This window comes from Cellulomonas sp. P5_C5 (assembly GCF_054049655.1).
In genome coordinates this window covers 1-86936 of sequence record NZ_JBFULY010000015.1, presented here as the reverse complement: position 1 = coordinate 86936, position 86936 = coordinate 1, and the positions used below count along the sequence as shown (strand labels likewise).

76 protein-coding genes, 4 tRNA genes and 1 pseudogene are annotated in these 86936 nt (G+C 72.1%); 24 read left to right on the top strand and 57 right to left on the bottom strand.

Features of this window, described 5'->3' with window-relative positions; genetic code table 11:
* From ACXJKF_RS13810 to ACXJKF_RS13765, 10 genes and pseudogenes are all read right to left on the bottom strand, one after another.
* Nucleotides 1-383, bottom strand: a pseudogene (locus tag ACXJKF_RS13810) (type IV pili twitching motility protein PilT); the annotation flags it as partial.
* A 116-nt stretch (nucleotides 384-499) separates the two neighbouring features.
* On the bottom strand, nucleotides 500-2176 hold the full coding sequence (locus ACXJKF_RS13805; protein ID WP_456788275.1) for a GspE/PulE family protein: 1677 nt from the start codon (nucleotides 2174-2176) through the stop codon (nucleotides 500-502).
* Between the two features lie 89 nt (nucleotides 2177-2265).
* On the bottom strand, nucleotides 2266-3087 hold the full coding sequence (locus ACXJKF_RS13800) for a shikimate dehydrogenase (RefSeq protein WP_456788274.1): 822 nt from the start codon (nucleotides 3085-3087) through the stop codon (nucleotides 2266-2268).
* Nucleotides 3084-4232 (bottom strand): endolytic transglycosylase MltG, encoded by a 1149-nt coding sequence (mltG, locus tag ACXJKF_RS13795; RefSeq protein WP_456788273.1) that lies wholly within the window; start codon nucleotides 4230-4232, stop codon nucleotides 3084-3086. The genes ACXJKF_RS13800 and mltG overlap by 4 nt, the downstream gene beginning before the upstream one ends.
* Before the next feature lie 58 nt (nucleotides 4233-4290).
* Nucleotides 4291-4791 (bottom strand): Holliday junction resolvase RuvX, encoded by a 501-nt coding sequence (ruvX, locus tag ACXJKF_RS13790; RefSeq protein ID WP_456788272.1) that lies wholly within the window; start codon nucleotides 4789-4791, stop codon nucleotides 4291-4293.
* A gap of 67 nt (nucleotides 4792-4858) precedes the next feature.
* Complete coding sequence (alaS, locus tag ACXJKF_RS13785; protein ID WP_456788278.1) at nucleotides 4859-7537, bottom strand: alanine--tRNA ligase; 2679 nt, start codon at nucleotides 7535-7537, stop codon at nucleotides 4859-4861.
* 55 nt (nucleotides 7538-7592) lie between these two features.
* Nucleotides 7593-7952, bottom strand: coding sequence for a hypothetical protein (locus ACXJKF_RS13780; protein ID WP_456788271.1), 360 nt, complete (start codon nucleotides 7950-7952; stop codon nucleotides 7593-7595).
* Nucleotides 7952-8320, bottom strand: coding sequence for a DUF948 domain-containing protein (locus ACXJKF_RS13775; protein ID WP_055914365.1), 369 nt, complete (start codon nucleotides 8318-8320; stop codon nucleotides 7952-7954). The genes ACXJKF_RS13780 and ACXJKF_RS13775 overlap by 1 nt, the downstream gene beginning before the upstream one ends.
* Before the next feature lie 111 nt (nucleotides 8321-8431).
* The gene (rpsD, locus tag ACXJKF_RS13770; protein WP_456788270.1) at nucleotides 8432-9058 is read right to left on the bottom strand and encodes a 30S ribosomal protein S4; all 627 of its coding nucleotides are present in this window, start codon (nucleotides 9056-9058) and stop codon (nucleotides 8432-8434) included.
* A 208-nt stretch (nucleotides 9059-9266) separates the two neighbouring features.
* The gene (locus ACXJKF_RS13765; RefSeq protein WP_456788269.1) at nucleotides 9267-10637 is read right to left on the bottom strand and encodes a replication-associated recombination protein A; all 1371 of its coding nucleotides are present in this window, start codon (nucleotides 10635-10637) and stop codon (nucleotides 9267-9269) included.
* 106 nt (nucleotides 10638-10743) lie between these two features.
* On the opposite strand from ACXJKF_RS13765, the gene ACXJKF_RS13760 reads away from it, so the two are divergent.
* The 3 genes from ACXJKF_RS13760 to ACXJKF_RS13750 all read left to right on the top strand — a co-directional run bounded on the left by ACXJKF_RS13760 (nucleotide 10744) and on the right by ACXJKF_RS13750 (nucleotide 13757).
* Nucleotides 10744-12987 (top strand): MMPL family transporter, encoded by a 2244-nt coding sequence (locus ACXJKF_RS13760; RefSeq protein ID WP_456788268.1) that lies wholly within the window; start codon nucleotides 10744-10746, stop codon nucleotides 12985-12987.
* Nucleotides 12988-13000: 13 nt separating this feature from the next.
* Nucleotides 13001-13324 carry a hypothetical protein gene (locus tag ACXJKF_RS13755; protein ID WP_456788267.1) on the top strand — a complete coding sequence of 108 codons (324 nt, stop codon included), beginning with the start codon at nucleotides 13001-13003 and terminating at the stop codon, nucleotides 13322-13324.
* A gap of 103 nt (nucleotides 13325-13427) precedes the next feature.
* On the top strand, nucleotides 13428-13757 hold the full coding sequence (locus ACXJKF_RS13750) for a hypothetical protein (RefSeq protein ID WP_456788266.1): 330 nt from the start codon (nucleotides 13428-13430) through the stop codon (nucleotides 13755-13757).
* A gap of 1 nt (nucleotide 13758) precedes the next feature.
* Here the strand turns inward: ACXJKF_RS13750 and ACXJKF_RS13745 are convergent, their stop codons facing one another.
* From ACXJKF_RS13745 to ACXJKF_RS13725, 5 genes are all read right to left on the bottom strand, one after another.
* Complete coding sequence (locus ACXJKF_RS13745) at nucleotides 13759-14514, bottom strand: GNAT family N-acetyltransferase (RefSeq protein ID WP_456788265.1); 756 nt, start codon at nucleotides 14512-14514, stop codon at nucleotides 13759-13761.
* Nucleotides 14514-16283 (bottom strand): aspartate--tRNA ligase, encoded by a 1770-nt coding sequence (aspS, locus tag ACXJKF_RS13740; protein WP_456788264.1) that lies wholly within the window; start codon nucleotides 16281-16283, stop codon nucleotides 14514-14516. The genes ACXJKF_RS13745 and aspS overlap by 1 nt, the downstream gene beginning before the upstream one ends.
* A 53-nt stretch (nucleotides 16284-16336) precedes the next feature.
* Entirely contained in the window at nucleotides 16337-17011 is a 675-nt protein-coding gene (locus tag ACXJKF_RS13735; RefSeq protein WP_456788263.1) for a hypothetical protein, read from the bottom strand.
* A gap of 70 nt (nucleotides 17012-17081) precedes the next feature.
* The gene (locus tag ACXJKF_RS13730) at nucleotides 17082-19199 is read right to left on the bottom strand and encodes an intein-containing Rv2578c family radical SAM protein (protein ID WP_456788262.1); all 2118 of its coding nucleotides are present in this window, start codon (nucleotides 19197-19199) and stop codon (nucleotides 17082-17084) included.
* Nucleotides 19200-19265: 66 nt separating this feature from the next.
* Nucleotides 19266-19982, bottom strand: a complete 717-nt coding sequence (locus ACXJKF_RS13725) for an MBL fold metallo-hydrolase (protein WP_456788261.1) — start codon at nucleotides 19980-19982, stop codon at nucleotides 19266-19268.
* Nucleotides 19983-20144: 162 nt separating this feature from the next.
* Here ACXJKF_RS13725 and ACXJKF_RS13720 point away from each other — a divergent pair, with 162 nt between their 5' ends.
* The 3 genes from ACXJKF_RS13720 to ACXJKF_RS13710 all read left to right on the top strand — a co-directional run bounded on the left by ACXJKF_RS13720 (nucleotide 20145) and on the right by ACXJKF_RS13710 (nucleotide 23441).
* Nucleotides 20145-20909, top strand: a complete 765-nt coding sequence (locus ACXJKF_RS13720) for a peptidylprolyl isomerase (RefSeq protein WP_456788260.1) — start codon at nucleotides 20145-20147, stop codon at nucleotides 20907-20909.
* Nucleotides 20906-22768: a DUF349 domain-containing protein gene (locus tag ACXJKF_RS13715; RefSeq protein ID WP_456788259.1), complete on the top strand. Its 1863-nt coding sequence runs from the start codon at nucleotides 20906-20908 to the stop codon at nucleotides 22766-22768. Before ACXJKF_RS13720 ends, ACXJKF_RS13715 begins: the two co-directional genes overlap by 4 nt.
* Nucleotides 22769-22880: 112 nt before the next feature.
* Nucleotides 22881-23441: a hypothetical protein gene (locus ACXJKF_RS13710; protein WP_456788258.1), complete on the top strand. Its 561-nt coding sequence runs from the start codon at nucleotides 22881-22883 to the stop codon at nucleotides 23439-23441.
* Between the two features lie 38 nt (nucleotides 23442-23479).
* On the opposite strand, the gene ACXJKF_RS13705 is transcribed toward ACXJKF_RS13710, so the two are convergent.
* The 10 genes from ACXJKF_RS13705 to pdxT form a co-directional block, all read right to left on the bottom strand.
* A complete protein-coding gene (locus ACXJKF_RS13705; RefSeq protein ID WP_456788257.1) occupies nucleotides 23480-25804 on the bottom strand; it encodes a RelA/SpoT family protein in 2325 nt (774 codons plus the stop codon).
* Between the two features lie 80 nt (nucleotides 25805-25884).
* Nucleotides 25885-26463, bottom strand: coding sequence for an adenine phosphoribosyltransferase (locus tag ACXJKF_RS13700; RefSeq protein ID WP_456788256.1), 579 nt, complete (start codon nucleotides 26461-26463; stop codon nucleotides 25885-25887).
* Nucleotides 26460-27551, bottom strand: a complete 1092-nt coding sequence (gene secF, locus ACXJKF_RS13695) for a protein translocase subunit SecF (RefSeq protein WP_456788255.1) — start codon at nucleotides 27549-27551, stop codon at nucleotides 26460-26462. The genes ACXJKF_RS13700 and secF overlap by 4 nt, the downstream gene beginning before the upstream one ends.
* Nucleotides 27551-29419 carry a protein translocase subunit SecD gene (gene secD, locus ACXJKF_RS13690; RefSeq protein ID WP_456788254.1) on the bottom strand — a complete coding sequence of 623 codons (1869 nt, stop codon included), beginning with the start codon at nucleotides 29417-29419 and terminating at the stop codon, nucleotides 27551-27553. The genes secF and secD overlap by 1 nt, the downstream gene beginning before the upstream one ends.
* Nucleotides 29420-29549: 130 nt before the next feature.
* A complete protein-coding gene (gene yajC, locus ACXJKF_RS13685; RefSeq protein WP_456788253.1) occupies nucleotides 29550-29975 on the bottom strand; it encodes a preprotein translocase subunit YajC in 426 nt (141 codons plus the stop codon).
* Nucleotides 29976-30078: 103 nt separating this feature from the next.
* On the bottom strand, nucleotides 30079-31137 hold the full coding sequence (ruvB, locus tag ACXJKF_RS13680; protein WP_456788252.1) for a Holliday junction branch migration DNA helicase RuvB: 1059 nt from the start codon (nucleotides 31135-31137) through the stop codon (nucleotides 30079-30081).
* Nucleotides 31130-31741, bottom strand: coding sequence for a Holliday junction branch migration protein RuvA (gene ruvA, locus ACXJKF_RS13675; RefSeq protein ID WP_056584333.1), 612 nt, complete (start codon nucleotides 31739-31741; stop codon nucleotides 31130-31132). Before ruvA ends, ruvB begins: the two co-directional genes overlap by 8 nt.
* A gap of 87 nt (nucleotides 31742-31828) precedes the next feature.
* Nucleotides 31829-32395 (bottom strand): crossover junction endodeoxyribonuclease RuvC, encoded by a 567-nt coding sequence (ruvC, locus tag ACXJKF_RS13670; RefSeq protein WP_456788251.1) that lies wholly within the window; start codon nucleotides 32393-32395, stop codon nucleotides 31829-31831.
* Nucleotides 32396-32543: 148 nt separating this feature from the next.
* A complete protein-coding gene (locus tag ACXJKF_RS13665) occupies nucleotides 32544-33299 on the bottom strand; it encodes a YebC/PmpR family DNA-binding transcriptional regulator (RefSeq protein ID WP_307492154.1) in 756 nt (251 codons plus the stop codon).
* A gap of 67 nt (nucleotides 33300-33366) precedes the next feature.
* A complete protein-coding gene (gene pdxT / locus ACXJKF_RS13660) occupies nucleotides 33367-33966 on the bottom strand; it encodes a pyridoxal 5'-phosphate synthase glutaminase subunit PdxT (protein ID WP_456788250.1) in 600 nt (199 codons plus the stop codon).
* A 48-nt stretch (nucleotides 33967-34014) separates the two neighbouring features.
* Between pdxT and ACXJKF_RS13655 the strand changes: the two genes are divergently transcribed.
* Nucleotides 34015-35247, top strand: coding sequence for a kynureninase (locus tag ACXJKF_RS13655; RefSeq protein ID WP_456788249.1), 1233 nt, complete (start codon nucleotides 34015-34017; stop codon nucleotides 35245-35247).
* Here the strand turns inward: ACXJKF_RS13655 and ACXJKF_RS13650 are convergent, their stop codons facing one another.
* The 9 genes from ACXJKF_RS13650 to ACXJKF_RS13610 all read right to left on the bottom strand — a co-directional run bounded on the left by ACXJKF_RS13650 (nucleotide 35248) and on the right by ACXJKF_RS13610 (nucleotide 43125).
* Nucleotides 35248-35784 (bottom strand): NUDIX hydrolase, encoded by a 537-nt coding sequence (locus tag ACXJKF_RS13650; protein ID WP_456788248.1) that lies wholly within the window; start codon nucleotides 35782-35784, stop codon nucleotides 35248-35250.
* Nucleotides 35785-35876: 92 nt separating this feature from the next.
* Entirely contained in the window at nucleotides 35877-36800 is a 924-nt protein-coding gene (pdxS, locus tag ACXJKF_RS13645; protein WP_056584343.1) for a pyridoxal 5'-phosphate synthase lyase subunit PdxS, read from the bottom strand.
* A 98-nt stretch (nucleotides 36801-36898) separates the two neighbouring features.
* Nucleotides 36899-37555 (bottom strand): hypothetical protein, encoded by a 657-nt coding sequence (locus tag ACXJKF_RS13640; RefSeq protein WP_456788247.1) that lies wholly within the window; start codon nucleotides 37553-37555, stop codon nucleotides 36899-36901.
* The gene (locus ACXJKF_RS13635; protein ID WP_456788246.1) at nucleotides 37552-38778 is read right to left on the bottom strand and encodes a glycosyltransferase family 4 protein; all 1227 of its coding nucleotides are present in this window, start codon (nucleotides 38776-38778) and stop codon (nucleotides 37552-37554) included. The genes ACXJKF_RS13640 and ACXJKF_RS13635 overlap by 4 nt, the downstream gene beginning before the upstream one ends.
* Nucleotides 38775-39737 (bottom strand): phosphatidylinositol mannoside acyltransferase, encoded by a 963-nt coding sequence (locus ACXJKF_RS13630; protein WP_456788245.1) that lies wholly within the window; start codon nucleotides 39735-39737, stop codon nucleotides 38775-38777. The genes ACXJKF_RS13635 and ACXJKF_RS13630 overlap by 4 nt, the downstream gene beginning before the upstream one ends.
* Complete coding sequence (pgsA, locus tag ACXJKF_RS13625; protein WP_456788244.1) at nucleotides 39734-40345, bottom strand: phosphatidylinositol phosphate synthase; 612 nt, start codon at nucleotides 40343-40345, stop codon at nucleotides 39734-39736. Before pgsA ends, ACXJKF_RS13630 begins: the two co-directional genes overlap by 4 nt.
* A 7-nt stretch (nucleotides 40346-40352) precedes the next feature.
* A complete protein-coding gene (locus tag ACXJKF_RS13620; protein WP_456788243.1) occupies nucleotides 40353-40907 on the bottom strand; it encodes an HIT family protein in 555 nt (184 codons plus the stop codon).
* The gene (gene thrS, locus ACXJKF_RS13615) at nucleotides 40907-42919 is read right to left on the bottom strand and encodes a threonine--tRNA ligase (protein WP_456788242.1); all 2013 of its coding nucleotides are present in this window, start codon (nucleotides 42917-42919) and stop codon (nucleotides 40907-40909) included. The genes ACXJKF_RS13620 and thrS overlap by 1 nt, the downstream gene beginning before the upstream one ends.
* 133 nt (nucleotides 42920-43052) lie before the next feature.
* Nucleotides 43053-43125 (bottom strand) — tRNA-Val (locus ACXJKF_RS13610).
* A gap of 299 nt (nucleotides 43126-43424) precedes the next feature.
* Here ACXJKF_RS13610 and ACXJKF_RS13605 point away from each other — a divergent pair.
* Nucleotides 43425-43853 (top strand): SsgA family sporulation/cell division regulator, encoded by a 429-nt coding sequence (locus ACXJKF_RS13605; protein WP_056095121.1) that lies wholly within the window; start codon nucleotides 43425-43427, stop codon nucleotides 43851-43853.
* A gap of 80 nt (nucleotides 43854-43933) precedes the next feature.
* Here the strand turns inward: ACXJKF_RS13605 and ACXJKF_RS13600 are convergent, their stop codons facing one another.
* Nucleotides 43934-44797 (bottom strand): aminotransferase class IV, encoded by an 864-nt coding sequence (locus tag ACXJKF_RS13600; RefSeq protein ID WP_456788241.1) that lies wholly within the window; start codon nucleotides 44795-44797, stop codon nucleotides 43934-43936.
* Nucleotides 44798-44801: 4 nt separating this feature from the next.
* Nucleotides 44802-45869 (bottom strand): chorismate-binding protein, encoded by a 1068-nt coding sequence (locus ACXJKF_RS13595; protein ID WP_456788240.1) that lies wholly within the window; start codon nucleotides 45867-45869, stop codon nucleotides 44802-44804.
* A gap of 146 nt (nucleotides 45870-46015) precedes the next feature.
* Here ACXJKF_RS13595 and ACXJKF_RS13590 point away from each other — a divergent pair.
* The 3 genes from ACXJKF_RS13590 (at nucleotide 46016) to ACXJKF_RS13580 (ending at nucleotide 46321) form a co-directional block, all read left to right on the top strand.
* Nucleotides 46016-46087: transfer RNA gene (locus ACXJKF_RS13590), tRNA-Gly, on the top strand.
* Between the two features lie 55 nt (nucleotides 46088-46142).
* Nucleotides 46143-46213, top strand: a tRNA-Cys gene (locus ACXJKF_RS13585).
* A gap of 33 nt (nucleotides 46214-46246) precedes the next feature.
* Nucleotides 46247-46321: transfer RNA gene (locus ACXJKF_RS13580), tRNA-Val, on the top strand.
* A 111-nt stretch (nucleotides 46322-46432) separates the two neighbouring features.
* On the opposite strand, the gene ACXJKF_RS13575 is transcribed toward ACXJKF_RS13580, so the two are convergent.
* Nucleotides 46433-47656: a PP2C family protein-serine/threonine phosphatase gene (locus ACXJKF_RS13575; RefSeq protein ID WP_456788239.1), complete on the bottom strand. Its 1224-nt coding sequence runs from the start codon at nucleotides 47654-47656 to the stop codon at nucleotides 46433-46435.
* A 236-nt stretch (nucleotides 47657-47892) separates the two neighbouring features.
* On the opposite strand from ACXJKF_RS13575, the gene ACXJKF_RS13570 reads away from it, so the two are divergent.
* Together ACXJKF_RS13570 and ACXJKF_RS13565 are read left to right on the top strand one after the other, a co-directional pair.
* Complete coding sequence (locus tag ACXJKF_RS13570; protein WP_456788277.1) at nucleotides 47893-48771, top strand: S1C family serine protease; 879 nt, start codon at nucleotides 47893-47895, stop codon at nucleotides 48769-48771.
* A 161-nt stretch (nucleotides 48772-48932) separates the two neighbouring features.
* Entirely contained in the window at nucleotides 48933-49376 is a 444-nt protein-coding gene (locus ACXJKF_RS13565; protein ID WP_456788238.1) for a hypothetical protein, read from the top strand.
* A 75-nt stretch (nucleotides 49377-49451) separates the two neighbouring features.
* Here ACXJKF_RS13565 and ACXJKF_RS13560 read toward each other — a convergent pair whose 3' ends face one another.
* Nucleotides 49452-49973, bottom strand: coding sequence for a DUF1269 domain-containing protein (locus ACXJKF_RS13560; RefSeq protein ID WP_456788237.1), 522 nt, complete (start codon nucleotides 49971-49973; stop codon nucleotides 49452-49454).
* Nucleotides 49974-50009: 36 nt separating this feature from the next.
* Complete coding sequence (locus tag ACXJKF_RS13555; protein WP_456788236.1) at nucleotides 50010-50285, bottom strand: SHOCT domain-containing protein; 276 nt, start codon at nucleotides 50283-50285, stop codon at nucleotides 50010-50012.
* 201 nt (nucleotides 50286-50486) lie between these two features.
* On the opposite strand from ACXJKF_RS13555, the gene ACXJKF_RS13550 reads away from it, so the two are divergent.
* Both ACXJKF_RS13550 and ACXJKF_RS13545 read left to right on the top strand, forming a co-directional pair.
* Nucleotides 50487-51257, top strand: coding sequence for a class I SAM-dependent methyltransferase (locus ACXJKF_RS13550; protein ID WP_456788235.1), 771 nt, complete (start codon nucleotides 50487-50489; stop codon nucleotides 51255-51257).
* Between the two features lie 78 nt (nucleotides 51258-51335).
* Nucleotides 51336-51701, top strand: coding sequence for a VOC family protein (locus tag ACXJKF_RS13545; protein WP_456788234.1), 366 nt, complete (start codon nucleotides 51336-51338; stop codon nucleotides 51699-51701).
* 1 nt (nucleotide 51702) lies between these two features.
* Here ACXJKF_RS13545 and ACXJKF_RS13540 read toward each other — a convergent pair whose 3' ends face one another.
* From ACXJKF_RS13540 to ACXJKF_RS13510, 7 genes are all read right to left on the bottom strand, one after another.
* On the bottom strand, nucleotides 51703-52644 hold the full coding sequence (locus ACXJKF_RS13540) for a carbon-nitrogen hydrolase family protein (RefSeq protein WP_456788233.1): 942 nt from the start codon (nucleotides 52642-52644) through the stop codon (nucleotides 51703-51705).
* Nucleotides 52645-52654: 10 nt separating this feature from the next.
* Nucleotides 52655-53602, bottom strand: a complete 948-nt coding sequence (locus ACXJKF_RS13535; protein ID WP_456788232.1) for an endonuclease/exonuclease/phosphatase family protein — start codon at nucleotides 53600-53602, stop codon at nucleotides 52655-52657.
* Between the two features lie 77 nt (nucleotides 53603-53679).
* The gene (locus ACXJKF_RS13530) at nucleotides 53680-54501 is read right to left on the bottom strand and encodes an alpha/beta hydrolase (protein WP_456788231.1); all 822 of its coding nucleotides are present in this window, start codon (nucleotides 54499-54501) and stop codon (nucleotides 53680-53682) included.
* Between the two features lie 23 nt (nucleotides 54502-54524).
* Complete coding sequence (locus tag ACXJKF_RS13525) at nucleotides 54525-55319, bottom strand: oxidoreductase (RefSeq protein WP_456788230.1); 795 nt, start codon at nucleotides 55317-55319, stop codon at nucleotides 54525-54527.
* Entirely contained in the window at nucleotides 55223-56185 is a 963-nt protein-coding gene (locus ACXJKF_RS13520) for a helix-turn-helix transcriptional regulator (protein WP_456788229.1), read from the bottom strand. The genes ACXJKF_RS13525 and ACXJKF_RS13520 overlap by 97 nt, the downstream gene beginning before the upstream one ends.
* 36 nt (nucleotides 56186-56221) lie before the next feature.
* Nucleotides 56222-56752 (bottom strand): pyridoxamine 5'-phosphate oxidase family protein, encoded by a 531-nt coding sequence (locus tag ACXJKF_RS13515; protein WP_456788228.1) that lies wholly within the window; start codon nucleotides 56750-56752, stop codon nucleotides 56222-56224.
* Entirely contained in the window at nucleotides 56745-58616 is a 1872-nt protein-coding gene (locus ACXJKF_RS13510) for an alpha-amylase family glycosyl hydrolase (protein WP_456788276.1), read from the bottom strand. The genes ACXJKF_RS13515 and ACXJKF_RS13510 overlap by 8 nt, the downstream gene beginning before the upstream one ends.
* 187 nt (nucleotides 58617-58803) lie before the next feature.
* Here ACXJKF_RS13510 and ACXJKF_RS13505 point away from each other — a divergent pair, with 187 nt between their 5' ends.
* The gene (locus ACXJKF_RS13505) at nucleotides 58804-59790 is read left to right on the top strand and encodes a LacI family DNA-binding transcriptional regulator (protein ID WP_456788227.1); all 987 of its coding nucleotides are present in this window, start codon (nucleotides 58804-58806) and stop codon (nucleotides 59788-59790) included.
* Nucleotides 59791-59844: 54 nt separating this feature from the next.
* On the opposite strand, the gene ACXJKF_RS13500 is transcribed toward ACXJKF_RS13505, so the two are convergent.
* The 7 genes from ACXJKF_RS13500 to ACXJKF_RS13470 form a co-directional block, all read right to left on the bottom strand.
* A complete protein-coding gene (locus ACXJKF_RS13500) occupies nucleotides 59845-63135 on the bottom strand; it encodes a glycosyl hydrolase (protein WP_456788226.1) in 3291 nt (1096 codons plus the stop codon).
* 516 nt (nucleotides 63136-63651) lie between these two features.
* The gene (locus tag ACXJKF_RS13495; RefSeq protein ID WP_456788225.1) at nucleotides 63652-65724 is read right to left on the bottom strand and encodes a glycosyl hydrolase; all 2073 of its coding nucleotides are present in this window, start codon (nucleotides 65722-65724) and stop codon (nucleotides 63652-63654) included.
* Nucleotides 65725-65795: 71 nt separating this feature from the next.
* Nucleotides 65796-66527 carry an HlyD family efflux transporter periplasmic adaptor subunit gene (locus ACXJKF_RS13490; RefSeq protein ID WP_456788224.1) on the bottom strand — a complete coding sequence of 244 codons (732 nt, stop codon included), beginning with the start codon at nucleotides 66525-66527 and terminating at the stop codon, nucleotides 65796-65798.
* Nucleotides 66524-68227 carry a glycosyltransferase family 2 protein gene (locus ACXJKF_RS13485; protein ID WP_456788223.1) on the bottom strand — a complete coding sequence of 568 codons (1704 nt, stop codon included), beginning with the start codon at nucleotides 68225-68227 and terminating at the stop codon, nucleotides 66524-66526. Before ACXJKF_RS13485 ends, ACXJKF_RS13490 begins: the two co-directional genes overlap by 4 nt.
* Before the next feature lie 257 nt (nucleotides 68228-68484).
* Nucleotides 68485-69918, bottom strand: a complete 1434-nt coding sequence (locus tag ACXJKF_RS13480) for a glycoside hydrolase family 130 protein (protein WP_456788222.1) — start codon at nucleotides 69916-69918, stop codon at nucleotides 68485-68487.
* Nucleotides 69915-70931, bottom strand: coding sequence for a glycosyltransferase (locus ACXJKF_RS13475; protein WP_456788221.1), 1017 nt, complete (start codon nucleotides 70929-70931; stop codon nucleotides 69915-69917). The genes ACXJKF_RS13480 and ACXJKF_RS13475 overlap by 4 nt, the downstream gene beginning before the upstream one ends.
* On the bottom strand, nucleotides 70931-72061 hold the full coding sequence (locus ACXJKF_RS13470) for a glycosyltransferase (protein ID WP_456788220.1): 1131 nt from the start codon (nucleotides 72059-72061) through the stop codon (nucleotides 70931-70933). The genes ACXJKF_RS13475 and ACXJKF_RS13470 overlap by 1 nt, the downstream gene beginning before the upstream one ends.
* A gap of 203 nt (nucleotides 72062-72264) precedes the next feature.
* Between ACXJKF_RS13470 and ACXJKF_RS13465 the strand changes: the two genes are divergently transcribed.
* Together ACXJKF_RS13465 and ACXJKF_RS13460 are read left to right on the top strand one after the other, a co-directional pair.
* Entirely contained in the window at nucleotides 72265-73278 is a 1014-nt protein-coding gene (locus ACXJKF_RS13465) for a glycosyltransferase family 4 protein (RefSeq protein WP_456788219.1), read from the top strand.
* Between the two features lie 138 nt (nucleotides 73279-73416).
* Nucleotides 73417-75255, top strand: a complete 1839-nt coding sequence (locus tag ACXJKF_RS13460; RefSeq protein ID WP_456788218.1) for a bifunctional metallophosphatase/5'-nucleotidase — start codon at nucleotides 73417-73419, stop codon at nucleotides 75253-75255.
* A 19-nt stretch (nucleotides 75256-75274) separates the two neighbouring features.
* Here the strand turns inward: ACXJKF_RS13460 and ppdK are convergent, their stop codons facing one another.
* Entirely contained in the window at nucleotides 75275-77962 is a 2688-nt protein-coding gene (ppdK, locus tag ACXJKF_RS13455) for a pyruvate, phosphate dikinase (protein ID WP_456788217.1), read from the bottom strand.
* Between the two features lie 128 nt (nucleotides 77963-78090).
* Here ppdK and ACXJKF_RS13450 point away from each other — a divergent pair, with 128 nt between their 5' ends.
* Nucleotides 78091-79587, top strand: coding sequence for a helix-turn-helix domain-containing protein (locus ACXJKF_RS13450; RefSeq protein WP_456788216.1), 1497 nt, complete (start codon nucleotides 78091-78093; stop codon nucleotides 79585-79587).
* Nucleotides 79588-79604: 17 nt separating this feature from the next.
* On the top strand, nucleotides 79605-80252 hold the full coding sequence (locus ACXJKF_RS13445) for a response regulator (RefSeq protein ID WP_456788215.1): 648 nt from the start codon (nucleotides 79605-79607) through the stop codon (nucleotides 80250-80252).
* A gap of 5 nt (nucleotides 80253-80257) precedes the next feature.
* Here the strand turns inward: ACXJKF_RS13445 and ACXJKF_RS13440 are convergent, their stop codons facing one another.
* Nucleotides 80258-80779, bottom strand: coding sequence for a flavodoxin family protein (locus ACXJKF_RS13440; RefSeq protein WP_456788214.1), 522 nt, complete (start codon nucleotides 80777-80779; stop codon nucleotides 80258-80260).
* 100 nt (nucleotides 80780-80879) lie between these two features.
* On the opposite strand from ACXJKF_RS13440, the gene ACXJKF_RS13435 reads away from it, so the two are divergent.
* From ACXJKF_RS13435 to ACXJKF_RS13425, 3 genes are all read left to right on the top strand, one after another.
* The gene (locus ACXJKF_RS13435) at nucleotides 80880-82415 is read left to right on the top strand and encodes a GAF domain-containing sensor histidine kinase (RefSeq protein ID WP_456788213.1); all 1536 of its coding nucleotides are present in this window, start codon (nucleotides 80880-80882) and stop codon (nucleotides 82413-82415) included.
* A 131-nt stretch (nucleotides 82416-82546) separates the two neighbouring features.
* Nucleotides 82547-83131: a DoxX family protein gene (locus tag ACXJKF_RS13430; protein ID WP_456788212.1), complete on the top strand. Its 585-nt coding sequence runs from the start codon at nucleotides 82547-82549 to the stop codon at nucleotides 83129-83131.
* Nucleotides 83132-83262: 131 nt separating this feature from the next.
* A complete protein-coding gene (locus ACXJKF_RS13425) occupies nucleotides 83263-84090 on the top strand; it encodes an alpha/beta fold hydrolase (RefSeq protein ID WP_456788211.1) in 828 nt (275 codons plus the stop codon).
* On the opposite strand, the gene ACXJKF_RS13420 is transcribed toward ACXJKF_RS13425, so the two are convergent.
* Nucleotides 84072-84791 (bottom strand): esterase/lipase family protein, encoded by a 720-nt coding sequence (locus ACXJKF_RS13420; protein WP_456788210.1) that lies wholly within the window; start codon nucleotides 84789-84791, stop codon nucleotides 84072-84074. The genes ACXJKF_RS13425 and ACXJKF_RS13420 overlap by 19 nt on opposite strands.
* A gap of 84 nt (nucleotides 84792-84875) precedes the next feature.
* On the opposite strand from ACXJKF_RS13420, the gene ACXJKF_RS13415 reads away from it, so the two are divergent.
* Nucleotides 84876-85700 (top strand): bestrophin-like domain, encoded by an 825-nt coding sequence (locus tag ACXJKF_RS13415; protein WP_456788209.1) that lies wholly within the window; start codon nucleotides 84876-84878, stop codon nucleotides 85698-85700.
* A gap of 1 nt (nucleotide 85701) precedes the next feature.
* Here ACXJKF_RS13415 and ACXJKF_RS13410 read toward each other — a convergent pair.
* The coding region (locus ACXJKF_RS13410) for an ATP-dependent helicase C-terminal domain-containing protein (RefSeq protein WP_456788208.1) at nucleotides 85702-86936 on the bottom strand (1235 nt) is incomplete at its 5' end.

The following is an 86936-nucleotide window of genomic DNA, read 5'->3' as shown; positions in this document are numbered from 1 at the left end:
GCCGCGGGGCGGGCCGGCTCGGCTGCGGCCGGCGCAGGTGCGGCGACGGGCGTCGGCGCGGGCGGACCTGCTTGGGCCGGCACGTAGTACRCAGGCTGCMCGGCCACGGCCGGTGCGACCGGCGGCGGCACGGGGGCGCCGTGGAACGGGCCGGCCGGCGCGGGACCGCCACCGGCGGGAAGGAAGGTCTGACCACCGGACGCCTGCGGCGGTACGGGCGTGAACGCCTGCGTGACGCTCCCCCGGGTCTCGTCCGGCACGTGCGTGCTCATCGACGGGACCGGCGAGTAGACCGGCGGCGCGCCCGCCTGCGGGCCTGCCGTGCGGTAGGGCGGCAACGGACGGGTGGGCTCACCCCGGCCGGTTGAGTAGGACTCGGTCACGTCACAGCCTCCACGTTGTCGTACCGCGTTCGTTCGCAGTCGCGGGCAGCGCCCGGGACCAGCAGCTCGGTATCTCGGATCTCATCGGCGGATGAACCGCCCGACTTGAGTGCAGGTCACGCGACGACGCGCATGATCTCCTCGATCGACGTCTGACCGAGCGCGACCTTCTGCCAGCCGTCGTTCCGGAGCGAGATCATCCCCTGGGCCAAGGCCGTGGCGGCGATGTCCGCGCTCGACGAGTGCGCCACGGCGTGCCGCTCGATGTCCTCGGTGACTCGCATGACCTCGTGCAGCGCCAGGCGTCCGCGGTAGCCGGTCTTGGAGCACGCGACGCAGCCACCGGGACGGAAGAGCTCGGGGATCGCCTCGCCCGGCACCCACGGGAACCGCGCGGCGGCCATCTCCTCGGGCGACGGGCGGTAGGACACCTTGCACTTGCCGCAGAGCCGACGTGCGAGGCGCTGGGCCACCACCGCGTCCAGGGCGGACCCGACGAGGAACGGCTCGATGCCCATCTCCGTCAGACGGGTGATCGCCGAGGGCGCGTCGTTGGTGTGCAGGGTGGACAGCACGAGGTGACCGGTGAGGGCGGCCTCGATCGCGATCTGCGCGGTCTCGTGGTCGCGGATCTCACCGAGGAGCACCACGTCGGGGTCGGACCGCAGGATCGAGCGCAGCGCGCCCGCGAACGTGAGGCCGGCCTTCGGGTTGACCTGGACCTGGTTGATGCCCGGGAGCCGGTACTCGACCGGGTCCTCCACCGTGATGACGTTGATCTCCGGCTTGGACACCGCGTTGAGCGTGGCGTACAGGGTGGTCGACTTCCCCGACCCCGTGGGACCGGTGACCAGGATCATCCCGTAGGGCTTGGTGTACGCCTCCTTGTACGTCTCGTAGTTCTCGTCGAGGAACGACAGGTCCCGCAGGTCCAGGCTCGCGGTGGAGTTGTCCAGGATTCGCATGACGATCTTCTCGCCCCACACGGTCGGCAGCGTGGCCACCCGGAGGTCGATCTTGCGACCGTTGTGCACCACCGACATGCGGCCGTCCTGCGGCTTGCGCCGCTCGGCGATGTCGATGTCGCTCATGATCTTCACGCGGCTGATGACGCCCTGCTGGATCTGCTTGGGCGACCGCTGCGTCTCGTGCAGCACACCGTCGATGCGGTACCGCACCCGCAGGTCGTGCTCCGCCGGCTCGATGTGGATGTCCGACGCGCGGTCGGTGATCGCCTGCGTGACCAGCAGGTTGACGTACCGGACGATCGGGGCGTCGTCGTCGACGGACATCTCGCCGAGCTTGGACAGGTCCTGCTCCGGCTCCGCGTTCTGCTCGTTGAACGCGGAGGACAGGTCCTCCATCTCGTCGTCCGCACGGCAGAACCGGTCGATCGCGCGCATGAGGTTGTCGTGCGTCGCGATGACGGGGATCACGGGGCGGTTGGTGACGCTCCGGACGTCGTCGACCGCCATGACGTTGCCGGGGTCGGCGGTTGCGAGCACGATCGAGCCGCCCTCGAGCGAGACGGGCAGCACCGTGTAGCGACGGCACAGCGCTCCGGGCACCAGGGACACCGCGGCACGGTCGACGGGGAACTCGTCGAGGTCGACGAAGTTCATGCCCACCTGGTTGGCGAGCGCCTTGACCAGCTGACCCTCGGTGAGGACCCCCAGCTCGACCAGTGTGCGTCCCAGCGACGAACCTCGGGCCTGGGTCTCGTCGAGGGCCGCGAGCAGCTGCGCCTCCGTGACCAGACCGTCATCCAGCAGGATCTCCCCGAGCTGCTTCACGCGCGTCCCTCCGGTCGACCGGCGGCCGAGTTCCGGCCACACGGGTATCACCGGGTCAATCGGCAGGAACGACGGCGGGGGTGAGCCCGTCAGGCGGTCAGTTTGTCCTCGAGCGCGGCGGACATCGCAGCGAGCGGCGCAGGGTGCCCCGTCATCAGCCGAACCTGCTCGGCGGCCTGGTGCAGGAGCATCTGCTCGCCGCCGACGACGGTCCCCCCGGCGGCGGCCCAGGCGACCGACAGCGCCGTCGGCCGGGGGTCGTACGCCACGTCGAGCAGCACGCCCTCGACCGCCGCCAGCCGTTCGGCGACCGGGTCGGCGGCGTGCGGGGGAAGGGTCGAGACGACGACGTCCGCGCGGCCGATCTCCGTGGGCGCCTCCTCCAGCGTGCGGTACACCGGGGTGACGYCCATCCGGTGCGCAGCACGCATGAGGCCACCCGCACGAGCGACGGCGCGCACGTAAACGACGGGCGAGGTGCAGCCCAGCTGGGCGAGCGCTGCCAGGGTCGACGACGCAGTGGCGCCCGCTCCGAGCACGGCTGCGCTCGTGATCGGACGGTCGAGCCCGAGAGCCGCGACGATGCCGTGCACGTCGGTGTTCGCGCCCACCAGCGTGCGTCCCTGGAAGAGCACCGTGTTGACGGCGCCGACGACCTCGGCCAGCGGCTCGACGTGGTCCAGCAACGGGATGACCGTCTGCTTGAGCGGCATGGTCAGACTGAGGCCCGCCCACGTGTCGTCCAGGCCGGCGATGAACGCCGCGAGCCCGTCCTCCGTGACGTCGACGGCGTCGTAGCGCCAGTCCGCGAGTCCGAGCGACGCGTAGGCGGCACGGTGCAGCGCCGGCGACAGCGAGTGCGCCACCGGGTGCCCGAGGACCGCCGCCCGTCGCCGGGCGGCCGCCGTCACTTGGTGTTCTCCGCCTGCCAGGCTCGCAGCAGCTCCACGTTCGCCAGGTGGTCGTCGTACGTCGTGGCGAACAGCGTCTCGCCCGTGTCGAGGTTGACGGTCACCCAGAAGAGCCAGTCACCCTCGGCCGGGGCCAGGACGGCGTCGATCGACGCGGTCCCGGGCGACGCGATCGGGGTCGGCGGCAGGCCCAGGTGCTTGTACGTGTTGTACACGTTGCTGGCGTCCTGCGTGTCCGCCGTGGTCAGACCGGTGCCCGGCTTGCCGAGGCCGTAGGCGACCGACGAGTCGACCGAGAGCGGCATCTCCTTGGCCAGGCGGTTCTCGATCGCACGCGCCACCTTGGGCCGGTCCTCGGGCAGCCGCGCCTCGCGCTCGACCAGCGACGCCTTGTTCAGCACGGTCGACCACTGGTCCTGCGGCACGCCCTTCGCCGTCAGGACGGCGACCGTCTGCGCAGTCATCTGCGCCAGCACGCTGGTCGGCGTCGCGTCGGGCTCGATGTCGTACGTCGCCGGGAACAGCCAGCCCTCCGGGTTGCCGTTGGCCTCCGCGGGGAGCCCGATGGCGGCCGGGTCGGCGAGCGCCGCGGTGACCTCCTCGGCAGGGATGGCGAGCTTCTCGCTGATCTTCGTGGCGATCTGGTTCACCGTGAGGCCCTCGGGGATCCCGAGCTTGAAGGACACGCGGCTCGACGGGTTGAGGAGCGCGATGACGGCGTCGGAGGCGGGCATCTCGAGGAGCATGTTGTAGGTGCCCGGCTGGATCGAGGCCGCCTGCGGGTTGGCGGCGAACGCCTCGTTGAACGCCTTCTCGGTCGCGACGACACCGGCGCTGACCAACGTCGTCGCCATGTCGGCGCCCGTGTCGCCGGGCTTGATGACGACCTCCGCAGCACCGTGCCCGACACCGCTGTAGTCCTCGACGCCACTGTCAGCGTTGCCGCCGCCCTGGAACATGCCGCCCATCAGCTCGACGACGACGTAGCCGGCGCCCGCGACCATGAGGATCGCGACGACGAGCACCCAGATCGAGCGGCGGCGACGACGCTTGCGCTCGCGCTGCTGCTTGGCCCGGCCGCGGGAGCGGGAGGTCTTCGGCTCGGTGGTGGCGACACGGGTGTCGCCGGCAAACAGGTCGCTCACCTCGTCACTCCGTTCCACGGGGGTCCACCACTCTGTCTGACTCTTGGTCACGTGCGCGTCACTCCACCGTCGTCCGTGCGTCGCCCGCAGCCCCCCCGCGCGCCGCCGGAACATGCTGTGCCGGGTCGACCTCGACCCGTTCTCCGGGCCGTCGTCCCGACGCACGTTCCGCGTCCAGCGCGAACTGCAAGATCACCACCGCGGCTGCCTGGTCGACGACCTGCCGGTGGCGGCGCCCGGATCGGCCGGACGCCTGCAGCGCGTGATGGGCGGACACCGTGCTCATCCGCTCGTCGACCAACCGCACCGAGATCGGTGCGATGGCTTGCGCCAGTTGGACAGCGTACGCGCGCGCGGCGTCGGATGCGGAACCTTCGGCACCGGACATGTGGACGGGCAACCCGACGTACACAACACCCACACCGCGTTCCTGCACCTCGTGCACCACCTGCGCGATGTCCGTGGGAAGTCGCCCCTTGGTGCTGGTGGCGCGCGCGAGCGTGGCGACCGGCGTGGCGACGAGCCCGTCCGGGTCGCTCGTCGCGAGACCGACCCGCACGGTCCCCACGTCGACGGCGAGGCGTGCTCCGCGGACGACGGCGCCGGGATCGAGGGTCACGCTCACGTCAGCCGCCCACCGCCGTCGCGACCGCCGCGAGCGCCTCGTCGAGGCGCCCGGGGTCGGTGCCGCCGCCCTGGGCGAGGTCGTCCTTGCCACCCCCGCCGCCACCGAGGATGCCGGAGGCGGTCCGGACGAGCGCTCCCGCACGCACCCCCCGCTCGCGCGCCGCGGCGTTGGTCGCGACGACCACGACCGGTCGCCCCTTGCTGACACCACCGATCGCGACGACGGCCGGGGACGACTCGCCGAGCCGTGACCGGACGTCGAGCACGAGCGTGCGCAGCTCGTCGCCGCCGACCTCGCCCGCGTCGTGCGTGACGACGCGGGTCTCCCCCACCGTCGCCGCGCCGTCCGCGAGCGAGCCCGCCTGCGCCAGGAGCTTCGCCTGCCGCAGCGTCGCGAGCTCCTTCTCCGACTCCTTGAGCTTGGTGAGCAGGCCGGACACCCGCTCGGACAGCTCGTCGGGACGCGCCCCGAGCAGGCCGGAGAGCTGCCCCACGAGCGCGCGCTCCTTCGCCTGGTACCCGTACGCGCCCGCACCGACCAGCGCGTCGACACGCCGCACGCCTGAGCCGATCGCGGACTCGGACAGCAGGGTGACGAGCCCGAGCTCCCCGGACCGCTTGACGTGCGTGCCCGCACACAGCTCCAGCGACCAGCCGTCGCCGATGTCGACGACGCGGACCTCGTTGCCGTACTTCTCGCCGAACAGGGCCATCGCGCCCTTTCCGCGGGCCTCGTCGATCTGCATGACCGAGTCGGCGACCTCGAGGTCGTCCTGGAGCCGCTCGTTGACGCGCGCCTCGATCTCCGCCACGACCTGCGACGGGGTGGCGGACGGCGAGCGGAAGTCGAAGCGGAGCCGGCTCGGGGCGTTGAGCGACCCCGCCTGTGTGGCGCTCTCCCCCACCGACTCGTGCAGCGCCTTGTGCACCAGGTGCGTCGCCGTGTGGGCGCGCGCGATCGCGCGGCGGCGGTCGACGTCGATCGTCGCCGTGCCGGACTCGCCGAACGTCACCGTGCCGTCGACCAGCCGGCCGTGGTGCACGGACAGGCCCTTGACCGGCGCCTGCACGTCGTCGACCTCGATGCGCGCGCCGCCGTCCAGCACGATCACGCCGGTGTCGGCCAGCTGCCCGCCGGACTCCGCGTAGAACGGGGTCACGTCGAGCACGACCTCCACGTCGGCCGGCGCGGTCGCCGCCGGGGCGGGCACCCCGTCGACGAGCAGGCCGACCACGCGGGACCGAGCCGTCGCGTCGGTGTAGCCGATGAACTGGACCGGCTTGGCGCTCTCGCTGCTCAGCGTGCTGTGCAGCTCCTGGTACGCCGACGTGTCCGCCCGGCCCGCGCGCTTGGCCAGCGCGTCCGCGCGTGCCCGGTCCCGCTGCTCCTTCATGAGGGTGCGGAACGCGGTCTCGTCGACGGCGACACCCTGCTCGGCCGCCATCTCGAGCGTGAGGTCGATCGGGAAGCCGAAGGTGTCGTGCAGCTGGAACGCGTGCGACCCCGAGAGCACGGACTTGGCCTGCTGCTTGATCGCCTGCACGGCGGTGTCGAGGATCGTCGTGCCCGCCGCGAGCGTGCGCCGGAACGTCTCCTCCTCCGCGTACGCCACCTGGCTGATGCGCTCGAAGTTCTGCGCCAGCTCGGGGTACGACGGGCTCATCGCGTCCTTGCTCAGGGGCAGGAGCGTCGGGAGGGAGACGTCCTCGACGCCGAGGAGGCGCATCGCGCGGATCGAGCGACGCAGCAGCCGCCGCAGCACGTAGCCGCGCCCTTCGTTCGAGGGCGTGACGCCGTCGCCCATGAGCATGAGCGAGCTGCGCACGTGGTCCGCGACGACCCGCATGCGCACGTCATCCTCGTGGGACGCGCCGTAGCGCTTGCCCGAGAGCTCCTGGGCTCCGCCGATGACCGGGAACACCTCGTCGATCTCGTAGAGGTTGTCGACGCCCTGCAGCAGGTACGCGACCCGCTCCAGCCCCATGCCGGTGTCGATGTTCTTCTGCTTGAGGTCCCCGAGGATCGGGAAGTTCTCCTTGCCGCCTCCGTCACCCCGCTCGTACTGCATGAAGACGAGGTTCCAGATCTCGAGGTAGCGGTCCTCGTCGACGACCGGACCACCCTCCGCGCCGTACTCGGGACCACGGTCGACGTAGATCTCCGAGCACGGGCCCGACGGACCGCGCGCGCCGGTGGACCAGAAGTTGTCCTTCCACCCGCGGCGCTGGATGCGCTCGTCGGGCAGGCCGGCGATCTGCTTCCAGAGGTCGGCCGCCTCGTCGTCGTCGTGGAACACGGTCACCCAGATGGTGTCCGGGTCGAACCCGAACCCGCCGGTCTCCCGCGAGCCGGTGACCAGCTCCCAGGCGTAGGTGATCGCGCCTTCCTTGAAGTAGTCGCCGAACGAGAAGTTGCCGTTCATCTGGAAGAACGTGCCGTGCCGGGTGGTCTTGCCGACCTCCTCGATGTCGAGGGTGCGCACGCACTTCTGCACGCTGGTCGCACGCGGCCACGGCGGGGTCTGCTCGCCGAGCATGTACGGGATGAACGGCACCATCCCGGCGATGACGAACAGGGTCGTCGGGTCCGGCGAGATCAGCGAGGCCGAGGGCACGACGGCGTGGCCGTTGCCCTCGAAGTAGTCGAGCCAACGCTGGCGGATCTCGGCGGTACGCATCGTGTCCTCGTCGTCCATCTGTGGTGATCGGGTACTGCTCGGTGCTCGTGCAGGGTCAGAAGAAGGTGTAGCCGTCGTCGTCGTCCGGGTCCTCGGTGGGGGCACCGGACCAGTCGTCGCCGTGGCGGGAGGACCAGGCGCGCCGCACGTTCGCGACCCGCTCCGGACGCTCGGCCCGGAGCGCCTCGACGTCCACGTCGCCCACGAGGTCGTGGCGCAGCTCCTGCTCGCGCTCGGCCATCGCGGCCAGGAAGTCCGTCCGGAACGACGCGACCGCCCGGGACACCCGCTGGGCGCCGTCGATCGCGTCCGTCGTCCCGGCGGGCAGGTAGGCGTCCACGACCGCCCGTCCCTTGCGGACGACGACGACCGTCACGACCACCCCGATCGCGAGCCAGGTGAGCCGGCGCCCCATCATCGGCTCCGGCGCGCGCTCGCCGCGAGACCCGACAGCGCGGTGCGCACGCCGTAGGAGAAGGCGGCCGCCTTGATCATCGGCCCGCCGACGGTGGCGGCGAACAGGGACGTGAGCGCCGAGACGTTCTCCGAGACCTGGGCGGCAGCCGTGGTGACGGTGTCGATGTTCTCCAGCTGGGTGTTCGACGACGCGACGAGCGTGGCCGTCTCGTCGAGCACCGGGACCGTGTGGTCGGTGATCTCTTTGACCGACGTCCGCGTCTCGTCCAGCACCCGACCGAGCTTGATCAGCGGCACGGCGAGAAAGCCCACGAGCAGCACGAACGCGATCGCGGCGATCAGTCCCGCGACGTCACCCACCGACATGTCCAGCCTCCTGGTTCCGGGGTCCTCGACCCCGCGGAAACCCTACCCGCCCCGCACGCACGAACGCCCCGCGGCGCAGGTGCGCGGCGGGGCGTCCGGGTGGCGATCAGATCAGCGGGCGTAGTACTCGACGACCAGCTGGACCTCGCACGTCACGGGGATCTCCGCGCGCTTCGGGGCTCGCACCAGGACGGAGCTGAGCTTCTCGAGCTGCACGTCGAGGTAGCCCGGAACCGTGGGGAGCACGTCGCGGTGCGCACCGGCGGCGGCGACCTGGAACGGCACCGTGGCCTGGCTCTTGGGCTTGACCTGGAGCGTCTGGCCGGGCTTCACGCGGAACGAGGGACGGTCCACGATCTTGCCGTCGACGAGCACGTGACGGTGCACGACGACCTGGCGGGCCTGCAGGATCGTCCGGGCGAAGCCGGAGCGCAGGACGAGGGCGTCCAGGCGGGTCTCGAGGTTCTCGACGAGCGCCTCACCGGTCAGGCCCGGGGCCTTGCGGGCGTCCTCGTACGCACGAGCCATCTGCTTCTCGCGCAGCGCGTACTGCGCGCGCAGACGCTGCTTCTCACGGAGACGGACCGCGTAGTCCGACTCGGTGCGGCGACGCGCACGGCCGTGCTCGCCGGGGGGGTACGGCCGCTTCTCGAAGTGCTTGACGGCCTTGGGCGTCAGCGCGAGGCCGAGGGCGCGGGAAAGGCGCACCTGGCGACGCGAGCGGGTCACGCTGCTCACAGAGTTACTTCCTGTCGTTGTAGACGTCACACCCGATGACGGAGATGTTCCGACGGGCGTGGGGCCGACCGTGGATGCGTCGCGTCTGTTCTCGACGCTGGCTAAGGCCCCAGGTGGCCGTCCGGACTGGACCATGCGTGGGCGTGCACGCACGCCTGTCCACTGGACGACCTCGACACTCTACCTTGCAACGGCCGATATCCCCGAATCAGTGGCCCTCGTCGAGGATCGCGCGGATGCGGTCCAGCCGTTCGGTCACCTGGCGCTCGTAGCCGCGGTCGCTCGGCTCGTAGTAGCGGGTGCCCTGCAGCTCGTCGGGCAGGTACTGCTGCGCGGCGACCGCGTGCGGCTGGTCGTGCGCGTACACGTACGACTGCCCGTGGCCCAGCACCTTGGCGCCCGCGTAGTGCGCGTCGCGCAGGTGCGCCGGCACGGAGCCGATCCGGCCCGCGCGCACGTCGGCGAGCGCCCGGTCGATGCCGAGGTACGCCGCGTTCGACTTCGGGGCCGTGGCGAGGTGAACGACCGCCTCCGCGAGGATGATCCGGGCCTCCGGCATGCCGATCAGCGCCACCGCCTGCGCCGCCGCGACCGCCGTCTGCAGCGCGCTGGGGTCCGCCATCCCCACGTCCTCCGCCGCCGAGATCACGATCCGGCGGGCGATGAACCGCGGGTCCTCCCCCGCCGCGATCATCCGCGCGAGGTAGTGCAGCGAGGCGTCGACGTCGGAACCGCGCACCGACTTGATGAACGCGCTGATGACGTCGTAGTGCTGGTCGCCGTCGCGGTCGTAGCGGACGGCCGCGACGTCGATGGCCCGCTCCATCGTCGCGAGGTCCACCGGCACCGGCGGGACCGCCCCGTCCTCCGAGAGCGCCGAGCCGGCGGCCGCCTCGAGGATGGTCAGCGCCTTGCGCGCGTCCCCGCCCGCCAGCCGGAGCAGGTGCTCCTCCGCGTCCTCGGTCAGTGCGATCGAGCCGTCGAGCCCACGCTCGTCCTCGACGGCGCGCCGGACCAGGCGTCGGACGTCGTCCGTGTCCAGCGGCTGGAGGGTGAGCAGCAGCGACCGCGACAGCAGGGGCGAGTTCACCGAGAACGACGGGTTCTCCGTGGTGGCCGCGACCAGCGTGACCCAGCGGTTCTCCACGCTGGGCAGCAGCGCGTCCTGCTGGGCCTTGGTGAACCGGTGCACCTCGTCGATGAACAGCACGGTCTCCGTGCCGTCCGTCGCCAGCCGGCGGCGGGCGTCCTCGATCACCGCACGCACGTCCTTGACGCCCGCGGTGACGGCCGACAGCTCGACGAACCGGCGTCCGGACGTCGCGGCGACCAGGTAGGCGAGGGTGGTCTTGCCCGTCCCCGGCGGCCCCCAGAGCACCACGGAGGTGGGTGCGGCGCGGCGTGCCGCGTCGTTCGCCGGCTCGACCAGCCGGCGCAGCGGCGAGCCGCCGACGAGCAGGTGCTCCTGGCCCGCGACCTCGGTCAGGTCCCGCGGCCGCATGCGGACGGCGAGCGGCGCGCCGGCCCCGACGGCGGGCAGCCCGGAGGCCGTCGACGTCACGGCATCGAACAGGTCCATGCGGGCAGGGTACGCACGCGCACCGACGTCCGACGCGGTCCGGCGACGACACCCGCACGCGCCACCGGGTGACAACGTGTGCGAGACGCCCGTTCCACCTGCGACGATGGCCCGCGTGTTCGCCCGAGTAGGTCGCGCAGTCGCCCACCACCCTCGTCTCACCGTCGTGGCGTGGCTCGTCTTCGCCGTGCTCGGGTACGGCCTGGCCGTCCTCGGCATCCACGGGGAGAACCTGTTCGAGCGGCTGAGCACCGGTGCGCCCGGCGTCCCCGGGTCGGAGAGCTCGGAAGCGTTCGCCATCCTCGACGAGGCCGACGACAGCGGTCCGTCGCTCACCCTCGTCCTCGACGGCGTCGACCCGGCCGACCCCGACGTGGCGACGGCGCTCGCTCCCGCGCGCGAGGACCTCGCCGCGATCCCCGGCGTCTTCTCGGTCATCGACCCGCTCGCGCTGCCCGACGGCGCCGCCAACCCGGCCGCTGCCCCCCTCATCGCGCAGGACGGCGACGGCTTCCTGGTCGTGGTCGAGCTCGAGCCGGACCTTCCGGCGCAGGAGCAGGACGTGGCGCTCGCCGACATCGAGGAGCGCCTCCTCGCCGTCCCGTCGGACCTCGAGCCCGTCGCTCCCGGGGTGACCGGCATCGTGGGTGGGACCACCCTCATCGTCGAGGCGATCACCGACCAGGTGGAGACCGACCTGCGGACGGGCGAGACCATCGCCCTGCCGGTCGCGCTGCTCATCATGATCCTCGTCTTCGGCGGCTTCCTCGCGGCCGGCATGCCGATGGTCGGAGCGGTCGCGTCCATCGCCGGCGGCCTCGCGGCGCTCCTGGGCTTCTCCTACGTGCTCGACCTCGACTCGTCCGTGGTCAACATCGTCACGGTGCTCGGCCTCGGTCTCTCGATCGACTGGGGGCTGCTGATGGTGTCGCGGTTCCGCGAGGAGCTGCACCACCTGGTCGACGACGACGACGGTGCCCGGAGCCGCCGACGGCGCGGCGACGGCGCGGTGCTCACCGCGATCGAGCAGACCATGGCGACCGCCGGCCGCACCGTGACGTTCTCGGCTCTCATCGTCGCCATCTCGATCGCCGGGCTCCTCGTCTTCGAGCCACCGATCCTGCGCGCGTTCGGTGCGGCGGGCGTCGCCGTGATCGTGGTGGCGGCCGCGACCGCGCTGACCCTGGTCCCGGCGCTCCTCGTGCTCGCCGGGCGGCGCATGATCCGGCCGAGCATCCTGGCCCGCATCCCCGGGCTGCGCGGCCTCCTCGCGCGCACCGCCGACGTGCAGACCGAGGAGGGGGTGTTCTCCCGCCTCGCCGGATGGGTGCAGCGACGGCCGTGGCGGGTGCTGCTCGGGTCGCTCGCCGTGCTCGGGATCCTGGCGCTCCCGCTGGCGCACCTCGAGCTGCGGAACTCGACCACGGAGCTGCTGCCCGCGGGCAGTGCCCAGCGCGAGTTCGTGGACACGCTCGCCCGCGACTACCCGGCTGCCTCGACCCCGGCGATCACCGTCGTGGCGCAGACCTCGCTCGACGAGGCGACCGCCTGGGCCGAGTCCCTGGAGGGCCTCGACGGCGTCGCGTCCGTCGACGCCCCGACCCCGGTCGACTCCTACGTCGTGATCGGCGTCCGGCCCGCCACCGACGATCCCGGCGACGCGGTGGCCCGCGACGTGGTGCACCAGATCCGCGCCCTCGACGCGCCCTTCCCCACGTGGGTGACCGGCCAGGCCGCGTCCCAGATCGACTTCACCGCGGCCGTGGTGGAGCGGGCACCCTGGGCCATCGGCATCGTCGCGGTGGCGTGCCTCGTGCTGCTGTTCCTCATGACCGGGTCGGTCGTCGTGCCGGTCAAGGCGTTGGTCACCAACGTGATCTCCCTGGCGGCGTCGCTGGGGGTGCTCGTCTGGGTGTTCCAGGACGGGCACCTGTCCGGTCTGCTGAACTTCACGCCGACCGGCGGCATCGAGACGTACGTCATCGCGCTCGTGATCGCGTTCGGTTTCGGGCTCGCCATGGACTACGAGGTCTTCCTGCTCTCCCGGATCAAGGAGCTGGTCGACCAGGGCGTCCCGAACGACCGGGCGGTCCGGCTCGGGCTGCAGCGGTCGGGACGGATCATCACGTCGGCGGCGCTCATCGTCATCGTCGTGTTCGCCGGCTTCGTGGCAGGTGAGCTGCTGGTCATCAAGGAGGTCGGCTTCTCGCTGGCGGTCGCCGTGCTGATCGACGCGACGCTCGTGCGGATGCTGCTCGTCCCCGCGACCATGACGCTCCTGGGGCGCGCGAACTGGTGGGCGCCGCCGTTCCTCCGCCGCGTCTACGCACGCATCTCGATCTCGCACTGACATGGGCCACCGCATGCACACGTCGCCCGGCACGAGCCGCGGCACGTTCGCCCTGCGACTGGTCGTCGCCTCGACACTGACCCTCCTGGACGCCGCGCTGGCCCTGACGCTCGTCCTGGCGCTCCGCGATCCCGACCCCGGGCTCGCGATGGCCTGGGTGGTCCAGGCGTTCTTCACCCTGGTCGTGCTCGTCGCACTTCCGTGGATCTGGCGCTGGGCGCTCGACGCCCGGCCGCGACCGTCGGTGCCGGTGCTCCCGGACACGGACGACGTCCGTCCGTCGCAGCACAGCACCTTCGCCGGTCCCGACGCGCCTGCTCCCCCGCGCCGCTGGTAGATGCGGCTCGCCGGTTGCGGCGGACGGGTGAACGGGCGGTCCGGGCGGCGAGCGTCTTGCTAGCGTGCCGCGGACCGTCTCCACCGACCCCAGGTGATCCACGATGTCCGTCGTCCCACGCCGCGTCCGCATCGTCATCGCGACGCTCGTGTCGGTCTTCGCCGTCGGGGGGTTGCTGCTCTTCGTGGTGAGGGCGTTCGCAGTGGCGGGCAGCTGGGCAGGGCTGTACCTCACCTGCGCGTTCCTCATCGTCTGGGCGATGCCGAAGATCTGGATCGTCGTGGCGCCCCTCAGCCCCGGCCTGTGGCTCAAGCACGTCCACGAGCTGTGGCGCTGGGCCCGCCGCGACGACACGCCTCGGCCGGCGCCACCGCTTCCGCCGCGTCAGCACACGGCCTTCGACAGCGACCACGGTTCAACGCGCAGGTGGTGAGTCAGTCGGGCGGACGCTGCGTCCCCGCCGGGGAGAACGAGGCCATCTCGCCGTCCGTGCGGAAGCCCAGGCGCCGGTAGATCCGTCGCGCGTCGTCGTTCTGCGCGTACATCCCGAGCGACACCCACGACGCCCCGCCGGCCAGGGCCGCTCGGGTCAGCGCGGCCGTCAGGGCCGTCCCCATCCCGGTGCGCCGCAGGACGGGCAGCACGCCGAGGCCGTGCACGTGCCAGGAACGGCCGTCGCCCTCGGCGCCGCGGGACGCCGCCCCGATCACGCCGGCCAGCACGCCGTCCGCCTGCACGCCCCACCAGCCGAGCTCGTCGGGTCCGGCGGGATCGGCGGACGTCCCCGGGTTCGCCTCGCGCAGGCACGCGCGGATGTCGTCGGCGTCCGCGATGGGGTCGAGACGGCGCACCTCGCTCTCGCCCGCGACGGTCGGCGGTGCCGTGTCGGTCGAGAGCCAGTCCCAGGCCGAGAACGGCACCAGGTCCAGCCCGGTGAGCGTGTCCGGCCGCGGACAGCAACCACGGGGGACGCTCATCCAGCGGGCAGGGCCGACGTCCCCGTCGGCGACCAGCCGGTCCACGGTCGACGGGTCGCCGAGACCGAGCACGGCCGGGCGCGGTCCGCCGATCAGCAGCACCACGCCGTCGTCGTCGCCGAGCACCTCGACCGCGTCCCAGCGCACCCGGTCACCGAGGATCATCCGGTGCTCCCGCCAGCGCGGCGGGAGCACCTCGAGCACGTCCGCCATCAGGCCTCGGGGGTGACCTTCGGCTTGGCGTCCACGCCGGCCTCACGACGCTGCTCCGGCGTGATCGGTGCCGGTGCTGCCGTGAGCGGGTCGAAGCCGCCGCCCGACTTCGGGAACGCGATGACGTCGCGGATGGACTCCGAGCCCGTCAGCAGGGCCAGGATGCGGTCCCACCCGAACGCGATCCCGCCGTGCGGCGGTGCGCCGAACTGGAACGCGTTGAGCAGGAAGCCGAACTTCTCCTGCGCCTCGTCGGGCCCGATGCCCATGACCTCGAACACGCGCTCCTGCACGTCCCGGCGGTGGATACGGATCGATCCCCCACCGATCTCGTTGCCGTTGCAGACGATGTCGTAGGCGTAGGCGAGCGCGGCGCCCGGGTCCTGCTCGAACGTGTCGATCCACTCGGGCGTCGGGGACGTGAACGCGTGGTGCACGGCGGTCCAGGCACCCCCGCCGACGGCCACGTCGTCGTCCTCGCCCGTGGGCTTGAACAGCGGGGCGTCGACCACCCAGACGAACTTCCACTCGTTCTCGTCGATCAGCCCGCCGCGGCGCCCGATCTCGAGACGGGCCGCACCGAGCAGCGCGCGTGCGTCGTTGACCGGGCCGGCGGCGAAGAACACCGCGTCGCCAGGGCTCGCACCGACCGCGGCGACCAGACCGGCGCGCTCGGACTCCGAGAGGTTCTTGGCCACCGGTCCGCCCAGCTCGCCGTCCTCGCCCACCGTGACGTACGCGAGGCCCTTGGCGCCGCGCTGCTTGGCCCACTCCTGCCACGCGTCGAACCCACGCCGAGGCGTCGACCCACCACCGGGCTGCACGACGGCACCGACGTAGGGCGCCTGGAAGACGCGGAACGGCGTCTCCGAGAAGTACGACGTCAGCTCGACCAGCTCGAGGCCGAACCGCAGGTCGGGCTTGTCGTTGCCGTAGCGCGCCATGGACTCCGCGAACGTGATGCGCGGGATCGGCGTCGGGACCGTCACACCGATGAGGTCCCAGAGGGCGACCAGGATCTGCTCGCCGAGCGCGATGACGTCGTCCTGCTCGACGAAGCTCATCTCGACGTCCAGCTGCGTGAACTCCGGCTGACGGTCGGCGCGGAAGTCCTCATCGCGGTAGCACCGGGCGATCTGGTAGTACCGCTCGAGCCCGCCGACCATGAGCAGCTGCTTGAACAGCTGCGGCGACTGCGGGAGCGCGTACCAGGACCCGGGCGACAGACGCGCGGGCACGAGGAAGTCGCGGGCACCCTCGGGCGTCGACCGGGTCAGCGTCGGGGTCTCGACCTCGACGAAGTCCTGCGCGTCGAGCACCCGGCGCGCGGCCTGGTTCGCCTTGGCGCGCAGGCGCATCGCCCGGGCAGGGGCCGGCCGCCGCAGGTCGAGGTAGCGGTACTTGAGGCGTGCCTCCTCGCCGACGGTCTCGTCGAGCGACGACGACACCTGGAACGGCAGCGGCTCGGACTCGTTGAGCACGACGACCTGGGCGGCGACGAGCTCGACCTCGCCGGTGGCGAGGTTCGCGTTCTCGTTGCCCGCGGGCCGACGACCCACCTCACCGGTCACCTGCAGCACGTACTCCGCGCGCAGCCCGTGCGCGACGGCCTCGTCACGCACGACGACCTGCGCGATGCCCGAGGCGTCCCGCAGGTCCACGAACGCGACCCCACCGTGATCGCGACGCCGGTCCACCCAGCCCGTGAGGGTGACGGTGGTACCGATGTGCTCGGCTCGCAGCGAGCCGGCCGTGTGGGTGCGGAGCACGGAAGGTCCTTCGGGGTCGGGGGTGGGAGCGCCCAGCGGACGCCCGCACGATCTTAGTGCCCGGGCCGACTGCGGCCCGCCGACATTTCGATGACCGTCCGCACCCGGGTCACGCTCGGCGCCGCCGGCACCGAGGAGAAACCGAACCGCACCGCGGGCGCGACCGGTGCGAGGGCGCCGAGGTCGGCCGACCCCCACAGCGCCCGGACGGCGGTGATCGCGTGCTGGTCGTCGGCGACGTACCACTCGCGCCTGCCCTGGCCGGCGGTGCCGCGCGTGCGGACCCCGTCCAGGAGCAGGCGGGCGAACGGATCGGTGACGGTAGCGACCAGCGGTGCAGCGGCACGGTGTCGCGGCACCACCGCCAGCAGACGCCCGACCGTGGTACGCGAGCCGATCGAGAGGTCGGCCGTCAGCGGCCCGGCGCGCAGACGCCAGCGTCGTCGGCCCTCGTCGGCCCGCAGCCCGACCGGCACCACGTGCACCGCGTCGAACGCATAGGTACCGGCCACGAGGTCTGCCACGTCGTCGCGCGGAGCCAGCAGCACGCGCAACCCGTCGGCACGCTCGACCATCACGTCCGTGAAGGAGCCCAGCGGCGACGTCAGCCACCGACCCACCACGATCCGCGTGCCCTCGGTGGTGCCGAACCCGGCGATGTGCCCGTCGAACGTCAAGCGGTGGGGTGCGGTCCTGCCCGCTCGTTCAGCGCCGGTCGGGGTCGTCACCTGGGGCGTCCTTCCTCTCGACGGGTCCGCGCGACGCCGCCCATCGTCTCCCGGGTGCCCCTCCGGCGCCTCAGAAGAGGACCGGCTGCGCCGCCGCGACCGTCGGCTCGAGCGCCACCAGACCGGCCGAGGCGATGCTCCCGGTGGGGTACGTCCCCTCTCCCGACGTCTCGTACCGCCCGGCACGGTGTCCCGCCCGGTCGGCGAAGCCGTGCCGCACCAGGAGCGGCCGGACGCGCTCGTCGAGCCACCGCACGTACTCGCGCGGCGCGTAGGCACCCCGTCCGTACAGCTCCTCGTAGCGGCGCACGAGGGCCGGCGCGTGCTCGCGCAGCCAGGCGAGGAACAGGGGCTTGACCGGTCCGCGCAGGTGCAACGGGAGGACCGTCACCCCGGTCGCGCCGGCGTCGGCGAGGTCGCGCAGCAGCGCGTCGAGCTGCGCGCGGTCGTCGGTCAGCCACGGCAGGACCGGGGCGACCATCACCCCGCACGGCAGCCCGGCCTCCCGCACCGCGCGGATCAGGTCGAGCCGGGCGCGGGGCGTCGGCGTGCCCGGCTCCACGGCCTGCTGCAGCGACTCGTCCCCGATGGCCAGCGAGACGCCGATCCCGACCGGGACGGTGCGCGCGACCTCCGCGAGCAACGGCAGGTCTCGGCGCAGCAGCGTGCCCTTGGTCAGGATCGACAGCGGGGTGCCGCTGTGGGCGAGCGCCTCGATGATCCCCGGCATGAACCGGTACCTGCCCTCGACCCGTTGGTACGGGTCGGTGTTGGTGCCCAGCGCGACGTGCTCGCGCGCCCACGACGGCCGCCCGAGCTCGGCCCGCAGCACGTCGACGACGTTGGTCTTCACGACGATCTGGGTCTCGAAGTCCCGGCCGGCATCAAGCTCGAGGTACTCGTGCGTCGGACGGGCGAAGCAGTTGTGGCTGATGACGCCGTTGGCGATGAAGTCGCCTGTCTCGGTCGTGATGTCGATGAGGTCGATCTGCTCACCCAGGTCCTCGATGCCGACGACGCGCAGGTCGGCATCGGACTTCACCGCGGCGCCCACGAGATCGAGCTTTCGGCTGATGGCCGGCTCCGTCTCGCCGAAGAACCGCATCCTCGCCGGAAGACCGCCCGTGACCCGGATCTGGGCCACTCCGTTCGACCGTGGCGCCTCCTGGACGTGACCGACCTTCAGGGCGGTCAAGGAACGCCTGGCCATCGCAAGGATCTCGGGACAGGAGTTGGAGATGCGCAGGACTCCCCGAGAACAGCTGCCCTCGGCGTCGAAGAGGCCAGAGAGGAATCCCCGCGACCAGTCTCGGCTCGGCACCGCGGGCCACGCGATGAGTCCGGTGATCCTGTCGTAGTCGGCCGCGCGCGACGTATGGATCGCGGTCATGGCACGTCGTTGCGCAGTCTGTGCCGCGAAGGGTCTGCGCCTCGTCGGCACTCCCTCCTCCGCCAGGTAGTTCTCTGTTCGATCGAGCGCTTCGACGTCGGCGAGCGCTAGGCGGAACATGCTCACCCAGTTCGGTGTCCCTGACCGACGCATGTAGGTGCGACGCAGCATCATGCCGTCCCCACGGATCATCCCGGCGAGGTAGCCGCGGCGATAGTCGGAGTCGTCGGTGGCACCGCCCCGGTGGATTCGCCCTCCCGTGCCGAAGCCGAGGAGCTTGTCGTTCGTCGTCAGGTACGGCCGCTGCCCGGGTCCGGACATGGCCCCGACCACGTGCTTCCAACCCCGTGGCGTCAGGAACCGATGGTCGCCGCTGGCGACGAGGACAGTTCCGTCGCCGAGCGTGACGCGGTAGGCGCGTTTGTGCGTCGCCCACGTGTCCCGCACGACCGACGGGACGTAGCGCCGATAGCGTCCGACGAGCCGAGTACCCATGACTACGTCGCCCACCGCGATGTCCCGAAGCGCTCGTTCACGTCCGTCGGCAAGAAGGATCTGCGTGTCCGGATGCAGGCAGTAGGTGCATGCGTGGAGGCAGCCCCTCGTCGGGTTCACGGTCCAGCGAAACGGCATCCGCGACGCTTCCGGCACCTTGTTCAGCGCGCTCTTGCAGGTGACCTCGTGGAAGGTGACGCCCGCGAACTCCGGGGTGCGCACGCTCCGCTGGAGCCCGGCGAGCGCGAGACCTGGCAGGGCAGTCGCGTCGTCGGTGCCCAGTCGCTGCGCGTCCCATCGCATGACGCCATGCGAACATGTGTTCGAACGCCTGTCAAGGAGCCGCGCTCCTCCGGTCGCCGGGAGCTGTCAGAGCCGCGTCAGGTACGGGTTGTGGACCAGCTCGGTGGCGATGTCGGTGGTCGGGCCGTGCCCGGGGACGACGACCGTCTCGGGCGGCAGGGTCGCGACCACGTCCCGCAGGGTCCGTTGCATCGTCGCGTCGTCCCCGCCCGGCAGGTCCGTGCGCCCGACCGAGCCCGCGAACAGGACGTCCCCGGTGAAGGCGAGCGACCCGAGCAGGTAGAGCGTGGATCCCTCCGTGTGACCCGGTGCGTGGCGGGCGACCACCCGCAGGCCGCCGAGCTCGAGCACGGAGTCGGCGGAGCCCACGGCGGAGACCGTCCCGAACGCCTCGACCCGTCGTGGTGGCTCGTAGCTGCCGGGATCGATCCCGGTGGCGGCGATCGCCTGCGCGAGCGGACCGGACGGGTCGTGGGACGGACCCCCCGCGGAGCCGAGCAGGCCCAGCGTGCCGAACGGGTCCGCAAGGCGGTAGACGTCGGCCGCGTGCAGGACGACCGGGACGTCGAGCGCCTCGGACAGGCGGCCGGCGTCCCACGTGTGGTCGACGTGACCGTGCGTGGCCAGCACCGCCGCCGGACGCAGCTCCCGCTGCGCGACGAGCGCCAGGACGTCGTCCGTGACGCCCGCACCGGCGTCGATGACGACGCACGACCCGGAGTCGTCGACGAGGACGGAGCACCGGGCCCCGAAGACCGCGGACACGACCGTGATGACCTGCATGGCACGCACGGTAGCCGCCCGGCGTGTCCGGACTGTGATGTCGCACGGCGGTGCCGCTGGTCGCCCGCCGCCAAGGCTTGCCTAGACTGTCCCGGGTCCCCTACATGCAGTGCGGCTGGCGGACGACCGGTCGCACCGAACGACGACGCGAGGAGCGAGTGCGTGTCCACGAAGACCGAGCGTGAGTACGAGCGCCGCCGGTACGAGAAGTGGCAGGAGCGCCAGACCAAGGCGCGCGCCCGCCGCCATCGCCAGCGCGTCATCGCAGGCAGCATCGTCGCCGCCCTCGTGCTCACCACCGGTGTCGTCGCCGCGCTCGCCCTGAACAACGACGAGCCCGCCGCGACGTCCACGCCCTCCCCCACGGTCCCCGCGAACTCGGCCGACGTCCCGGACCCGTCGCTCGCGCAGGGTCGGACGTGGACCGGTGACATCGCGCTGACGCAGGGCGACCTCGGCATCGAGCTCGACGGCGCCGCGGCCCCCCAGGCCGTCGCCAACTTCGTCACGCTCGCCGGCAAGGGCTACTTCGACACGACGAAGTGCCATCGGCTGACGCAGGAGGGCATCTTCGTCCTCCAGTGCGGCGACCCGACGGCGCTCGGGACGGCCGACCCGACCACGGGCGGCACCGGCGGCCCCGGCTACACGTGGGGCCCGATCGAGAACGCGCCGGCCGACGGCGTGTACCCGGCGGGCACGATCGCCATGGCGCGGACCAGCAACGACGGCAGCTCGATGGGCAGCCAGTTCTTCCTGGTCTACGAGGACTCACCTATTCCCGCAGACTCTGCGGGTGGCTACACCGTGTTCGGCCACATCACGTCCGGCATGGACGTGCTGCAGGCCATCGCCGACGCGGGCACCGTTGACGGGACCGAGGTCCCGGTGTCCGACGTCATCATCGAGGGAGTGAACATCCAGTGACGCAGACCCCGACGTCCGGACCCGTGCCCGACGACTCCGTGCCGGCAGCAGACGCCGAGCAGCCCGAGGCACCCGCCGTGCCCGACGAGGTCGACGACGCGGCGGTCGAGACGGTCACGCAGGACGCTCCCCCGGTCGACGTGCCCGACGACTCGTCGGCGCCCGAGCCCGACGCAGCGCCGCTCGTCGACGACGCACCCTCTGACGCTCCGACCGGAGAGGGCGCGGCTGACGCGACCGACGCCGCTGACGCGTCGACCGACACGGTCACCGAGCCCGAGCCTGCAGCGTCCGTCGAGCCGGAGGCTGAGGTTGTGGCCGAGGCTGAGGCATCCGCCGAGTCGGAGCCCGCTGCCGAGCCCGAGCCCGCAGCCTCCGCCACGCCCGCCGAGCCGGAGACCGAGGCGCCGGCGGCGGCCGAGGCATCCACCGAGCCGGAGCCGGCAGTCGAGCCGGCAGCCGCCCCCGTGCCGACGCCGTCGTCCGCCCGTCCCGTGCCGCGTCCGCGTCCGGTCCCGCACCCCCCGGCGCACCCCGCGCCGACGACGATCGACGCCGCTGCTCCCGCGGCACCGGTCGCACCCCCGCAGGACGCCGCGGAGGCAGCGCACGCCGMGACGTTCGGCAGCGTCGACGACGAGGGCAACGTGTCGGTCCGCGAGGCCGCGGGCGAGCGCGTCGTCGGTCAGTACCCGGGCGCGACCACCGAGGAGGCGCTCGCGCTCTACGTGCGCCGCTTCCTGGACCTGCAGGCCAAGGTCACGCTGTTCGAGGCGCGACTCGCTGCGACGGACCTGTCCGTCAAGGAGATCGACCAGACGCTGGCCCGCCTCACCGACGAGGTGGCCGAGCCTGCCGCCGTCGGTGACCTCGACGGGCTCCGTGCGCGTCTCGACGCTCTCCGGGCCACCGCCGCGGAGCGCCGGGCCGTCGCCGAGGCCGAGCGCGCCGCCGCGCGGGAGGCCGCGGTCCTCGCCCGGACGGAGATCGTGGAGCAGGCCGAGAAGATCGCGTCGACCGACCCGTCGCGCATCCAGTGGCGGCCCGCCGGCGAGCAGCTGCGTCTCCTGCTCGACCAGTGGAAGGAGGCGCAGCGCTCCGGCCCGCGCCTCGACCGGCCRACGGAGGAGTCGCTCTGGAAGCGGTTCAGCCACGCGCGCACCACGTTCGACCGGGAGCGTCGCCACTTCTTCGCCGAGCTGGAGTCGCGCAACGCGTCGGCCAAGCAGGTCAAGGAGAACCTGGTGACCGAGGCCGAGCGCCTGCAGTCGAGCACCGACTGGGGCGCCACCGCGGGGGTGTTCCGGGACCTCATGGCGCAGTGGAAGGCCGCCGGGCGTGCCAGCCGCGCTGACGACGACGCCCTGTGGGCCCGGTTCCGTGCCGCGCAGGACGCGTTCTTCGCGGCCCGTGACGCCCAGTCGGCGGCGACGGACGAGGAGTTCCGCGCGAACCTGGAGGTCAAGGAGGCGCTGCTCGTCGAGGCGGAGGCGCTGCTGCCGGTGACCGACCTGGCTGCCGCGAAGTCGGCGCTGCACCGCATCCAGGACCGCTGGGAGGCTGCCGGCAAGGTCCCGCGCGCCGACGTCCAGCGTGTCGAGGGTCGCCTGCGGGCCGTCGAGACCGCGGTCCGCGACACCGACCAGGCCCAGTGGAAGCGCACCAACCCCGAGACGCGTGCGCGCGCCGAGGGGGCTGCCGCGCAGCTCGAGCAGGCGATCGCCGGGCTCGAGGCCGACCTCGACCGCGCCAAGGCCGTCGGCGACGCCCGCAAGATCGCCGACGCGCAGGCAGCGCTCGACGCCCGTCGTTCCTGGCTCGAGCAGGTGCAGCGCGCGGCGCAGGACGCTCGCGGCTGACGCCTGTCGTCACGCGTCCGAGGCCCTCACCCCTGTCCGGGTGGGGGCCTCGGTCGTCCACAGATCTGCCGTGGCTCCGCTGGGTCGCCCGACCGACGGTCATGCTGCTGCGGTGAGCACCCGTCTCGACGCGTTCCGCACGACCGTCCCCGCCCTCCCCCGCACAGTGACCCGGGACGACGTCGGCGCGGCGGCCTGGTTCGGTCTGCTGCGCGACGGGGTCGTCCGCGTCGTGTGGGGTGACGTGGCGATCGCGGCGGACCTCCCCGACACCCCCGAGCTGCGAGCGGCCGCGCTCGCTCCGCTGGTGCCCGCCAGAGGGGTGATCGGGCGCCGGACCGCCGCGTGGGTGCACACCGGCCGGTATCCGCCGGTGCGGGTCGAGGTGCTGGTCAGGACGGGCGAGCGGCGCACCGACCCGCATCCCGCTCGCGTCGCCGCGGAGGCGAACCTGCTGCCGACGGACGTGGTGCGCGTCGGGGAGCACCGCGCGACCTCCGTGCAGCGCACCGGTATCGACATCGCGCGGATGCTGCCGACGGTCGACGCGGTGCCGACGCTGCACGCACTCGTCGCCGTCGGCTTCGAGCCCACCCGCGCCCTGGACCGCCTCGCCGGCCTGCGGGGCCACCGCGGGATCCGTCAGGCGTACTCCACGCTGCACGGCCTGTGAGGCCCGCAGGACCTGTGAAGCCGCACGACCTGTGACGCTCAGGCGCGGATCGCCGGCTCCTCGGCCGCCTTGGCCCCGGTGATCCGGTAGACGTCGAAGACCCCTTCGACCTTGCGCACCGCCGCGAGCACGGAGGCCAGGTGGGAGGGCTCGGCCATCTCGAAGACGAACCGCGAGAGCGCGACCCGGTCACGCGACGTCGAGACGGACGCCGAGAGGATGTTCACGTGCGAGTCCGAGAGCACGCGCGTGACATCCGAGAGGAGACGACTGCGGTCGAGCGCCTCGACCTGGATCTGCACCAGGAACAGCGACGTGCTGTTGTGGCTCCAGGCGACGTCGACCATGCGCTCCGGTTCCGAGCGCAGGCTTGTCACGTTGATGCAGTCGCTGCGGTGGACGCTCACGCCCGCACCGCGCGTCACGAAGCCGACGATCTCGTCTCCGGGGACCGGCGTGCAGCACTTGGCCAGCTTGACCCAGATGTCGTCGACGCCCTTGACCACGACGCCGGGGTCTCCGGTGCGGACCCGGCGCTGCGTCTGGCCAGGCCGCGCGACCTCGGCGAGGTCCTCCTCGGCGGCGGGTTCCCCACCCATCGACTGCACGAGCCGCTGCACGACCGTGCCGGCCGAGACCTGTCCCTCGCCGATCGCCGCGTAGAGCGCGGAGACGTCGGCGTAGCGCATCTCGTTCGCCAGGGCCACGAGGGACTCGTGCGACAGGAGACGCTGGATGGGCAGGTTCTGCTTGCGCATCGCCTTCGCGATCGCATCCTTGCCGTGCTCGATCGCCTCCTCGCGGCGCTCCTTGGAGAACCACTGGCGGATCTTGTTGCGCGCGCGTGGGCTCTTGACGAAGCCGAGCCAGTCGCGCGACGGGCCCGCCGTCTCGGACTTCGACGTGAACACGTCGACCACGTCGCCGTTCTCGAGCGACGAGTCCAGCGGCACCAGGCGCCCGTTGACGCGGGCGCCCATGGTGCGGTGGCCCACCTCGGTGTGCACGGCGTAGGCGAAGTCGACGGGCGTCGAGCCGGACGGCAGCCCGATCACGTCACCCTTCGGCGTGAAGACGTAGACCTCGGACCCGGCGATCTCGAACCGCAACGAGTCGAGGAACTCGCTCGGGTCGGCGGTCTCCTTCTGCCAGTCGACCAGCTGGCGCAGCCACTGCATGTCGTTGCCGGCGGAGTCCTTGTCCGTCGTCCCCGCGTTCTTCGCGCTCTCCTTGTACTTCCAGTGCGCGGCCACGCCGTACTCGGCCCGGCGGTGCATGTCGTGCGTACGGATCTGGATCTCGACCGGCTTTCCGCCGGGCCCGATCACCGTCGTGTGCAGCGACTGGTACAGGTTGAACTTGGGCATCGCGATGTAGTCCTTGAACCGCCCCGGCACCGGGTTCCACCGCGCGTGCAGAGCGCCGAGCGCCGCGTAGCAGTCCCGTACCGAGTCGACCAGGACCCGGACCCCGACCAGGTCGTAGATGTCCGCGAAGTCGCGACCGCGCACGATCATCTTCTGGTAGATCGAGTAGTAGTGCTTCGGCCGACCGGTGACCGTGGCCCGGATCTTGGCCTTGCCCAGGTCAGCCCCGACCTGCTCGCGCACCGTCGCCAGGTACTCCTCGCGGGCGGGGGCCCGTTCGGCGACCAGGTGCACGATCTCGTCGTAGAMCTTGGGGTAGAGGGTCGCGAACGAGAGGTCCTCCAGCTCCCACTTGATCGTGTTCATGCCGAGCCGGTGAGCCAGCGGTGCGTAGATCTCGAGCGTCTCGCGCGCCTTCTTCTCCGCGGACGCCGCCGCGACGAACTTCCAGGTGCGAGCGTTGTGCAGGCGGTCGGCGAGCTTGATGACCAGCACGCGGATGTCCCGGGACATCGCGACGACCATCTTGCGCACGGTCTCGGCCTGCGCGGCGTCGCCGTAGGTGACCTTGTCCAGCTTGGTCACGCCGTCGACCAGCATCGCGATCTCGGGTCCGAACTCGCGGCGCAGCTGGTCCAGCGAGTAGTCGGTGTCCTCGACGGTGTCGTGGAGCAGCGCGGCGGCGAGCGTCGACGGGGTCATGCCGAGCTCGGCCAGGATCGTCGCGACTGCCACCGGGTGCGTGATGTACGGGTCGCCGCTCTTGCGCAGCTGGCCGCGGTGGGCCTTCTCGGCCACTACGTACGCCTGCTCCACCACGGCGAGGTCGGCCTTCGGGTGGTTGGTGCGGGCTGCCTGCAGGACAGGCTCGATCGCAGGGAACGCGGCCCCGCTGCGGGCACCGAAGCGGCCCAGGCGCGAACGCATGCGACTCGACGGCGAGTCGTTCTGCGCGGGCGGGAGACCGGTCTCGGGCGTGCGGACGTCTTCGCTCATCACACCCCCTCCCACGGTCGAGGCGACAGTCTACGACCGTGGAACGGGTGCGACGTGCACGAGCGTGGCAGCGGCCCTGGTCAGGGCACTGCGAGCAGGACGTCGATCGGGCGCTCCGCCAGGAGGTCGCGCCCGCGCAGCGACTCGAGCTCCACCAGGAACGACAGGCCCACGACCTGCGCTCCGCACCTCTCGAGCAGCGCCACGGTGGCAGCGGCCGTGCCGCCGGTGGCCAGCACGTCGTCGATCACGAGAACCCGGGCACCCGTGGGAACCGTGGCGGGGTGGATCTCGATCGTCGCGGTGCCGTACTCCAGCTCGTAGGACTGCGTCGCGGTCGGCCCCGGGAGCTTGCCCGCCTTGCGCACCGGCAGCACACCTGCGCCGAGCGCCACGGCGACCGGGGCGGCGAGCAGGAACCCGCGCGCCTCCATCCCTGCGACGAGGTCGACCGGACCGTCGACGCGTCCGGCGATCTCGGCGATGACGTGCGCGAACGCGTCGGCATCCGCCAGCAGCGGCATGATGTCGCGGAAGAGGATGCCCGGCTGCGGGTAGTCCGGCACCAGCCGGACGAGCTCGTCGATGCGGCGCAGCAGGTCCGCACGCGCCGCGGGGGCGCCCGTGGGCACCCCCGCCGCGCCGTCCGGAGCTGTCATCGCTTGCGCTTGGGCTGCGCGGCGTTGCCCTGGTGGGCACCCGGCTTGAGGGCGCCGACCGCCACGCGCAGGTCCCCGGCCGCGACCGGCTCGTCCTCGCCGCCGGCCGCACGTGCGGCACGGGCGTCCAGGACCTTCTTGGTGTGCTCACGGATCGCGGGCTCACGCTCGCGCAGCGCCACCTCGAACGGGGTGGCCAGGAACACCGACGAGAAGGTACCGATCAGCATGCCGACGAACAGGGCGAGGGCGATGTCCCGCAGCGTGCCCGCGCCGAGGAGGAATGCCCCGACGAACAGGATCGCGCCCACGGGGAGCAGAGCGACCACCGAGGTGTTGATGGAGCGAACCAGTGTCTGGTTGACCGCGAGGTTCGCCTTCTCGGCGTACGTGTACCGGGACTGGAGCAGCGTGTCCGCCGTGTTCTCCCGCACCTTGTCGAAGACGACGACGGTGTCGTAGATCGAGTACCCGAGGATGGTCAGGAAGCCGATCACCGTTGCCGGAGTGACCTCCCACCCGATCGCTGCGTACACGCCGACCGTGATGAGCAGGTCGTGGAACAGCGCGATCAGGGCGGCGAACGCCATCCGCCAGTTGCGGAAGTAGATCGTCATGACGATCGTCACGAAGACCAGGAAGACCAGGATCCCGGTGATGGCCTTCTGCGAGATGTCCTTGCCCCACGACGGACCGATGAACGAGCTGGTGACGTCGGTCGCCGGCACGCCGTACGCCTCCGCCAGGGCGTTCTTGACCTCGGTGACCTCGTCGTCCGTGAGTGTCGAGGTCTGGATGCGCAGCGAGTCGGAGCCGACCGTCGTGACCTTCGGCTGCTCCTCGGGCGAGATCTGCGTGACCGTGTCGATCGCGAGCTGCTGGTTGGTGTCGGAGACCCCGGACACGACGAACTCGGAGCCGCCGCGGAACTCGATGCCGGGATTGAGGCCCGGCTTGACCAGGAAGATCGCGGAAAGGATCACGAGGATCGTCGAGATCGTGAACCAGATCTTGCGGCGACCGACGATGTCGTACGACCGACGGCCGGTGTAGAGGTCGTTGCCCCACTGGGCGAATCCGGCGGCCATCAGTGCTCGTTCCCCTCGGTGCGCCCGGACTCGGGCTCGGACTCCTGGGCGGGTGCGTCGACCGGCGCGTCGGTGGTCGACGCCGCCTGCTGCTCGGCTGCCCGGGCCGCGGCGCGGCGCTCGGCGATCGTCAGACCGCCGGTCCCACCGCCGACGGCGACCGGGACGCGGGGCGTCGGCTCGGCGTCGGCGGGAGCACCGTCGACGACGGCGTCCTCGACGACCCGGCCCTCGGAGTTCTCGGAGCCGTGCACGACGCGGCCACGGCCCACGTAGCGGCTGCCCTCAGGTGCACCGAGGCGCCGCGGGTCGAGACCGGAGAGCCGGTGGCCCTGGCCGAAGAACTTCGTCCGAGCGATCAGCTGCATGATCGGGTGCGTGAACATGAAGACCACGAGCACGTCGATCAGGGTGGTCAGACCGAGCGTGAACGCGAACCCGCGCACGCTGCCGACGGCGAGCACGTACAGCACGATCGCGGCCAGGAAGTTCACCGCGTCGGACGCCAGGATGGTCCGGCGGGCACGCTCCCAGCCCCGGTCGACGGCCGCGACGAGCGTGCGACCCTCCCGCAGCTCGTCCCGGATTCGCTCGAAGTACACGATGAACGAGTCCGCGGTGATACCGATGGCGACGATCAGGCCGGCGACACCGGGCAGCGACAGCCGGTAGCCCTGCAGCCACGACAGCAGCGTGATGATGCTGTAGGTCAGGACACCGGCGACCACGAGCGACGCCACGGTCACCAGGCCCAGCGCGCGGTACTGCAGGAGCGAGTAGACGACGACCAGGCCCAGACCGATCAGGCCCGCGAGCAGGCCCATCTGCAGCTGCTCGGACCCGAGGGTTGCCGAGATCTGCTCCTCGCTCTCCACGTCGAACGTGAGCGGGAGGGAGCCGAAGTTGAGCTGGTTGGCCAGGCTCGCGGCGGACTCACGCGTGAACGTGCCGGAGATCTCCGCCTTGCCGTCCGCGATGATCACGCCGGTGTCGAGGCTCGGGGCCGAGATCACGAGGCCGTCGAGCACCATCGCGAACTGGTTCAGCGGCGGCGTCGCGGCCAGACCCTGCAGGCGCGTGGTCACGTCCGTGAACTGCGTGGTCCCCTCGCTGTCGAACGCGATGTTGACGACCCACTTGTTTCCCTGACCGCCGCTGGGCAGCTGGTTCAGGCCCGAGGTCGCGCTGGAGATCCGCGCGCCCTCGATCTCGACCGGACCAAGGATGTACTTCGCGCTGCCGTCCTGGCCGCACGTGACGAAGGCCTTGTCCGGGTCCCCGTTGACGCCACCGGTGAGGTTGGTCGGGTCCGTGCAGTCCAGGGCGTCGAACTGGGCCTGGACTGCGGGAGTGATGTAGTACGCGGTGTCGCTCGGGTTGTCCGGCGCTGCCTTGGTGGGCTCGTCGGACGGCTCCTCCGCAGCGGCGCTCGGCGTCGGGGTCGGGGCGGGCGCGGCCGGGTCCGCGGCGTCGGCGGACGCGGTCGGCTCCGGCGTCGGCGTGGTCTCCGTCGGCCCCGGGTTCCCCATCGCCAGCACGGGCCGGAAAGCCATCTGCGCCGAGGTCTTGACCAGGTCGAGGGTCTCTTCGCTCGGGTTGCCGGGGAGCCCCACGACGATCTTCCCGCCGCTCTGGCTCGTGATCTCGGCCTCGGCGACACCCGAGGAGTCGACACGCTGGCGGATCACGTCGATCGCCTGCGCGATCTGCTCCGACGAGATGTCCTCCCCGCCCTCCGCGACCGGCGTCAGGATGATCTGCGTGCCGCCCTCGAGGTCGAGCGCGAGGTTCGGCGTCCACGTCGCGGTGGACCACTTGGTCCCCGCGGCGATCGTGCCGAGCAGCGCGAAGATGATGAGGCCGAGCACGACGAGCGTGCGGACGGGCCTCTGACGGCGTGTAGGAGGAGCCAACGGAGTTCTTCTCTCGTGCGCGCACCGGCCGCGCAGGCGGCCGGTGGGGTCGAGGTCCGGGCGTCGTCACCCGGACCGAAACGGTCTACTTGGTGTCCGGCTCCCCGTCCTTGCGGGCGGGCGGCAGCGAGGACAGGTCGTCCGGGACGTCGATCACGTCGTCGTTCGCGCGGCTGATGCGGTCGGCATCGGACACCGCGTTCTGGTCGTCGAGCTCGTCCTCGAGGTCAGCGTCGTCCTCGACGTCGTCGATCTCCTCGACCGGCGGCTCGATCTTCTTGGCGATCGCGGCACGGATCCAGCGCGTGTGCGCGCCCGGGCTCGACTCCAGCGTGATGACGTCGTCCTCGACGGCCACGACCGTGCCCAGCAGACCCGACGCTGTCATGACCTCGTCACCGGGGACGAGGTTGTTCCGGAACTCCTGCGCCACGCGCTGCTGCTTGCGGGTACGGCTCGACATGAGCCAGAGAGCGCCCAGGGCGATGGCCAGGATGAGGAAGAGTTCCACAGCGGTACGGCTCCGATCRGGTGGTGTGTCCGCCGCAGTCTAGGCGCAGCGGCTCGCCGCTCCAACGCACGGGCCGGGGTTGTGGTTCCGTGAGGTGGGCGGCTCAGCCGAACAGTGTGCCCGATCCGTGCGGCACCTCGAGCCCGAGGTGCGCCCAGGCCGCCGGGAGCGCGATGCGTCCGCGCGGCGTCCGGCCGACCAGCCCCTCGCGCACGAGGAACGGCTCGGCGACCGTCTCGACGGTCTCGGGCTCTTCGCCGACGGCCACGGCGAGCGTCGTCAGACCCACCGGTCCCCCACCGAACCGCGTGCACAGCGCCGTGAGCACCGCGCGGTCGAGCCGGTCGAGACCGAGCTCGTCGACCTCGTAGACGTCGAGGGCGGACCGTGCGGCGACGAGGCTCAGGGTGCCGTCGCCGCGCACCTCCGCCCAGTCCCGCACGCGCCTGAGCAGGCGGTTCGCGATGCGGGGGGTGCCCCGGGAGCGCGAGGCCAGCTCGGCGGCGGCGGAGTGGTCGAGCGGCACGCCGAGCAGCCCGGCGGATCGGACGAGGACGCGCTCGAGCTCGTCGGAGGAGTAGAAGTCCAGGTGCGCGGTGAACCCGAACCTGTCCCGCAGAGGCGCCGGCAGCAACCCGGCGCGGGTGGTGGCTCCCACGACGGTGAACGGCGGGAGCGTCAGCGGGATCGCGCTCGCGCCCGCACCCTTGCCCACGATCACGTCCACCCGGAAGTCCTCCATCGCCATGTAGAGGAGCTCCTCGGCGGGACGCGCCAGGCGGTGGATCTCGTCCAGGAAGAGGACCTCGCCCTCCTCGAGGGAGGACAGGACGGCCGCCAGGTCGCCCGCATGCTGGATGGCCGGTCCGCTGGTGACCCGCAGCGGGGCGCCCATCTCGGCCGCGATGATCATCGCGAGCGTCGTCTTGCCCAGGCCCGGCGGGCCCGACAGCAGCACATGGTCCGGCGCCTTGCCCCGGCCGCGGGCGGCGTCGAGGACCAGGGAGAGCTGGTCGCGCACGACGCGCTGACCGACGAACTCCTCCAGCCGGCGCGGACGCAGCGCGGCCTCGGCGGCGCGCTCCAGGTCGTCGGCGCCCGACTGGACCAGCGACTCGGCAGCGAAGCGCTCGGTCACCAGCTCCTCGCGCTCGTCAGCCATGCCCGCCGCCCAGGGTCCGCAGGGCCGCACGCAGCACGCCGGCGACCTCGTCGGCCGCGACCGGACCCTCCGTGCCCTCCAGGACGGTGGACACGGCGTCCCCCGCCGCGCGGGCGTTCCAGCCGAGGCCGACGAGCGCCTCGACCACCTGATCGCGCCGGTCACCGCCGAAGACGGCGGCCGCGGGCGCGGACACGCTCGCCGGTGCGCCGATCCGGTCCTTGAGCTCCAGCACGATGCGCTGCGCGCCCTTGAGCCCGATACCGGGGACGCGCTGGAGCGCCTTGAAGTCCTCGTCGAGCACCGCGCGGCGCAGACCGTCGGGCGTGTGCACCGCGAGCATCGCCAGAGCCAGCCGCGGACCGACGCCGCTGACCGTCTGCACCGTCTCGAAGATCTCGCGCTCGTCGGCGTCGGCGAACCCGAACAGGGTCAGCGCGTCCTCCCGGACCACCAGCGACGTCGCCAGCTGTGCGGACGATCCGACCCGCAGCCCCGCCAGGGTGGCCGGCGTCGCGTGCACGAGGAGCCCGACTCCCCCGACCTCCACGACGGCGGCGTCGAGCCGCACCACCTGCACCGTGCCGTGGACCGACGCGATCACCGGTCAACCTCCATACCGTCGAGAAGAAGACTCTTGCTGCCGCACACTGTGGCACACGCAGGCGAACAGGTGTACGAAGACACGCGGTCAGCCGCGGCGTCGGGCTGCCTGCTCCGCGGTGGCCCACGCGCGCTGCGCCGCAGTCAACGAGCCGGGTGCGCGCTGGGGCGTGCCGAGTGCTCCGGCGGGACGCCACAGGTGGCACACGGCGAGGGCCAGCGCGTCGGCGGCGTCGGCCGGCCGCGGGAGCTCCTCGAGCCGCAGCAGGCGCTGCACCATCGTCTGCACCTGCGCCTTGTCCGCCCGACCGTTCCCCGTGACCGCCGCCTTCACCTCGCTGGGCGTGTGCAGCGCGACCGGGATCCTCCGGCGCGCGGCGGCAACCATCGCGATGCCCGCCACCTGGGCGGTCCCCATCACCGTGCGCAGGTTCTGCTGCGCGAACACCCGCTCGACCGCCACGGCGTCGGGGGCGTGCTCCTCGAGCCACTCCTCGATCTGCCGCTCGATCGACAGCAGCCGCTGGTCGACGTCCCAGAGCGCGTCGGACGTCGCGACACCGACGGCGACCATGGACAGCCGGCGCGACGGCAGGCCGTCGACGACGCCGAGACCGCACCGGGTCAGGCCGGGGTCGACTCCGAGGACGCGCACGCCGACATGGTCGCAGCCGCGCAGCCGCGATCCCGGGAGGCCACGCCCGGGACGACCACGGGGCCCGGTCGCCGCAGCGGCCAAGCCCCGTGGTGACGCGTCAGCCCTCGGCGTCCGTGGTCGGACCGAGCCTGCGCTCCGCTGCGGCTCAGTCCTCCTCGAGCTCCGCCATGACCTCGTCGGACGCGTCGAAGTTCGCGTACACGTTCTGCACGTCGTCGGAGTCCTCGAGCGCATCGATCAGGCGCAGGATCTTGCGGGCGCCCTCGGCGTCGACCTCGATCTGCGTGGCGGGCCAGAACACGACGTCCGCGGAGTCGTACTCGATCCCCGCGTCCTGCAGGGCCGTGCGGACGGGGACCAGGTCGGTGGCCTCGGAGAGCACCTCGAACGCCTCGCCGAGGTCGTTGACCTCCTCGCCGCCCGCGTCCAGGACCGCCTCCATCACGGCGTCCTCGTCGGTGCCCTCCTTGGGCACGATGACGACGCCCTTGCGGGAGAACAGGTAGGAGACCGAGCCGGGGTCGGCCATCTGGCCGCCGTTGCGCGTGAACGCGACCCGCACGTCGGACGCGGCCCGGTTCCGGTTGTCGGTCAGGCACTCGACCAGGACCGCGATGCCGCCCGCGCCGTAGCCCTCGTACATGATCGTCGAGTAGTCGGCGCCACCGGCCTCCTGGCCGGAGCCGCGCTTGACGGCGCGGTTGATGTTGTCGATGGGGACCGAGTTCTTCTTGGCCTTCTGGACCGCGTCGAAGAGGGTCGGGTTGCCCGCGAGGTCACCGCCGCCGGTGCGCGCAGCCACCTCGATGTTCTTGATCAGCTTGGCGAAGAGCTTGCTCCGCTTGGCGTCGACCACGGCCTTCTTGTGCTTGGTGGTGGCCCACTTGGAGTGACCCGACATCGCTTCAGCTACCCCTTCGTCGTCTGTACATGCCCGAGTGCCTCGGACCCGGCTGCAGCGCCGGTCCTCACAGGCTGTCGCGGACGATCTCTACGAACAGTTGGTGCACCCGGGTGTCCCCGGTGACCTCCGGGTGGAACGAGGTCACGAGCAACGGGCCCTGGCGGACGGCCACGATCCTACCGGCGGCGGGGCCGGACTCCACGCGGGCGAGCACGGTCGCGGCGGGACCCACCTCCTCGACCCAGGGAGCGCGGATGAAGACGCCGTGCACCGGACCGTCGACGCCCGTGATGTCGAGGTCGGTCTCGAACGACTCGACCTGCCGCCCGAACGCGTTGCGGCGCACCGTCACGTCGATCCCGCCCAGAGTCTGCTGGCCCTCGATCCCGCCGAGCACGCGGTCCGCCAGCAGGATCATCCCGGCGCAGGAACCGTAGGCCGGCATCCCGGCCCGCAGGCGGTCCTGGACGGGCTGGAACAGGTCGAACGCGCGCAGGAGCTTGTCGATCGTCGTGGACTCGCCGCCCGGGATCACGAGGGCGTCGACCGCGTCGAGCTCTCGCTCGCGGCGGACCGGCACGGCGTGGGCGCCCACGGACTCCAGGGCGTGCGCGTGCTCGCGCACGTCACCTTGCAGGGCGAGGACTCCGACGGTCACGGTCACGACGGGCGAGTCTAGGCGCGCGCCGGTCACGCCGTACGCTCCCGCGTTGTGACCTTCGACCAGCTGGACGCCCGGGCAGCCGACCTCGACGCCGCGCACGCGGCGACCGACCTGCGCGCGCGGTTCCTGCTCCMGCCGGGGATCGTGTACCTCGACGGCAACTCCCTCGGCGCGCTCCCCMGGTCCGTGCCCTCCGCCGTCCGGGACGCGGTCGAGCAGCAGTGGGGCCATGACCTGATCGCGTCCTGGAACGCGCACGGCTGGTGGGACGCGCCCGTGCGCGTCGGCGACGCGGTGGGGCGGCTCATCGGCGCGGCGCCCGGCCAGGTGGTCGTCGGCGACTCGACGAGCGTGCGCCTGCACCAGTCCCTGCACGCCGCCGCAGCCCTGCGCCCGGGACGGTCGGTCGTGCTCACGGAACCGGGGTCGTTCCCCACGGACCAGTACGTCGTCGCGGGTGTCGCCGCGCAGGTCGGCTGGCGCGTCGAGAACGCCGTGCCCGCCGACATCCCCGGGCGGCTCTCCCCGGACGTCGCGGTCGTCGTGCTGTCCCACGTGGACTACCGCACCGGTGAGCTGCTCGACCTGCCGGGCATCACCGCGGCCGCCCACCGGGCCGGCGCGGTGGTCCTGTGGGACCTGTGCCACTCCGCCGGCGCCGTGCCCGTCGGGCTCGACGAGCACCGCGTCGACCTCGCGGTCGGCTGCGGGTACAAGTACCTCAACGGAGGTCCGGGCGCCCCCGCGTACGGGTACGTCGCGGCGCGCCACCAGGACGCCTTCGTCAACGTCGTGCCCGGCTGGCACGGGCACGCGCAGCCGTTCGCGATGGCCGACGACTACGTGGGCGCCCGTGGCATCTCCCGCGCCCGGATCGGGACGCCACCGATGCTGTCGCTGCTCGCGCTCGAGGCGGCGTTGCAGGCGTTCGACGGAGTCTCCATCGATGACGTCCGCGCGCGCTCCGTGAGCCTGACCCGCTTCCTCCGTGACGCGATCACCGCCGTCCTGCCCGGGGCCGCGTTCGCCTCACCGGAGGCCGACGCGCTCCGCGGCTCGCAGGTCGCGCTCCGGCACCCGGACGCGTACGGGATCGTGCAGGCGCTCGCCGCGCGCGGCGTCGTCGGCGACTTCCGGTCGCCCGACGTCGTCCGTCTCGGCGTCGCCGCGCCCTACCTGACGCACGCGGACCTGGTCACGGCGGTGCGTGCCCTGCGCGACGTGCTGGACGGTGGCGAGCACCGCGACCCGGCCTGGACGACGCGGAACCCCGTCACCTGACTACTCGCGCGCGAGCCCGAGGTGCCGCGTCTCGCCGTCCCACACCGGCAGCAGACTGCGGACGAGGTCGACGAGGCGGTCGGGGAACACCTCGATGTCCACGCGGTCGAGGTCGTCGAGCGACCACCAGCGCAGCTCGTCGATGACGTCGTGCTCGAGCTCGGTCCAGCCGGCGCGGTCGAGGGCGCCGAACGAGGACGCGGGCACCCGCGCGAGGTAGAGGGTCTCGTCCTGGCGGCAGTGCTCCGCGAAGAAGTCGAAGATCGCGGACCGCGTGAACACCGGGCCCACCAGGTCGGCGGCGACGAGGGCGATCCCCGTCTCCTCGCGGACCTCCCGGACGGCCGCCGCCAGCGTGTCCTCGCCGTCGTCGATGCCGCCGCCGACCGTGAACCACCAGCTGCGGTCGGGCTGGTCCCGGTCGTGCCCGCGGATGAGCAGCACGCGGTCGTCCTCGTCGAGCAGGATCACGCGCGCGGCCTCCCGGAAGAGCAGACCGTCCTCACCGCGCCGCCACTCCGGACCGAGGGCGTGCACGGGACCACCGCCGTCGGCGCTCGACCGCGAGGGGGGAACGGCAGAGGCCGCGGACGACTCGTCCGCGGCCTCCGGCGTGGGGTGGTGCTGCGTCACCAGCCGCGCTCAGCGAGACGGTGGGGCTCCGGGACGTCCTCGACGTTGATCCCGACCATGGCCTCACCCAGGCCGCGGGAGACCTTGGCGATGACGTCCGGGTCGTCGAAGAACGTGGTCGCCTTGACGATCGCGGCGGCGCGCTCGGCCGGGTTGCCGGACTTGAAGATGCCGGAGCCGACGAACACGCCCTCGGCGCCGAGCTGCATCATCATCGCGGCGTCCGACGGCGTCGCGATGCCGCCCGCCGTGAACAGCACGACCGGGAGCTTGCCGGCGAGGGCGACCTCCTTGACCAGGTCGTACGGCGCCTGCAGCTCCTTGGCGGCGACGAACAGCTCGTCCTCCGGTAGCGAGGTGAGGCGGCGGATCTGGTCACGCAGCGTGCGCATGTGCGTCGTGGCGTTGGAGACGTCGCCCGTGCCGGCCTCGCCCTTGGAACGGATCATCGCCGCGCCCTCGGTGATACGGCGCAGGGCCTCGCCCAGGTTGGTGGCACCGCAGACGAAGGGCACCGTGAAGGCCCACTTGTCGATGTGGTGCTCGTAGTCGGCCGGGGTCAGCACCTCGGACTCGTCGACGTAGTCGACACCGAGCGACTGCAGCACCTGCGCCTCGACGAAGTGGCCGATGCGCGCCTTCGCCATGACGGGGATGGAGACGGCCTCGATGATGCCGTCGATCAGGTCGGGGTCGCTCATCCGGGCCACGCCGCCCTGGGCGCGGATGTCGGCGGGGACGCGCTCGAGCGCCATGACGGCGACCGCTCCGGCGTCCTCGGCGATCTTCGCCTGCTCGGCGTTGACGACGTCCATGATGACGCCGCCCTTGAGCATCTCCGCCATCCCCCGCTTCACGCGGGCGGTGCCGATGACGCCGGCGTGCGTCGCGGTGGTGGGCTGGCTGTTCTCGCTGGTCACGTCGAGCCTCGCAGATCCTCGTGCGGTGTGGGGACGGCCGCCTCGACGGCCGGGTCGGTCAATCGTAGTCCGTCGTACCCGGGGTCCCGGGCGCCGTCTCAGCCCGGCGGGACGCTCTCCACCGGGCCGAGGCGGGTGCCGGGACGGCCGAGGTTCTCCGGCCACGCGTCGTCCAGCTCGAGGCTGCGTGGCTCGGGTGCGTGCCCGGCGAGCCGAAGCATGCGGACGAGCCGGCCGCGCCTGGCGCGGGACGTCTGCGCGACGGCCTCGTTGTGGAACCGGCGCGCCAGCTGCACCCGGTACCAGGACGACGCGAGCAGGTCCACGAGCTCGTCGCCCGCGGGGTCTGCGCGGAGCGCGGCCACCTCGTCGGCATCGTCCAGCGCCTCCCGCAGGGTCGCCGAGAGCTCGCTCTCGATCCCGCCGCGGTCGACCGCCAGCAGGGCCGCGCCACCGACCGGCAGGTCCTCGGGGCCCACGAGCGCGAGCAGGTCGGCCGGCAGCTCGCTGGCCCCGGTCGACAGCGCGGCCCAGGCCGCCTCGCCGACGAGCACCGAGCTGACCGGGTCGAGCAGACCGGACGTCGCCAGCTCGGCAGCCACGGTGGCGCGGCGCACCAGCTGCGCGTCCAGGACYGCGCGGGACGTGCCCACCTTGCGGTGCAGCCGGTCGAGGCGCGACGCGGCGACCCACACCCACCACAGGGCCAGCGCCAGCACGATCGTCACGTAGACGGTGATCTCCGACCATCTCATCGGGAGTCACCCCGACCCCGGCGCAGCTCGAGCAGGCGCGCACCGCGCACCGACGACGGGTCCTCGCGGACGGGGGCGTCCCGACCGGCGACGACCATCTCGTACACGGCGAGCACCTGGTCCGTGACGGTGGCCCAGTCGTACTGCCGCACCACCTCGAGCGCGTGCTCGGAGACCCGCGCCCGCAGGTCGGGGTCGTGCAGCACGCGGACGAGCGTCGCAGCCAGGTCCGCGCTGTCCCCGGTGCGGAACAGGACACCCGCGGCACCGTCGTCCAGGACGCGGGAGAACGCGCCGAGGTCGCTCGCGACCACGGTCGCGCCGGCGCTCATCGCCTCGACCAGCACGATGCCGAAGCTCTCCCCACCGGTCTGCGGACCGCAGTACACGTCGACCGAGGCCAGGAGGTTCGCCTTGTCCTCGTCGGAGATCCCGCCGAGGAACTCGACCGCCGCGGCAGCCTCGTCACCGAGCAGCTCCCGGACCTCGTCGGGCCCTGTCTCTCCCCGTCCCGCGACGAGGAACCGCGCACCGGGGATCTCGGCGAGCACGCGCGGCACCGCGTCGAGCAGGACCGGGAGCCCCTTGCGCGCCTCGTCGAGACGGCCGAGGAAGGCGATGGTCGGACGGTCCGGCGTCCCCGTCCAGCGCGGGTCGGACGTCGCGGCGGTGAACGCATCGACGTACACCCCGTTCGGGATGACGACCGCGTCACCGCCCATGTGCTCCACGAGCGTGCGCCGGGCGTCCTCCGAGACGGCGATACGGGCGGAGATCTTCTCCAGCGACTGCCGCACCAGGGGGTAGGCCATCTGGAGCGGGCGGGACCGGATGAGGGCGGTGTGGAACGTCGCCACGATGGGCCCGTCGGCGATCCACAGCGCCAGCATGCCGAGGCTCGGGGTGACGGGCTCGTGCAGGTGCAGCACGTCGAACTCCCCCGCGGCGAGCCACTTGCGCACGCGGGCCGCGGTCACCGGTCCGAAGGTCATGCGTGCGACCGCGCCGTTGTAGCGCACGGGGATCGCGCGCCCGGCCGCCGTCATGTACTCCGGGATCGGGGTGTCGTCGTCGGCGGGCGCCAGCACGGACACGGTGTGCCCGCGGGCGATCAGCGCCTCTGCCAGGTCGCGGACGTGGAACTGGACGCCACCGGGGACGTCGTAGGAGTACGGGCACACGATGCCGACCCGGAGCGGGCGCTCGGTCCGGCGCGGGCTCATCCGCCGCTCCCCTGGGCCGCGAGGGTCGCGGCATAGCGCTCGGGGTCGAGGTCCTCGACGAACACCTTCTGGAGCATGTGCCAGTCCTGCGGACGCTGGCGGACACCTGCCGCGAACTCGTCGACCCAGGCCTGGGTCATCGCACGCACCCGGTCGGCTCGCGGCACGTCGGCCGGCATCTCGATGGCCTTGTTGAACTGGATGACGATGCCCCACGGCGAGCCGGCCGCCCGGCGCTGGGCGCCCCGCAGCCGCTCGTAGTAGATGACCGTGGTGATCAGGGGCGCACCCGTCGTGATCGCCAGCGCGGCCGGACCGGCCGCCACCCGTGCCCGGTGCCCGAACAGGTCGACCTCGAGGCCCTTGGACGTGAGGTCGCGGTCGGCGAGCAGCGGCAGGATCCGCGCGCCGTCGCGTGCCGCCCGCACCATCCCGCGGAAGACGTCACCACCACCGGTCAGCGCCAAGATCGTGATGCCGATGCTCGCGCGGAACGCGACGAACTCCTGGAACAGCTCCTCAGGCTTGAGGCGCTCCGCGACCGTCGTGACAGGGGCGATCTCGCGCGAGCACCACGCACCGGCGAGGTCCCAGTTCCCCGTGTGCCCCAGCGCGAGGACGATCGCCCTGTCCTTGTCCGTGTGCACCCGGACGTTCTCCATGCCGACGACGCGGACCCGCGCGTCGACGCGCTCCTGCGTCATGGTCGCCAGAGCGAACGCCTCGCCGAAGTACCGCATGTACGACCGCATGCCCAGGCGACCGAGCCGACGCAGCTCGCGGGCGTCGAGCTCCGGCCGGACGCGCGACAGGTTCTTCTCCAGCTGCTGCACCCCGCCACCGCGGCGCAACCACGCGAGGTCCGCCGCGGCGTCGCACAGCGTCCGGAGCACGGGTCCGGGCAGCTTGCCGGCCACCCTCCACGCGAACGAGTAGGCGCGGGCGACGTCCAGCTTCACCGGGTCACCTGCGCCGCCTGGCGGTACACCTTGCTCATCCGCTGCACGATCGTCACGGCCGACGCCAGCGTGAGCAGGGCGAGCACGATCGTCAGCACGACGGTCGGAGCGCCGACGCCCACGGCGAACGTGGCGACGAGCACGAGCGCGAGACGGTCCGCACGCTCAGCGATCCCGCCCGACGCCGTCATGCCCAGACCCTCGGCGCGCGCCCGGGCGTACGGCACGATCGAGCCGAGCACGAGGCACGCCAGTGCGAGGACCGCGGCGAGCCGGTCGTCGCCACCTGCGGTGAACCACAGGACGAGCCCCGCGAAGATGGCGCCGTCGCCGAACCGGTCGAGCGTCGAGTCGAGGAACGCTCCCCACGGCCCCGAGCGCCCGGCCTGCCGGGCCATCACGCCGTCGAGCGAGTCGGTGAGCACGAACACGGCGATGACCAGCGTGCCGAGCAGGAAGTGCCCGGTGGGGAACGCCCAGAGCGCGGTGACGACCACCACGAGCGTCCCGCCGATGGTCACCGCGTCCGGGGAGACGCCCAGGCGCAGCAACGCCTTGGCGATGGGCGTGAAGAAGCGCGTCATCGCACCGCGCAGTCCGTTCAGCACGTGCCGATCATCCCTTCGAAGCGGTCGGCCAGGCGGCCGCCAGCCGTGCCCGCGTGTCGCCGAGCAGCTCCGGCAGCGCGCGGCTGCGGGCCACGATCGGCAGGAAGTTGGAGTCGCCGCCCCACCGCGGCACCACGTGCTGGTGCAGGTGCGCCGCGATCCCCGCGCCCGCGACCTCACCCTGGTTCATGCCGAGGTTGAACCCCTGGGGCGCGGAGACCGCGCGCACCACCTGCATCGCCGTCCGGGTCAGCGACGCCACCTCGGCGACCTCCGGGTCCGTCAGCTCGGTGTAGTCGGCGACGTGCCGGTACGGGCAGACCAGCAGGTGCCCCGAGTTGTACGGGTAGAGGTTCAGCACGACGTACGCCACCGCACCGCGCGCGACGACGAGCCCCTGCTCGTCGCTCAGCGTGGGGATGCGGCAGAACGGGCAGCCGTCCCCGGCCGCACCGTCGACGGGCTTGTCCTGCCCGCCGAGGTACGCCATCCGGTGCGGGGTCCAGAGCCGCTCGAACCCGTCCGGCACGCCCGCGAGGTCGTCGGCGGACTCGGTGGCCATCAGACCTGCACGCGGTCGCGCACCGCCGAGACGATCCGCTCGATCGCCTCCGCGACAGGCACGCCGTTGTCCTGGCGGCCGTCGCGGTACCGGAACGACACCGCACCCGCGTCGGCGTCCTCACCGCCGGCGATGAGCACGAACGGGATCTTCTGCGTGCTCGCGTTGCGGATCTTCTTGCCGAACCGGTCGTCGGAGCGGTCCACCTCGGCCCGGATCCCCTGCTCCCGCAACTGCCGGACGACGTCGTCGAGGTAGGGCTCGAACGGCTCGGCCACCGGCACGGCCAGCACCTGGACCGGCGCGAGCCAGGCCGGGAACGCGCCGCCGTAGTGCTCGGTCAGCACGGCGAAGAACCGCTCGACCGACCCGAACAGCGCACGGTGGATCATCACGGGCCGCTGGCGGCTGCCGTCGGAGGCGGTGTACTCGAGCTCGAACCGCTCCGGGAGGTTGAAGTCGAGCTGGATGGTCGACATCTGCCACGTCCGCCCGAGCGCGTCCTTGACCTGCACCGAGATCTTCGGTCCGTAGAACGCCGCACCGCCCGGGTCGGGCACCAGGTCGAGCCCGGAGGCCTCCGCGACCGCGCGCAAGGTCTCGGTGGCCTCGTCCCAGACCTCGTCGGAACCGACGAACTTCTCCGGGTTCTTGGTCGACAGCTCCAGGTAGTAGTCGTCGAGCCCGTAGTCCTTGAGCAGGTCCAGGACGAACTTCAGCGTCGTGGTCAGCTCGTCCGCCATCTGCTCGCGGGTGCAGTAGATGTGCGCGTCGTCCTGGGTGAAGCCGCGGGCGCGGGTCATGCCGTGCACGACGCCCGACTTCTCGTACCGGTACACGGTGCCGAACTCGAACAACCGCAGCGGCAGCTCACGGTAGGACCGGCCCCGCGCCGCGAAGATCAGGTTGTGCATCGGGCAGTTCATCGGCTTGAGGTAGTACTGCTGGCCCGCCTTGCGGACGTGCCCCTCGGCGTCGCGCTCCTCGTCGAGGGTCATCGGGGGGTACATGCCGTCGGCGTACCAGTCGAGGTGCCCCGAGATCTCGTACAGCTTGCCCTTGGTGATGTGCGGGGTGTTCACGAACTCGTACCCACCCTGGATGTGCCGCAGCCGGCTGTAGTGCTCCATCTCCATGCGGACGACGCCGCCCTTGGGGTGGAACACGGCCAGGCCGGAGCCGATCTCGTCCGGGAAGGAGAACAGGTCCAGCTCGGTGCCGAGCCGGCGGTGGTCGCGACGCTCCGCCTCGGCGATGCGCTCGAGGTACGCGCGCAGCTCGTCCTTGGTGGGCCAGGCGGTGCCGTAGACCCGCTGCAGCTGCGGGTTCTTCTCGGACCCGCGCCAGTAGGCAGCCGCGGAGCGGGTCAGCTGGAAGCCGTTGCCCAGCAGGCGGGTGCTCGGGATGTGCGGCCCGCGGCAGAGGTCCTGCCAGACGACCTGCTCGCTCTCGCGGCCGGCCCCCCGGACGTTCTGGTAGATGCTCAGACCACCGAGACCGACCTCGACGGACGCGCCGTCGGCGGCCGCCGGGTCGCCCTTGAGACCGATGAGCTCGAGCTTGTACGGCTCGTCGCGCAGCTCGGCGCGGGCCTCGTCCTCGGTGACGTCCCACCGGCGGAAGGTCTGCCCCTCCTTGGCGATCCGGCCCATGACCTTCTCGATCGCCTTGAGGTCCTCCGGGGTGAACGGGGTGTCGACGTCGAAGTCGTAGTAGAAGCCGTCGGTGATCGGCGGCCCGATGCCAAGACGCGCCTTCGGGTTGATCTCCTGCACCGCCTGGGCCAGCACGTGCGCGGCGGAGTGGCGCAGCACCGCGAGCCCGTCGGGCTCGTCGATGGTCACCGCCTCGACGACGGCGCCGTCGGCCAGCGGCAGGTGCAGGTCGCGCAGCTCGCCGTCCACGCGGGCCACGACGACGTCGCGCCGGGCGGAGTACAGGTCGGTACCCGTCGTCCCCGGCTCCACCGTGGTCGCGATCCCGTCGACGGTGAGGGTGATGAGCTCGGGCACGGGTACAGCCTCCTTCGTGGCCGCTCGCCCTGGCGGCGAGCCACTCGATGCTACCGGCGGGCACGCCGCGTGYCGGACCTCTATATGCACGGCAGGAGGGGCCGGCCCGTGGGGCCGACCCCTCCTGATCGAGTGGGCGATACCGGACTCGAACCGATGACCTCCTCGGTGTGAACGAGGCGCTCTACCAACTGAGCCAATCGCCCGTCGTGCGCGGACTCGCCGATCCCCGACACGCCTGGTGCCGGGAACGACGACCACCCGCGGGTGACATCGAAGAGGATGCTACCCGGCTCGGGTCGAGATTCCGAACCGGGCTCACCAGGGTTCACTGCAGGTCATCGCGCCGAAGTCAAGGGATGCGTGGTCGCCAGGACGGGTGCCGTCGTGTGTCGCGGCAACATCGGGGCGCGTCCCTCCGGGTGAACTCAGGCCAACTACCGGTCCAATCGGGCACCTGGCCTGCCATGATGAGACCTCCAGCCCATGCGAACAGGAGGACCCGATGCCGAGCTCGACTTACGACGTCGTCGAGGTCGTCGCCATGCAGCTCATCGGATCCGACGCCAGCGTCATCCCGGTGAGCGCCGAGTTCTCCTTCAGAACTTCCGATCCGTACACGGTGCGCGCGGTCTTCACCGGCCCGCACACCATGTCGACCTGGCTCATCGGCCGCGAGCTCCTCTCCCTGGGGATGCACGCGACGGCTGATGCCCCCGCCGGGACCGGTGACGTGCAGGTGTGGCGCGACGAAGACCCCGACTACACGCTCGTGTCGCTCAGCGGAGTCGAGGGCAGCGCGCTGCTCGCCGCTCCCACCGAGCCGATCGAACGATTCCTCGCCGGGACCGAGGCTCTCGTGCCTCTGGGTACGGAGAGCGACCGGATGGAAGGCGAGATCACGGCGCTCATCGCCGCTCTCCTGACCGCCTGACCCACCCAGCTCACTGCGACCGGTTCCGCCTCGGGCGGGGCCGGTCGTCGTATGTCACGGGTCGAGCCGGCCGGCGTCTCTCACGGGTCGAGGTCGTCGGCCAGTCGCGCCTGGAACAGCCGCTGCGCCTCCAGGGAGAGCGGTCCGGTGGCGATGTCCACGCCGTCCAGGCTGGCGACGGGCGAGACGTTGCGGATCGAGCCGCTCATCATGAGGTGCGCCGACCCGTCGGCGACCTCGTCGAGGACCTCGTACCGCAGCTCCCCCGGCGCAGCCTCCCGCACCGGGAGGCCCGCCGCCGCCGACCACTCGAGCAGCAGCTCACGCGTGATGCCGGCCAGGCAGCCGCTCGACAGGGGCGGCGTCACCAGCTCGCCGTCCCGCTCGACGAAGACGTTGGACGCGGTGCCCTCGCAGAGCTCTCCGACCGTGTTGGCCAGCACGGCCTCGTCGGCGCCCTGCCGGTACGCCTCGGCGACCGTCACGACGTTCTCCGCGTACGACGTGGTCTTCAGGCCGGCGACCGACGAGCGCTCGTTACGCACCCACGGCACCCGGACCACCCGGGAGACCTCGGACCGCGCCCCCGGGCCGGCGAGCACGAGGAAGCTCTGCCGCTGCTCCTCCGGCGCGAAGCGGTGCGAGCCCAGCGGCCCAGGCCCGCCGGTGAGCGTGATGCGCAGGCGCCCGACCTCCGGGCCGGCGTCCGCGAGCACCGCGGCGACCCCCTCGCGGATGGCTCCCTCGTCGGGAGCGGCGAGCCCCAGGCCCTCCGCAGAGCGCTTCAGGCGGCGCAGGTGACGGGTCAGCGCGAACGCCGTGCCGTCGTACACGGCGCAGGTCTCGAACACGCCGTCACCGACCGTGAGCCCGTGGTCGACACCCGACAGGAGAAGGTCCTCGGGACCGTGCAGACGACCGTTGGACCAGATCAGGACACCCATCGCGTCAGTCTGTCACCGACTCGACGCCCGCACCGGACGCCAGGCCGACCAGCCGCGCGGCCTTGAGCTCGGTCTCCGCCCACTCCCGCTCGGGATCGCTGCCCCACGTGATCCCTGCGCCGGTACCGAACCGCAGGACGTCGTCGGCCCACCAGAAGGTCCGGATACCGACGGCGAGCTCCGCCCGCACAGCCCCGTCCGGGCCGACCTCGATCCAGCCGACCGCGCCGCAGTACGGGCCGCGCGGCGACGTCTCGAGCGCGGCGATGATGTCGAGCGCCGAGGACTTGGGAGCGCCCGACACCGAACCGGGCGGGTAGGTGGCGTCGAGCAGACGGGCCCACAGGTCGGGGGCCGTCGCGACGTCGTCGGCCAGGACTCCCTGCACCGTGCTCACCAGGTGGACCAGGCCGGGGTGACGTTCCTCACCCAGCAGGGTGGTGACCTCGACCGTGCCCGGCTCGCAGACCCGCTGCAGGTCGTTGCGGACCAGGTCCGTGATCATGACGTTCTCCGCCCGGTCCTTGTCCGTCATCGCGTCCGGTGTGGCGGCGGTCCCCTTGATCGGGCCGCTCGTCACGACGCCGCCCTCGACCCGCAGGAAGAGCTCCGGCGACGCGGTGACCACCCACACCTCCCCCGGCACCTGCACACCACCGGCGTACGGCGCCGGGTTGCCCGACCCCAGCACCGCGCCGAGAGCACGCGCATCGGGCTCACCGGGGAGCGGTGCGCTCAGCACGCGGCAGAGATTCGCCTGGTAGACGTCACCTTCCTGGATGTGCGCCCGCACCCGGCCGACCGCGTCGACGTACGCGGCTCGGTCCAGCGAGGACGTCCACGACGCCGCCGCCGGCCCGGTCCACGCGCCGGGTGCCGCAGTCTCCGGGGCCGCGACGTGCGCGAACCGCCACGCCCGCACGGTGCCCTCGAAGTCACCGACGACCGCCCACCAGCCGGGCTCCGCGAGCCGCTCCGGCTGCGCCCGGACGTCCACGACCTCGACGACGCCGGTCGCCTCCACACCGGCGAACCACGCGACGCCACGCCGACTGCGGGTCTGCTCGGGCACGCCCACACGGTACCGAGCAGCAGCAGTACGCCCCGCGATCCGCGCGATCACCCGGGTGCCCGGAGCCAGTTGGACTCTCGCGGAGATCGTCAGTTAGAGTTCGGGACGCACACGGAACACCGGTGAAAGCCGGGGGGACGTGCTGTGCGGACGTGGCTCAGTGGTAGAGCATCACCTTGCCAAGGTGAGGGTCGCGGGTTCGAATCCCGTCGTCCGCTCGGAGGCAGACACTCCTGATCGGCTGACCGCAGCCGCTGAGGACTGCGGTCTCACGGTGGAGTGGCCGAGTGGCGAGGCAGCGGCCTGCAAAGCCGTATACGTGGGTTCGAATCCCATCTCCACCTCGTATCACCACAGCAGTACCCGTGGTTCACCATGGGCGATTGGCGCAGCGGTAGCGCGCTTCCCTGACACGGAAGAGGTCACTGGTTCGATCCCAGTATCGCCCACCAGCATTACCGCAGGTCAGAGGCCGTCTCGGAACATCCGAGGCGGCCTTTCTCCTTGCTCGGACCGGACGGCGGGTCCGAGCAGCGTCGCGCAGGGGTGAGCCGGGTCGAGCGCTACTGCTGCTCGCGATCCGCCCCGCGGCGCGTGCTGCGGCTGGTGGTACCTCCGTGCCACTCGAGGAGCAGAAGGGCCGCGTCGTCCTGGATGTCATTGCCGACCGTCTCGAGGAAGATGCGCGAGATGCCCTGGGCCACGCTGCGGGTGTGCTGGTCGGCGGTGTCGCGCAGGGCACCGGGCAGGTCGAAGCTCGCGGCGCTGCGCTCGAACATGCCGTCGGTCATGAGCAGCAGCCGGTCACCCGGGTAGAGCTCGATCTCCTGCACCTCGTACTCGTGCGCGCGCAGGCCGAGCAGAGGGTTGTTGGCCGGCGCGACGCTGGTGACGTGTCCCTCGTGCAGCAGGAGGGCGCCGGGATGTCCCGCGTTGATGATCCGGGCGACGGTGCGGTCGTCCGGGCGCTGCTCGTCACCGGAAGATCGAAGATCCATCTCCAGGAGGATCCCTGTGACGAAGCCGCGGTCCCCGTCGTGCTCGAGCAGCGCTGCGTTGGCGGCGTTCGCCTGCTCGGAGAGGTCAGCGCCCCGTCGCCGAGCGTTGCGGAGCGCATTCACGGCGAGGGTCGCCACCATGGCAGCGCCCAGGTCGTGGCCGGTGGCGTCGGTGAGCGAGGCCGTGAGCCGGTCGGGGGACGCGACGTAGTCGAAGGTGTCGCCGGCCGCGCTGGCAGAGGGTTCGAGCCATCCCGCGATCGTGAAGGATCCTCCCTCGCAGACGAAGCCAGCGGGCAGCAGGCGGCGCTGGATCTCTCGGGCGAGCGTGAAGTCGACCGAACGCATCGCCGTCTCGTACCTGTCGGTGTGTCGCTGGCTCGCGATGAGGACGTATCCGAGGACGTGCGCCACCGCCGCGAGCTGCCCGCTCGTCGTCGAGTCATCCCGGGCGTCTGCGGCGGTCTGGTGCGCCGGCATCTGTACTGCGAGCACCCCCAGCGCGTCGCCTCGCACGGTCACGGGGGTGTACGCCCAGCCGTGGCCGTCGTGCACGGTGCGCTGCTCGCGCCAGGCTCGTCCAGGGTCCGTGCCATCGAGCGTGAAGCGACCCTCAGGGTTCGCCGGGTCGACGAGCGTGCTACCTGCGGCGTCGGCGATCAGGAACGTCGCGGACCGCACGCCGAGCGTCCGGCGCAACACGTCTGCGGCGACGGACATCGCGTCGGCCGGCGAGGCGTCCTCCACAGCCGTGAGGAGTGCTGAGATGTCGACGCGGCCCGGAATCATCGCGCAACCATCGCACGACCGTCGAACGTCCGCCCGCGACGACCACCCGTCCAGGAAGGCCTCGACATGGCGTCGTCGGTGCACGCCGCGGAGTTCCGCACACACAGGGGGATGACGCGGGCCGCGTCTCACCGACGCGCCGTTGCGCCCCGGGCGAACCGGGGCATACCGGCCGGGCCGCCGTCGCTGTAACGGCCGTGGAGGACGAGCCGCTGGACGCGTACTCGCGCACGGTCATGGCCGTCGCGGAGACGGTGCTGCCGAGCGTCGCCAGCCTGACCGTCCGGACCGGACGCGGGACGGGTGCCGGCAGCGCGAGCGTCATCACCGCCGACGGCTACCTGCTGACCAGCGCGCACGTGGTGGCCGGCGCGACGCTCGCCACGGCGGCCTTCAGCAACGGCACCACCGTGCCGGCGGACGTCGTCGGGCGGGACCCGCTCTCGGACCTCGCGGTGCTGCTCGCCCGCGGTGACGTGCCCGCGCCGGTCACGCTCGGCGACGCCGCCCTGCTGCGGGTGGGCCAGCTGGTGGTCGCCCTCGGCAACCCCCTGGGCCTTGCCGGCAGCGTGACGGCGGGCATCGTGTCCGCGCTCGGCCGCTCGCTGCCCACGGCGTCGGGCCGAGTGATCGACGAGGTGGTGCAGACCGACGCCGCGCTCAACCCCGGCAACAGCGGCGGCGTGCTCGCGGACAGCGCGGGGCGGATGGTCGGCGTCAACACCGCCCTGGCGGGCATCGGGGTCGGCCTCGCGGTGCCGATCAACACGACGACGCGGGCGATCATCACCGCGCTGATGACGACGGGTCGGGTGCGTCGGGCGTGGCTGGGCATCGTCGGCGCCCAGGTCCCGCTGCCCCCGCACCTGGTCGAGCGGATCGGTTCCCCGACCGGGCTGCAGATCGCGGGGGTCTCCCCCGGCAGCCCTGCGGCGCTGGCCGACCTGCACCGCGGTGACATCGTGGTCGAGCTGGACGGCAGCCGCGTCGTCACCGCGACCGCAGTGCAGAAGCTCATGGTCGAAGACGCGATCGACCGGCGCATCGAGATCACCGTCTGGCGCAACGGCGCGCTCGTCGACGTGATCGTGTTCCCCCGCGAGCTGGTCACCTAGATCGCCACCGCCCGAACACCCACGCACGACCTCGGTCCGCTGATCCGGGTCCCGATCGTCAGGTCCGGCCCAGATCCGGGACGTTCGGCCCTGGCCTGGACGAGTGGGACGCGATGGGCTGGCGCGTGGATCGACCAGTGGCGGCGAGGAGGCCAGAGCACATGGACGACGGAGCGGATCTCTGCCCGGAGCTGGTCGCTGCTCGAGGCGCCTCGGTGGCGACGCGGTACGACCACCGCCTGTGCGCCCACATCGACGTGCGCACCGAGGAAGGCCTGCACGCCGCGCACGCCGGAGCCGGACTCGTCCGCCAGGCCGTCGTCGACGCGTCGGCGCGGGGTCTGCGGAGCGCCGAGCTGACCCTCGACGTGGCCTCACCGGTCAGCGGAGCAGTGCTGACACAGCTGCGTGACCTCGTCGGCAACGACGTCGTGGGCCTCCAGGTGCGACGGGCCGGGGGGACCGTCCTCGTCGAGGTCGAGCTGACAGCACGCCCGACGAGACACGGCAGCGACGCGCGGTCTGCTTGCGAGCCGCACGCGGGAGTCTCCAGGCCCGGTGGACGACACCGCGCTGAGCCGTCGCGTCGACTCAGCGCGGCCTAGGACCGCACTATCGAGGGACGCGGCACGCCCGACGGACGACCGGACCAGCGGCGGTTGACGGGCGACGGGACGGCCTCAGCCCTCCGACGTCTCGAGATCGAGCTCGACCGCGGTCAGGAGCCCGACGTCGAGCAGGTCGAGCGGGTGGATGAACTCGCCGCTGACCACGACGCCACCCGCCCGCGCGATCGTCGCCCGCAGCGGCTTGGCCCAGACGTGCTCGATGAGCGCGATCGCCGCCGCGCTGCCTTCGGGGATCGCGTCGGCGACGTCCCAGACCTGGTCGTCGTCGATGAGGTGCCCGTCGGAACCCGCCTCGAAGCCGGCGATCGCACCGGCCTCGGCACCCTCCTCCCCCGCGAAGCCGAGGCCGAGGAGCGCGCCGACGGTGGCGCCGAGGTCCTCGGCCTCCTCGATCGACAGGTCGCTCCAGCGCAGAGCCTCGATCGTGCCGCGCTCGGTCTTCTGGACGGCGAGGACGTCGATGAGGCGGATCTGGTCGTTGTCACGCAGGTACGCGAGCTCGTCGAGGATCTCGCCGGTGAAGTTCGGCCGGTCGAAGGCGACGACGAGCAGCTGGACGGGTCCGATGGACATGCGGGTCTCCTGGGTCAGGGTCGGTTCGGGGGGCCGTCAGCCGGCGAGGAGCTTCTGCTTCTGCGCGTCGAACTCCGCCTGCGTCAGCACGCCGGCGTCGAGCAGCTCCTTGAGCTTGGTGAGGTCGGCGTAGATGTCGGTCGGTGCCGCTGCAGCCTCGGGAGCGGGCGGCGCCTCGGCGACCTGCGGGGCGGGCGGCTGCTCCGCCGCCTGCTGTGCGGCGTTCTGCGCGTTCGCCCGTGCGGCTCCACGGCTCGAGGCGACGTGGGCGGTGGCTCCCAGGACGGCTGCGCGTCTCAGCATCCGCGGCATGGGTCTCTCCTCTGTCTGACCCCCGGGGGGATCTCCGGCGCCGGACGACGGCTCGCCCAGGTCTGCTCATCGTGCGCGCGAGCCGTCGTGGCGTGCTCACCCGGCGACCCGCTCACCCGGGTGATCGTCGGGCAGGACGTCGCCGTCTGCCGAGCGCAGAAGTCGTGGCGCCGCGGCGTGCGCGGGGGCGAGGCTGGGCCCATGTCGACAGGGTCGGGCTTCTCCGGTGAGGTCGTCGAGTACTACGCGCGATACCGGCGCGGGTACCCGGACGCGGTGGTCCAGCGGATCGCCGACGCGTTCGCGCTTACCGAGGACGACGTCGCACTGGACCTCGGGTGCGGCACGGGGCAGCTCACGTCCGCCCTTGCGGGACGGGTCGGGACCGTGATCGGCATGGACCCGGAGCCCGACATGCTCGCGGCCGCAGCCGCCGCGGACCGCACCGGCAAGGCCGCCTGGGTGCTCGGCTCGGACAGCGACCTGCCGACCGTCGGCCGAACGCTGCTACCGCTGGGCGCCCTCACGGTCGCCGTCGCGATCCATTGGATGGACCGCGACACCCTGTTCCGCGCGGCCCGGCCGCTGCTGCGTCCCGGCGGCGGAGTCGCCGTGGTCACCAACGGGTCACCCCTGTGGCTGTACGACACCGACTGGTCACGGGACGTCGCGGCCTTCCTCCGTGACTGGACGGGCCGTCCCGGCGCGACGTGCCAGACGGACGAGGCCGGCCGTCGCCTCACCCACGACGCGCTGGAGCGGGCGGGCTACGACGTCACCGAGACCACCGTCGAGTACACCGCACCCCTGAGCATCGACGCCGTCGTCGGAGGTCTGCTCTCCGCGATGACGCTGCCGCCCGAACCCGAGCGTGGACGGTTCGCTGCCGGGCTCGAGCGGCGCCTGCGTCCGTTCGAACCCCTCACCGAGGAGGTCGTCGTGACGCTCCAGCTGGGACTCCCCCGCCGCTGACCGGGACAGGCCCGCTCGACGATCAGCGGTGTCACCCTCCCGACGCGCCGGGTCCGTCCGCGGTGCCACGATGTCCGGATGCGGATCAGGCGGCAGGTCGTGGTGTTCGACGCTCCGGACCTCGAGGTCGAGAGCTCGTTCTGGGCGGCGCTGCTCGGGGGCACCGTGTCCGTCGAGGAGGACTGGCACTCGGTCGTCGTCGACGGGGAGCCGCGGATCGACGTGCAGCTGGCGCCGGACCACGTCCGGCCGCAGTGGCCCGACGGCCAGCCGCAGCAGGTGCACCTCGACCTCTACGTGGACGACATCCACGCCGCGCACGAGCACGCCCTGGCCGTCGGCGCGGTGCTGCTCCAGGCCGCGACCGACTTCTCGACCCCCGACGGGTTCCAGGTCTACGCCGACCCCGCCGGCCACCCGTTCTGCCTGTGCTGGGGGCCGTGAGCTACCCGTCGGCGAGCGTGACCGCCGGCCGCGGGCGGGTGTCGACCGTCAGCCGGAACACGTCCGGCCGGTGGTAGTGGCCGGTCGGGTCGAACAGGCGGCGCGCTGCACGGACCTGGGCGAGGTCGATGTCGGCGGTGAGGATCGCCTCCTCGTGGCGGACCGGTCCCGCGAGCAGGTCGCCGTTCGGTCCGACGATGACGCTGTTGCCGGGCTCGACCCAGCCGCCGTCGCCCTCCTTCACGGTCCAGACCTCGTCCCGGCGCGGGAAGTCGGCGGGGATCTGGTCGATGTGGGTGCACGGGTTCGCCCCGATCACGTAGCAGCGGCCCTCGCGGGCGATGTGGCGCAGGGTCGCGACCCAGCCGTCACCCGTGGCCAGCGTGGGAGCCGTCCAGATGTCGACGCCCTGCGCGTAGAGGTAGAACCGCGCCAACGGCATGTAGTTCTCCCAGCACGTCAGGCCGCTCAACCGGCCGGACGGGGTGTCGATGACCGGCAGAGTCGAGCCGTCGCCCATCCCCCAGACGGTGCGCTCCGAACCGGTCGGCATGAGCTTGCGGTGCTTGCCGAGCAGCCGGCCGTCGGGACCCAGGTAGAGCGTGGTGTTGTAGATCGTCGCGCCGTGCGGCTCACGCTCCTCGACGTTGACCACCACGTACACCCCGGCCTCCTGCGCCGCGAGCCCCAGCGCCTCGGTCACCGGGCCGGGCACCACCACCGCCTGGTCGACGAGGAGCGCGAACCACTCCTCGTCGCCGTCCCAGATGGGCCGGGAGTCCATCCAGATGGGCGTGCCCGGGATGAACACCTCCGGGAAGACCACCAGGTCGGCACCCTCGGCCGCGGCCTGCTCGATAAGGCGCACCGCCTTCTCGACGCACGCCTGCTGGTCCATGAGCACGGGTGCGGCCTGGATCGCGGCCACCCTGGTCAGAGCCATCCGAGCCTCCCTACAGGCTGATGCTCGCGAGGACGGGACGGTGGTCCGAGCCCGGTTCCCCCCGGCGGGCGTTCGKGTCGTCGGTGATCGACGGCGCCGGTCCCGCACCGTCGGTGGTGACCGCGCCGTCGCCGACCAGGCCGACGAGGGCGTGGCTGACCAGGATGTGGTCGATCAGCTCCTTGCGACCGCGGTACTCGCGCGTGTACCGCTGCTCCGCGGGGATGCGCGCGGCCAGGTTCCAGAGCCGCTGACGGTCGCCCAGGTCGGGACGTGCGAACCCGCCGGTGCCGATCTCCGATCCCGTCGGACCGAGCAGGATCTGCGTCGTCGCCGCCTCCGCCTCGTCGTTGAGGTCGCCGAGCACCACGACCGCGGCGCTGCCGGCGACCGCGTCGAGCCGGCGGGTGGCCACCGCACGGACGGTCACGGACTCGGCCGATCGCCGGTGCAGGGCGTACGCACCGAACCGCGCGCGCTCACCCTCGTCGTCGGTGGAGAAGCGACCGCCGGGGAACGTCAGCAGCTTGGACTTGAGGTGGCACGCGATCAGGTCGATGCGACGGCCGCCCACGGCGACCCGCACCTGCAGCGCGGCACGTGCCATCGTCGAGCTGGACACGGCGGTGTCGTCGACCTGGATCGGGCGCAGGCCCGCAGGGAAGGCCGCCCACTGCCGCACGGACGTCATCGGCAGCCGGGACAGGAACCCGACGCGGATGCCCCGCCGGTCGGGCGCGGCCGTCGCCTGGTGCCACGTGCCGCCGACCCGGTCGGCCAGGTCGGTCAGGGCCGCGACGTCCCCGACCTCCTGCACCGCCAGGACGTCAGGGGCCATCGCGCCGATCACGTCGGCGAGTGCCGTGAGCTTTGCCTGGTACTGGGCGTCGGTCTCGGGGCCGGCATCCTCTCCAGGGAGGAACAGGTTCTCCAGGTTCCACGTGCAGATGCGCAGCATGGCGACCGCCCCCTCGGGTCACCTCGTGTCTACTCCTCCGGTGGGACGGCCGACAAGGCCGGGAACGCGCCCGTCCCTCAGCTCGTGGCGGCCGCCGGGACGTCGAGCTTCTTCGACGCGAGCCACTCCAGCGCGACGTCGGCGACGTCCCGCCACCCGGAGTCGATCGTCAGCGAGTGACCGCGCCCGGCGAACTCGTGGTACTCGGTCACCGAGCCCGGGCTGTCCTCGTACATCTTCGCGACCTCCAGGGTCACAGCCTTGGGCACCGTGTGGTCCTCGCTGCCGGAGGTGAGCAGCAGCGGACCGCGGACGGCCAGGTGGGTGTCGACCTTGGCGGGCGAGGTCCGGGAGAAGTTCGCCGTGGCGTCCTCGAACAGGGGGCGGCCCGGTCCGGGGATGGTCCACGCCTCGAAGAGCGCGTCGGACTCCTCGGGCGTGAGGGTGTTGCCGAAGCTGTACCGGAACTGCTTGGCCGTCAGGGACACGGTCCGGTGCTTGTTCGCGGGGTTGCCGAGCACCGGGAACCCGGAGCGCAGCTGGGAGAACGGCAGGGTCTTGACGCCCTTGATTGGTGCCGGGTCGATGGCGACCGCTGCGACGGCCAGGTCGTTGGCCAGCAGCTCCTGCGCGATCAGACCGCCGAAGGAGTGCCCGATGACGATCGGCTTGGCGTCGAGGGTGTCGATGTAGTCGGCGTAGTGGTGGCAGATCTGCTCGATCCCGACGTCGTCGAGCGCATCGGCGGCGGCCCGCGTCTCCGCGACCGTGTCGGCGTCCCCGGGCCAGCCGGGCGCTGTCGGTGCATACCCGCGCGCGGTGAAGAGCTCGAGCCACGGCGCCCACGCGGACGAGTGGATCCAGAGACCGTGGATGAAGACGACAGGAGTTCCCGACATGACTGCTCCTTCGAAAGAGGTGGTCAGAGCTGCTTGGCGAACCCGCCGTCGATGAGGACGTCGGCTCCCGTGACGTTGCCCGCGCGGTCGCTGGCGAGCAGCAGGACGAGGTCCGCGACCTCCTCCGGCTCCGTGAAGCGTCCGGTGGAGAAGCCGCCGGCGCTGTCGATGATCCGCTGCCGAGCCTCGTCGAACGAGACACCCATGCTGGCCGCCACGGTGGCCGCGACACCGTTCTCGCCGAGCCACAGCGGCGTCGAGACCGGGCCGGGGCTGACGGTGTTGAACCGCAGCCCGCGAGGCCCGAACTCCTTGGACAGTGACTTCGACAGGTTCCAGACGGCGGCCTTCGTGGCCGAGTAGTCGATCACGCCGGGATCGGGAAGGTAGGCGTTGACCGAGCAGATCGTCACCACCGTGCCCGCGCCGCGGTCGAGGAGCAGGGGGATCGCGGCCCGCGTGGTGCGCACGGCGGCCATGAGCGTGAGGTTGAGGGTGGCATGCCAGTCGTCGTCGCTCACGTCGAGGAATCCGGTGGTGCGCGGCGTGACGGCGCCGACGTTGTTCACGAGGATGTCCAGACCACCGAAGTGGGCCGCCCTCGAGACGAGCTCCGCGGGGGTGTCGGCCTGGGAGAGGTCGAGGGCGACGGCGAGCACCTGCCCGGTGTCGGAGAGCGCGACCAGCTCGTCGGTGATCGTGCGGGCTCCGGCCACCACGTTCACGCCCTCGGCCACGGCCGCCCGCGTGACAGCCAACCCGATGCCCTTGCTCGCGCCCGTGACGACCGCGACCTTGCCCGCCAGATGGAGGTCCACGCACGCGACGCTAGCCCTCGGACGCCGGCGCTTCCTGGCCCTGCTGGTCCCCCCCCAACGCCCGCCAGCCGCCGCATCGCCGCCTCGCTCGGCGACCCCGGCTCCGCGTAGTAGAGGAACAGCGACTGGCCGCCCGTGCCGACCAGCGGCAGCCGCAGGAAGGTCAGCCGGAGCTCGCCGACGAGCGGGTGGTGCAGGGCGTGCACCCCGTCACCGATGCGGCGCACCTCCTGCCGCTCCCAGAACTCCCGGAAGAGCGGGCTGGCAGCCGAGCCCGCGGCCACCAGGGCATCCAGACGGGCATCTCCGACCCGTGCCTCCGACGAGATCCGCAGCAGGGCGACGCTGCGAGCGGCGAGCGCCTCCCAGTCGTCGTGGAACCGGTGTTCCGCCGGGTCGGTGAACAGGGAGACGACGCTGTTCACGCCTACGCGGAAGTTCGGGTTGAGGCTGCGCGCCAGGGTGTTCGACGCGAGCACGTCGACGTACTTGCTGTGCACGACCGCGGAGGTGAGCGGCCACGACTCGATCAGCCACCGCGTCGAGTCCTGGACGGTGTCGCTGCCCTCGAGGCTCCCGGTGCGCGCCATCGGTCGGGCCAGCAGGTGGAGGTGCTCCGAGGCCACCTCGTCGAGCCGCAGCGCCCGGGCGAGCGCGTCGAGCACCTGGTCGGACGGCCGCGCGTCGCGGCCCCGCTCGAGGCGCAGGTAGTAGTCGGTGCTGACCCCGGCCAGGACGGCGACCTCCTCGCGCCTCAGCCCGGGCACCCGGCGCTTCCCACCGCCCACGACCAGCCCGACGTCGCTCGGCTGCAGGCGCTCGCGCCGTGCGCGCAGATAGTCACCCAGTGGGCCCGGCGCGGTCATGACCGCACCCTAGGGCGTGGCCCTGCTCACGACTGCTCACAAACGGTACGCCGTCTGCCCGTGACCGCCGCCGAACGCGAGGACCTTGGCCGGCACGACCCGGTAGACCCAGGCGCCCTCCGATCCCCCGCCCGACTCGCTCCGCTCGACGAAGCCCTCGCCTCGCACGTCGAACTGCCAGTCGTCGCCGTACTTGGCGAACCAGGCGTCGGCCAGCACCTGCAGCGCGTCCGGCTCCGTCACCCGGACCGCCGTCCCCTCGACCACCAGCTCGACGCCGCTGTCCCAGCCACCGGACCCGGTGCTGCCCGTGGTCACCGCCACGTGCGCGTCGCTCTCGAGGTTGTGCGCCTTCTGCTCGTGCGGGCCGGTGCAGAACGCGAAGCCGCCGTCGTGCCAGACGCCCACGAGCGGGACGGCGTGCGGTCGCCCGTCGGTGCGGACGGTGACGATCCAGTAGAGCCCCGCGTCGGTCAGCCGCCGCTCGACGTCGGTCCACGGCGGTGGCGTGGCCGACGCGTCGCCGTACCTGGGGTCGATCACCCCGGTGGGTCCTGCCTCACTCATGGTCTCCTCCTCCTGCTGCGACCCGGAGCCACACGACCCCGTGCGCCGGGACGGTGAGTCCGCCGCGCAGGTCGACGACGTCGCCCGCGAGCAGGTCCTCGGCCGCCGCGGGCAGCCCCGAGAGCGTCGTGGTGTCCACGGGCTGCGGGTCGTCGGCCACGTTGGCGACCACCAGCACTAAGGTGCCGGGCCCGGGTCGCTGGTAGGCCACCAGGTGCGGGTTGTGGGTGTCGAACGTGATCAGGGCGTTCCCCGCCAGCTCGGGCGTGCGGCGGCGCACCTCGAGGAGGTGCCGCAGGCGCGCGAAGATCCGGCCGGCGTCCGTCGACGGGTCGTCGCGCTGCGCGTACCGCGCGGCCGGGTACCGGGGCCGGTTGACCCAGCGGGAGTCCTCGCCGTGGCCCGGCTCGTCCAGCGCCGCGTAGTCGTTGAGCTGCCCCACCTCGTCGCCGAGGTACAGCAGCGGCATGCCGCCGGTGGACAGCACGATCGCGTGCGCCAGCACGATCCGGTCGACCGCGCCGGCGTCGCCCGCCTCCAGGCCCGCCAGCGACGCCGTCGTGCCCGCGATCCGGCAGTCCCCCGTGCGGGGGTTGTCCTGGAACGGCACGCCGCGAGCGAACGACCCGGGGAACCGGTCGACGAAGAACCGGTTGAGGAACCGGCGGTGCGCGGCGGCGTCGATGCCGAGCTCGGCGGCGTCCTCGTCGGCGAACGTCCAACCGATGTCGTCGTGGCTGCGCACGTAGCCGACCCACGACGTCCCGGCGGGCAGCGCGTGCCGGCGGTCGAGCGCCTGCTGGAGGAGGCGCCCGTCCCGCGTCGCCAGCGAGCTCCAGATCAGGGCCATCTGCAGCGGGTCGTAGGACAGCTGGCACTCGTCGACGGAGATGTACTCGATCACCTCGTCCGGGTGGACGATCGCCTCCGACTTGAACAGCACGGCCGGCGCGGCGATCCGGCAGACCGCGTTGAACGCCTGCAGCAGCAGGTGCGCCTGCGGCAGGGACTCGCACGACGTGCCGAGCTGCTTCCAGATGAACGCCACGGCGTCCATCCGCAGGATGTCCACGCCCTGGTTCGCGAGGAACAGCAGCTCGCCCGCCATGGCGCGGAACACCGCGGGGTTGGCGTAGTTGAGGTCCCACTGGAACGAGTGGAACGTCGCCCACACCCACCGCTCGCCGAGCCCGTCGGGCGTCGGGACCGGCACGAACGAGCCGGGGTGGTCGTCGGGGAAGATCTCGCGCACGGTGCGCTCGTACGCGTCCGGCATGGTCCGGTCGGGGAAGAACCAGTAGAAGTCCTCGTGCTCCGAGTCCCCGGCGCGCGCCGCCTGTGCCCACGCGTGCTCGTCCGACGTGTGGTTGAAGATGAAGTCGACGACGAGCGCGATCCCGTGGCCGMGCAGCTCGGTGGCCAGGTCCGCCAGCTCCGCCATCGTGCCCAGCGCCGCGTCGACCGCGCGGTAGCTCGACACGGCGTACCCACCGTCCGAGTTCTCCGGGGGGGCCTCGAACAGCGGCATGAGGTGCAGGTATGTCAGACCAAGCTCCCGGAGGTACGGGATCTGCCGGCGGACCCCCGCCAGGTCACCCGCGTACCGGTCCACGTAGAGCACCCCGCCGAGCATCCGCTGCGAGGTGAACCAGGTCGGGTCGGCCTCGCGCGCCGCATCGAGCGCGTGCAGGTCGGCGGGGCGCTCCTGCCAGCTCGTCGCCAGCTGCCCCGCGAGCAGGGCCAGCTCACGGGTCGTGCTCTCCCCCGGCCCGTACACCTCCTCGACGAGACGTTCGAGCCGCCCGAAGTGCCGGTCGAAGCGCGCCATCAGCGTCGCCCACTGCGCGTCGGTCGTCGCCGGCAGGCGAGCGGCGGCGACGGCGTCCCCCACGGCACTCCCCGCCGGACCGCTCACCAGGTGGGCACCACGTCGGCCGGTCACCCTGGCAGACTCACCCGCTCGCCGACGCCCGTCAACCGGAACGCGTGCGCGTCGTGCGGGATGCTGCGGACTAGGGTGTGGCGGAGCTGCGACGGGGAGGCGAAGGACCGTGCCACGGTTGACGAGTGCCGATGTGGCGCGGGAGAGCGGCGTGTCGCGCACGACCGTGAGCTACGTCCTGAACGGCAAGACCGGCGTGACCATCCCGGAGTCCACCCGGCAGCGCGTCCGCGACGCCGCCGCCCGGCTCGGCTACACGCCCTCCGCCGCCGCCCGGACCCTGCGGTCGGGGCGCAGCGACCTCGTCCTGTGCGTGCTGCCCAACTGGACCATCGGCCCGGTCATCGACACGCTCCTCGACCACCTGACCACGCGGCTGGCCGACCGCGGCCTGTCCGTCCTGGTCCACCAGTCGCGCGGGCCGCGCCCGCTGTCCGAGCTGTGGCGGGCCGTCACGCCCCGCGTCGTGCTCGGCCTCGCGCCGTTCGCGGAGGAGGACGAGCGCGCGATGCGCCAGGCCGGCATCGTGGTCGTGGGCAGCGCACTGGACGAGATCACGCACCCCGGGACGTTCTCCGTGCCGCAGACCCAGATCGGCAGGCTCCAGCTCGAGCACCTGGCGGAGCGCGGTCACCGCGTCGTGGGCTACGCCGCCCCGAGCGACGACCGGCTGGCCGCGTTCGCCGACCGGCGGCTCGCGGGCGTCAGGCAGGGCTGCGAGGAGCTCGGCCTGCCCGCACCGCAGGTCCAGGCGGTCGACCTCGACGTGGCGTCGGCCGTCGCGGCCGTGCGGGCCTGGCGTACCGGTGCCGAGCCCGTGACCGCGATCGCGGCCTACAACGACGAGGTGGCGCTCGCGGTCCTGTCCGGGCTGCGCGCCGAGGGGCTGCGCACCCCGCAGGACGTGGCCGTCATCGGGGTCGACGACATCCCCGCCGCGCGCCTCGCCGCACCGGCGCTCACGACGGTCTGGCAGGCCATCGACGCGCAGGCCCGCTACCTCGCGGACGCCGTCCTGGCCGCGCTGGACGACACGGCAGAGCAGCCTGCCCAGCCGGACGACGTCTTCCACGTGATCGCCCGCGACTCCACGTGACGCGCCGCGGCCCGGCAGCGTGGAGATGCCGCCGGGCCGCCGTGCCGCCCTCCGTCAGCTGAACGTGAACCAGTTGATGTTCATGAAGTTGGCGGGCTGCCCGGAGTCGAACGTCAGGTAGACCGTGTGCGTCCCGGTCGTGGCCTGGATGTTCGCCGGGATGGTCCGCCAGCTCTGCCAACCACCTGTGCTCGCGATCGCGAAGCTGCCGATGGACGGACCCGTGAGGCTGTCGAGCCGCACGTTGACCAGCCCGCTGATCCCCCCGGCCGCCCCGGACGCCACCCGGGCGGTGAACGTCCGGCGCTCGGTGCTCCCGAAGTTGACGTTGTCGAACCGGAGGTGGTCGCCGTTGGCGATCCAGCCGACGTTCTGTCCCCCGTCGGTGTCCGACGTCGTCTCCTTGTCGACGCCCACCATCCCGGAGTACGACTCCGCCTGGATCCTCGAGGTCGCGTCGATGCCCGTCGACCCCGCGGAGGTGGTGACGTTCACCGCGCTGCTCGCCGCCGACCGGTTGCCCGCCGCGTCGTACGCCCGCACGGTGAACGTGTAGGCCGTGGAGGCGGACAGGCCGGTCGCCGTGTAGGTGCGGTTGGCGGTCGAGCCGATGACGGTGCCCCCGCGCAGCACGTCGTACCCGGTGACGGCCACGTTGTCCGTGGACGCCGACCACGCCAGGGTGGTCGCCGACGACGTGGTGCCCGACGCCGCCAGGCCGGTCGGGGTCGACGGTGCCGTCGTGTCGCCGGTGGCCGCCGACGTCGTCACGGACAGCGGCGTGCTGCTCGACGAGCGGTTGCCCGCCGCGTCGAGGGCACGGACGGTGAACGAGTACGTCGTCGACGCCGACAGCCCGGAGGCCGCGTAGGTCGTGCCGGACGCGGTCGCCACGACGGACCCGTTGCGGAGCACCTCGTACCCGGTGACGCCCACGTTGTCGGTCGACGCCGTCCACGACAGGTTGGTCGAGGTCGCCGTCGTGCCCGACGCCGTCACGTAGGCCGGGGTGGTGGGCGCCGTCGTGTCCGACGGCGCCGTGGTGTTCGAGCTGGCCACGGAGCGCGCCGGGACGGCCAGCGTCACGCCGTTGGAGAACGTGACGGTGATCGCCGACCCGCTCATGTTCGCCGCCTGGTACGTGCGGACGCCGTTCTTGACGAACACCGCATGCAGCGGGGTGTTCGCCGTGACGGACCGGTCGACCGTGCCCAGGCCGGAGAGGCTCTTGAGCCAGTAGAACGTGTGCGCCCGGGACTCCCCCTCCTCGACCGTGTACGAGCCGGCCTGCGCCCGGAACTGCGCGAGCGCCGTCGGTGCGTCGGCCAGCGCCTGGAACTCCMAGATGATGTCCTGCCAGACCGTCGCCGGCCCGCCGTTGTTGCGTTCGAGCTCGGCGAGGTTGCGGCTGATGTACGACGGGTTGTAGCCCAGGTACAGGTGCCCCGCGGTGCTCGGCAGCAGGTTGATGCCCTGGATCATCTCCGGCTCGGCGCTGAACCACGTCGAGTACGAGCCGCCGTCGCCCCAGACCATGCCGACCGTGGAGTGTCCGAAGGCTGCCGGGAAGGCCTCGTCGTCCGTGTCGAACCAGTAGTTCTCGATGGCCGACGCCTGCGTCGTGTAGAGGTAGATGCCCAGGTCACGGACCGCCTTGTTGCCCGTCACCTGACCCCACTGGATGAGGCCGCTGGCGAAGTTCATGCCCTCCGACGACGACTCCTGGTTGTTGCCGGCCGCGAACGCGCCGTGCCCGGCGGCCCAGTCGTGGCCGGCGTAGATGTCGAAGTCGCGCAGGAACGGGAACCGGGTGTCGGTGCGGTCCCAGTTGGCCGCGTCCTTGATGACGGTGTTGACCATCCCGCCGTACGCGGACTCCGCCGCCCACGAGGGGTCGAACTCCGCGACCGTGGCCGCACCCACCACGTAGTAGCCGTAGTGGAAGTGGTGGTCGTTGAGGTCGGTGTCCGAGCCGTAGGACGCCGGGTAGCCGATCAGGGTGCCCCACGACGGGTTGTACCAGAACGACCGTGTGGTCTCACCGGGCGACGCCGTCATCCAGTCGGTCAGCCGKGTCCGCATCGCGCCGACGAGGGTGTCGCGGGCGGCGGTGTTGCCGGTCAGGTTGGCCATCTGCGCGACCTGCGCGGCACGTCCGAACGCCTTGCCCGTCCAGTAGGTGTCGTCGCCGAACCCGGCGAAGGGATCGCTCGCGGCGACCTGGGAGACGTAGCCGTTCAGCTGCGTGGCGTCGGCCGAGCCGGCGGCGAAGCCCGTGTTCGCCAGCTGCGGGAGCACGCCGTTGAACGTCGTCACCGTCTGGAACTGCGAGCTGCCGACCACCACGCGCATGGGTCCGCGCGGGGAGGTGTAGGAGTAGCTGCTCAGCGTGGCGCCCGCGAGGTTGTCGCGCTGGTGCGGGTACAGGGCGTAGACCGTGCCGGTGCCGGACCCCTGGCGAGCCGTCGTGGTGAACGCGTAGGTCGCGGTCATCTTCGCGGTGGCCTCGTTGTAGGACCAGGAGACCTTGGTGCCGGTCACGTGGTTGTGCGCGTAGGGCGCGAACGCGCTCAGCGCGGCGGCGCGGTCGGCGTTGCTGCTGCTCGGCGTCGTGGGCAGCACCGCCACGGAGAAGAACGACCCACCGTTCAGCGACGAGCTGAGGGTGCTCCCCGAGACGGACCAGGTCGAGCCCGTCGGGCCGAACGCGGCGTAGTCGTGGCCGTTGATCGTGTACCCGATGGCAGCGTTGCCGTTGCTCCACACCGTCGGCGTGGCCGCACCCGTGAGCGTCGCGTTGCCGCCGGTCTTCGTCGCGTAGACGAACGGCAGCCCGTGCCCGAACGTGGTGCGCAGGCTGCTGCTGCCGTTGGTCCAGAGCTCGCTGACGGTCCAGTCGGAGTAGCCGTCGACCTTGCCGTCGACGTCCAGACCCGCGATCCCGAGCCGGAAGTCCTCGGCGTAGTTGTAGTGGTACTCCCCGACGCCCGTGGCGGTCCCGGAGATGCTGGCGGTCGTCGGGTAGCTCACCCCGAGCCCGGTCGTGTACGCGTGGAACGCGAGCGGGTGCGCCATGAGGTTCTCGGACACCGACGCGCAGTTGAACTTGCGCCAGACCAGCGAGGTCCACCAGTCGTTCGTCGGGATCGCGCCGGCCGGGAAGTTCGACGTCACGTGCGCCCGGGGGTTGGTGATCGGGGTGTTGTTGCACTCGGTGGGTACCGCACCGCCCGTGGGGGTGCCTTCCGCGTAGCTGCCCGACCCGACCGTCACCGCCTCGGCACGCGCCACCGGCAGGGCGATCGCCTGCACGAGATACGCCAGCAGGGCGCCGACCGCAACCATGGCGACGAGGCGGCGACGGTCCAGCGGACGACGGGACGGGATCGGTCGTGGGTGAGCAGACATTCCAGGTGGCTCCGTTCCGGTACGGCGCGACGCGCCGGCCGAAGGGGTCGACGACGAGGCGCCCGAGGGCGCGATGGTCCGGCCGCCCGACGACGGCCGGTCTGCTGCGGGCGGTCAGGTCCGGCGCGACGTTGCGTCGGGCCTGGTCGGCCCTGGGCTGACGGGTCAGCCCGGTGCGTTACGTGCGGGTGGGAGCCCCGCAGTGAGCCGACCGAGGCACGGGGACCGTGCGCTGGCCGAGGGGTGGATGTCGAGCCGACCCGGGGAGCGCACCCTCGCCGGTGAGGGGCGGATCGACCAGGTGACTCGTGTCACTCCTTCGCTCACCTTCCGCCCGGGGCGGGTGAAAGTCAAGAGTTGAATCACGCGAGACAGCGTCGGTACGACTGCGGGGAGCACGACGACGCCCGCCCCGGGATCCGGAGCGGGCGTCGTCCGCGCATGCGGCTGAGGTCAGCCGGCCGCCGCGATGAAGGCCAGCATCGCCGAGCGCGAGCTGCCGTCGTCGATCGCGACGTCCGGCAGGTTCGTCGCCTCCTGCCACGCCGCTGCGGCGTCGTCCGGTCCCGCCAGCGCGCTGTACATCAGCAGGTAGCCACCGAACTGCACGCCGAACCCGCCCGGGGTCGCCTCCTCGACGGACGCCCGGATCTGCTCGGGGTCCACCCCGAGCGCGATCGACGTCTGCACCGGCCCCATCGGGATGAGCTGGATGCCGAGGATGGCGCTGGGCTCCGGGCTGAACCACGTGGCGTAGTCCCGCTTGCCGCCCCAGTTGAGCGACACCATGGTGTGCTCGAACCCGTCGAACTCCTCGAGGTCCGGCGCCGTCCAGTAGGTGCGGGCGGTGAGGGCCTCGGTCGACGCGAGCCAGGTGGCCTCGGTCGCCAGGTCCGGCTGGTCCGACGCCTGCGCCCACAGACCGAGCCCGTTCCAGGCGGTCACCGCCTCCGACGACGACTCCTGGTTGTTCCCGTCGGCGAACGGGGACGTCCCCGACGCCCACGAGTGGCCMGCGTACGGGTCGAACGACCGCAGCTGCGGCAGCTCGTCMGACGCCTGCGCCRCCGCGATGTCCTGCGCGAGCAGGTCCATCACCGGGGTGAGCTCGTCCGCCAGCGCCGGGTCGTCCTGCGCCAGCAGCCCCGCCGCGGCCAGGAGGTAGCCGTAGTGGAAGTGGTGGTCGTTGAGCTCGTCCGAGCCGAACGACGGCGTGAGGCCGATCGCCGACCGGGCGGCCTCGTCGTAGACCACGCACCGGGCGTCGCGGCGCGCGCAGCCGTCCGGCTCGGCCCACTCCCGCAGCGCGTCGGTCGTGGTGGCCCGCAGGCCGGCCACGACGTCCGGCACCCCGAGCTGCTCGCCGAGCACGACGAGCGAGGCCGCACGGTTCAGCGCCTTGCCGCCGAAGTACGTGTCCGACGGGAAGGCCGGCGTGGCCGCGACGTCAGCCTCGAGCGCGTCGATGATCGCGGTGCGCTGGTCGTCGGAGATGCCGCCCAGGTCGAGCTGCCCGGCCGCAGGCAGCGCGGGGGCGAACGACGTCAGCTGCGACCCCGCGCACAGCTCCAGGTCGCCGTACACGCTCGGGTAGGAGCCCAGCCCGCAGTCCTCGCGCTCCGGCTGGTCGCCGGTGCGGTGGTGCGGCATGAGCACGTACGCGGTCGGCGCGCCGCCGGCCGTGCGGTAGGTCAGGGTCGTGCGAGCGACCTGGTCGTCGACGCCATAGGTCACGTCGACCCCGGTCACCGGGTCGGCCGCAGCGGTGCGCAGCGTCTGGGCCGCGTCGTCGGTCGCGTCCGGGGGCAGGGCGTACCACGTGGCCGTGGTGCCCGCGCTCAGCGTCGTCGAGCCACCGTCGGTCGTCCCGCCGACGAGCCCCCACTGCGAGGTCCCGGCGTCCGCGGTCGACCCGCCGTCGGCGCCCGGCTCGAACGCTCCCCCGGCCACGGCCGAGGTGAGCGTCACGTCCTGCGCCGCCGTGAGGCTGACGAACGGCGAGCCCGCCGCCAGCACGACGTGGCCGAGGACCTCGCCCGAGGCGTCGAGCAGGTCGATGGTCACGCTCACCGGGTCCGCGGCGCTGACCTGGGCGGAGACCGCCCCGGCGTCGACCGTCACGGCCGGGACGTGCGGCGCGATGATGACCTTGGCATCCACCGTCGGCGTCGGGAGCCCGATCGTGAAGCCGGAGTCCGTCAGCCCGAACGAGAGCGGCTCGGCGAACACCGGTTGCGGCTGCTCGCCGAACACCAGGCCGCTGTACCAGCGGTTGCTGGGCGGCACCACGCCCGGGGCGAGGCGCACCGGGTCGATCTTGGCGACGGCCTCGGCGGGGACCGCCGCGACCAGTGCGGCGGTGTCGACCTCCGGTGGTGCTGCGTCGGACGGGCCGCTCACGTCGGCGACGGGAGCCGACCCGGCACGCGCGGCGTCGGCCGGCGCCTCGTCGTCGTCCGACCACGGCGCGACGACCACGAGCACGGCCGCCAGTGCGACGACGACAGCGCCGGCGGCGGCGATCACCCACCACCTACGGCGGGACGTGGGCGGCGGCGGGGGTCGGACCTCGGTCAGGGGGCCTGTGGTTCGAGTCGTCATCGGAAGAGTCCTCCCAGGTAGGTCTTCACCGAGGCCGCGGCACGCGTCACCACCCCGTCGTTGTCCAGCTCCAGCTCAGCGGTCACGGGAGTGCCGGCCGACACCAGGCCGTTCTGCGCACCGTCGACGAGCKCGGCGCCCGCCAGGGTGAGGACCGCCTGGGCGCTGCCCGCGATGGTCTCCACCTTCACCTCCGAGACGTGGAGGGTGATCGTGCGCTGGTTCGGCAGCACGACGGTCGCCGTCGCGTCGTCCGCGACCCGTGCGTACTCCTTCGGCGTGAGCGTGTACTCCGCCTGCACGTAGAGGGTGCCGGCCCGCTCCACGGTCGCCAGCTGCGTGGCGGACTGGACGAACGTGCCGCGCTCCGAGGCGATCTCGGTCACGACGCCGTCGCCCGTCGCGAGAACGACCAGCCGACCTTCGGCGTCGATCTGCGTGGCCTCCGTCGAGGTGCGGGCGAAGCCGTTCTTCACGTCGTACTGCAGGGTCGCCGAGTCGATGACGAAGAGCTGCTGGCCGGTCGTCACGGGGTCCCCGACGTCGACCAGCTGGTCGACGACGAGACCCGAGTAGGGCGTTCCCACGCCGTAGGACTTGGCGAGGATCTGTGCGGAGTCGCTGGTGGCGACGCCACGCGTCTCGTTCAGCTGGTAGGTGGCGAGAGCGGCGACGACGAGCACGGCGAGCATGCCCGCGAGAAGTCGGATGCGGCTGGTCCAGGTCATGCGGCACCTCCGAGAAGTGCGGTGGCAGGGACGGTCGCGGGGGTGGGTCGAGCGGCACGCTTCTCCGCCTTGATGGCGGCTCGGGCGCGGTGGCCTTCCTTCCAGGCGGTGACGACGAAGCCTCCGAGGATCAGGGTGTTGGTGGCGTTCCACGCGAGGGCGAGGCTCCCGTACCCGTTGCCCATGTCCTTCCACACGCCGACCACCGTGGTGATGAGCAGGAACTGGAAGAACAGGACCTGCGGCATCATGAACGCGAACGGTGAGCGGTAGGCGCCCTTCTGGCCGGTCACGTGCCACTTCTGGTCCTTCTTGAAGATGGCGTTGATCAGTGCCCGGGTGTAGATCGGGAAGGACACGGCGGCGAGCAGGAGCACCTGCCACCGGAACGAGCCCAGCGTGTAGAACGCCACGAGGATCTGCATCACGTAGAAGCCCGCGTAGTAGAGCAGCCACGTGAGCGGCGTGATCGTGAGGTTCATCGGGGTCAGGTTGAAGTAGATCTGCAGCGGTGGCACCAGGATCAGCAGGAGCGGTGCGATGCCCGTCAGGTAGTGCGTCGAGGTCACCAGGTACTGGAGCCGCTGGTCCATGGTGAGCGTCCGCTTCGGTGACAGCGGGTTGTGCGTGAGCATGATCTCGAAGCCACCCGTCGCCCACCTCAGCTGCTGCTTGGTGTAGGCCTCGACGGTCTCGGGGGTGTCCCCGACGGCGAGCTCGGTCGGGATGTAGACCGTCCGCCAGCCCTTCTCGTGCAGCATGAGCGACGTCCACACGTCCTCCGACTTGGAGTCGGAGTAGATGCCCCCGACCGAGTCCGCGGCCGAGCGCCGGTAGATGACGTTGGTGCCCACCGAGAACGCCGCGTTGAACCGGTTCCGGCCGGGCTGGATGAACTTGTAGAACACCGACTGCATGTAGCCGGCGCCCTTGGAGATGACGGTGTCGAGGTTCCCGTACACCTGCGGCGTCTGCACGAAGGCGACGTCGTCGGTGGCGAAGAACGGCACGGTCTCGTGCAGGAACTGCGGCAGCGGCACGAAGTCCGCGTCGAAGATGACGAAGAAGTCACCCTTCGCGATGGACAGCGCGTGGTTGATGTTCCCGGCCTTGGCGCCGTTGCTGGACAGCCGCCGGACGTAGCGCGCACCGAGCTCCGCCGTGAGGTCGCGGACCTCGTCGGACCGGCCGTCGTCGAGCACCCACGTGTCGTGCCGCCCGTGCATCGCGACGGCCGCGGAGACCGTGCGCCGGATGGTCTCGAGGTCCTCGCCGTACGTCGTGATGAAGACGTCGACGGTGATCGGCCACTCCTGCAGGTACATCCGCCACGCCTGCGGGTCCTTCTCGGTGCCGTCGCGGATGATCTCGCCCAGGTCGTAGAGCCGGTCCTGGGCGTGGTGGAAGGAGAAGCCCCGCGGGTCGTGACCGCTGGAGAGCACCGTCCACATCGCCAGCAGCGCGTGCGCGACGAGCACCGACTCCGCGACGATCACCAGCGTGTACGGCAGCCAGTCGCCCCGGTTCGCCGGGTTGAGCAGGAACACCGCGTAGATGATGACGCCGGCGCACGCCAGCAGGACCAGCAGCATGAGGGACGGGCTCTGGGCGGACGCGTTCTCGCCCGCCCTCGTGGGCTTGAGGCGCACCTGGTCGGTTCGGCGTGGTTCGAGCAGCAGCTTGTCGAACGTCGTGGCCATGCGATCGCACCCTTCGGTCGTCCAGTCGGACGGCCGGGTGGGCTCACGGGCCCACCTGACCGGTGTGACAGCGACGCTGGTGCCAGATGCACGAAGGGCGTCGGTCCTGAGGTCCCGGTGAGGTAAACCCGGTTCCGACAGGCGCCGCCGCCCTTGTGATGACAACGACGCTACGGAGCGCATGGGGACCTGTCCACCCCTAGAGCCGTGCGCCAGGTCACAGCGTGAGAGCGCGTCCACCATGTGGGAAGGGGGCGTCAGCCGCGGGGGACGATCCGGGCGAGCACCGCCGGCAGGTCGACGAGGGCCACCCGGATCGCCGCGTCGCTGCACCCGTACGGCAGCACGAGGGTCCGGCCGTTGAGCATCGCCCCGCACGAGTAGACGACGTTCGGGACGTACCCGTCGCGCTCGCCGCTGGTGGGGGTCAGCAGGGGCGCCGCGAGGCTCCCGAGGACCATGCGCGGGTCGTCCAGGTCCAGCAGCATCACGCCGATCCCGTACTGCCGCATAGGCCCCACTCCGTGCGTGAGGACCAGCCAGCCGTCCGGCGTCTCGACCGGCGACCCGCAGTTGCCCACCTGGATGATCTCCCAGGCCCGGGCCGGGGCGCTGAGGGTGCCCAGGTCGTCCCAGTGCAGCAGGTCGTCGGACGACGCCAGCGAGTTGCTCTCCCGGTCCCAGCGCGACAGGGCGAGGTACCGACCGCCGACCCGCCGCGGGAAGATCGCCATGCCCTTGTTCTTCGCGCCCGCGCCGGTCATTCTCCGCACGCGGAACGTCGTGAAGTCGTCGGTCTCCAGCAGGTGCGGCGCGACGGACTCCCCGTCGAAGGCCGTGTAGGTCCCGAGGTAGCCGGCCCGCCCGTCGGCGTGCTCGACCTCGACCAGCCGGAGGTCCTCGATGCCGACCCGCTCGGCTGGGCTGCCGGGCATCAGCACGCGGGAGTCGATCGCGCTGGACGCCGGGAACGTCACGTCGTACGAGCACGCGGACAGCCACGTCAGGCGGGGGTTCGACCGGACCGCCGCCGGTCCGAAGGTGTCCGGCAGGGCACGCAGGAGCTCGTCGGCGGCGTCGCGCCCTCCCGCGAGCTCGTCGTTCTGCCGTCGCAGGTCGGCGCGGGAGTGCTCGATGTCGGCACGGACCGGCACGGTGGTCGTCGGACCCGGCGTGTCGAAGGTGATCTCGTCCGCCGCGTCGACCACGCCGGTGCGCAGGCCGACGGACGACACGTGGCCCTCACCGACCCCACGGACGCTCATGACGAACCGGGTGGCGCCCTCCGGCAGCCCGCTCTGGTCGGGGTGTCTCACCATCGACGGGTTGAACAGCGCCGCGGACTCGACGGCGTACTCCTGGCTCAGGCACGCGCCGATGAGCCGTCGCCGCTCCAGCGAGAGCGGACCGGCGTACGCGACGTCGCGGGCCACCTGGGCGAAGCGCTCGTCGAGTAGCCCGACGAGGTCGTCATGGCGCGCGCTGAAGGACGTCAGGACCTCGATCAGCGCCGCGTCCACCTCCGCGTCGGGCAGCGCGAGCAACCGCGCGAGGACGACGGCGCGACGCGACTGGCCCGCCCCCTCGATCTCCTCCCCCGGMAGGAAGGGCAGGCTGACCACCCGTGACGCGTCCGGGCGCAGCACGTGGTGCGTGCGCCGCAGCAGAGGAGATGCGTCGACGGCGGTCACGCGACCGCCTGGACGAGCGCGAGGCGGCCCAGCTGGAGCGTCGACAGCGCCGCGAGCGTCGACTCGGCGCCCTGGTTCTGGTTGACGCCGTGGGCGTGGAGACCGTCGAACCCGGCTCCTGACACCTCGTCGTACAGCACCATTCCGCTGTCGTTGGCGCCGAGGAACCACCCCACGCACCGGTCGAGGTAGCCGAGCCAGACCTCCTGCCGTGTCGCGCGGAACGCTCGCCAGCTCGCCTCCGCCAGGGCGGCGACCTCGATCGGCTGCTGGTCGAAGCCGGGTCGCACGTCGCCGTCCTGCCAGCCGCCCGCCGGTGTCAGGGACAGGTGGTCGGCGTGCGTCTCCTGGGCGACGAGCCAGTGCAGCAGGTCGAGGCCCGCGTGGAGGGTGTCGTCGTCATCGAGTGCGGTGCCGACCGCCACCAGCGCCTCGGGGAGCACCGCGTTGGCGTAGGTGAGACGGGCGTCGGGCCACGGCCAGGTCGGGTCCGTCGGGCGGGCCAGGATCGTCCGGGCGTCGATGAGGAGCGCGCGGGCGACCCGGTTGCCCGGTTGCACCTCGAGGACCTCGGCCGCCCCGAGCGCGGCGTACGCCATGGCGTGCCACCAGGGGGAACGCCTCTCGAGGCTGACGAGGGCGGCGTCCAGGGCGGCACGGCGCATCCGCGGGTCGGACGACGACGCCCCCGCCGTCTTCCCGAGCGCCCACAGCGCCCGCCCCCAGTGGTCCTCGACCGTTGCGGTGTCCGTCCACCGACCGGTCACGTCCCGCCGGTTGTGGAACCGCCCGAGGCCGTCCTGTGCGAAGAGCGTGAACCGCAGGTACGTGGCCGTGAGCGCGTCGACCTGCGGCGACGGGCGCAGCTGACGCGTCGTCACGACGAGACCCCGGGCCACGTCGTCGAGGCAGTAGCCGTGCTCAGGTCGGGGCTCGCCGAGCAGCGCGTGCTCGAACAGGCCGATCGGCGTGCTCAGGTGCGCCAGGTGGTCGAAGACCGGGGACGGGTACATCAGGCTGCCGACAGGCTGCGTGCGCTCAGCAGGCCCGCACCGAGGTCGACGTACTGGCCGGCCACCGCGGACCACAGCAGCCCGGGCGCGAGGCCACGGGACACGGCACCCATCGCCCCCGCGAGGCCGGGCTCGGTCAGGACGCGGCGCAGCGCGACGCGGATCGCCGCCGGGTCGCGTCGCGGGACCAGCAGCCCGGCGCCGCCCGACAGCAGCTCGACCGCGTGCGGGAACGCCGTCGACACCACGGGCTTGCCGGCGACGACGGCCTCCGTCAGCACCCCMGACGTCACCTGGTCCGGGGAGTCGTAGGGCAGGAGCACGACGTCGGCGGCGGCGACGATGCGCTGCAGGGTGGAGACGTCGAGGTAGCGGTCGTCGAGCTGCACCATCGTGCCCAGGCCGAGGCGGTCGACCAGGCTCTCCAGCCGGTGGCGGTACGCCTCGCCGGAGTGCTCCAGCACCTTGGGGTGGGTCTGACCGACGATCCGGTACGTGGGGCGGGGCCGAAGGTCGGTGAGACCGGCGAGCGCCTCGAGCGCCCACTCGATGCCCTTGCCCTCACCGAGCAGTCCCCAGGTCAGCACGACGGGGGTGGGGTGCCCAGGTGCGGCGGTCCCCTCGGGCGCCCGGTTGTCGCGGGCGCCGTGCGCGATCACGGTGACCGACCCGGGGTCGACGCCCCACCCGGAGATGAGGCGTTGCCGGCCGGCCTCGGTCATCGTCACCGTCATCGACGACGCCGCGGCCACGCGCGCGAGCACCTCGTGCTGGTGCGGGGTCGGGTGAGCCAGCACCGTGTGCAGCACCGTGATCACCGGCACGCGGACGCGGGCCAGCACGTCGAGGACGTCGACGCCGTCGGCACCGCCGTAGATCCCGTACTCGTGCTGGACGAGCGCCACGTCGCACGCGTTCAGCGCCGCGGCGGCTGCGCGCGCCTCGTCCGGCGCTCCCGTGACCAGCTGGTGAGAGACGAGCGGCACCGGAGGCTGCAGGTCGTCGACGAGACGGACCACCGAGACGTCGGCCCCGGCTTCGACCAGGTGCGTGGCGAGTGCGGACGAGAACGTGGCCAGGCCGCACTGCGTGGGGGGAAAGGTGCTGAGGATGCCGAACGTGATGGCCATGGAGGCCCTTCGCACTGGTGTGCTTCGCAACGGAGTGCGCTGCCGACCTCGGGCGGGGCCTGATCGACATCCCCGGGCGTCCTGGTCCGCTGGTCGTGCTCACAGCCGGACCGGGCACCGCGTGGCTAGGCTACCAGTCGCGGTCGGGCTGAACCCGGCCTCGCGACCGCGCCCAGCCGTGGAGGCACCCCGTCAGGATCGCCGTGCTCGCCTCGATCGCCCACCGCACGCCGCCCCGCTCGTACGGTCCCTGGGAGCAGGTCGCCTCGACGCTCGCCGAGGGCCTGGTAGCCCGTGGTCACGACGTCACGCTGTTCGCCACCGCCGACTCGGTGACCGGAGCGCGGTTGCACGCCGAGGCGCCGACCGGGTACGAGGAGGACCCGACGGTCGACGTCAAGGTCTGCGAGTCACTGCACATCGCGGCGGTCTTCGAGCGGGCCGCGCAGTTCGACGTCATCTCCAACCAGTTCGACTTCCTGCCGCTGACCTACAGCCGGCTGACCAGCACCCCGGTGGTGACGACGATCCACGGCTTCTCGTCGGAACGGATCGTCCGGGTCTACCGCGCCTACGACGACATCGCGCACTACGTGTCGATCAGCGACGCGAACCGGCACCCCGCACTCACGTACGCCGCGACCATCCACCACGGCCTGGACCTGACGCAGTTCACGCCCGGGACCGGGGACGGCGGGTACCTCCTGTTCCTCGGGCGCATCCATCCCGACAAGGGCACCCACCTGGCGATCGAGGTCGCCGCCCGCTCGGGCAGGTCGCTAGTCATCGCCGGCGTGGTGCACGACGACGCCTACTTCCGTACGCTCGTCGCACCGCACGTCGACGGCGACCGGGTGCGTTTCGTCGGGTCCGTCGGGCCTGCCGAGCGCGACCGGCTGCTCGGCGGCGCCGCAGCGTTGCTGCACCTGATCGACTTCTCCGAGCCGTTCGGGCTGTCCGTCGTCGAGGCGCTCGCGGTGGGGACCCCGGTCATCGCGACCGCGCGAGGGTCGCTCCCGGAGCTGGTCCGGGACGGGCGCACCGGGTTCCTCGTGGCCGACGCCGACGGCGCGGTCGCGGCGGTCGGTCGGTTGCCGACGATCGACCGGGCCGCCTGCCGCCACGAGGCCGTGACCCGGTTCAGCGCGGACCGGATGGTCGACGACTACGAGCGCCTCTTCCACGGCATCGTGGCCCGGGGGCGCGACGCCTCGTGATGCTCGCGACGTCGGCGGGCCGGGCATGGTGGGACCCCGGGCGGTCACCTGCCCGACATGTCGCCCACACCTGGACGGAGTACCGTGCGCGGCGCACCGCAACCCGGTGCAGAACCGACAGCACGGGAGGACTTCGACATGGGCTCCACCACCCTGCAGCGCCGCAGGATCACGACGGGGGCGCTGACGACAGCCGCTGCCCTCGTGGTCTGCCTGGCTGCCCCGGCGACAGCCGGGGACGGCCACGGGCACGGCCACAGCAACGACTACCGGCTCACCGTCATGGGCACCACGGACCTGCACGGCAACGCCGTGAACTGGGACTACTTCAAGAACGCCGAGTACGACGACAGCGCCCACAACGACGTGGGTCTGGCCAAGGTCTCGACCCTCGTCAACCAGGTGCGGGCGGACCGGGGCGACCGGAACACGCTGCTCATCGACGCGGGCGACACCATCCAGGGCACGTCGCTGGCGTACTACTACGCCAAGATCCAGCCCATCTCGAAGCGCGTCGAGCACCCGATGGCGGCGGCGATGAACGCGATCGGCTACGACGCCGCCGCGCTCGGCAACCACGAGTTCAACTACGGCATCCCGTACCTGCGCACGTTCGAGAAGCAGCTCGACTTCCCGCTCCTCGCCGCCAACGCGACCAACGACACGAACGGGCGCGCAGCGTTCACGCCGTACGTCATCAAGACCGTCCGGACACCGAACGGCAAGCCGGTCAAGGTCGGCATCCTCGGCCTGACCAACCCCGGGATCGCCATCTGGGACAAGGCGAACGTCGAGGGTCAGATGAGCTTCGGCGGCCTCGTCGAGCAGGCGGCGAAGTACGTGCCCGAGATGAAGCGCAAGGGTGCCGACGTGGTCGTCGTCTCCGCGCACTCGGGCGCCGACACCTCGTCGTCGTACGGGGACGCGCTGCCGTTCCCCGAGAACGCCGCGACGCTCGTCGCGGAGCAGGTGCCGGGCATCGACGCGATCCTCGTGGGCCACGCCCACCAGGAGATCGCCGAGCGCGTGGTCACCAACACGGCGACGGGCAAGCCGGTCGTCCTGTCCGAGCCGTCGAGGTGGGGGCAGCGGCTCTCGGTCTTCGACATCGACCTGTCGTTCAGCCGTGGCCGGTGGGCCGTGCAGTCGGTGGACGCGTCGGTGCTGAACACGAACACCGTCCCGGAGGACCCGAAGATCGTCCAGCTGCTCGGTGACGAGCAGAAGACCGTCGTCGACTACGTCAACGGGGTCATCGGCACGTCGACGGAGGCCATGTCCGCCGCGACCGCCCGGTACGAGGACACCGCGGTGCTCGACTTCATCAACTACGTGCAGGCGGGGGCCGTCAAGGCCGAGCTCACGGGCGCCGACGCGGACCTGCCCGTGCTGTCCATCGCGGCACCGTTCAACAAGGACGCGGCCATCCCGCAGGGCGACGTGTCCGTCCGGGACATCGCCGGCCTGTACATCTACGACAACACGCTCCTGGGCATCAAGCTCACGGGTGCGCAGGTCAAGGCGTACCTCGAGAAGTCGGCGGAGTACTTCAAGCCGGCCCCCGCTCCCGGCACGTACGCGGCCGCCGCCCTCACCAACGCGGTGACGCCGACGGCGCCGAACGGCACGCCGGACTACAACTACGACGTCATGGGCGGGCTCGACCAGCCGCTGACCTACGACATCGACCTGGCGCAGCCCGTCGGCAGCCGCGTCGTCGGCCTCGCCTACGGCGGTGTCCCCGTGACGGACACGCAGGAGTTCGTCGTCGCGATCAACAACTACCGGCAGTCCGGCGGGGGCAACTTCCCGGGCGTGACGGCAGCACCGGTGGTCTACAACCGGCAGGTCGAGATCCGGCAGCTGCTCATCGACTGGGTGAGCGCCAACCAGGTGGTGGACCCGGCGGTGTTCTCGTCGACCAACCCCGACTGGCAGCTGACGTCCGGCGGCACGCCGCTGACCGTCACGCCGTAGTGCCCCTCGGGCGGCCGTGTCAGCGCTTCGCTGAGACGGCCGCCCGACCGGCCTCCAGCCGGGCGATCGGGACCCGGAACGGCGAGCACGACACGTAGTCCAGGCCCACGTCGTGGAAGAAGTGGATCGACTCGGGGTCTCCCCCGTGCTCCCCGCAGACGCCGAGGTGCAACCCGGGCTTCGTCGACCGCCCGCCCTCGGCGCCCGCGCGGACCAGCGCGCCGACCCCGTCGGCGTCGAGCGTCTCGAACGGGGAGATCGTGAGCACCCCGTTCTGCAGGTAGTCCGCGAAGAACGCCCGCTCGACGTCGTCGCGCGAGAAGCCCCACGTCGTCTGCGTGAGGTCGTTGGTGCCGAACGAGAAGAAGTCGGCCTCCTCGGCGATCCGGTGCGCCGTCAGTGCGGCACGGGGCAGCTCGATCATGCAGCCGATGGGCACGTCGAGCGGGACGCCCGACGCCGCACTGACCTCCGCCAGCACGCGCTCCGCCTCCTCGCGGACCAGCTGCAGCTCCCGCACGGACCCGACGAGCGGCACCATGATCTCCGGCCGTGGGTCCCGCCCCGCCTGGCACAGCTGCACGGTGGCCTCGGCGATCGCCCGCACCTGGAGCGCGAACAGGCCCGGCAGCGTCAGCCCCAGGCGCACCCCGCGCAGGCCGAGCATCGGGTTCTGCTCGTGCATCCGCTCCACGGCCGCCAGGAGCGCGACGTCCTTCGGGTCCGGCTCGGTCGCCGTGGCGACCTTGACCGCCAGCTCGGTGAGATCCGGCAGGAACTCGTGCAGGGGCGGGTCGATGAGGCGGATCGTCGTCGGCAGGCCGTCCATCGCCTCCAGCAGCCCGACGAAGTCGTCGCGCTGGAGCGGCAGCAGCGCGTCGAGCGCGTCGCGCCGGGCGTCGTCGGTGTCGGCCAGCACGAGCCGCTCGATGTACTGGCGGCGGTCTCCGAGGAACTGGTGCTCGGTGCGGCACAGCCCCACCCCCTCGGCTCCGCGGGCGCGGGCACGACGCGCGTCCTCGGCGGAGTCCGCGTTGGTGCGCACGTGCATCCGGCGCACGTGGTCGGCATGCCGCAGCACCCGGTCCACGGCCGTGACCAGCGCACGCGCCTCGGGGTCGGCGGCCGCCGCGAGCCCGGCGTCCAGCCCGTCGGACACGTAGACCATGACCGGGGAGTCCACCACCGGGACCTCGCCGCGGAACACCTCGCCGGTGGCGCCGTCGATGGCGATGGTGTCCCCGGCACGCAGCACCTCGCCGCGCACCCGCACCTCGCCGCGCGCCACGTCGACGTCTAGCTCCTCGGCGCCGACCACCGCGCACGTGCCCATCCCGCGCGCCACGACCGCGGCGTGCGACGTCTTGCCGCCGCGGGCGGTCAGCACGCCGTCGGCGACGATCATGCCCTGCAGGTCGTCCGGGTTGGTCTCGCGGCGGACCAGGATCACGTGCGCACCGGCCGCGGTGCGCTCCAGGGCCTGGGCGTTGTCGAGCACGATCTCCCCCACGGCCGCACCCGGGGACGCCGGCATCGCACGGGTCAGCAGCTGCCGGGCTGCGTCGGCGTCGAACTGCGGGAACAGGAGCTGGCTCAGCTTGTCGCCCGTGCAGCGGGTGATCGCCTCGTCCATCGTGATGAGGCTCTCGTCCACCAGCTCGGTCGCGATCCGGAACGCCGCCGCGGCGGTCCGCTTGCCCACCCGGGTCTGCAGCAGCCAGAGCTTGCCGCGCTCGATGGTGAACTCGATGTCGCACAGGTCGCGGTAGTGGGTCTCGAGCCGGCGCATCGCGTGCCGCAGCGCGTCGTACGACACCGGGTCGAGCACCTCCAGCTCGGCCAGCGGCAGGGTGTTGCGGATCCCCGCGACGACGTCCTCGCCCTGCGCGTTCGGCAGGTAGTCCCCGTACACCCCGGTGTCCCCCGTCGACGGGTCACGCGTGAAGCAGACCCCCGTGCCCGACGTCTCCCCGAGGTTGCCGAACACCATGCTCACGACGTTCACCGCCGTGCCCAGGTCGTGCGGGATCCGCTCGCGACGGCGGTAGAGCCGTGCACGGTCGGTGTTCCACGAGCCGAGCACCGCCTCGATCGCCAGGTCGAGCTGCTCGCGCGGGTGCTGCGGGAACTCGTGACCCGTCTGCGCGACGACGATCTCCTTGAACGTGTGCACCAGCACGCGCAGGTCCTGCGCGGACAGGTCGACGTCGGTCTCGGCGCCCACCGCGGTCTTGCGCTCGTCCAGCGCCGCGGCGAACAGGTCGCCGTCGATCCCGAGCACGGTCTTGCCGAACATCTGGATGAGGCGCCGGTACGAGTCCCAGGCGAAGCGCTCGTCGCCCGAGAACTCGGTGAGCCCCTTCACGGACGCGTCGTTGAGCCCGATGTTGAGGACCGTCTCCATCATCCCGGGCATGGAGAACTTCGCCCCGGAGCGGACCGAGACCAGCAAGGGCTCGTGGAAGTCGCCGAGCCGCCGGCCGATCGCGTCCTCGATCTCCCGGACGGCGAGCGTCACCTCGACGCGCAGCTCGGGCGGGACGTGCCCGTCGCGCATGTACGCCCGGCACGCCGCGGTGGTGATGGTGAACCCCGGTGGCACMGGGAGGTCGAGGTTGGTCATCTCGGCCAGGTTGGCGCCCTTGCCGCCCAGAAGGTCTTTCTGGTCCTTGTCACCGTCACGGAACCGAGAGACATAGGTCGCCATGGTGGGCTCCTGTTCGAAGGGCTGGACGCGAGGATTTCCCGTCTCCTTCAAGAGTTCACGCTACGCGCGACCATCCTCAAGGGCGCCGTCATCGCAAGAAGTGCCGTTCTTGGCCTACGGTCAACGTCATGGCCATCGAACCCGCCCGCCCGGTCATCGACCTCCCGACCGACCCGCGCGACGTGGCACCCGCGGGGAGCCAGATGCTCCTGCTCGGCCGGCGCATCCGGCACGCTCGCACCGAGAAGGGCCTCACGCTCGACGAGCTCGGGCAGCTGGTCGGGTCGACCGCCAGCCAGCTGTCGCTCGTGGAGAACGGTCGCCGGGAGCCACGTCTGAGCCTCCTGCAGTCCCTGGCCTCGGCTCTGGGCACCACGACGACGGACCTTCTCGACGCCGCGCCGCCCTCCCGGCGGGCCGCTCTCGAGATCGACCTGGACCGGGCGCAGGGCACCGCGACCTACGCGGCACTGGGCCTGCCGACCGTCCGGCCGGCCAAGAACCTGTCCACGGAGGCCCTCGAGGCGCTCGTCGGCCTGCACCGCGAGCTGGCCCGCCGGACCGACGCCGCCATCGCGACACCCGAGGAGGCGCGCAGAGCCACGACCGCGCTGCGCCTGTGGATGCGCGAGCGCAACAACCACCTCCCCGAGATCGAGACCGCCGCCGAGGACCTGGTGCGCCGGGCGGGCTACACCACCGGCGCCCTGACCCACAGCGCGGTCGCGTCGATGGCCACCGACCTCGGCTTCACGCTGATCCACGTCGACGACCTGCCGCACTCCACGCGCACCGTGACCGACCTCGCCAACGGTCGCATCTACCTGCCACCGGCCTCCATCCCCGGCGGCCACGGCCTGCGCTCGCTGGCGCTCCAGGCGATCGCGCACCGGGTGCTGGCCCACTCGACGCCGAGCAGCTATGCGGACTTCCTGCGCCAGCGCGTCGAGATCACCTACTTCGCCGCCGCGTGCCTGATGCCGCGCACGGCGGCCGTCGCGCACCTCAGTGCCGCGAAGCGCCGCAAGGAGCTGGCCGTCGAGGACTTCCGCGACTCGTTCGGCGTCACCCACGAGGCCGCGGCGCAACGGCTCACCAACCTGCTGACCGAGCACCTCGACATCCGCCTGCACTTCCTGCGCGTGGGCGACGACGGCACCCTGTTCAAGGGCTACAGCAACGACGCCGTCCGGTTCCCCGCCGACGGCACCGGCGCCATCGAGGGCCAGGTCGTGTGCCGCGAGTGGGCAGCGCGCTCGGCGTTCACGCGCCGCGACCGTGCAGGCGAGTACTACCAGTACACCGACACGCCCGAGGGCACGTTCTGGTGCACCACGCAGACCGGTGCGACGTCGGCGGGCGGGTTCTCGATCACCGTGGGGGTCCCGTTCACCGCCGCCAAGTGGTTCCGCGGACGGGACACCGCACGGCGTCGCGAGTCGCGGTGCCCGGACCCGACCTGCTGCCGCCAGCCGGACCCGGCGCTGGCGACGCGGTGGGCGCCGCACGCGTGGCCCAGCGCCGCGGTGCACGCGCACGTGCTCTCACCTCTGCCCACCGGTGCGTTCCCCGGCGTCGAAGATGCCGAGGTGTACGCGTTTCTCGACCGCCACGCGCCGCGATGATGGTGCACAGTGGCGCCATGCCACAGATCCGGGTGTTCCTGCTCGACGACCACGAGGTCGTCCGCCAGGGGCTTCTGCGCCTCCTCGAGTCGACCGCGGACATCACCGTCGTCGGCGAGGCAGCGACCGCGCAGGAAGCCCTCGTCCGCATCCCTCGTGCCGAGGCCGACGTCGCGCTCCTCGACGTCCGGCTGCCGGACGGCAGCGGCATCGAGGTCTGCCGCGAGCTCGCCTCGTCGGCGCCGGGCGTCCGGTGCCTGATGCTGACGTCCTACGAGGACGACGAGGCGCTCCTCGCGGCGATCACCGCCGGCGCCGCCGGCTACGTGCTCAAGGAGATCCGCGGCTCACAGCTCCTCGACTCCATCCGCCTGGTGGCGGCCGGCAAGTCGTTGCTCGACCCGGCCACCACGCAGCGCGTGCTCGCCCGGGTGCGCGAGACCCATCAGCGCGACCCACGGCTGGACCTGCTGACCAGCCAGGAGAGCGCCGTGCTCGACCTCATCGGGGAAGGGCTGAGCAACCGCGAGATCGCCGACCGGATGTTCCTCGCGGAGAAGACCGTGAAGAACTACATCTCCAGCCTGCTGGCCAAGATCGAGGTGCGCGGACGCACGCAGGCCGCCCTGTTCATCACCGAGCAGAACCGCCTGCACCCCGAGTAGGTCGGTCAGCCCACCGGCTCGAGCACCAGGCTGGCCAGGCTGACGCCCCACGACCGCGCGCGGTCGATCTCGCCGTCCCGCAGCGGGCCCCGGATGCCCAGGACCCAGAAGCTCTCCGCCTCGGCCGAGACGTGGTAGCCGTCGCGCCGGAGCACGCGCCACGCGCCGACCGCGGCGGAGCCGGGCACGTGCGGGGTGTGGATCCGGGTGTCGAACGTCGCGGCGTGCACCGGCCGCTCGGGTGGCTCCAGCTCCCGGAGCCACTCGCGCACACCGATCGTCAGACCTGTCGGTTCCACGCCTGCCGTCCTGCGCGCGTCGTCCCGGGTGCTCGGCCTGCTCATGCCGAACGCCTGCGTCGGCGCGCCGACCACCAGGAGCTCCAGCTCAGGTGGCAACCGGCGCGGGGCGGACCCGACGTCGAGCAGGGCGGCGTCCGGCAGCCGCTGCCGCATGCCCTCCCAGACCGCCTGCGCCACCTGTCCCGTGTTGCCGAACGACGACTCGTACACCACCAGTGCCCGCATCGTCCTCACCTCCTCGTGTCTCGGACTCACCTCCAGGGTTCGCCCGGCACGCACCGACCCCCAGGGCCGAAAGGCCYCGATCCCGACCTATGCTCCGAGCATGCGTCCCGAGGGCATCGACACCGGCACCGAACGCGACGACCGCCTCGACGCGATGATGGACGCGGTCGTCTCGATGACCGCCGACCTGGACATGGCGACCCTCCTGGAGCGGTTCGTCGCGGCCGGGTGCAGCCTGACCGGCGCCCGGTACGGGGCTCTGGGGGTGCTCGGGGAGCACGGCGGTCTGCAGGAGTTCGTGTACCAGGGCATCGACGCGCAGACGGCCCTGCTGATCGGTCACGTGCCCGAGGGCCGCGGCGTGCTCGGTCACCTCTCGACGGAGCCGGACGCGCTGCGGCTGCACGACCTCGCGGACCACCCGTCGTCGGTGGGCTTCCCGGCGCACCACCCGCCGATGCAGACGTTCCTCGGGGTTCCGGTGCGCGCCCGCGGGGCGGTGTTCGGCAACCTCTACCTCACCGACAAGCTGGGTCCGGACGGCACCCCGGTGGACTTCACCGCGCGGGACGAGCAGGTCGCGATGGCGCTGGCCGCCGCCGCGGGTGTGGCGGTCGGTCACGCCCGCGCCTACCACCAGGCCCACCAGCACGAGCTCTGGCTGGAGGCGGCCGCCGCGGCGTCGTCGTGGCTCACCGGAGGCCTGCCCCAGGACGAGGCCCTCGCCGCGGTGCTGGCGAGGGTGGAGGAGACCGCAGGCGCGACGGGCTCGGCCCTGTTCGGGGAGACGGACGAGCTGCCGGCGGCGCTCGGCGAGGAGCTCGCCGGCGTCTGGCCGGTGCTGCGGCAGCTCGAGGACGGCACGTGGGCCCTCGCGCTGCCGCTGCGCAGCGGCGACCGGTGGGTCGCGGCGATGGCCGTCTCCTGGCCCGCGGGAGATGCACCGCAGCTGGACCTGCCCAGCATCGCCGGGTTCGGCGAGCAGCTCGCGCTCGCCCTCGACGTCGCGGACGCCCAGGAGGACCGTGCCCGGCTGGCCGTCCTCGAGGACCGCGAACGCATCGCGCGGGACCTGCACGACATGGTGATCCAGCGCCTGTTCGCCATCGGCCTCGACGTGCAGGGGGCGGCCGCGCAGGACGCGGTGCGCCCCGAGGTCGCGCACCGGCTCGAGGCTGCGGTCGACGACCTCGACGAGACGATCAAGGACGTGCGCACCGCGATCTTCCGGCTCGGTCCCCGGGCCGGCGGGACGGGGACCGGGCTGCGCCACCGGATCGACGCCGAGGTGGTCAGCGCCCGGCAGGGGCTCGGCTTCCTGCCGCGCCTGCGCACGGACGGGGTGACCGCGATGGTGCCGGACGACGTCGTGGAGGACGCGGTCGCGGTGGTGCGGGAGGCGTTGTCGAACGTCGCGCGGCACGCCCGCGCGCACGACGTCGTGGTCCGGGTCGAGGTGGGCTCCGACCTGGTGGTCGAGGTCCAGGACGACGGGCGCGGCATCCCGGTGGACATCCCGCGCCGCAGCGGGCTGGCCAACCTGGAGAACCGGGCGGCACGCCGGGGCGGCACCGTGGTCGTCACCGCGCTGCCCGAGGGCGGGACCAACCTGCGCTGGTCGGTGCCGCTGTCCTGAGGCACCTCCGCGCCGTGCGGAGGCGAGGACCTTCGACCCTGTGGCTGCCCTTCCGGGCCGAGCAGTGTGGAGCCGTCGGAACGGTTCACCACAGGTCCTTCACAGGACCGCCACGGAGGAGAACGATCGTCATGGCCACCATCCACCCCGAGGTCAGCACCTCGACCCGGCCCGCGACGCTGGTCGAGGAGGACCTGGTCACGTCCGTGACGGGCCGTCGCTGGCTCGCCGTCACCCGGCTCGCGACGGGCTTCGTCTTCCTGTGGGCGTTCCTCGACAAGACGTTCGGCCTGCACTACAGCACGGGCGCCGCGGTGGCAGAGGGCGACCCGAGCCTCTCCTGGATCAACGGCGGCACCCCGAGCCAGGGCTTCATGCAGTTCGCCGCAGTCGGTCCGTTCAAGGACGTGTTCGCCTCGATGGCGAGCCCGTTCACCGACTGGCTCTTCATGCTCTGCCTGCTGGGCGTCGGCACCGCCGTCATGCTCGGCATCGGCCTGCGGGTCTCGGCGGTCGCCGGCTCGCTGCTGATGGTCTCGATGTGGATCGCCGAGTGGCCCCTGCTGCAGGGGTCCACCAACCCGCTGGTCGACTACCACGTGGTCTACGCACTGGTCCTCGTCGTCTGCGCGACGCTCCTCGCCGGGGACACCTGGGGCCTCGGTCGCCGGTGGGCGCGGCTCCCGCTCGTGCAGCGGTTCGGGTGGCTGCGCTGACAGACGCAGCACCCGCAGACGAGAGCGGCACCCCGGACTCCGGGGGGCCGCTCTCGTGTCGTCGCACGACACACGCCGCGACACGGGCGCGCGTCTCGCCAACACGGTGCCGCTCTGTCACGATCTGTCGCATGGTGGACAGCGGTGACGGGTGGACCGAGAGCTTCGTCGAGGTGGAGGGTCACAGCGTCTTCTACCGGGAGAGCAGCGAGGTCCCGGGCGCGCTGCCGATCGTCCACGTGCACGGCTTCGGGATCTCCGGCGCGTACCTCATGCCGACCGCGCGCAAGCTCGCGTCGCGGGGCCTCAACCTGGTACCTGACCTGCCCGGATACGGCAAGAGCGAGAGCTGGGGCTACACCCTCGGCATCCCCGCGCTCGCGGTCGCCCTCCTGCACATCCTCGACGAGCTCGGCCTGGAGAAGGTCGTCCTGGTCGGCAACTCGATGGGCTGCCCGATCAGCCTCGAGGTGGCGCACGCGGCGCCCGACCGGGTGGACCGGATCGTGCTGGTGTCGCCCGCGGGCGGCATCCACAACCAGGGTCTGGGCCGCGCGGTCCGCCAGCTCGCGATCGACGGAGCGCGCGAGAACCGGCGGATGGCGCGGGTGGCGGTGCCCGACTACCTGCGTTTCGGCCCGGTCAACACCTTCCACCTGTTCAGCGAGATGACGCGCTTCCCGTCGCTGGAGCGGCTCCTGAAGACACCGGTCCCGACGCTCGCGGTCATCGGCAGCAAGGATCCGCTGATGGCGCCGCCCGCCCGGGTCCGGGAGGTGAGCCGCCTGGCCGCCCCGCACACCACGGTCGCGCTGATCGAGGGCGCCGCGCACGCGATCAACTTCAGCCACCCCGGCGAGCTMTCGCACGTCATCTCGTCCTGGCTCGACGGACGCGAGATCGTCGACGACCCCGACTCCCCTGGCTACACGCGGGTGCTTCAGCTTCCGCGGGGCTGAGGCCCAACGATCCGCTCCACCAGGAGCGCGTGCAGGCGCGGGTCCGCCAGAGGACGGAAGTGCCCCGGCGTGTCGAGCACGACCTCCGTCGCGCCGTCGAGCGAGCTGCCCGCCGGGATGTGCGGGTCCCACCAGCTGTACACGGACGTGATCCGGTGGTTGATCGTGCGCTCCGCGTCGAGCGCGACGATCGTGGCGTCGCTCGGGATGAACGCACGCACCGCGGGGGTCACGAACCAGCGCGCGTACGACGAGCCCGCGAACGGCGTGTTCACCGCGATCATCGAGGCGGCACGGCCGTCGGGGTCCTCCCGCAGCATGGCGAGCTTGCCGATCAGCCCGCCCTTGCTGTGCGCCACCACGACGACGTCGCGCAGGTCGTGCGCGGCGAGGTACCGACCGAGCACGCTCGCGCCGCGCAGGACGGGATGGCGGTTGTTGCCGAGGTCCGGCAGGACGTGGACCCGCACGCCGTGGCCGTGCAGGAGCGTCGCCAGCGGGAGCAGGAAGTGCCATGACTCGTACACCCCCGGCACCAGGACGACGGGCGGCCCGACGGGGTTCTCGGGCCGCCGAAGGGTCTCGGGATCCACGCGTGCGACCATGCCCGAGGCCTGCCACGCCAGCACCGCGGCGTAGTCGCGGGCACGCCACCAGCTCCGGCGGAGCAGACCGCCGGACGCCTTCGTCGCATCGCGCATGAGGCCATGGTGCCGCACGACGGGCCCGGTTTGGCCCTATCTTGAGCCTGTGCCCCGACGTGACCCCCTCGCGAGCCCCGCCACATGAACATCGTCATCGGCGCGCTGATCACGCTCGGCGTCACGGCGTTCACGGTGACCGCGATGCTGCTGGTGCGGCGGCGCGCACCGGAGGGCAGCTACTTCAGCGACGGCGACCGGGCGTCCGGCGTGTTCGGGGTGCTCGCGACGGGCTTCTCGGTGCTGCTCGGGTTCATCATCTTCCTGGCGTTCCAGTCGTACGACGAGGCGCGCTCGGGAGCCGAGACCGAGGCCGTCACGGTCGCGCAGCAGGTCCAGACCGCGCAGTTCCTGCCCGCCGACGTGCGCGAGGAGCTCACGGGCCAGCTCGTCTGCTATGCCCGGGCCGTGGTCGGCGTGGAGTGGCCACGGATGCAGGAGGGGACGCTGGGCGACGCGTTCAACCCGTGGGGTCCGGCACTGTTCGAGACGATCGAGACCGTCGAGCCGCAGACCGACGTCGAGCAGTCCGCGTACGACCGCTGGATGGACCAGACGGCGGACCGCGAGCAGGCGCGCATCGACCGCGTGCACGGCGCGGAGGGCCTGATCCCGCTGCCCCTGTGGCTCGTCCTGTACGTCATCTCCGGGGTGATCTTCGTGTACGTCCTCTTCTTCGCCGACTCGGCGGAGGGCCCTGTCACGCAGGGCCTGCTGATGGGCAGCGTCACCGTCGTCATCACGCTCCTCCTGCTCCTCCTGGGCTTCTTCGACCACCCGCACGGGGACGAGGTGGGCAAGCTCGAGCCCGTCGCGATGGAGCGCACCGTACGCATCGTGGACGCGGAGCTGGTCGAGGTCGGCCTCGACGTGACCCCGCCGTGCGACGCCGCGGGCAACGCGAGCTGACCTACCGCCGCACCCCGCGTACAGGCGCCGCTGCGAGCGGGTCGTCCGGCCACGCGTGCTTGGGGTACCGGCCACGCAGCTCGGACCGGACCGCCGGGTAGCCCGTGCTCCAGAAGGACCCCAGGTCGGCCGTGACCGCCGCGGGGCGCCCCGCTGGCGAGAGCAGGTGCAGCAGCACCGGGACGCGCCCGTCGGCCAGCCGCGGCGCGGCCCGCCACCCGAAGACCTCCTGCACCCGGACCGCGAGCACCGGCTGGTCCCCGCTGTAGTCGACGCGCAGGCTCGACCCGCTCGGCACCGTCAGCCGTTCGGGCGCCAGCGCGTCGAGCCGGCTCGCGTCGGGCCACGGCAGGAGCCTGCGCAGCGCCTGCACGACGTCGACGCGGCTCAGGTCCCGGGCCCCCCGCACGCGGGCGAGGTCCGGCCCGAGCCAGTCCTGGAGGTCCGCGAGGAGGGCGCCGTCGGACACGTCGGGCCACGGCGCACCGAGCGCGCGGTGCAGGAACGCCACGCGCTCCCGCAGGCCCGTGGCGGCGTCGGACCAGCGCAGCAGGGCCAGGCCCTCGCGCGCCAGCCCGTCGCGCATCGCCTCCACGAGGAGCGCCGGCGAGGGGTCCGCGAGGGGCACGGACGTCAGCTCGATCGCACCGAGCCGCCGGACGCGCCGCGCGACCACCGCACCGTCCGCCCACGCGACGACCTCGTCCTCGCCCAGCAGCGCCGGTGCGGCCTCCGTGGCAACGTCGAGGTCGATCGGTGCGGCGGAACGGATCGTGGCGTCCCGGCGTCCGGCGCCACGGTCGGCGTCGGCGACGGCGAGCCACGGCAGCCCGGTCAGGCCGGACCCGGGCGGCAGCCCCGCCCCCGTGCCGGAGGTCATGAGGTACGTCGACCCGCCGGGACGCAGCCGGGCGATGCGGTCAGGATGGGCGAGCGCGACGACGAGCCCCACCGCGAGGTCGTCGCCGAGGTCGTCCTGGCCGCGCCCGTCCGGGACCGACGCCCGCAGTCGCCCCACCTGCGCCCGCCACGGTCCGGACTGCGGTCCGCCGCGCCGCAGCGCCCGTAGCGCCGCCACCAGGTCACCGCCGGGCGCCCGCACGTCGTCCGTCAGCAGGGCGACCACCTCGGCCGCCCGGCGTGCCCCCACGAGCGCGGCACCGTCGAGCAGAGCCCGCGCCAGCCGCGGGTCGGCGGGGACCGCGGACACGGCCCGACCGCGCTCGGTCGGGTGCC

Bases quoted from the DNA above. Each gene is read 5' to 3' on its own strand.
- ACXJKF_RS13450 (WP_456788216.1), top strand. From the start codon at position 78,091: ATGGCCATCGAACCCGCCCGCCCGGTCATCGACCTCCCGACCGACCCG.
- ACXJKF_RS13760 (WP_456788268.1), top strand. From the start codon at position 10,744: ATGGCCCGCGTGTTCGCCCGAGTAGGTCGCGCAGTCGCCCACCACCCT.
- ACXJKF_RS13435 (WP_456788213.1), top strand. From the start codon at position 80,880: ATGCGTCCCGAGGGCATCGACACCGGCACCGAACGCGACGACCGCCTC.
- ruvB (WP_456788252.1), bottom strand. From the start codon at position 31,137: ATGGCTGACGAGCGCGAGGAGCTGGTGACCGAGCGCTTCGCTGCCGAG.
- ACXJKF_RS13665 (WP_307492154.1), bottom strand. From the start codon at position 33,299: ATGTCGGGTCACTCCAAGTGGGCCACCACCAAGCACAAGAAGGCCGTG.
- ACXJKF_RS13730 (WP_456788262.1), bottom strand. From the start codon at position 19,199: ATGCGATGGGACGCGCAGCGACTGGGCACCGACGACGCGACTGCCCTG.
- ACXJKF_RS13445 (WP_456788215.1), top strand. From the start codon at position 79,605: ATGCCACAGATCCGGGTGTTCCTGCTCGACGACCACGAGGTCGTCCGC.
- alaS (WP_456788278.1), bottom strand. From the start codon at position 7,537: ATGCGTACCGCCGAGATCCGCCAGCGTTGGCTCGACTACTTCGAGGGC.
- ACXJKF_RS13545 (WP_456788234.1), top strand. From the start codon at position 51,336: ATGCGGATCAGGCGGCAGGTCGTGGTGTTCGACGCTCCGGACCTCGAG.
- ACXJKF_RS13765 (WP_456788269.1), bottom strand. From the start codon at position 10,637: ATGGACCTGTTCGATGCCGTGACGTCGACGGCCTCCGGGCTGCCCGCC.
- ACXJKF_RS13485 (WP_456788223.1), bottom strand. From the start codon at position 68,227: ATGGCCACGACGTTCGACAAGCTGCTGCTCGAACCACGCCGAACCGAC.
- ACXJKF_RS13530 (WP_456788231.1), bottom strand. From the start codon at position 54,501: ATGTCGGGAACTCCTGTCGTCTTCATCCACGGTCTCTGGATCCACTCG.
- ACXJKF_RS13620 (WP_456788243.1), bottom strand. From the start codon at position 40,907: ATGGCCACCGAGTCCGCCGACGACCTCGCGGGCGTGCCGGACGGGTTC.
- ACXJKF_RS13745 (WP_456788265.1), bottom strand. From the start codon at position 14,514: ATGGCGGACGTGCTCGAGGTGCTCCCGCCGCGCTGGCGGGAGCACCGG.
- ACXJKF_RS13420 (WP_456788210.1), bottom strand. From the start codon at position 84,791: ATGCGCGATGCGACGAAGGCGTCCGGCGGTCTGCTCCGCCGGAGCTGG.
- ACXJKF_RS13430 (WP_456788212.1), top strand. From the start codon at position 82,547: ATGGCCACCATCCACCCCGAGGTCAGCACCTCGACCCGGCCCGCGACG.
- secF (WP_456788255.1), bottom strand. From the start codon at position 27,551: ATGGCCGCCGGATTCGCCCAGTGGGGCAACGACCTCTACACCGGCCGT.
- ACXJKF_RS13605 (WP_056095121.1), top strand. From the start codon at position 43,425: ATGCCGAGCTCGACTTACGACGTCGTCGAGGTCGTCGCCATGCAGCTC.
- ACXJKF_RS13560 (WP_456788237.1), bottom strand. From the start codon at position 49,973: ATGTCCATCGGACCCGTCCAGCTGCTCGTCGTCGCCTTCGACCGGCCG.
- ACXJKF_RS13780 (WP_456788271.1), bottom strand. From the start codon at position 7,952: ATGGGGCGCCGGCTCACCTGGCTCGCGATCGGGGTGGTCGTGACGGTC.
- ACXJKF_RS13750 (WP_456788266.1), top strand. From the start codon at position 13,428: ATGTCCGTCGTCCCACGCCGCGTCCGCATCGTCATCGCGACGCTCGTG.
- ACXJKF_RS13775 (WP_055914365.1), bottom strand. From the start codon at position 8,320: ATGTCGGTGGGTGACGTCGCGGGACTGATCGCCGCGATCGCGTTCGTG.
- ACXJKF_RS13515 (WP_456788228.1), bottom strand. From the start codon at position 56,752: ATGAGTGAGGCAGGACCCACCGGGGTGATCGACCCCAGGTACGGCGAC.
- ACXJKF_RS13520 (WP_456788229.1), bottom strand. From the start codon at position 56,185: ATGACCGCGCCGGGCCCACTGGGTGACTATCTGCGCGCACGGCGCGAG.
- ACXJKF_RS13415 (WP_456788209.1), top strand. From the start codon at position 84,876: ATGAACATCGTCATCGGCGCGCTGATCACGCTCGGCGTCACGGCGTTC.
- ACXJKF_RS13475 (WP_456788221.1), bottom strand. From the start codon at position 70,931: ATGTACCCGTCCCCGGTCTTCGACCACCTGGCGCACCTGAGCACGCCG.
- ACXJKF_RS13460 (WP_456788218.1), top strand. From the start codon at position 73,417: ATGGGCTCCACCACCCTGCAGCGCCGCAGGATCACGACGGGGGCGCTG.
- ACXJKF_RS13700 (WP_456788256.1), bottom strand. From the start codon at position 26,463: ATGACAGCTCCGGACGGCGCGGCGGGGGTGCCCACGGGCGCCCCCGCG.
- ACXJKF_RS13725 (WP_456788261.1), bottom strand. From the start codon at position 19,982: ATGCAGGTCATCACGGTCGTGTCCGCGGTCTTCGGGGCCCGGTGCTCC.
- ACXJKF_RS13575 (WP_456788239.1), bottom strand. From the start codon at position 47,656: ATGATTCCGGGCCGCGTCGACATCTCAGCACTCCTCACGGCTGTGGAG.
- ACXJKF_RS13635 (WP_456788246.1), bottom strand. From the start codon at position 38,778: ATGAGCCCGCGCCGGACCGAGCGCCCGCTCCGGGTCGGCATCGTGTGC.
- ACXJKF_RS13570 (WP_456788277.1), top strand. From the start codon at position 47,893: ATGGCCGTCGCGGAGACGGTGCTGCCGAGCGTCGCCAGCCTGACCGTC.
- ACXJKF_RS13540 (WP_456788233.1), bottom strand. From the start codon at position 52,644: ATGGCTCTGACCAGGGTGGCCGCGATCCAGGCCGCACCCGTGCTCATG.
- ACXJKF_RS13755 (WP_456788267.1), top strand. From the start codon at position 13,001: ATGCACACGTCGCCCGGCACGAGCCGCGGCACGTTCGCCCTGCGACTG.
- ACXJKF_RS13550 (WP_456788235.1), top strand. From the start codon at position 50,487: ATGTCGACAGGGTCGGGCTTCTCCGGTGAGGTCGTCGAGTACTACGCG.
- ACXJKF_RS13565 (WP_456788238.1), top strand. From the start codon at position 48,933: ATGGACGACGGAGCGGATCTCTGCCCGGAGCTGGTCGCTGCTCGAGGC.
- ACXJKF_RS13600 (WP_456788241.1), bottom strand. From the start codon at position 44,797: ATGGGTGTCCTGATCTGGTCCAACGGTCGTCTGCACGGTCCCGAGGAC.
- ACXJKF_RS13555 (WP_456788236.1), bottom strand. From the start codon at position 50,285: ATGCCGCGGATGCTGAGACGCGCAGCCGTCCTGGGAGCCACCGCCCAC.
- ACXJKF_RS13440 (WP_456788214.1), bottom strand. From the start codon at position 80,779: ATGCGGGCACTGGTGGTGTACGAGTCGTCGTTCGGCAACACGGGACAG.